The 82,529-nt window shown below is 59.2% G+C and carries 95 protein-coding genes and 4 tRNA genes; 68 read left to right on the forward strand and 31 right to left on the reverse strand.

The features are described 5' to 3' along the window. Nucleotides 1-125: 125 nt before the first annotated feature. Nucleotides 126-773, reverse strand: a complete 648-nt coding sequence (locus GBM95_RS01480; protein WP_152157474.1) for a MarC family NAAT transporter — start codon at nt 771-773, stop codon at nt 126-128. A 245-nt stretch (nt 774-1,018) separates the two neighbouring features. On the opposite strand from GBM95_RS01480, the gene GBM95_RS01485 reads away from it, so the two are divergent. The 4 genes from GBM95_RS01485 to GBM95_RS01500 all read left to right on the forward strand — a co-directional run bounded on the left by GBM95_RS01485 (nt 1,019) and on the right by GBM95_RS01500 (nt 7,600). Next, on the forward strand, nt 1,019-2,215 hold the full coding sequence (locus GBM95_RS01485; RefSeq protein WP_152157475.1) for an efflux RND transporter periplasmic adaptor subunit: 1,197 nt from the start codon (nt 1,019-1,021) through the stop codon (nt 2,213-2,215). Nucleotides 2,216-2,232: 17 nt separating this feature from the next. Further along, entirely contained in the window at nt 2,233-5,403 is a 3,171-nt protein-coding gene (locus tag GBM95_RS01490) for an efflux RND transporter permease subunit (RefSeq protein ID WP_152157476.1), read from the forward strand. Nucleotides 5,404-5,513: 110 nt separating this feature from the next. Then, complete coding sequence (locus GBM95_RS01495) at nt 5,514-6,947, forward strand: efflux transporter outer membrane subunit (protein WP_152157477.1); 1,434 nt, start codon at nt 5,514-5,516, stop codon at nt 6,945-6,947. Further along, entirely contained in the window at nt 6,944-7,600 is a 657-nt protein-coding gene (locus tag GBM95_RS01500) for a TetR/AcrR family transcriptional regulator (RefSeq protein WP_152157478.1), read from the forward strand. The genes GBM95_RS01495 and GBM95_RS01500 overlap by 4 nt, the downstream gene beginning before the upstream one ends. A gap of 89 nt (nt 7,601-7,689) precedes the next feature. On the opposite strand, the gene GBM95_RS01505 is transcribed toward GBM95_RS01500, so the two are convergent. From GBM95_RS01505 to GBM95_RS01520, 4 genes are all read right to left on the reverse strand, one after another. Next, nucleotides 7,690-9,123 (reverse strand): DegQ family serine endoprotease, encoded by a 1,434-nt coding sequence (locus GBM95_RS01505; protein ID WP_152157479.1) that lies wholly within the window; start codon nt 9,121-9,123, stop codon nt 7,690-7,692. A 162-nt stretch (nt 9,124-9,285) separates the two neighbouring features. Beyond that, the gene (locus tag GBM95_RS01510; RefSeq protein ID WP_152157480.1) at nt 9,286-10,650 is read right to left on the reverse strand and encodes an ATP-binding protein; all 1,365 of its coding nucleotides are present in this window, start codon (nt 10,648-10,650) and stop codon (nt 9,286-9,288) included. Nucleotides 10,651-10,673: 23 nt separating this feature from the next. Next, nucleotides 10,674-11,330, reverse strand: a complete 657-nt coding sequence (locus tag GBM95_RS01515; protein ID WP_152157481.1) for a response regulator — start codon at nt 11,328-11,330, stop codon at nt 10,674-10,676. Then, nucleotides 11,311-11,853: a hypothetical protein gene (locus tag GBM95_RS01520; RefSeq protein WP_152157482.1), complete on the reverse strand. Its 543-nt coding sequence runs from the start codon at nt 11,851-11,853 to the stop codon at nt 11,311-11,313. Before GBM95_RS01520 ends, GBM95_RS01515 begins: the two co-directional genes overlap by 20 nt. Nucleotides 11,854-11,906: 53 nt before the next feature. Between GBM95_RS01520 and GBM95_RS01525 the strand changes: the two genes are divergently transcribed. Both GBM95_RS01525 and GBM95_RS01530 read left to right on the forward strand, forming a co-directional pair. Then, nucleotides 11,907-12,380, forward strand: a complete 474-nt coding sequence (locus tag GBM95_RS01525) for a DUF4870 family protein (RefSeq protein ID WP_226963109.1) — start codon at nt 11,907-11,909, stop codon at nt 12,378-12,380. Between the two features lie 83 nt (nt 12,381-12,463). Next, nucleotides 12,464-13,021, forward strand: coding sequence for a YaeQ family protein (locus tag GBM95_RS01530; RefSeq protein ID WP_152157483.1), 558 nt, complete (start codon nt 12,464-12,466; stop codon nt 13,019-13,021). 83 nt (nt 13,022-13,104) lie between these two features. Here the strand turns inward: GBM95_RS01530 and GBM95_RS01535 are convergent, their stop codons facing one another. The 5 genes from GBM95_RS01535 to cydP all read right to left on the reverse strand — a co-directional run bounded on the left by GBM95_RS01535 (nt 13,105) and on the right by cydP (nt 16,921). Next, nucleotides 13,105-13,494, reverse strand: coding sequence for a globin domain-containing protein (locus tag GBM95_RS01535; protein WP_152157484.1), 390 nt, complete (start codon nt 13,492-13,494; stop codon nt 13,105-13,107). Between the two features lie 2 nt (nt 13,495-13,496). Further along, complete coding sequence (locus GBM95_RS01540) at nt 13,497-13,820, reverse strand: cyd operon YbgE family protein (RefSeq protein ID WP_193222536.1); 324 nt, start codon at nt 13,818-13,820, stop codon at nt 13,497-13,499. Between the two features lie 167 nt (nt 13,821-13,987). Further along, nucleotides 13,988-15,127, reverse strand: coding sequence for a cytochrome d ubiquinol oxidase subunit II (gene cydB / locus GBM95_RS01545; protein WP_152157485.1), 1,140 nt, complete (start codon nt 15,125-15,127; stop codon nt 13,988-13,990). A gap of 18 nt (nt 15,128-15,145) precedes the next feature. Next, nucleotides 15,146-16,696: a cytochrome ubiquinol oxidase subunit I gene (locus tag GBM95_RS01550; protein ID WP_152157486.1), complete on the reverse strand. Its 1,551-nt coding sequence runs from the start codon at nt 16,694-16,696 to the stop codon at nt 15,146-15,148. 30 nt (nt 16,697-16,726) lie between these two features. Next, a complete protein-coding gene (gene cydP, locus GBM95_RS01555; protein ID WP_139688364.1) occupies nt 16,727-16,921 on the reverse strand; it encodes a cytochrome oxidase putative small subunit CydP in 195 nt (64 codons plus the stop codon). A gap of 166 nt (nt 16,922-17,087) precedes the next feature. Between cydP and GBM95_RS01560 the strand changes: the two genes are divergently transcribed. Together GBM95_RS01560 and GBM95_RS01565 are read left to right on the forward strand one after the other, a co-directional pair. Then, nucleotides 17,088-18,368, forward strand: a complete 1,281-nt coding sequence (locus GBM95_RS01560; RefSeq protein WP_152157487.1) for a sigma 54-interacting transcriptional regulator — start codon at nt 17,088-17,090, stop codon at nt 18,366-18,368. Then, entirely contained in the window at nt 18,365-19,282 is a 918-nt protein-coding gene (locus tag GBM95_RS01565; protein WP_152157488.1) for an alpha/beta fold hydrolase, read from the forward strand. The genes GBM95_RS01560 and GBM95_RS01565 overlap by 4 nt, the downstream gene beginning before the upstream one ends. A 68-nt stretch (nt 19,283-19,350) precedes the next feature. On the opposite strand, the gene GBM95_RS01570 is transcribed toward GBM95_RS01565, so the two are convergent. Together GBM95_RS01570 and GBM95_RS01575 are read right to left on the reverse strand one after the other, a co-directional pair. After that, a complete protein-coding gene (locus GBM95_RS01570) occupies nt 19,351-19,860 on the reverse strand; it encodes a DUF1801 domain-containing protein (protein WP_152157489.1) in 510 nt (169 codons plus the stop codon). A gap of 127 nt (nt 19,861-19,987) precedes the next feature. Continuing rightward, nucleotides 19,988-20,350, reverse strand: a complete 363-nt coding sequence (locus GBM95_RS01575; protein ID WP_226963110.1) for a DUF3455 domain-containing protein — start codon at nt 20,348-20,350, stop codon at nt 19,988-19,990. A gap of 528 nt (nt 20,351-20,878) precedes the next feature. Between GBM95_RS01575 and GBM95_RS01580 the strand changes: the two genes are divergently transcribed. The 6 genes from GBM95_RS01580 (at nt 20,879) to narL (ending at nt 28,223) form a co-directional block, all read left to right on the forward strand. Continuing rightward, nucleotides 20,879-21,457 carry a 2-oxoacid:acceptor oxidoreductase family protein gene (locus GBM95_RS01580; protein WP_152157490.1) on the forward strand — a complete coding sequence of 193 codons (579 nt, stop codon included), beginning with the start codon at nt 20,879-20,881 and terminating at the stop codon, nt 21,455-21,457. Further along, nucleotides 21,450-22,715 carry a transketolase C-terminal domain-containing protein gene (locus tag GBM95_RS01585; protein ID WP_152157491.1) on the forward strand — a complete coding sequence of 422 codons (1,266 nt, stop codon included), beginning with the start codon at nt 21,450-21,452 and terminating at the stop codon, nt 22,713-22,715. Before GBM95_RS01580 ends, GBM95_RS01585 begins: the two co-directional genes overlap by 8 nt. A gap of 2 nt (nt 22,716-22,717) precedes the next feature. Then, nucleotides 22,718-23,785: a thiamine pyrophosphate-dependent enzyme gene (locus tag GBM95_RS01590; RefSeq protein ID WP_152157492.1), complete on the forward strand. Its 1,068-nt coding sequence runs from the start codon at nt 22,718-22,720 to the stop codon at nt 23,783-23,785. 15 nt (nt 23,786-23,800) lie between these two features. Further along, nucleotides 23,801-25,438, forward strand: a complete 1,638-nt coding sequence (locus tag GBM95_RS01595) for an NAD(P)-binding protein (protein ID WP_152157493.1) — start codon at nt 23,801-23,803, stop codon at nt 25,436-25,438. 103 nt (nt 25,439-25,541) lie between these two features. Beyond that, nucleotides 25,542-27,353, forward strand: a complete 1,812-nt coding sequence (locus tag GBM95_RS01600) for an ATP-binding protein (RefSeq protein ID WP_152157494.1) — start codon at nt 25,542-25,544, stop codon at nt 27,351-27,353. 189 nt (nt 27,354-27,542) lie between these two features. Then, on the forward strand, nt 27,543-28,223 hold the full coding sequence (gene narL, locus GBM95_RS01605) for a two-component system response regulator NarL (RefSeq protein WP_152157495.1): 681 nt from the start codon (nt 27,543-27,545) through the stop codon (nt 28,221-28,223). A gap of 31 nt (nt 28,224-28,254) precedes the next feature. On the opposite strand, the gene GBM95_RS01610 is transcribed toward narL, so the two are convergent. The 6 genes from GBM95_RS01610 to GBM95_RS01635 all read right to left on the reverse strand — a co-directional run bounded on the left by GBM95_RS01610 (nt 28,255) and on the right by GBM95_RS01635 (nt 34,690). Then, complete coding sequence (locus tag GBM95_RS01610) at nt 28,255-28,590, reverse strand: nitrate reductase cytochrome c-type subunit (RefSeq protein WP_152157496.1); 336 nt, start codon at nt 28,588-28,590, stop codon at nt 28,255-28,257. Between the two features lie 28 nt (nt 28,591-28,618). Then, the gene (gene napH / locus GBM95_RS01615; protein ID WP_152157497.1) at nt 28,619-29,473 is read right to left on the reverse strand and encodes a quinol dehydrogenase ferredoxin subunit NapH; all 855 of its coding nucleotides are present in this window, start codon (nt 29,471-29,473) and stop codon (nt 28,619-28,621) included. Beyond that, entirely contained in the window at nt 29,470-30,201 is a 732-nt protein-coding gene (gene napG, locus GBM95_RS01620; protein ID WP_374046802.1) for a ferredoxin-type protein NapG, read from the reverse strand. The genes napH and napG overlap by 4 nt, the downstream gene beginning before the upstream one ends. Nucleotides 30,202-30,271: 70 nt before the next feature. Then, nucleotides 30,272-33,016: a nitrate reductase catalytic subunit NapA gene (gene napA / locus GBM95_RS01625; protein ID WP_152157499.1), complete on the reverse strand. Its 2,745-nt coding sequence runs from the start codon at nt 33,014-33,016 to the stop codon at nt 30,272-30,274. Between the two features lie 72 nt (nt 33,017-33,088). Next, entirely contained in the window at nt 33,089-33,325 is a 237-nt protein-coding gene (locus GBM95_RS01630) for a chaperone NapD (RefSeq protein WP_152157500.1), read from the reverse strand. Nucleotides 33,326-33,472: 147 nt separating this feature from the next. Then, on the reverse strand, nt 33,473-34,690 hold the full coding sequence (locus GBM95_RS01635) for an MFS transporter (RefSeq protein ID WP_152157501.1): 1,218 nt from the start codon (nt 34,688-34,690) through the stop codon (nt 33,473-33,475). 431 nt (nt 34,691-35,121) lie between these two features. On the opposite strand from GBM95_RS01635, the gene sstT reads away from it, so the two are divergent. Next, nucleotides 35,122-36,351, forward strand: a complete 1,230-nt coding sequence (gene sstT, locus GBM95_RS01640; protein ID WP_152157502.1) for a serine/threonine transporter SstT — start codon at nt 35,122-35,124, stop codon at nt 36,349-36,351. 110 nt (nt 36,352-36,461) lie between these two features. Next, nucleotides 36,462-38,297, forward strand: a complete 1,836-nt coding sequence (gene recQ, locus GBM95_RS01645) for a DNA helicase RecQ (protein WP_152157503.1) — start codon at nt 36,462-36,464, stop codon at nt 38,295-38,297. 12 nt (nt 38,298-38,309) lie between these two features. On the opposite strand, the gene GBM95_RS01650 is transcribed toward recQ, so the two are convergent. From GBM95_RS01650 to folE2, 5 genes are all read right to left on the reverse strand, one after another. Next, nucleotides 38,310-39,089, reverse strand: coding sequence for an SDR family oxidoreductase (locus GBM95_RS01650; protein ID WP_152157504.1), 780 nt, complete (start codon nt 39,087-39,089; stop codon nt 38,310-38,312). A gap of 82 nt (nt 39,090-39,171) precedes the next feature. After that, on the reverse strand, nt 39,172-39,813 hold the full coding sequence (locus tag GBM95_RS01655) for a thiol:disulfide interchange protein DsbA/DsbL (RefSeq protein WP_152157505.1): 642 nt from the start codon (nt 39,811-39,813) through the stop codon (nt 39,172-39,174). Between the two features lie 41 nt (nt 39,814-39,854). After that, on the reverse strand, nt 39,855-40,379 hold the full coding sequence (locus GBM95_RS01660; RefSeq protein ID WP_152157506.1) for an SPOR domain-containing protein: 525 nt from the start codon (nt 40,377-40,379) through the stop codon (nt 39,855-39,857). A gap of 20 nt (nt 40,380-40,399) precedes the next feature. After that, nucleotides 40,400-42,169, reverse strand: a complete 1,770-nt coding sequence (argS, locus tag GBM95_RS01665; RefSeq protein ID WP_152157507.1) for an arginine--tRNA ligase — start codon at nt 42,167-42,169, stop codon at nt 40,400-40,402. Nucleotides 42,170-42,217: 48 nt separating this feature from the next. Further along, nucleotides 42,218-43,015: a GTP cyclohydrolase FolE2 gene (gene folE2 / locus GBM95_RS01670; protein WP_152157508.1), complete on the reverse strand. Its 798-nt coding sequence runs from the start codon at nt 43,013-43,015 to the stop codon at nt 42,218-42,220. Nucleotides 43,016-43,426: 411 nt separating this feature from the next. On the opposite strand from folE2, the gene GBM95_RS01675 reads away from it, so the two are divergent. Beyond that, nucleotides 43,427-43,843: an adenosylhomocysteine nucleosidase gene (locus GBM95_RS01675; RefSeq protein WP_152157509.1), complete on the forward strand. Its 417-nt coding sequence runs from the start codon at nt 43,427-43,429 to the stop codon at nt 43,841-43,843. Nucleotides 43,844-43,917: 74 nt separating this feature from the next. Here GBM95_RS01675 and cls read toward each other — a convergent pair whose 3' ends face one another. Next, on the reverse strand, nt 43,918-45,384 hold the full coding sequence (cls, locus tag GBM95_RS01680; protein WP_152157510.1) for a cardiolipin synthase: 1,467 nt from the start codon (nt 45,382-45,384) through the stop codon (nt 43,918-43,920). Between the two features lie 143 nt (nt 45,385-45,527). On the opposite strand from cls, the gene GBM95_RS01685 reads away from it, so the two are divergent. From GBM95_RS01685 to GBM95_RS01845, 33 genes are all read left to right on the forward strand, one after another. After that, nucleotides 45,528-45,613 (forward strand) — tRNA-Tyr (locus GBM95_RS01685). A 76-nt stretch (nt 45,614-45,689) separates the two neighbouring features. Beyond that, nucleotides 45,690-45,763 (forward strand) — tRNA-Gly (locus GBM95_RS01690). Nucleotides 45,764-45,771: 8 nt separating this feature from the next. Beyond that, nucleotides 45,772-45,846, forward strand: a tRNA-Thr gene (locus GBM95_RS01695). Nucleotides 45,847-45,916: 70 nt separating this feature from the next. Further along, a complete protein-coding gene (tuf, locus tag GBM95_RS01700; RefSeq protein WP_152157511.1) occupies nt 45,917-47,107 on the forward strand; it encodes an elongation factor Tu in 1,191 nt (396 codons plus the stop codon). 137 nt (nt 47,108-47,244) lie between these two features. Then, on the forward strand, nt 47,245-47,556 hold the full coding sequence (gene rpsJ / locus GBM95_RS01705; RefSeq protein ID WP_005431601.1) for a 30S ribosomal protein S10: 312 nt from the start codon (nt 47,245-47,247) through the stop codon (nt 47,554-47,556). A 175-nt stretch (nt 47,557-47,731) separates the two neighbouring features. After that, on the forward strand, nt 47,732-48,376 hold the full coding sequence (gene rplC, locus GBM95_RS01710; protein ID WP_139688399.1) for a 50S ribosomal protein L3: 645 nt from the start codon (nt 47,732-47,734) through the stop codon (nt 48,374-48,376). An 11-nt stretch (nt 48,377-48,387) separates the two neighbouring features. Then, nucleotides 48,388-49,005 carry a 50S ribosomal protein L4 gene (gene rplD / locus GBM95_RS01715; RefSeq protein WP_139688400.1) on the forward strand — a complete coding sequence of 206 codons (618 nt, stop codon included), beginning with the start codon at nt 48,388-48,390 and terminating at the stop codon, nt 49,003-49,005. Continuing rightward, nucleotides 49,002-49,301 (forward strand): 50S ribosomal protein L23, encoded by a 300-nt coding sequence (gene rplW, locus GBM95_RS01720; protein ID WP_139688401.1) that lies wholly within the window; start codon nt 49,002-49,004, stop codon nt 49,299-49,301. Before rplD ends, rplW begins: the two co-directional genes overlap by 4 nt. Further along, nucleotides 49,301-50,128 (forward strand): 50S ribosomal protein L2, encoded by an 828-nt coding sequence (gene rplB / locus GBM95_RS01725; RefSeq protein ID WP_139688402.1) that lies wholly within the window; start codon nt 49,301-49,303, stop codon nt 50,126-50,128. Before rplW ends, rplB begins: the two co-directional genes overlap by 1 nt. A 12-nt stretch (nt 50,129-50,140) precedes the next feature. Beyond that, nucleotides 50,141-50,419 carry a 30S ribosomal protein S19 gene (rpsS, locus tag GBM95_RS01730; RefSeq protein ID WP_139688403.1) on the forward strand — a complete coding sequence of 93 codons (279 nt, stop codon included), beginning with the start codon at nt 50,141-50,143 and terminating at the stop codon, nt 50,417-50,419. Next, a complete protein-coding gene (rplV, locus tag GBM95_RS01735) occupies nt 50,420-50,758 on the forward strand; it encodes a 50S ribosomal protein L22 (RefSeq protein ID WP_152157512.1) in 339 nt (112 codons plus the stop codon). 17 nt (nt 50,759-50,775) lie between these two features. Beyond that, a complete protein-coding gene (gene rpsC / locus GBM95_RS01740; protein ID WP_139688405.1) occupies nt 50,776-51,561 on the forward strand; it encodes a 30S ribosomal protein S3 in 786 nt (261 codons plus the stop codon). Between the two features lie 2 nt (nt 51,562-51,563). Next, nucleotides 51,564-51,980, forward strand: coding sequence for a 50S ribosomal protein L16 (rplP, locus tag GBM95_RS01745; protein ID WP_005431612.1), 417 nt, complete (start codon nt 51,564-51,566; stop codon nt 51,978-51,980). Between the two features lie 18 nt (nt 51,981-51,998). Then, nucleotides 51,999-52,193: a 50S ribosomal protein L29 gene (rpmC, locus tag GBM95_RS01750; protein WP_139688406.1), complete on the forward strand. Its 195-nt coding sequence runs from the start codon at nt 51,999-52,001 to the stop codon at nt 52,191-52,193. Then, on the forward strand, nt 52,190-52,459 hold the full coding sequence (rpsQ, locus tag GBM95_RS01755; RefSeq protein WP_139688407.1) for a 30S ribosomal protein S17: 270 nt from the start codon (nt 52,190-52,192) through the stop codon (nt 52,457-52,459). The genes rpmC and rpsQ overlap by 4 nt, the downstream gene beginning before the upstream one ends. A 241-nt stretch (nt 52,460-52,700) precedes the next feature. Then, nucleotides 52,701-53,069 carry a 50S ribosomal protein L14 gene (rplN, locus tag GBM95_RS01760; protein ID WP_139688408.1) on the forward strand — a complete coding sequence of 123 codons (369 nt, stop codon included), beginning with the start codon at nt 52,701-52,703 and terminating at the stop codon, nt 53,067-53,069. A gap of 13 nt (nt 53,070-53,082) precedes the next feature. Further along, nucleotides 53,083-53,406, forward strand: a complete 324-nt coding sequence (gene rplX / locus GBM95_RS01765) for a 50S ribosomal protein L24 (protein ID WP_139688409.1) — start codon at nt 53,083-53,085, stop codon at nt 53,404-53,406. An 8-nt stretch (nt 53,407-53,414) separates the two neighbouring features. Then, nucleotides 53,415-53,954 (forward strand): 50S ribosomal protein L5, encoded by a 540-nt coding sequence (rplE, locus tag GBM95_RS01770; protein ID WP_139688410.1) that lies wholly within the window; start codon nt 53,415-53,417, stop codon nt 53,952-53,954. A 12-nt stretch (nt 53,955-53,966) separates the two neighbouring features. Next, nucleotides 53,967-54,272, forward strand: coding sequence for a 30S ribosomal protein S14 (gene rpsN / locus GBM95_RS01775; RefSeq protein ID WP_139688411.1), 306 nt, complete (start codon nt 53,967-53,969; stop codon nt 54,270-54,272). A gap of 16 nt (nt 54,273-54,288) precedes the next feature. Next, entirely contained in the window at nt 54,289-54,684 is a 396-nt protein-coding gene (gene rpsH / locus GBM95_RS01780; RefSeq protein ID WP_139688412.1) for a 30S ribosomal protein S8, read from the forward strand. Nucleotides 54,685-54,699: 15 nt separating this feature from the next. Next, nucleotides 54,700-55,233: a 50S ribosomal protein L6 gene (gene rplF, locus GBM95_RS01785; RefSeq protein WP_139688413.1), complete on the forward strand. Its 534-nt coding sequence runs from the start codon at nt 54,700-54,702 to the stop codon at nt 55,231-55,233. A gap of 15 nt (nt 55,234-55,248) precedes the next feature. Next, a complete protein-coding gene (gene rplR / locus GBM95_RS01790) occupies nt 55,249-55,617 on the forward strand; it encodes a 50S ribosomal protein L18 (RefSeq protein ID WP_152157513.1) in 369 nt (122 codons plus the stop codon). 14 nt (nt 55,618-55,631) lie between these two features. Further along, nucleotides 55,632-56,150: a 30S ribosomal protein S5 gene (gene rpsE / locus GBM95_RS01795; RefSeq protein WP_152157514.1), complete on the forward strand. Its 519-nt coding sequence runs from the start codon at nt 55,632-55,634 to the stop codon at nt 56,148-56,150. A gap of 15 nt (nt 56,151-56,165) precedes the next feature. Beyond that, the gene (gene rpmD, locus GBM95_RS01800) at nt 56,166-56,348 is read left to right on the forward strand and encodes a 50S ribosomal protein L30 (RefSeq protein ID WP_139688416.1); all 183 of its coding nucleotides are present in this window, start codon (nt 56,166-56,168) and stop codon (nt 56,346-56,348) included. An 18-nt stretch (nt 56,349-56,366) separates the two neighbouring features. Continuing rightward, entirely contained in the window at nt 56,367-56,801 is a 435-nt protein-coding gene (rplO, locus tag GBM95_RS01805) for a 50S ribosomal protein L15 (protein ID WP_139688417.1), read from the forward strand. Between the two features lie 25 nt (nt 56,802-56,826). After that, complete coding sequence (gene secY, locus GBM95_RS01810) at nt 56,827-58,152, forward strand: preprotein translocase subunit SecY (RefSeq protein ID WP_152157515.1); 1,326 nt, start codon at nt 56,827-56,829, stop codon at nt 58,150-58,152. Nucleotides 58,153-58,468: 316 nt separating this feature from the next. Next, a complete protein-coding gene (gene rpmJ / locus GBM95_RS01815; RefSeq protein ID WP_139688419.1) occupies nt 58,469-58,582 on the forward strand; it encodes a 50S ribosomal protein L36 in 114 nt (37 codons plus the stop codon). 12 nt (nt 58,583-58,594) lie between these two features. Beyond that, the gene (rpsM, locus tag GBM95_RS01820; RefSeq protein WP_139688420.1) at nt 58,595-58,960 is read left to right on the forward strand and encodes a 30S ribosomal protein S13; all 366 of its coding nucleotides are present in this window, start codon (nt 58,595-58,597) and stop codon (nt 58,958-58,960) included. Nucleotides 58,961-58,973: 13 nt separating this feature from the next. Continuing rightward, nucleotides 58,974-59,381 carry a 30S ribosomal protein S11 gene (gene rpsK / locus GBM95_RS01825; protein ID WP_152157516.1) on the forward strand — a complete coding sequence of 136 codons (408 nt, stop codon included), beginning with the start codon at nt 58,974-58,976 and terminating at the stop codon, nt 59,379-59,381. A gap of 110 nt (nt 59,382-59,491) precedes the next feature. Beyond that, nucleotides 59,492-60,118 (forward strand): 30S ribosomal protein S4, encoded by a 627-nt coding sequence (gene rpsD, locus GBM95_RS01830; RefSeq protein ID WP_139688422.1) that lies wholly within the window; start codon nt 59,492-59,494, stop codon nt 60,116-60,118. A 272-nt stretch (nt 60,119-60,390) separates the two neighbouring features. Continuing rightward, the gene (locus GBM95_RS01835; RefSeq protein ID WP_152157517.1) at nt 60,391-61,410 is read left to right on the forward strand and encodes a DNA-directed RNA polymerase subunit alpha; all 1,020 of its coding nucleotides are present in this window, start codon (nt 60,391-60,393) and stop codon (nt 61,408-61,410) included. Nucleotides 61,411-61,604: 194 nt separating this feature from the next. Beyond that, nucleotides 61,605-62,033, forward strand: coding sequence for a 50S ribosomal protein L17 (gene rplQ, locus GBM95_RS01840; RefSeq protein ID WP_139688424.1), 429 nt, complete (start codon nt 61,605-61,607; stop codon nt 62,031-62,033). 122 nt (nt 62,034-62,155) lie between these two features. After that, complete coding sequence (locus GBM95_RS01845) at nt 62,156-62,542, forward strand: RNA-binding S4 domain-containing protein (RefSeq protein ID WP_152157518.1); 387 nt, start codon at nt 62,156-62,158, stop codon at nt 62,540-62,542. Between the two features lie 107 nt (nt 62,543-62,649). Here GBM95_RS01845 and hemB read toward each other — a convergent pair whose 3' ends face one another. From hemB to lptM, 5 genes are all read right to left on the reverse strand, one after another. Further along, nucleotides 62,650-63,663 carry a porphobilinogen synthase gene (gene hemB, locus GBM95_RS01850; protein ID WP_152157519.1) on the reverse strand — a complete coding sequence of 338 codons (1,014 nt, stop codon included), beginning with the start codon at nt 63,661-63,663 and terminating at the stop codon, nt 62,650-62,652. Between the two features lie 5 nt (nt 63,664-63,668). Then, nucleotides 63,669-64,373, reverse strand: coding sequence for a ribosome biogenesis GTP-binding protein YihA/YsxC (gene yihA, locus GBM95_RS01855; protein ID WP_152157520.1), 705 nt, complete (start codon nt 64,371-64,373; stop codon nt 63,669-63,671). A 134-nt stretch (nt 64,374-64,507) separates the two neighbouring features. Next, nucleotides 64,508-65,554 (reverse strand): GMP reductase, encoded by a 1,047-nt coding sequence (locus tag GBM95_RS01860; RefSeq protein WP_152157521.1) that lies wholly within the window; start codon nt 65,552-65,554, stop codon nt 64,508-64,510. A gap of 121 nt (nt 65,555-65,675) precedes the next feature. Further along, nucleotides 65,676-67,061 (reverse strand): diaminopimelate decarboxylase, encoded by a 1,386-nt coding sequence (gene lysA, locus GBM95_RS01865; RefSeq protein WP_152157522.1) that lies wholly within the window; start codon nt 67,059-67,061, stop codon nt 65,676-65,678. A gap of 12 nt (nt 67,062-67,073) precedes the next feature. After that, complete coding sequence (lptM, locus tag GBM95_RS01870) at nt 67,074-67,211, reverse strand: LPS translocon maturation chaperone LptM (protein WP_152157523.1); 138 nt, start codon at nt 67,209-67,211, stop codon at nt 67,074-67,076. 12 nt (nt 67,212-67,223) lie between these two features. On the opposite strand from lptM, the gene cyaY reads away from it, so the two are divergent. Next, nucleotides 67,224-67,523: an iron donor protein CyaY gene (gene cyaY / locus GBM95_RS01875; protein ID WP_152157524.1), complete on the forward strand. Its 300-nt coding sequence runs from the start codon at nt 67,224-67,226 to the stop codon at nt 67,521-67,523. A gap of 145 nt (nt 67,524-67,668) precedes the next feature. On the opposite strand, the gene GBM95_RS01880 is transcribed toward cyaY, so the two are convergent. Further along, the gene (locus GBM95_RS01880; RefSeq protein WP_374046846.1) at nt 67,669-69,972 is read right to left on the reverse strand and encodes a penicillin-binding protein 1A; all 2,304 of its coding nucleotides are present in this window, start codon (nt 69,970-69,972) and stop codon (nt 67,669-67,671) included. A 337-nt stretch (nt 69,973-70,309) separates the two neighbouring features. On the opposite strand from GBM95_RS01880, the gene GBM95_RS01885 reads away from it, so the two are divergent. From GBM95_RS01885 to tatC, 12 genes are all read left to right on the forward strand, one after another. Continuing rightward, nucleotides 70,310-70,807: an acyl-CoA thioesterase gene (locus tag GBM95_RS01885; RefSeq protein ID WP_152157525.1), complete on the forward strand. Its 498-nt coding sequence runs from the start codon at nt 70,310-70,312 to the stop codon at nt 70,805-70,807. A 3-nt stretch (nt 70,808-70,810) separates the two neighbouring features. Continuing rightward, a complete protein-coding gene (locus GBM95_RS01890) occupies nt 70,811-71,626 on the forward strand; it encodes an ABC transporter ATP-binding protein (protein WP_226963112.1) in 816 nt (271 codons plus the stop codon). Further along, nucleotides 71,627-72,403, forward strand: a complete 777-nt coding sequence (gene mlaE / locus GBM95_RS01895; protein ID WP_152157526.1) for a lipid asymmetry maintenance ABC transporter permease subunit MlaE — start codon at nt 71,627-71,629, stop codon at nt 72,401-72,403. It begins immediately after the preceding gene. Between the two features lie 24 nt (nt 72,404-72,427). Then, complete coding sequence (gene mlaD / locus GBM95_RS01900; protein WP_152157527.1) at nt 72,428-72,898, forward strand: outer membrane lipid asymmetry maintenance protein MlaD; 471 nt, start codon at nt 72,428-72,430, stop codon at nt 72,896-72,898. Nucleotides 72,899-72,900: 2 nt separating this feature from the next. Next, nucleotides 72,901-73,668 carry an MlaA family lipoprotein gene (locus tag GBM95_RS01905; RefSeq protein WP_152157528.1) on the forward strand — a complete coding sequence of 256 codons (768 nt, stop codon included), beginning with the start codon at nt 72,901-72,903 and terminating at the stop codon, nt 73,666-73,668. A gap of 37 nt (nt 73,669-73,705) precedes the next feature. After that, entirely contained in the window at nt 73,706-74,380 is a 675-nt protein-coding gene (locus GBM95_RS01910) for an MlaC/ttg2D family ABC transporter substrate-binding protein (protein ID WP_152157529.1), read from the forward strand. Next, nucleotides 74,377-74,646 carry an STAS domain-containing protein gene (locus GBM95_RS01915; RefSeq protein WP_152157530.1) on the forward strand — a complete coding sequence of 90 codons (270 nt, stop codon included), beginning with the start codon at nt 74,377-74,379 and terminating at the stop codon, nt 74,644-74,646. Before GBM95_RS01910 ends, GBM95_RS01915 begins: the two co-directional genes overlap by 4 nt. A 79-nt stretch (nt 74,647-74,725) precedes the next feature. Further along, nucleotides 74,726-75,979, forward strand: coding sequence for a UDP-N-acetylglucosamine 1-carboxyvinyltransferase (gene murA / locus GBM95_RS01920; RefSeq protein ID WP_152157531.1), 1,254 nt, complete (start codon nt 74,726-74,728; stop codon nt 75,977-75,979). Between the two features lie 154 nt (nt 75,980-76,133). After that, nucleotides 76,134-76,481: a histidine triad nucleotide-binding protein gene (locus GBM95_RS01925; RefSeq protein WP_139688439.1), complete on the forward strand. Its 348-nt coding sequence runs from the start codon at nt 76,134-76,136 to the stop codon at nt 76,479-76,481. 14 nt (nt 76,482-76,495) lie between these two features. Beyond that, complete coding sequence (gene tatA, locus GBM95_RS01930) at nt 76,496-76,744, forward strand: Sec-independent protein translocase subunit TatA (protein WP_152157532.1); 249 nt, start codon at nt 76,496-76,498, stop codon at nt 76,742-76,744. Between the two features lie 190 nt (nt 76,745-76,934). Continuing rightward, nucleotides 76,935-77,573 (forward strand): Sec-independent protein translocase protein TatB, encoded by a 639-nt coding sequence (tatB, locus tag GBM95_RS01935; RefSeq protein WP_152157533.1) that lies wholly within the window; start codon nt 76,935-76,937, stop codon nt 77,571-77,573. Between the two features lie 15 nt (nt 77,574-77,588). Next, nucleotides 77,589-78,395 (forward strand): twin-arginine translocase subunit TatC, encoded by an 807-nt coding sequence (gene tatC, locus GBM95_RS01940; RefSeq protein WP_139688442.1) that lies wholly within the window; start codon nt 77,589-77,591, stop codon nt 78,393-78,395. Nucleotides 78,396-78,513: 118 nt separating this feature from the next. Here tatC and GBM95_RS01945 read toward each other — a convergent pair whose 3' ends face one another. Continuing rightward, complete coding sequence (locus tag GBM95_RS01945; protein WP_152157534.1) at nt 78,514-79,734, reverse strand: S1C family serine protease; 1,221 nt, start codon at nt 79,732-79,734, stop codon at nt 78,514-78,516. 44 nt (nt 79,735-79,778) lie between these two features. Between GBM95_RS01945 and GBM95_RS01950 the strand changes: the two genes are divergently transcribed. The 5 genes from GBM95_RS01950 to GBM95_RS13120 all read left to right on the forward strand — a co-directional run. Further along, nucleotides 79,779-80,531: a Nif3-like dinuclear metal center hexameric protein gene (locus tag GBM95_RS01950; protein WP_152157535.1), complete on the forward strand. Its 753-nt coding sequence runs from the start codon at nt 79,779-79,781 to the stop codon at nt 80,529-80,531. A gap of 286 nt (nt 80,532-80,817) precedes the next feature. After that, nucleotides 80,818-81,438: a glutathione S-transferase N-terminal domain-containing protein gene (locus GBM95_RS01955; protein WP_152157536.1), complete on the forward strand. Its 621-nt coding sequence runs from the start codon at nt 80,818-80,820 to the stop codon at nt 81,436-81,438. A gap of 104 nt (nt 81,439-81,542) precedes the next feature. After that, nucleotides 81,543-81,938, forward strand: coding sequence for a ClpXP protease specificity-enhancing factor SspB (locus GBM95_RS01960; protein ID WP_152157537.1), 396 nt, complete (start codon nt 81,543-81,545; stop codon nt 81,936-81,938). A gap of 27 nt (nt 81,939-81,965) precedes the next feature. Continuing rightward, nucleotides 81,966-82,041 (forward strand) — tRNA-Thr (locus tag GBM95_RS01965). Nucleotides 82,042-82,370: 329 nt separating this feature from the next. Further along, nucleotides 82,371-82,529: helix-turn-helix domain-containing protein (locus GBM95_RS13120; protein ID WP_404817488.1), on the forward strand; the 159-nt coding region annotated here is incomplete at its 3' end.

The following is an 82,529-nucleotide window of genomic DNA, read 5'->3' on the forward strand; positions in this document are numbered from 1 at the left end:
TAACCAGCCTATATAACGAAATAGAGAATTCAGGTCAAAAAAAGTGGGGTGCAGGGCAACCCACGATTTTTAGGGCCTTGAAACTCCCAAAGTCAGGTTTTTCTTTGCGTCAGCTGAAAGCGAAATCAGCTTCCGGCAATAAACGTGCGGATGCCTGATCCGACGAACTGCACGCCGATGCAGATGAGAAGGAATCCCATGAGCTTGCCGAGCACCAGCGTGCCCGAAGGTCCGAGTCGGTTGGAGATGACGTCCGAATAGCGCATGACGAACCATGACGTAGCAGTCGCGCAGATGATCGCGAGCGCAGTCCAGGCAAATGCAATCGTCATGTCGATGTAGTCGGAAAGTTCAGCGATTTCCGTTGAAAAGCCGATGACGACGGCGATCGTACCCGGACCGGCAATGCCCGGCATGGCAATCGGGAAGAATGCATAGTCTTCCCTATCGCGGCGCACAATCGGCGCTTTGTTCGGGGTGTTGCCGCCGAAAAGCATCTGGTAGCCGATGGCAGCGACGACAAGTCCGCCCGCGATACGCATGGCGCCGTATGAAATGCCGAAGAAGGCAAGAAGAACATTGCCGCCGACCAGAGAGACAAGCATGATGGCTGCGGCATAGATGAATGCCCATTTGGCCTGCTGGCGCTTTCTCTCTTCACTCATCCCCTGGGTGAGGCTGATGAAGAGCGGGATTTTGGAGGGCGGGTTGGTAATCGTAATGAGCGAGATCAGACCGCCCAAAAAATATTGGAAATGTATGGCTTCGAACATGATTCCGGGCCGCTATTCAGGGGAATTACGGCGCCGCCTCAATGCAAGGCACAAAAAATGTAAGCAGAGCTTTCAAATTAAGCAATTCTACCTGCAAGCTCATCCGTCAGTCTGAGTAAAGGTTCTGCAGATGCCAATTTTTGCCTCAGTCTTGTGCTATAAACTGAACCCTCGTTCACTCCTGAACAAATGTTCAGAGTGATCCCGAATTTTTATATTGAAATGTCAATCAGGTTGGATTGAGAATGTTGTTTACACGAAAAGCGATACATGTCGCCGTTGGCGCAGCCCTTGGAGCGGCTCTCCTGCTGACAAATTTCCATCATGAAGGCCTGATCAGTCAGGCTCAGGCCGCTCAGGGGCAGTCTCGGCCGCCTTCTGAAGTGGTGGTGGTCACAGTGAAGCCTCAGGCAGTGCGCATTGATACGGTTCTGACGGGCCGCACCAGTGCGTATAACGTTTCCGAGGTGCGTCCGCAGGTAAACGGCATTCTCCAGAAACGTCTCTTTAAGGAAGGTCAGGAAGTTAAAGAGGGCGAACAGCTCTACCAGATTGATCCTGCCATTTATGACGCGCAGCTGAAGACTGCCGAAGCAACGCTCGCTCAGGCGCGCGCGACCCTCGTACAGGCGCAGGCTGATGCCAAACGCTCCCGCGAGCTCGTGAAGATCAATGCTGTTTCCAAGCAGTCTGACGATGCTGCGCAGGCTCAGCTCAAGTCGGCCCAGGCGGCAGTGAAGTCGGGCGAAGCTGCGGTTCTTACGGCAAAGATCAATCTCGACTACACCAAGGTTCGTTCTCCGATTTCCGGCCGCGTTTCGCGTTCTGAATATACGGAAGGCGCCCTTCTCACGGCTTATCAAAGCCAGGCGCTGACAACCGTGCAGCAGCTTGATCCCATCTATGTCGATGTGACGCAGACGGCCGAGGATCTCCTTCGCATTCAGCGGGAAATTGCCGCGGGCGAACTGAAGACGGACGCCGATGGTGCGGCTCCCATGTCGCTCATTCTTTCCGACGGATCAACCTATTCGGAAACCGGAAAGCTCACCTTTACCGACGCGATTGTTGATGAAGGCACGGGCACCGTGAAGCTCCGCGCGGTGTTCCCCAATCCGCAGCGTCAGCTGCTGCCGGGCATGTTCGTGCGTGCGAACCTTTCGGAAGGCATTCGTCCTCAGGGCATTCTCGTGCACATGCAGTCGGTCATGCGTGATCTGAAGGGCAATGCTTATGTCTATGTTGTCGGCACAGACAACAAAGTCGAGCAGCGCTCGATTACGGTTGGTCAAACGATGGGTACATACTGGCTCGTTACTTCGGGTCTGAAGGAAGGCGAACGCGTGATGTTCGAGGGCTTCCAGCGTACTGCTCCGGGCGCAACGGTTGCTCCGAAGGAGTTCGATCCCAAGATGGCGCCGGAAGGCAAGCCGCTTTTCTAAGCTGGAGACGCTGATTCATGTTTTCGCGTTTTTTTATTGATCGCCCGGTCTTCTCTTGGGTGATTGCAATCGTGATCATGCTCGCGGGTCTGCTCTCCATCGAGACGCTGCCGGTGAGTCAGTATCCGCAGATTGCGCCTCCGCAGGTAAGCATCACTGCAACCTATCCGGGTGCTTCGGCCGAGACGATTGAGAACACCGTTACTCAGATCATTGAGCAGAACCTTACGGGTCTTGACGGCTATCTCTACATGAATTCGACCTCCGACTCAGCGGGCCGCGTGAGCATCACCGTGACCTTTGAGGCGGGCACTAACCCGGATATGGCGCAGGTGCAGGTGCAGAATAAGATTCAGACTGCTCTTACATCTCTGCCGCAGGTGGTTCAGCAGCTCGGCGTCGAAATTCAAAAGACGTCGGCCAACTTCCTGATGGTTGTTGGCTTCATGAGCAAGGATCCGTCCATGACGTCGGGCGACCTTGGCGACTTCCTTGAGTCAAGCATCAAGGAGCCGCTGTCGCGCGTGAGCGGCGTGGGCGAAGTGCAGGTTTTCGGCTCGTCTTATGCAATGCGCGTCTGGCTTGATCCGGACAAGCTCGTCAAGTACAAGCTCAATCCTTCGGACATCACGGCTGCGATCTCTGCGCAGAATGCTCAGGTTTCCACGGGCAGTCTGGCGGGGCAGCCTACTGACGGCAAGCAGGAATTCACGGCGACGATTTCTTCGTCGAGCCTGCTGCAGACGCCGGAGCAGTTCCGCAATATTCTGCTGAAGGTGACTGACGAGGGCGCCAACGTGTATTTGCGTGACGTCGCGGAAGTGTCGCTCGGTCAGCAGTCCTACACGGCCTTCGGCACGTATCAGGGCTACCCCAGTTCGGGCATTGCCGTGAAGCTTGCTTCCGGTTCAAATGCGCTTGAGACTCAGGCTGCGGTGATGGAGCGCGTTGAAGAGCTCAAGCACCTGCTGCCGGCGGGCGTCGAGGCTGTGGTTCCGTTCGATACCACGCCTTTCGTGCGCGCTGCGCTTCATGAAGTTGTGAAGACGCTCGTCGAGGCCATCATCCTCGTCGTTTTCGTGATGTTCCTCTTTCTGCAGAACTGGCGCGCCACGATCATTCCGACGATTGCGGTGCCGGTGGTGCTTCTGGGCACTTTCGGCATGCTCTCCATTACGGGCTTCTCCATCAACATGCTCACCATGTTCGCCATGGTGCTTGCGATTGGTCTTCTGGTGGACGATGCCATTGTGGTGGTGGAGAACGTTGAACGCGTGATGCGCGAGGACGGTTCGAGCCCCTATGACGCGACGGTGAAGTCCATGGGACAGATTACCGGTGCTCTGGTGGGCATTGCCATGGTGCTTTCGGCCGTGTTTGTGCCGATGGCCTTCTTCGGCGGTTCGACCGGCGTGATTTACCGCCAGTTCTCGATCACCATTGTTTCTGCAATGGCGCTTTCGGTTGTCATCGCGCTGACGCTGACGCCTTCGCTCTGCGCGAAGATTCTCAAGCCGGTGGATCATGAGCATCACATGGGCAAGGGAGGCTTCTTCGGCTGGTTCAATCGCGGCTTTGAGGCTCTGACGATTGCTGTTCGCGACTCCGTGGCGGGCTTCATTCATCATCCGCTGCTGCTTGTCGTCAGCTACGTCGCTGTGGTCGCCGCTATGGTGATCGGCTTCATCAAGCTTCCGACCGGGTTCATGCCGGCTGAAGACCAGGGCGTGGCGCTCCTCACGATGCAGCTTCCGCAGGGGGCTACGATGGAGCGTACGGACCGTGAACTTCGCCGCGTGGAAGGGTTCCTGCAGAAGACGGAACAGGAGACGCTCGACAGCTTCTTTGCCGTGCGCGGCTTCTCCTTTGCGGGTTCCGGCCAGAACATGGCGTTGGGCTTCCTGAAGCTCAAGGACTGGGCTGAACGCCCGAATGCCTCCCAGAGCGTGGAGGCCATTCAGGGCCGCGCCATGGGCGCCTTCATGATGTCGCCTGAATTCAAGAATGCAAGCACGTTCGTCTTCCCGCTCCCGGCTGTGCCGGAACTCGGCGTTGCGGATGGCTTCGACTTCTTCATTCAGGATCAGAAGGGCCAGGGACACCAGAAGCTGATGGAAGTGAGGAACAAGTTCCTTGCCGCGGCGCATCAGGATCCCCGGCTGACGATGGTTCGCCACAACGGCATGGATGACACGGCGCAGATGAAGCTGAATCTCGACTACGAGAAGCTTTCCGCACTCGGTCTTGATATTTCGGCCGTGAACTCCACCATTTCTACGGCTCTTGCCGGTTCCTACGTCAACGACTTCCTGGATCGCGGCCGCGTGAAGCAGGTCTGGGTTCAGGGCAATCAGGCTGCCCGCATGCACCCTGATGATCTGAAGCGCTGGCATGTGCGCAACGATAAGGGCGAAATGGTTCCGTTCTCGGCATTCATGACGATGTCCTGGGATTACGGCAGCCCGAACCTCGAGCGCTTCAATGGACTTTCTTCCATCAACATTCAGGGCAGCCCCGCCAAGGGCGTTTCCTCTGGCGATGCGATGAAGGCCGTTGAGGAAATCGCGCAGAAGACCTTCCCGGAGGGATACACGATTTCGTGGAACGGCGTTTCGTATCAGGAACGTCAGGCGGGTTCGCAGGAAGCGGCGCTTTATGCCATTTCGCTTCTCGTGGTGTTCCTCTGCCTTGCTGCGTTGTATGAAAGCTGGTCCGTGCCGATCGCGGTCCTCCTCGTCATTCCCTGCGGCATCGTGGGCGCTCTGGGTCTCACGTGGATCCTCGACATGAACAATGACGTCTACTTCAAGGTGGGCATGCTGACGACGATGGGACTGGTGAGTAAAAACGCCATTTTGATCGTCGAGTTCGCGAAGGATCTGCTCGAGCAAGGCGAGGATGTTGTGCATTCGGCTCTGCATGCAGTTGAGCTCCGTCTGCGTCCGATTCTGATGACGTCGCTCGCTTTCGGTCTTGGCGTGCTGCCGCTTACGGTTGCGCACGGCGCCGGTTCAGGCGCTCAGAACGCCATTGGCGTGGGCGTGCTTGGGGGCATGATTACGGGTACGGTGCTTTGCGTGGCATTCGTTCCGGCCTTCTTTGTCTTCATCAGCCGCATTTCGCACAGGATTTCCGGCAAGCCCGGGAAGCCTGCTGCAAAGGCAGCAGCTGAAACCGCCGCAGTCTGACAAGGCCTTCGTTAGAGGCGTTTTCTCCAAGATTATCGAGGGAGAAGACGCCTCAGAAGACCGAACTCATTTTCAATGATGGAATCTGTCCTTCAGGACAGCAGCAAAATATGAAAAAAATTCTGCCGATTCTTCCGCTGGCGGCTGCCATGATTCTCTCGGGTTGCGTCAATCTGGCTCCCGACTATGAACGTCCGGCTGCTCCTGTCGCTGACCAATGGCCGATGGGCGAGTCTTACAAAACGAGTGAAATGAAGCGCGAGTCGCTCCCTGAGTGGCAGGACTTCATTCGCGACGAACGCCTGCACAAGGTGATTGAGCTCGCACTCGCGAATAACCGCGATCTGAGAATAAGCGCGCTCAATGTTGAAAAGGCTCGCGCGCTTTACGGCGTGCAGCGGGCTGAACTTTTCCCGACGGTTGCGGCGCGTGCATCCAACACGGCGTCTGATGTGCGCGGGGGCATGTCTACGACCCACTCGTACACTGCACAGCTTGCAATGGCGAGCTATGAGCTTGATTTCTTCGGGCGCGTGCGCAATCTCACCGAACAGGCGCTGCAGAGCTACCTGCAGAGCGAGGATGCGCAGCGTACCGCTCAGGGTTCGCTCATCGCTGAGGTCGCCATGGCGTGGCTTACGCTTTCGGCCGATCGCGCTCAGCTGACGCTCCAGGAGGAGACGCTTAAGAGTCAGGAAGAAAGCTTCCGTCTCGTCGAAGAGAGCTATAAGTACGGTGCGGCAAGTCAGCTTGACTATGAGCAGGCGCGCACCACTGTGGCTGCCGCCCGCGCGCAGATTGCTTCGTACGTCCGAGCGGTTGCGCAGGCCCGCAATGCTCTGGAGCTTCTCGTTGGCGCCAAGGTCGACGAGGCGCTCCTGCCGGAAACATTGGTTCTCGACAGCACTTTGCCTGCTTCCATGCCTGAAGGCGTGCCGAGCGAAGTGCTGCTCAACCGCCCCGATATCATGAGCGCCGAGCGCGGCATGATTTCTGCCAATGCCAATATCGGCGTGGCCCGGGCTGCCTTCTTCCCGAGCATTTCGCTCACTGCTGCTACGGGTTCCACCGGCGGCGCGATGCATTTGAGCGACCTTTTTGCCAAGGGCACGGGCATCTGGAATTTCGCTCCGAGCATTTCTCTTCCGATCTTCACGGGCGGCGCCAACCTCGCTAATCTGCGTGCTGCGGAAGCGTCGCAGCAGATTGCCGCGGCAACCTATGAAAAGTCGATTCAAACGGCTTTCCGCGAAGTCGCTGATGCACTCGCTACGGAAGGCACGGTTGAGCGCGAGCTTGCGGCCCGCCGCGACTACGCAGAAGCTGCCGGGCGCGCCTATGAGCTCTCCAACTCCCGCTACAAGCACGGAGCGGCTGCCTACACGGAAGTGCTGGATGCGCAGCGCGCCAAGGTGTCGGCTGATCAGCAGCTGATTGCGGCGGAACTCGCCCGGGCCTCCAGCATGGTGACGCTTTACAAGGTCCTCGGCGGCGGCACTCGGATCGCTCAGCCGAAAGCGGTTGACGGCAAGGTGTCCGAGTGAGAGCGGCAAAAGAATCATCTGATGCGGTCCAGCAGCATTGCGAGGAAATCGTTGATGCTGCCGAGCGCTGCGTCTTCGCGGCGGGACTCCATCAGCTGAAGCTTCGAGATATTGCCCGCGAGAGCGGGAATAGCCTGGGAAATATCTACAATTACTTCAAGAATAAAGAAGAAATTGTGGAAGTGCTTGTTGAACGCCAGACGTCTCGCTTCCTTTCGACCGTCACCCGATCGACGGAGGAGATTCCCGACGAAACGCATGAAGAGCGCGTGCTGAGGCAGATTTCTGTGCTTGTGGATGCCTACATGGATCCAGAGTCGATGAGACTCTCGATCTTCATTGCGAGTGAAGCACTGGTGAACCCCCGGGTGCTCGATATCTGCGTTGCGGCCAATCGCCGTGTTTGCGAACACGTGATTGATGTCATTCGCCATGATCCGAACTGCCATATTGACGTAACGGACGAGGAAATGGAGGTCCGGATCGTCTCGGTACGCTCCTACCTTGAGGGGCTGAGAGGCTCGCTTCTTTTCAACCCCACAATGAACCGCAAGCTTATGCGGGACCGCGCCATTGAGCGTCTGCGCGTTCTCTGGCGCTGGGATCAGGCTAAGGCTCAGGGCAAGACGTTTGAAGACGTATTTGAGCGCTGACCCAGGTCGTTAAACGGACGACTAACGTAAAAAAATCCCCCGGTCTTCGGCAAGAACGGGGGATTTTTCAATGCTGGTCCGACAGGAGATTACTTCTTCTGGTCCTTATCGAAGCGGACCGGGATGAAGATGCGGCCTCCATCGCGCTGTACGAGGAGAAGCACCTTGTCCTCGCGGCAGGCCTTCTGAAGATCTTCAGCGCTCTTTACCAGCTTGCCGTTGGCGCTCACGATGATGTCGCCAGGAGCGAGGCCGACTGAAGAGGCGAACTTGCCCACCTTGGTGATGAGAAGCCCCGTCGTGTCGGCCTCACGGCTTTCCTCATCCGTGAGGATGCGGCCTTCAATGCCGAGACGGTGTCCGTTTTCTTTGGCTGCGCCGCCGGCAGACTGATCCGAATTGGGATTGGTGCCGATGGTGATGGAGAGCTTTTGCTCCTTCTTGTCGCGGATCACCGTAAGCTCAGCCTTGGTGCCCGGGCGAACAGAAGAAACGAGCATCGGAAGAGACACGGAAGACGTAATCTTCCTGCCGTTGAATTCCGTAATGACGTCGCCAGCCTTGAGTCCGGCCTTCTCTGCAGGGCTGCCCTTTTCGACCTTCGTCACCAGAGCGCCTTCAGGCGCCTTGAGCGCAAAGGAATCGGCCAGTTCCTGGGTTATCTGCTGGATGTAGACGCCAACGTAGCCGCGGGTGACACGGCCGTCCTTCACGAGCTGATCCTTGATCTGCATGGCAAGATCGATCGGAATGGCAAAGGAGAGACCCATGAAGCCGCCGGAAGTCGAGAAGATCTGCGAATTGATGCCGACCACCTCGCCCGCCATATTGAAGAGCGGGCCGCCCGAATTGCCCGGGTTAACGGCAACGTCGGTCTGAATAAAGGGAACGTACTGATCTGTAGGCAGATTCCGCGAAAGCGCAGAGACGATGCCGGCGGTCACCGTATTGTCGAGTCCAAAGGGGCTGCCGATGGCTGCCACCCATTCGCCGACCTTAAGCTTCTGGGAATCGCCGATCTTGAGAACAGGCAGATTCTTGGCGTCAATCTTGACGATGGCGATGTCGGTCTGCTTGTCGGTGCCGAGCACTTTGCCGGTGAATTCGCGCTTGTCGGTGAGACGAACGACAATGCGGTCCGCCCCTTCAACAACATGCGCATTCGTCATGATGAGGCCGTCATCGGAAATGATGAAGCCCGACCCGGTGCCGCGCTGCTCGGGAATTTCCTCTTCACCGCCGCCGAAAGGCATGGGGAAGCCGAAGCGGCGGAAGATGTCCGCATGACGTTCATCCATTCCGGGAATGCCGAAAGGCACAGAAACCGTACGGGCATTCTTAATGACGGAAATGTTGACGACGCCGGGGCCGTTGTCTTCAACCAGCTTGACGAAATTGGGAAGCTGAGTAACGGACTGGGCAGTCTGCTGCTCGGAGTCTGCCGCGCTGGCAGAAAGCGGGGCGGCAAGGATCAGCGCTGCGCTGAGAGCAGCAACAAGCGTGGTCTTAGTGAACGACTTCATGAAAAAGGCTCCTCTTAGCCTGATGCCGGGTGCATCGACCGGTTCTCTATGTTTCTAATAGCAAAAACTCTACCTGAGGGAGTGAAATCCTTCAGAAACGCTAGAGTAAAGCGTGTTTTGGTCCGGTTAAATTTGTAACAGAAGAGATGAAGAGGATCGCCTTCAGATGCGGCTGGACGGTACTGCGGCAGTGTGGTGAGATGAGGCGCCGAGCGGAGGGAAGGAAAGCTTGAAGATGGTTCCTCGTCCATCAAGACCGTCCTCAATCTCAACAGTGCCGTGATGAATGTCGACAATGCGCTTCACGATGGCGAGGCCCAGGCCCGTACCGGATGTTTTGGTGCCGAGCGCGCGGTAGAAGCGGTCGAAAACGCGGCTGCGTTCTTTAGGTGCAATGCCCGGACCGTTGTCGCAGACGCGTAGCACGGAGAGACCGTGTTCGGTGGAGGACGTGATTTCAATGCGTCCGCCTTCAGGCGTGTAGCGGATTGCGTTGTCCGTTAGGTTGGTGACCATCAGACGAATGGCATCCTCCATGCCGTCAAGCATGGCTGGGCGGGCATCTTCCGTAATTTCAATATTCTTCTGGGCCGCAATTGGAGCCATGTCGTCCCGCACGCTTTTGACCAGTTCAGCGAGATTAATGGTCGTCATCGGCTTTTTGGACGCATCCGGATCCAGGCGGGCAATGGTAAGAAGCTGCTGCACCAGGCGTGTTGCCCGGTTAATCCCTTCGTTGAGGCGGGAGAAGCATTTCTGCTGCGCTTCAGGCGTTTTTGCCCTTTGAGCCAGCTGAACCTGGAGCTTCAGCGCCGTAAGAGGCGTGCGCAGTTCATGCGCAGCATCGGACGCAAATCGCTGCTGAGCTGAGAGGCTGTCTGCGAGGCGCCGCAGGAGATCGTTGATGGCGTTTACAAGACTTGCGAGTTCTGCCGGGAGCCCCTTGGTAGAGAGCGGTTCAAGGGATGTCGGCGAACGGCGCGCTACGGATCGTGCGGTTTTTTCGAGTGGTGCAAGGCCGCTTCCGACAACAATCCAAACTGCGATGGCGATGAAGGGCAGAAGCAGGCAAAGCGGCTGAAGGATGCGGAAGGCAGCTGTGGCGGCGAGTGATGTGCGCACCTCCAGATCCTGCCCTGCGGTAATGACCAGCGGGCCGACGGCGACGGAATAAGTCCGCCAGGTTTTCCCCTCAACCTTGACCAGGCCGAAGCCGGGCCCCTCGGGGAGCGGCATGGCGGGAGCCCCCTCCCGTTGCCAGAGACTGTTGTGCGCAGAATCGTAGACCTGCACGATGACGCGGTAGCTCGGCGCATCACCGATGATGGTCAGGTGCTCGGGCTCCTTGGTAGGCATGCTGTGCCGCACGGAGTCGCCGAGCGACTCCGCGGTTTCGCGCAGATGGGAGTCCAGGAATTCATTGAACTCCGCCTGCGCGGAGAAAAAAGTGGCGGTGGCTGTCGTGAATCCGGCAGCCAGAAGCGCCAGAAGCAGCGTAAAAAGGAGCTTCCTGCGAATGGAGGTCATGCTTGGCCCTTTGTGTCAGGCAATTAGGTTTCAAGCAGATAGCCTACGCCGCGGACAGTTTTGATGGCGCTGTCGGAAAGCTTCTTGCGCAGGTGGTGGATGTGCACTTCAATGGCGTTCGATCCTACCGTGTTGTCCCAGTTGTAGAGCTTTTCCTCGAGCTGGGAACGGCTCCAGACAACGCCCTGTCGTTCAGCAAGCGCAAAGAGAAGCGCATATTCCTTCGACGAGAGAATGACGGGTTCCCCGCGATAGGTCACCTCGCGCGTGTGAGGCGAAATCCGGAGTTCGCCGCGCTCCAGGATCGGGTCTGCACGGCCTGCGGAACGCCTCAGCAGCGCGCGGATGCGCGCTGAAAGCTCATCAAGATCGTAGGGTTTGATAAGGTAGTCGTCGGCGCCCATATCAAGGCCGCGGATGCGGTCGTCAACCGTGTCCCGGGCGGTTGTGACGAGAACAGGCGTCGCGTTGCGCTTGGCGCGCATTTCCTTGAGAACCTGCAGGCCATCCTTGCCGGGAAGGCCGAGGTCAAGTATGACGAGTGAAAACTCTGTCGTATTAAGAGCTAAAAGCGCGGAGTTGCCGTCCCGGACCCAGTCAACGGCATGGCCTTCGCATTCAAGGCCGGCAACGACGCTTTCGCCGATCATGTCGTCATCTTCAACGAGGAGAATTCTCATGTAAACGGTATCTCAGAATCAGGCGCTCAAGCACTATGCGCCACGTTTCAGCAACGAGAAGCGCAAGCACAATGAGGCCGGTAAGTATGGGATAGGCGGATTCGCGGCCCCAGCCGCCGAAATATGCGGCAAGGCCGAAGTAGGCGATGAAGGCGCCTACAAGGGCTCCAAGGCAGGAGCCTGCGGCAAGTGCTCCGAAAAAGCGAAGACTTGGAACGCAGTCGGCAGCGGCTCGGCGCGCTAGATCCAATCGAAAAAGGTGAATCGATTGTAACGCGATGCATGAAAACAGCGAAAAGCCTCCGGCAGGCATTTTTTCGGTTTCTGCATTTTGACGGCGAAGAATTGCATAGATGCCGGCGTCGCGCAGAAAGCCGCCGGCAGCGGCGCATATTCCGAGGAGTTCGGGGCTCGATGCAAACACCCAGGAAAAACCGCCGGCGAGCAGAGCGCCCCATCCGGGAGACAAAAGTGCAGCGGCAAAAACCGCCGCCGGAGACCAATCTGAGAGTGCAGCTACCATAATATTGAGACTCGGGAAGAGAGCTTCCCGCAGATCAAATAGGAAGAAGAAGCATGCCAGAGAAGCGCTATGCCCGTCGCGACCCGAACGAGATAGTGGATATCGAACACCGCGACCGGCTCGAGGATTATGTTGAGCCGGCATCCGGAACGGTCACTGTTGCCCACATTGTTTACGGCCTCCACAGCATTTCCATACTGACGGGACTTCTTACGGCAGGACTTTCCATAGCCGGAGCTTTTGTTTTTTCCGGCCCCTCCATCCTTGCCGTCATCATCAACTATATCTTCCGCTCCGACGCCCGCGGGACGTTCGTGGCCTCGCACTTCTCCTGGCAGATCCGCACGTTCTGGTATGCGTTTCTCTGGATGATTCTCATCTACATCATTTCGATGCCGCTCGCTTTTGTCGGCATTGGATTCTTTACGCTGATCGGCGGCCTGCTGGTGCTTGGCATCTGGGTTGCCTACCGAATCCTTTACGGCTGGAAGCGGCTCGTGCGGCGCGAACCGATGCCGATGAGCTGATGCCGGGGAATTCGAGGCTCGATGAAGAGCAGTAACGCTATACTGAAAAATTCCCTCGCAATTTTCTTAAGGAGTGAGTTTTCATGGCTCTCGGAGCAATGGTCTACAAGGCGCAGCTTTCCATCTCGAATCTGGATCGAGGATGGTATGGGCAGCCTGTGCTCACGATTGCCCGACACCCTTCGGAAACAGAAAAACGTCTTATGCTGCGCGTCCTCGCCTGGTGCGTGCGCGCCGGAGAACATCTTGAATTCGGCCGCGGCCTTTCTTCTGATGGCGAACCCGCGCTTTGGGAGACGGACGATACCGGAGCCATTATTGAATGGGTGGAGCTCGGTGCGCCAGACGTACGGACCGTGCGCAAGGCGGCGGGTAAAAGCGAGCATGTACTCGTCCTCGCATATGATGAGGCGCGGACAAAACCCTGGTGGGAATCCGTGAAGGGAGAGCTTTCGAAAATCGACAAGCTGACGGTTATTTTTATTCCTGATTCTGAGGCTGACGCGCTTGCCGCGATGGCGTTGCGAAGCATGAAGTTTGCCGTCACCATCCAGGACAGCGTGATCTGGGTAAACAGCGACACTGCGGATGTGCAGATCAATCCGGAATATCTCAAGCGCGAAACCCAGCGCTGGACCTGACGGACCCCCAATAAACGAAAACCCGTTTCTTCATTGAGAAGAAGCGGGTTTTCGCGTTTAGAGCATTGCGAAAAGGTTTGCTTTCAGCGCTGGTTGATGAGGCTTTCCGACATCCGCGCAAAGGCTCCTTCCAGACGAAGCCGCAGGGCTGGATCGGCGACTGCCTCGTTGAGCGCCATGCGCATCACGCGCATCCATTCCTGCATGAGCGCCCGGTCGATCGGAATGGCGCGGTGCGATTCCCTCAGCATAGGCAGTCCGTGACGCTCCTGATAGAGCGCAGGTCCGCCAAGCCAGCCCGAAAGAAATTCGCGCATGCGGCTGTCGTAGCGTTTGATGCCCTCAGGAGTATAAAGCGCTCTCAGCTGCCCGAAGGAAGGATTGTCTCTCAGTATGCGCACATATGAAGCGACAAGCCTTGCAATGCCGTCCTCGCCGCCAATGGCGGCGTAAAGAGAGGACTGTTCTGGCATGGTCAGTGGAGAAAAACGGCCGCACCGAAGCCGAGCAGCAGAGCCCAGCCGACGAGCGGCGAAAAAATACGGCGAATAAGCGGATGGCGCGGCACAAAGCCGAAACCATAGACCCAGAGAATGCTCATGCCGATGAGCATGCCGACCAAAAAGCCGTGAGGAACGCCGGCTGCATCATGAGCAATCGCTCGCGGATAAAGAATGACGAGCGCGGCACATGCAAGCGCGGCGAGAAGCGAAAGAACCCTCAGAAAAGAAGAACTGCTTTTCTTTTCGCCGCGGCTTCCGTGAATGCGCTCCAGAGGCTTTTCAAGATCAGTCGTCATTGCGCGATGCGTAGCTTTCAAGCGTTGCCGCAAGGAGAACTGCGCAGGAAAGACCTGCAATCCAGTAGAAATAAGACATGGTGTTGAGCTCCAGATGAACGATCCGGCTTCAATCCCGGACTGCCTCTTCCCGGAGACAGTTCGGAATTGAAGACTCAGCTGTTCAATTAATAAAGGGAGTGCGTGTTCTTTTCGATGTACGAAGCATTGAGCTTGCCGCTCATCACGCGATAGGCCCAGGACGTGTAGAAAACCACGATAGGCAGGAAGATGAGCGTGACGAAAAGCATGATCTCAAGCGTGAGCTGAGAGCTCGTGCAGTCCCAGATGGTGAGGCCGGCATTGAACATCGTCGAGGACGGCATCACGAAGGGGAACATCGAAATAAGCGGCGTAAGGACGATGCCGAGAATCGCTGCGGAAGAGCAGAAGATCGCCGGCCAGATGCGGCCCTTCTTCACGAGTACCGAACCCAGAAGCGCGCCGGCAATGCCGAGCACGGGGACGACCCAGAGAAGCGGCAGGGCGCTGTAGTTAGCAAACCAGGCGCCGGCCTGAACTTCAACCGTCTTCGCAAGCGGATTCGCCGGACCGGCAGGATCAAGACCGGCGGTTGCGACATACCCGTCAATTCCCATGTAGACCCAGATGCCGCCCAGCACAAAGAGCACGGCCGTGAGGATGCCGGCAATGCCGGAAACCTTGACGGCGCGGTCATGGAGATCGCCTTCCGTACGAAGCGCCAGGTAGTTGGCGCCGTGGAAGACAACCATCAGAAGCGCGAGCACGCCGCAGAGCAGTCCGAACGGATTGAGAAGGCCGAAGAAGCTCCCCGTATAAATCGGGCGCATCGTTGCATCAATCTCAAAGGGCACGCCCTGAAGGAGATTGCCGAACGCAACGCCGCAGATCACCGGAGGAACGGCCGATCCGATAAAGAGGAGGCAGTCCCAGGTAGTGCGCCAGCGGGTGGCCGCCACCTTGCTGCGGTAGTCGAAGGCGAGCGGGCGGAACATGAGCGCAGCGAGGATGACGAGCATCGCCCAGTAGAAGCCCGAAAAAGCCACGGCGTACATCATCGGCCAGGCAGCGAACATGGCGCCGCCGCCCGTGATGAGCCACACCTGATTGCCGTCCCAGTGCGGAGCGACGGAATTGATCATCACGCGGCGCTCATTGTCGTTCTTGCCGAGGAACGGCAGCAGCGAGCCGACGCCCATGTCATGGCCGTCCATCACTGCAAAGCCCGTGAGGAGCACGCCGATGAAGAGCCACCAGATGACTTTCAGAATTTCATAATCGATCATTTTGTCAATGCTCCCGGGTTACTTCTGCTCGAAGTGATAGCGGCCGGTGCCGAGCGAGCTCGGACCCTTGCGGCTGAAGCGGATCATCAGCCACATTTCGGCGATGAGCATGAGCGTATAGAGAATGACGAAGCCGAGGATCGAACCGATCAGGTCGCCCGTGGAGAGGGACGAAACAGAGAGGTGCGTCGGCAGGATGTTGTAAATGGTCCAGGGCTGACGGCCGTATTCGGCGACGAACCAGCCTGCTTCACAGGCGATCCAGGGCAGCGGGAGCGCAAGGAGCGTAAGGCGCAGGTAGAGCGGCTGATTCTGGAGGGTCTTCTTCATGGAGAAGACAAGGCCGAGCACGAAGATGAGCGCCATGCCGAGGCCGCAGCTGATCATCAGCCTGAAGCTCCAGAACATCGGCGCAACCTGCGGCGTCGTATCCTGAGCGGCCTGCTTGATCATTTCAGGCGTGGCCTGCGTGACGTCTTCGGTATAGCGCTTCAGAAGAAGGCCGAAGCCGAGGTCGGGCTGGAGCGCCTGGAATTCAGCGCGCAGAGCTTCATTCTTCGGATCCTTGCGGAGCGCTTCCAGAGTGGCAACGGCTTTCTGGCCGTTCTTGATGCGCTCTTCAGCCTGGGCTTCAAGCTGCTTGATGCCCGGAATCTCCGTAGACAGCGACCGCGTGCCCATCAGGCCGAACACCCAGGGAATGCTGATTTCCATGGCGTTTTTCTGTTCGGCTTCATTGGGGATCGCAAAAAGCGTGAGCGGCGCCGGAGCCTCGTGGGTGTCCCAGGTGGCTTCCATGGCGGCAATCTTGGTGGGCTGGTCGCGCGTCACGAGGAAGCCCGATTCGTCGCCCATGTGGATCGTCAGAATGCTCGAGACGATGCCGAAAGCAGCGGCAAGGCGGAAGGACGAAGCGGCGAATTTGACGTCCTGGCGCTTGAGGAGGTAGTAGGCGGAAACGGCCATCACGAACATGGCGCCCGTCATGTAGCCGCCGGCAACCGTGTGGACGAACTTGGCCTGAGCCCATTCGCTCGTGAAGACGGCCCAGAAATTGGTCATCTCCATGCGCATGGTTTCAAAATTGAATTCCGCGCCGGTCGGATACATCATCCAGCCGTTGGCGACAAGAATCCAGAGCGCCGAGAGGTTGGAGCCGAGCGCCATCATGATCGTGGCAAAAAGGTGCTTGCCTTTCGACAGGCGGTCCCAGCCGAAGAAGAAAAGGCCGATGAAGGTCGACTCAAGGAAGAAGGCCATCAGGCCTTCAATGGCGAGCGGTGCGCCGAAAATATCGCCTACATAGTGAGAGTAGTAGGCCCAGTTCGTGCCGAACTGGAATTCCATCGTAATGCCGGTGGCGACGCCGAGGGCGAAGTTGATGCCGAAGAGCTTGCCCCAGAAGCGGGTCATGTCCTTGTACATCTGTTTGCCCGTGAGGACATACGTCACTTCCATGACCACCAGCAGGAACGAAAGTCCGAGCGTAAGCGGCACAAAAATGAAGTGGTACATCGCGGTCAGCGCAAACTGCAGGCGTGACAGGTCAACAAGATCAGTTGAGATCACTTGAGACTCCTGATGTGGTTTTGAGAGTTGTTAGCGGGGTTCCGAGGTGGCCGCCGGAGCGCCAAGAAGCGCATCCCCCATCTTCTGCGGCGTGACGTCAGTCCGGTGTTCAGGACTGAAAAACAGGTACCAAAGACAGAAAATAAGGAAGAGCTTGACCGCGACGACCAGAATGATTTCGGCGAGAAGTCCGGGACGCCGGCGGCGGTCTGTGGTGTTGTCCATCAGTTGCTCCGATTGATTTCGCTGAAGGCGGCTTTTTCGTGCCTACATCTTAATGAGCGCGTTGGGAGAATTCCCATATCTGACGCCTTACGTTTACGGCTTGACGGTGTTAAATGGAACTGTCAGACTGCCAAAATTACAGTTTGGCGGACTTTGGCAGTTCGATATGGCAGTAAGTGCAGAATTTCAGGGCATTCTTGATGCGCTTGAGGATCCAAGGCTCCTCGTAAGATCGGATTACACCGTGGCTTATGCGAATCGTGCTTTCCGTCAAAAATTCGGCATCGATGATTTTGAGGGGCGGAAATGTCATGAGCTGGTTTTTCATGACCTCAACCCCTGCGGAAGCTGCGGACGCATTTGTCCGATGGATAAATCCGTTTTTTCCCGGCAGGTTGAGCGTGCGCTCGAAAGGGAACTTGTGCCCGGGGGCGAACGCTTCCTCGAATTGGAATCGGTGCCTGTCGCTGCCGCAGATGGAAGTCCTGTTTACTTTATGGAGCGCATCCGCATCCGTGATGATGCGCAGAATGCGGCCCTTCGCGAGGGTATTGTTGCCCGCAGTCCGGCAACAAGGCGCGTGCTCAACGCCATTGCCCGTGTGGCTACCTTGAACGTGCCGGTGCTTTTTTGCGGCCCCGGAGGATGCGGCAAGCAAAGCTTCACGCGCTTTTTGCATGAGAATTCACGACGTGCTGTGAATGCGCTCGTGAAGCTCGACTGCACCGCGCTTACGGATGAGCGATTTGAGGACGAGCTTCTCGGCAGGTCGGCAAAGCTTGGCGGATCGAGGACGGGCGGCCTCGCCTCCCGTCCGGGCGGGACGCTTTATTTTGATGAAATATCTGCGCTTAGCCCGGGGCTTCAGCGGCGTCTCCTGACGCTGCTGGAATCCGGCTTCGTGCGTGAAGCCGGAAGCGCGCAGAGCGTTGCGCTCGACTGGCGCGTTGTCTGTTCGACCAATGCAGAGGATCCGGACAGGCTGGTGGCGTCGGGCGCGCTTCGGGAAGATTTGTGGCTGAGGCTCTGCGTGGCGCGCATTGATGTGCCGCCACTCAAAGATCGGCGCGAAGACATCGGAGAGCTCGCGGAGCTCATCCTGCGCCGTACGGGAGACGGTGAATCCGCGGAAATATCCTCTGAAGTTCTGGCGCTGCTTCTCAAGTGCAGCTGGCCGGGTAATATTCGCGAGCTTGAATGTGCGCTCATGCGTGCGCAGCTTCTTGCGGGCGGGAGGAAAATTCGTCCTGCTGATCTGGAAGCCCCGCGCTATTCGGAGCTTTCCGCAGAGGATGTCTGCGGCGATACGCTTTTAGAGGAAGAGTCGCGCTGGCAGGGAACCCGGGCAGGACTTGCCCGTCGAATGGGGCTATCCGAGCGCACGCTTTACCGCAGACTTCAGGAAGCCAGAGAGCTACAGCAGAAAAAGGAGAAAGGAACAAAATGACCGCGTCGATGAGACCCGAGGAGCGGCTTTTCTTTCGGCTTACCGAAGGAGAGGAGCGCATTGGCATCTCGAGAGGCGAGGCGGCAATTGCTGCTGCGCTTGCACGGGCAGGAAAAACTGCCCGAGGACTGCTCATCCTCGTGCACGGAGCGGCTTCCAACGCTTCGCGCTGGGAGGAATTCGTAGAAAAAACGAGGCTCAGGGACAACTGGGATATTCTGCGCTTCGACCTCCGGGGGCATGGGGCGAGTCCCTCGCGTACTGCCGGAACGCTCGAAGCGCATGCCTGCGACATTGCGGCTCTCATGGATCTCCTCGGACGCAGGCGCGCGGTAATTCTCGGCCATAGCCTGGGCGCCGCAGTGGCCATGAATTTTGCTGCGAAGTATCCCGAACGCGTTGAGGGGCTGATTCTCCTCGATCCGCTGCTCTCAAATTGTCTGACTCCGAAGGCAATTGAAATGCGAAGGAAGCGCTGGATGCCGGCTCTTCTTGAAAAAATCGGCATTGTTTCCCGGGAGCTTCATCTGCAGCGCCGTCTGCCGCCCTACAACCTTCGCACGGGCGACGAGGCTGCGCGGCTCAAGATTGCCGAAGGCGGAGAGGCGCTGGAAGCCTTTGTGAAGGAGTATTCCTCGCCCTGGCGCGATCTCGGGCATATCCACATGGCGGACTACGGACGGGATTTGCTTGAGGTCGGTCGTCCGAGTCCGGAGCTTTCCAGGATTAAGGCGCCGGTGCTCATCATCGGGGCTTCCTCCGGGAGCTACACGGATCCTGAGGCGATGCGACGCGAAGCCGGGGCGCTTACTGACGGAGAGTTTGTGCTGCTCAAATGCCGTCACTGGCCGGTAACGGAATGTCTTCAGGACCTGATTGCGGTCGTTGAGGACTGGATGCAGCGTCATTTCTGAGGGACAAAGAAAAAGCCGCCGAGATTTCCCCGAGCGGCTTTTTCTAATGCGCAAGTGCCGATTTTCGGTTACTTGGCGGCCGGTTCGCCCGCCGGAGCATCGCCGGCGCCTTCCTCATCGTGATTGACGACGATGCGCACGATGGGAGGCGCAACAGCGGCGTCTTCCTCGCGAATGCCCCAGACCTCTAGAAGCTCGCTCTGAGACGGCATCTCGCTTGCCGGTCTTGCACGGCGAAGCTTGAGCGAATTGCGGACGACGGTTTCCACAACATCGAGCGGCAGGCAGTTCAGATCCTTGAACTCGATTGAGCGATGCTCGGTATCGAGTCCCTTCCAGCGTTCCTCATTGCCGGCAGCGGCGTCTTTTTCTGCGTAATAGAGGATGAGAGACTTCTCATGAGACTTGACGGCAAAAATCGGTCCGTCAAGCTCATAGAAGGCAAGACCGAAGCGCATGCTTTCACGCACGCCTCGGGCGGAGCGTCGGATCATGCTGCAGACTCTGGCCATTGCAACGCGGCGATCGTTGGGCAGACTCTGGAGATAGCCTCCCACCGTGGTGGCTGCAGGTACCATGACTACTTTTCCCCCTAATAAAAATATAGGCTTCGGGCTCCCAAAGAGAGCTCGCAAGCCGCAAGAGAATAGATTTTAGCAAACCGGACGGGGGCTTTCCCGACTCGGACAGTCAGGTTTTTGTTTCTCAGCGGTAAAACACATAGCGTGCGCGAAACGGCACCCGGAGATACTGACCTATTTGCGAGGCTGTGCATGTGACGAGCGGCATGCCTCCGGAAGGCTGTCGGCGGGCGATGTAGCGAACGCCTTCGAGGATCCCGCGGCCTTCGGACTGGGCGGAAAAAACGGCTGTGCGCAGATCCCGGGGAGAGATCTGTTCCCCCTGGCTGATGATTTTCGCGTGAATCGTGGAGCCGTCGCGGGCAGTAATGCCGAAGTTCGGCTGCAGTACTGCCTGGCGCTGCCCGGCGTCATTCAGAAGCTCTCCTTCCGTTTGTACGAAATTCCAGAAAAAGCCTTCTGAATCATAGGAACATTGGAATACCATCGTCCGCGGGCTTCCCATGAATAGACGGCTGTAGCGTCCTTCAGCGGATCGGGGGTGAACTGAATGGTGGTGCAGCTCGCGAGGAGAAGGATCGCGAACAGGGCGGAAAGGGCGCGCATAAGGGTGCTTGAGAGTAGGAAGGTGATGCACGAAAGTCTAGCGGCAGCATCCTTAATGTGCCGCTCCGTGAAATGTGTCCTTCGGAAAAAGCCTCGCGTAACCTTCGTTAATCTTGCTAGAGTGGAACTCTAGAAAACAATTTCAAAGAACCCGCTCTGTCGGAAGCTTCTAGACCCGGCATCGCTGACTGTATTTTTCAGGCGGCGCGACAGCTTCGGACAGAGCCAACCCGGCCGGACCCTCGGTTGCGGCAGCCCTTTCGTCATGCCTTCAAAGAGAGGCAGAGAACGGGCTGCAAAACCTCGGACGGGGCATAGAGAAGCGCCTCCGGCAGAAAGATTTCTGCCGGAGACTTCGGCATAGCTTCGTCCGCGCGTTCGGCCTCTTTTCCGCAAAGAGGGATCCGAAGTGTTTCAGATTCGTATACATGGCCGCGGGGGCCAGGGCGTTGTGACGGCAGCAGAAATGCTTGCGCTCGCGGGCTTCATGGAAGGACATAAGGCACAGGCTTTCCCAAGCTTTGGTTCTGAACGAACCGGGGCTCCGGTGGTCGCTTTTGCACGCCTTTCTCCGACCGAAATCCGCCTGCGCGAACCCGTGCTTGAACCCGATGTGGTTTTGATCCAGGACCGCACGCTTTTGGAGAGCGTTCCTGTTTTTGCAGGACTCAGGCCCGACGGCTTCGTTCTGGTGAATTCGAGCCAGACGCCTGAAGCGCTTGGACTCGGCGACCTGAAGCGCGAGCTTCCGGAGGGGCACGTCATGTGCGTGCCGGCTACAAAGTTCGCGCTTGCAGCGCTTGGGAGACCGCTTCCCGGTGCAGGGATGCTTGCCGGGTTTGCTGCAATGACGTCGATGATGCAGCTCAAGAGCGTTGCAGACGCGTATGCCGTCAAGTTTGCCGGCCGGATTGCTGAGGCGAATGCCGAGATTGCCCGTCAGGCATATGAATACGTAATTGCCCAGAAGGAGACGAACCATGCTTAAGCAGCTCGAAGGCAGCCAGGGCGTAGCGCAGGCGGTCGCGCTTTGCAGGCCTGACGTGGTGTGCGCCTACCCGATTTCTCCTCAGACCCACATTGTTGAAAATCTTGGTCTCCTTTGCCGCAAAGGGGTGCTTGCCGACTGCGAGTACATCAATGTGGAAAGCGAGTTCGCTGCGATGTCTGTGGCAATCGGCGCCTCGGTGGCGGGCGGCCGCGCCTATACGGCAACGGCCAGCCAGGGTCTTCTTTATATGGCGGAGGCCGTCTACAACGCGGGCGGGCTTGGGCTTCCCGTGGTGATGACAGTAGCCAACCGCGCGATCGGCGCTCCGATCAATATCTGGAACGATCACTCAGACTCCATGAGCCAGCGCGACTGCGGCTGGATTCAGCTTTTTGCTGAAAATAATCAGGAAGCGTGCGATCTCCACATCCAGGCCTTCCGCATTGCCGAGGAAATGTCCATCCCCGTCATGGTTTGCATGGATGGGTTCGTGCTCACGCACGCGTTTGAGGAAATGGACATTCCGGATCAGGCGTCTGTCGATGCTTTCCTGCCGCCCTACCGGCCTCGCCAGCAGCTCGATCCTGATCATCCCTATTCCATCGGGGCAATGGTCGGCCCCGAAGCATTCACCGAGGTCCGCTGGCTCGCAGAACGTCGGATGCAGGAAGCCATTCCTGTGATTGAGAAAACACAGGCGCTTTTCCACGAAATCTTCGGCCGCAATTCCGGCGGGCTTCTCTCGACCTACCGCATGGAAGATGCTGAAGCCGCCGTGCTGGTAATGGGCGCGCTTGCCGGGACCGTCAAGGATGCGGTGGATGAAATGCGCGAAGACGGAGCGAGAATCGGCGTCGTCGTTCTTAAGAGCTTCCGCCCCTTCCCCTTCAAGGCATTGAGGGAGGCGCTGAAGTCTCTGCGCAGCGTGGTGGTGATGGAGCGCATGGTGAGCGCAGGCGGCGCAGGTGCAGTTTCGCTTGAGGTCATGAAGGCGCTCAGGGGACTCCCGGTTCGTCAGAGCACGCTGATTGCTGGGCTCGGCGGGCGCGCCGTCACGCGTCAGGCTTTGAAGCCCTACTTTGCCCGGGCGCTTGCCGGAACGCTCGAAGAAGAGGAAATCTTCCTTGATCTTGACGAGGAGCTCGTTCGCCGGCAGATGGAGCGCGAAAAAGCTTCGCGCCATATCGGCCCTGTTGCCGAAGCCCTCAACCGTCATGTCAATGAACGCAAACTTGCCCGGGGCGAGGAGATCTGAACATGTCTCAGTCGGAAATTCATTTCTATCAGACCGGCACGTTCACGGCCGGCAATCGGCTGCTCGGGCCTGAATCGAGATCCGTGCAGTCTTCCATGGAGCGTTTTAATTCCCTCACTTCGGGGCACCGCGCCTGTCAGGGTTGCGGCGAAGCGCTTGGCGCCCGCTATGCCGTGGATGCGGCAATGCGGGCTACGGGAGGCAGACTGACTGCGGCAAATGCCACCGGGTGCCTGGAAGTCTTTTCAACGCCCTATCCGGAAACGAGCTGGCAGCTTCCCTGGTTCCATTCTCTTTTCGGCAATACGGCCGCAGTCGCCACCGGCATGGCCGCCGCATTCCGGGCCCGGGCCAAAAAGGAAGGAACGGAGCCTACGCGGGTCATTGCCATGGGGGGCGACGGCGGCACGACCGATATCGGCTTCGGCTGCCTTTCGGGCATGTTTGAGCGTAATGACGATGTGCTCTATATCTGCTACGACAACGAGGCCTATATGAATACCGGCGTGCAGCGTTCGTCTGCAACGCCGCCGGCGGCAAGAACGGCCACCACGCAGATTGCCGGGAGCGAACCGGGCAATCAGTGGGGGCAGGGCAAGGACGTGCCGCTCATCGCCATGGCGCACGGCATTCCGTATGTCGCAACCGCGACGGTAGCGGACCTTCGGGATCTGGAGCGCAAGGTTGAAAAGGCGATGAGCATGCACGGCGCACGCTACATCCACATTTTTGTCCCTTGCCCGCTCGGCTGGGGCACCGCTTCCGGAAAGACCATCGAGGTTGCGCGTCTTGCGCAGGAAACCGGCATTTTCCCGGTTTTTGAAGCCGAGTACGGGGAAGTGACGAGTTCCTACAAAATTCGCCGACGCCAGCCGGTGGAAGCGTATCTGAAGCTGCAGAAGCGCTTTGCGCATCTTTTCGGCAAGAAAGGAGACCCGGCGGTTGTCGCCCGCATCCAGGAGCTTGCGGACCGCAATATTGAAAAATTCAACCTCATGGCCGGGGACGACGGCCGCGAGGTTCAGATTCCCGTCGCCGCGCAGGCTGAAGAGCGCAGCCAGCAGATCTGAAGGCGGAGGATAAAAATGACCCAAGAAAAACCGTTTGCGATTACCCTCGACGTCGGATCGTCGCTCGCCAACCGGACCGGCTCCTGGCGTACGCTGAGACCCGTTTACGTGAATCGCCTTCCGCCCTGCAATGCCAAGTGCCCTGCCGGGGAAAAGTGCCGCGACTGGCTCTTTCTTGCGCAAAGCGGAGATTATGAAGGCGCCTGGAAAGAGATTGTTGAAGACAATCCTTTCCCCGCAGTCATGGGACGCGTCTGCTACCACACCTGTCAGACGGCGTGCAATCGAGGCGATCTCGATGAGCCGGTCGGCATCAATGCCGTGGAGCGTTTTTTAGGCGACCATGCGCTCAGGCTCGGCTGGAAGCTTCCTCAGCCTGCTGAGGCAAACGGAAAGCGCATCCTGGTTGTCGGTGCCGGACCGGCAGGCCTTTCCGCGGCTTATCACCTCCGCCGCATGGGTTATGCCGTTCATGTTGTGGAGAGTGCGGAAACTGCCGGCGGCATGATGCGCTACGGCATTCCAAAGTATCGTCTTCCGCGGGAGGTGCTTGACGCAGAAATCGCGCGCATTGAGGCTCTGGGCGTCGAATTCGAGTTCGGCCGCGAGGTTTCTGATCTGGCTGCTGAAATGAAGGCGGGCGGCTATGCCGCAGCGTTCATCGGCGCCGGAGCGTCTCTTGCGCATCGCGCCTACATCCCTGCCGGCGATGCCGCGCACATCATGGATGCCGTGAGTCTTCTCAGATCTGTGGAGTCGTCTTCGCCCGGCGAAGAACCGCTCCTCGGGCGCCGGGTCGTGGTCTATGGCGGCGGCAATACGGCGATTGACGTGGCGCGCACCGCAAAAAGGCTGGGGTCGGAACCGATCGTTGTTTACCGTCGTACGCGCGAGCGTGCGCCGGCGCATGCTTTTGAAATTGAAGAGGCGCTTGAAGAAGGCGTTTCGATGAAGTGGCTTTCCACGATTTCCGAAGCGGAACGCGGAACGATCCGCATCGAAAAGATGAAGCTCGACGAATCGGGCTATCCGCAGCCGACGGGAGAGTACGAAACCATTGAAGCCGACAGCCTGGTTCTTGCCCTGGGGCAGGAAACCAATCTCTCTTTCCTTTCCGCTCTTCCTGATCTGAAGGTGGAAAAAGGATCGGTTGTGGTCGATGAGCGCATGATGACAAGCGTTCCGGGTATTTTTGCCGGCGGCGATGTGGTGCCGGGCGATCGCAACGTAACGGTGGCGATCGGTCACGGCAAGCGCGCGGCAAAGGCGATGGATGCCTGGCTCAGGGGCGAGATGCCCGGCGAGAAGGCGCCGGCGGATCCGGCGACCTTTGAAAAGCTTAATACCTGGTATTACGCGGATGCGCCGCAGAAGATCCGTCCTCAGCTCGACATCGTGCGGCGCCAGACGACCTTTGAAGAGGTGCTCGAAGGCCTGACCGAAGAGAACGCACTTTTTGAAGCCCGCCGCTGCATGTCCTGCGGCAACTGCTTTGAATGCGACAACTGCTACGGGGTCTGCCCGGACAATGCGGTGGTAAAGCTCGGACCCGGCAGGAAGTTCCGCTTCAATTACGACTACTGCAAGGGCTGCGGGATCTGTGCCAATGAATGTCCGTGCGGCGCCATTGAAATGGTGCGCGAGGACATCTGAGTAACGGAAGCGGCATAAGGTTTCCTATACTCAGAGTGCGCCCCGGCGTTCGGGATTGAATCCGGCGCCGGGGCGCATTTTTCTCTCCTTCGGGGCGCCTGAAATGACTGAGCCGCAATCCGTTCCTCAAAATCGTTCGCTTTACCGGGAATTCAAGCTTGTATTCATCCTGATCACGCTTTGCGTGACTCTGGCTGCAATTCCTGCGGTTGTGCTGACCGAGCTCTCAACCGGTTCTGGCGGCGCCATCAACGTGTCGGGGAGCCTGCGCATGATGAGCTACAAGCTCACGGTTGCCGTCAGCAATCCCTATGAGACGCATGAAGAGCGCGAGGCCAATACGAGAAGAGCAGTTGAGGAATTCTGGGAGCGCCTCACGAGACCCGGACTTCTTTCGAGCGTTCCGAACGACCCTGCAGATCCGATACGGGGCATGTACAACATCGTGGCCGAGCGTTTTGCTTCCGAGATCCGTCCGCTTGCGCTGAAGGGCATTGACGATGAAGCGGCGCGGCAGCGCTTCATGAGAAAAATCGGCGGCTTTGTGGACGACGTCGACGTCTTCGTGTTCGCCCTCGAGGAGCGTCTTTCCGGCTTGATGGGATGGCTGAAGGCAATTCTGGTTTTCACGCTTCTCGGGGCGCTCGCCGTGACTTTCGGCTTGCTGCGCGTGATGAAGTCGCGCATCTTCTCTCCGCTTGAGGAATTGGAGGCGGCGGCGAAAGCGGTGCGTGAAGGGAATTTTGATGTGCGCTCGAAAGCGGCTGCACACAATTCAGAGATCGGGCGATTCGCGCGCGGCTTCAATTTCATGGTGAGCGAGCTTGATCGGCTCTACGGCTCTCTGGAAGCTGAAGTCGCAAAAAAGACCGCGGATTTGAATAGACGCAATCAGGGGCTTCAGTTTCTTGCTCAGGCCTCTGAGCAGCTTCTTGTCGACGGGCCGAAATTGCCCGATGCCGTCGAGAAGGTGCTTGAAGGCGCCGCACAGCTCACGGGCGCCAATGGCGCAGCCTTCTGCGTAAGCGCAGACCCGCAGAAGACATGGGACGACGGAAAGTCCTGGCGCTTTGCTGAAACGCCGGGCGACAGCCGGGGACGTGAAGGTCATCTGCTTAATATTCCGGCAATCGGCGCCCGGGAGGAGACGCTCGGCATGCTGAAGATCTGGTTCCCTGAGGAGCCTTCGGCCTGGCAGAGCAACTTCCTCGGCATGACGGCGGCGCTCATAGGCCGGGCAGTGGATGCGTCGCTGCGGACGATGGACGACAGGCGCCTCGCAGTGCTCGAGGAACGCTCCACCATCGCGCGCGAGCTCCATGACTCCATCGCTCAGTCGCTTTCCTTCTCCAAGATTCAGCTTTTAAGGCTGAAGCGCGCCATTGAGGCGGATCCGACGGGAGATGCCGCCCGGGAGGTTCTCATTGAGCTCGACGAAGGCATTTCCACAGCATATCGGCAGCTGCGCGAGGTTCTGACGGCATTCCGCCTGCAGCTCCAGGGGACGGGTTTCGGCGACGCAGTGAATGCCGCTGTAGACGCGTTCAGAAACCGAACCGGCATGCCGGTATCGCTTACCAACACGCTTCTGGGTGTGGAAATTTCCACCAACGACCAGGTGCACTTCATTCAGATTCTGCGCGAAGCCCTCTCCAACATCGAAAAGCATGCCCGGGCAACGCAGGCGGCAGTACGCATCGAAACGGCCGGTGCCGGCGGCTGCATTCTTACCGTGACGGATAACGGGATCGGGATTCCGGAGCATGCGGAAAAAGCGCGGCACTTCGGCCTCGGCATCATGAAGGAACGAGCGGAGGCATTAGGCGCCACCATTGAAGTGGTCCGCAGGCCTGAGGGCGGCACCGTCGTGCGCGTCGAAAAGAAGCCCGGACTGAAGCCGCAGGCTGCACAATGAAGCACAGTCAGAAGAATCTAAGTGCGCAATATCGGATTTGTCCTGAAGGAGATGAATGCGCAATGGCGCATAGAATCTATGATTGGAGACTGCTCCGGACCGGCAAATATGCCTGTTTACAGCCAATGCCCGTCGGGATGAAGGCTTTTATGCTCTGTATGTCTCTCTCAGGCTGAAGGAATACGTTTTATGAACGCGTCAGAATCAAAAACCGCCGCCGACAAGCACACCGTGCTGGTGGTTGACGACCACCCGCTTTTTCGCCGGGGTGTAAGGGAGCTTCTTTCGCTTGACGACACGATTTCGGTCGTGGGCGAGGCCGGAACCCGCGATGAGGCGGTTCTGCTGGCGAGGCAGCTAGAGCCCGAACTCATCGTGCTCGACCTCAATATGCGCGGCTCGTCAGGGGTGGAAATTCTGACGACGCTCAAGTCGGAAGATCCGTCGATGCGGATTGTGATTCTGACCGTGAGCGATTCCGGAGACGACCTCCTAGCCTGCATTCGTGCCGGTGCGGACGGCTATTTCCTGAAGGACATGGAGCCCGAGCGCTTTCTTGAGAACGTGCATGAAGCTCTCGAAGGCCGCCTCATCGTGGATACGGCGATGGTGAGGTATCTCACGGACATGATTCGCGAGAAGGCTCAGCCTGAGCCGCCCAATCCCCTCACGGAGCGCGAGGAGGAAGTGCTCGGCTACATCGCGCAGGGGCTGACGAACAAGATGATTGCACGAAAGCTTCAGATCTCTGACGGCACCGTCAAGGGGCATGTGAAGCATCTCCTCAAGAAGCTCGGCTTCAACAGCCGGGTCGAAGCTGCCGTCTGGGCTGCTCAGCGCGAAGAGCAGAAAGCAAAGCGGCAGATGTGACATCTGCCGCTTGTGTGAGCTCAGGGAGACGTTAGTCTTCCGTGGCGTCGTTTGCGTTCACAGGGGCGAGAGGCTTCGCCTGAGAGCTTTCCGCATGGCAGAGCATGCATTCGAAGCGCTCGCCGGCGAGCTTTCCCGGAGCGGCATAGTGCGAACGGGGGATTTCGCCCTTCTGGCGCGCACGGTCAGCAGGCTGTTCGCGGTGGCACATGAGGCAGTTGTTCTTGTCGATGGTAATGGGGAGATAGTTCGCCACCGGATGCGGGACCGGGCTCGGAGCGCCGACAATGGGATTGTCGGCGGCAAGCGCCGGGCCGGCGAGGAGAGCAGCAGAGGCAAATGCGGCAAAAATCGTATGGCGGGTCATAAGGTTCTCCAGAAATTTCTAATTCAATTTATGAATGTTTTTTGCTGACAGGCAGGCCGGGGATGCGGAAATGAAGCGCGTCTTCAGGGCAGACCTCAATGCAGCGGCCGCAGTTGAGGCATTCCCCTGAGGGAATGCGGCCGGTCTGAGCCATATCTTTGAAGCGGATGATCTGCTTTTCCGGGCAGACCCTGAGGCAGTCAGCGCAGCGCGTGCAGTTTGCGTCGGTGAAGGCAATGGTCACGAGCGGTCTGGGCGACGCTCTGCCTGCAAGGGACCAGAAGGCGCCGAGCGGGCAAAGGTGTCCGCACCAGCCGTTGTGCATGAGCCCGAGCTCAAGGGCAAAAACCGCAAGAGCAGCAGAAAGCGCCGAAAGGCCGGTTCCGTAAACAACATCGCGCCAGATGATGGCCTGAGGGCTTACGGACTCAAATGCTGCTGTTCCGGTTGCGAAGCTCGCCGCGAGGGTGCCTGCAAGCACGGCATAGCGCGCGCTTCTCGACAGACGGATGTAGTCGGCCGAAAGGTCGAGCTTTGTCCGGAGCCATTCAGCGGCCTCAACCACAAGGTTCATCGGACAGACCCATCCGCAGAAGGTTCTCGAGCCGAGAAGGCTGTAGAAGAGCGTGATGAGCGCTGTCCCGATGAGCGTCGTAGCTGTCGGAATAATTCCGGCGAGAAGCCGCTCGAGGAATGCGAGCGGGTCGCCGAGCGGAATCATTCCGAGAATCTTCGATTGCGAGAGGTCTCCGAGGAGCAGAGGCTTGCCGGCAATTTCCCAGCCCCAACGGGCAGAACCCGCAAAGAGCATGAGCACCAGAAGCTCGGTAATGCGTCTTGCGATCGTGAAGCGGTGCCTGCGCAGGAAGGTTTGCTGCGTCATAGCGGGTCCTCGCTGTTGAGGTAGTCCATGCCCGGAGCAGTTGCCGGCGCCTTTTCCGCATCGCCTTCAGAAGGCGCGGTGCTGGGCGTCGCAGGCGGCCCTTCGCGGCGCATGTTCTTCGGATCCTCTTCAGACAACCAGCCGAGACGGTAGTGGCTGCCGATCGTGCCGAGCACGGTCGTGGGATCTGCTACGCGGATAGCCGCTTCATCGGTCGGACATGCCTTTTCGCAAAGGCCGCACCCTGTGCAGGCATCCGGGTGGATGACGGGCACAAAGACGGCGTGACGCGAAAGACCGCGGGGACGCACTTCAATCGTGAGCGCACGGCCGTTTCCCGGACATTCGCGGAAGCAGACCTCGCAGCGCAGCCCCTGCCAGGAGAGGCATGAGTTGGGGTCCACCACCGCGACGCCCATGCGGGCGTCGCGGATGTCCGTGAGGTCAGGGTCGAGCGCCCCGGTCGGACACGCTTTGACGCAGGGGAGATCCCTGCACATGTAGCAGGGGATCTCCCTCGGCGTGAAGTAAGGCGTTCCGACGGGGGCAGGAGACCGCATGCCAGCGAGCTTGAGGGTGTCGTAGGGACACGCGCTCACGCACTGGCCGCAGCGCGCACAGGCTGCGCTGAAGGCTTCTGCAGGAAGCGCCCCGGGCGGTCGGGGCTGCCAGCGGGCAGCGCTCTCGCGCACGGGGATCATCCCGAGCAGAAAGGCTCCTGCCGTCATGGCGCATCCCGAGGAAATGACTCCCTCAAGAAGCGCCCGGCGGCTCAGACTTTCCCGGCTTGTCACGGCATCAGGCCTTTCTCACGAGGACCGCGGTCTTCTTGAAGTCCGGTTCCTCGGAAATCGGGTCCGTAGCGTCAATCACGACGGCATTGCACTTCACCTTCTCGTCGAAGAAGGCAAGCCACACGGTGCCGGCAGGCATGATGTTGCGGACCTGGGTTTCCACAACCGCCTCGCAGGTGCCGTGACGGCTTTCGACATGCGCAAGATCGCCGCGCTTGAGGCCGCGCCTTTCGGCATCGCCCGGGTTCATGTAGAGGAGCGCCTGCGGAGCTGCGCGGTGCAGTTCCGGCACGCGGCGCGTCATGGAGCCGGTATGCCAGTGCTCGAGAATGCGGCCCGTGCAGAGCCAGAGGTCGTAGTGACCGTCAGGCTGCTCGACCGGTGCGGCATAGGGACGGAAGAAGATCTTCGCCGTGCCCGCATAAGCCGTCTGCTTCGGATCCGTAACGTTGTAGAGGTCGCCGGAGGCAACGGGCTTCATGAGCTTGCCGTAGAAGAGGTTGTCTTCCTTCGCATAGGGATCGTATTCAGTATTGAAGCGGTAGAGCGTTTCCTTGCCGTTCACGACCGGCCAGATGAGGCCGCGGCACTTCGGGTCCTGATAGGTGTCGAAGTCTGCCAGGTCATGCCCGTCGCCGAGCGTGAACTGACGGTATTCGTTGAAGAGCGCCTTTTCGGGGAACCACTTGAGGCCGAGCGCGTCGCCCGTATTGTTGAGTTCGGTCTTGTAGAGCGGATCCGGCCACACGGCTTCGGCGCGCTTGCCCGTCGGAGCAAAGAGCGCATCAAAGAGCGTGGTTTCGGGCTTCAGACCCATGGCTTCAGCCGCTGCAAGCACGTCGGGGAGCTTGTCGTCCTTCACGCCCTTCACGGGGACGCTCTTCCAGGTTTCGCCGATGGTGAAGCGCTTGGCGAGCTCCATCATCATCCAGATGTCGGTGCGCGCTTCGCCCGGGGACTTCACGAGCTGATGCCAGCCCTGCGTGCGGCGTTCGGCATTGCCGTAGAGGCCCCACTTTTCAAAGTGCGCGGCGGCCGGGAGAATCAGGTCGGCGCAGCGTGCGGAGAAGGTCGGATAAATGTCCGAAACGACCACAAAGGCGTCCGGACGACGGCAGGCCTTGATCCAGTGATTGTTGTTCGGAGCCGACTGGATGATGTTGACGACCTGGGTCCAGAGGAAGTCGATCGATTCGTCCTCGACGCCCCTCAGGATCTTCATGAGGGATGCGCCGACCTTGGGATTGAGCGTGCCGGCAGGAAGATTCCAGATCTTTTCCGTCTTCGCGCGATGCGCCGGATTGGCGACCAGCATATCGGCAGGAAGTCTGTGGCAGAAGGCGCCCACTTCGCGGGCGGAGCCGCAGGCAGAGGGCTGGCCGGTGAGCGAGAAGGCGCCGTTTCCGGGGAGCGCATGCTTGCCGAGCAGCAGGTGATAGGCATAGATCTGCTCATTCACCCAGACGCCGCGCTGGTGCTGATTGACGCCCATGCACCAGTAGCTCATGATGTCGCGCTTTTCGTCGCAGATGTAGTCGGCGAGATCCATGAGCTTCTTCTTGAAGGTGTCGATCGACTCATCGTTGTCGCCCTTGGCGAGCTCCGCCACGAACTCGAGCGTGTAGGGCTCGACGCCCTTTTTGAAGTCCTCAAAGGAAATCTTCCAGTGCTTGCCGGCAGTGCCGCCGGAATTCTTCTGCTGGACGACTTCGCCTTCCTTCCTGCCCTGGGCGACGGCTTCCCACTTGTCGAGCTTCACGGAGAGCTGACGCGCCATCACGTCCTTTTCGGCCGGGAAGGCGAACTTGTCCGTATTGCGAAGGCCGAAGCCGATGTCGGTGACGCCCGCGCAGAAGATGCAGTGCTTTTCAACGTAGGACTGATTGACCTTGCCGCGGCGGATGATCTCGCGAAGGATGAAGTTGAGAATCGCGAGGTCCGTATTCGGACGGAAGATGATGACGAGGTCGGAGAGGTTCGACGAGCTCGAACGATGCGTCGTGAGCTGAATGATGCGCGTGTTCTTGTCGGTAAGGCGGCGGTTGGCCATGCGCGACCAGAGCACCGGATGAGCTTCAGCCGGGTTGTTGCCCCAGAGAATGATGGTGTTGGTCTTTTCAATGTCGGCGTAGCAGTTGGCCGGTTCGTCAACGCCGAAGGTCTGGTAGAAGCCGACCACGGCGGACGCCATGCAGAGGCGCGCATTGGGGTCGATGTTGTTCGAGCGGAAGCCGCCCTTCATGAGCTTTGAAGCGGTATAGGCTTCCGGAATCGTGTACTGGCCCGAGCCGATGATCGAAATGCCTTCGGGGCCTTTCTTTTCATAGGCTGCACGCAGGTGCTTCGCCATTTCGCTGAGAGCCGTTTCCCACGTTACGGGCTCAAAGCGGCCGGATTTGTCGAACTTGCCGTCCTTCATGCGCATCAGGGGCTGCGTAAGGCGGTCCTTGCCGTACATGATCTTGGCGTTGAAGTAGCCCTTCACGCAGTTGAGGCCGCGGTTCACCGGGGCTTCAGGATCTCCCTTGGTGGCAACGACGCGGCCGTCGCGCACGCCGACCATCAGGCCGCAGCCGGTGCCGCAGAAGCGGCAGACGGATTTGTGCCAGCTGATGCCCTGGTCGAGCGCATTAGCGTCGGCAGCCTCTGCGGCAGTGACGGGAATGCCGAGCGAAAGCGCGGCGCTTGCGGCGATGCCCGATTTGAGCACCGTACGGCGATGGAATGTGATTGGGCGTTCCTGGGTCATATGCAATCTCCCTCAGATTGGCTGGATCCGAAAGGTTTCTGAACGCACGGCATCTTTTGCCGGCGGCGCCTTTTAAGAGGCGTCCGGACGATGCTCGATGAGGCTGACGTCAAAGACGTCTGCGAGTTCAGAGACAGTTCGGAAGAGACGGACTTCGTCATCGGTCGTGGCGGCCTCAATGGTGCAGATGAAGCGGTTTGTAGCCGGATCAGTCTGGTGAGGTTCCACGCCTTCAATGCGGCTGGCTGCTTCGACGGCAGCCTCTAGCCGGCCCGGACGTGCGATGACGAGAATGGCGGAATAGTTCATGGTCGGGGTCTACGGATAATTCTTTTGTTTACTTTGTGAATTAATCCACTGATTCATTTTCGACCGGTCTAATCCGTCGGTCTAGCTCCCAAAGCGGAGGGTTGGATGAAGCCGAACACCTCCCGAATGGGAGATGCCAGATGCTTTCTAATGAGTATTTCCGGCTTCGGCGGAGGGCGGAGAAATGAGGGTCAGAATGATGGCGGCAAGAACAAGAAGCGCTGCAAGAAAATAGGGCGTGCCGGCAGAGGGATCCGTCGGGGCGCTTTGCGAGGTAAAGAAAAGCAGCGGCGTGCCGAGAAGCGGACTGACGGCGCCCGTGAAGCTGTTTAGGGAACTGGCTGCGCCGAGCCGCACGCCCTGCGTTGTCGGTGATCCTGTGCGGCTGATGACGCTCTGGAGCGTCGGACCCACGACGCCCATGAGAGAGAAGAGAGCGAGGAGAGGCAGCAGAAATGTGCCGGCAGTGGAAAAGCCGATGCCGATCAGGGCGGCGAAGCCGCAAAAGAGTCCGGTGAAGACAAGCTGCGTGGGCGTGAGCCTGGCGGAAAGACGAGGCAATATCCAGCCTTGCGTGACGGTAATGGCGGCTCCCAGGACAAAGATGGAAATGCCGATCATCTTCGGGGTCCAGCCGTAGCGGAATTCCGTATAGAGCGCCCAGGTGCACTGCATCAGGCTCTGAGAGAGCGTATAGAGCGTGATGACGAAAAGAATCGGCAGGACCATGCGCTCTCTGGAAAGCGCAAGAAGCGACGAAAAGGGATTGAAGCGCTTTAATGTAAACGGGTCGCGCGCCGGTGCCCGGAGGCTTTCCGGAAGTACGAAGAGGCCGTAGAGGAAGTTGAGCGCGCAGATGATGCCGGCAATCAGGAAGGGTCTGCTCGGATCCGTTTCGCCCAGCATGCCGCCCACGGCCGGGCCGAGAATGAAGGCGACGCCGAAAATGGCTCCGATGCGGCCGAATGCGGCGGTACGGCTGGACTCATCCGTGACGTCTGCAATGTAGGCTTGCGCGACGACGATGTTGGAGCTCATGGCGCCTCCAAGAATGCGCGAGAGAAGGATAAGCCAGAGTGAATCGCAGAAGGCCGGAACGAGCATCATGACCGCAAGGCCGAGGATGCCCGTCAGAAGAACCGGGCGGCGCCCGAGACGATCAGATATGGCTCCGATCGCAGGGGCGGAAAAGAACTGCATCAGACCGTAGCTCACCATGATGGCGCCGTACCAGGACGCCTGAGCATCGGGTGAGGATGCTAGCGTGCCGATGAGCCGCGGCAGCACCGGGATGATGAGCCCGATGCCCAGCGCGTCAAGAAACACGCAGGCAAGGACGAAGCCTGCGGCTGGCGTTCTGACCATGGAAGAGGACCGAAAAGCAGATAAGTGAGGAGGAAATAATAGCCGGACAGCAATCCCTCTATAAATTCAGATGATTTGCTTAGCAAGAATGATATGAATCAGAATAAATCCCTTCTCTCAACATTTCAGGAGGGTTGAAGCGAGGAATATCGGGAGGATGACTCAGGCGCTTCCCTCGATCCCCTGCTAGTGTTGGGAATGCAGGCTCTAAAGACGTGCGCGCCTCCATACGGAAAGCGCTCAGGCCTCTAGCGGACTGCTGAACAATGGAGGCTGCGGATTCAGAGCAAACTCATCCGCATCCCAAGAGAAAAATATCAGAGCGGTTTTTTCTGCAGCTCCGAAGCATTCGGAGCGGATCCTCAATCAATGCAGCAGATTCCGTCAGACGATCGGGTTTTACTTTTTCCCCGAATCCGGAGCACTAGTTTATGAAGCGCGTTTTTCAGTTTGCGATGCCGTTTCTCCAGGCATCGCTTGTCAAGCAGATCGTAGTCGGCCTTGTTCTAGGCATAGCGCTCGGCCTTACCTTCCCTGAAGTCGCCAAGAGCGTCGGTCTCCTCGGCAGCCTCTTTGTCGCAGCACTGAAGGGCGTGGCGCCGATCCTCGTCTTCGTGCTCGTGATGTCGTCGATTGCCAATCAGCAGATTGCAGGCGACCGCCACATCAAGCCGATTGTCGTGCTTTATCTTCTCGGCACTTTTGCTGCCGCGCTCATTGCCGTAGGCGCAAGCTTCCTCTGGCCGACGTCCATTGCGCTGTCCGTGACGGATCAGGCAGTTTCGGCGCCGAGCGGCATTATGGAAGTGTTCCGCAACCTGCTGCTGCAGGCCGTCGACAATCCTGTAAACGCCATCAGCAAGGGCAATTACATCAGCATTCTTGTGTGGGCGATCGCCATGGGCGTGGTGCTCCGCCATGCGCACAGCTCCACGCGTGAAGTGCTGCTCGACGCTGCCCGTGCCGTGGAATTCATCGTCCGCCTCGTCATCCGTTTTGCCCCCTTCGGCATTTTCGGTCTTGTCGCTTCCACGCTTGCGACGACCGGGCTCGAAGCCTTCGCCGGTTATCTGAAGGTGCTCGCGGTGCTCGTCGGCACGATGTTCTTCATCGCGCTTGTCGTCAATCCGTTCCTCGTCTGGCTCTGCATTCGCAGGAACCCGTATCCCTACACGCTGATGACGCTGCGTGAATCGGGCGTTGCCGCTTTCTTCACCCGTTCGTCCGCTGCCAATATTCCGGTGAATCTTGAGATCTGCCGCCGGCTGGGCCTTCCGGAGGCTACCTATTCGATCTCCATTCCGGTTGGCGCCACCGTCAACATGCAGGGCGCGGCGATCACGATTACGGTGCTTACGCTCGCGGGCGTCCATACGCTCGGCATGCCTGTAGACGTCCTTTCGGCCATCTTCCTCTCCTTCGTTGCTGCGATCTGCGCGGCAGGCGCCTCCGGCGTTCCGGGAGGTTCGCTCATGCTGATTCCGCTTGCCTGCGGTCTTTTCGGCATTGACCAGAACACCGCCATGCAGGTGGTTGCGGTCGGCTTCATCATCGGCGTGGTGCAGGACTCCTGCGAAACGGCGCTTAACTCTTCAGCCGACGCACTCTTTACGATTGCCGCCTGCAAGCGTGCTGAACGCCTGGAAGGGAAGGGAGAATAATTTCCTCCTGATTCCAGCATGAATCCGAGAACGCCCTGCCGCGGAATTCCTGCGGCAGGGCGTTCTTTTAGAATGCAGAGCTTCGAATTCACTTTCCTGGTCAAATATTCATGCGCCGCTATTCATCCGCTTTGGAAGCGCTTCAGCAGGTCTTCGGATACGACACTTTCCGCGGATTTCAGAAAGAGGTTGTTGAGACCGTTGTCGGCGGCGAGGATGCGCTTGTGCTCATGCCGACGGGCGGCGGGAAAAGTCTCTGCTACCAGATACCGGCGCTTCTGCGCGACGGCGTGGCCATTGTGGTTTCACCGCTTATTGCGCTCATGCATGATCAGGTGGATGCGCTCGAGGAGCTTGGCGTCCGGGCGGCATACCTGAATTCGACGCTTCTGCCTGAGGAGGCTGTGGAAGTCAGAAACCAGGTCCGGCGCGGCGAAATCGACCTGCTTTACGTTTCTCCTGAGCGCCTTCTGATGTCCTCCATGCTCTCTTTTCTGAAGGAGCTCCGGATTTCTCTCTTTGCGATTGACGAAGCGCACTGCGTAAGCATCTGGGGACACGACTTCCGGCCGGAATACAGCAAGCTTTCAATCCTGAAGGAAGCCTTCCCGCAGGTGCCGAGAATTGCGCTCACCGCGACGGCAGATCAGAAGACGAGAGAGGAGATCGTGGAAAAGCTCCTCCTTAATCCGCGCAAATTCATTGCGAGCTTTGACCGGCCCAACATCTTCTACAGGATTGTGGATAAGCACAACGTGAAGGAGCAGGTCGCGCACTTCATCCGCACGGAGCATCCCGGCGAATGCGGAGTCGTCTATTGTCTCGCTCGCAGCACCTGTGAGGATGTCTGCGAATTTCTGCAGACGAGAGGCGTGCGTGCGGTTTTCTATCATGCCGGCCTCTCCTCTGAGGAGCGCGCCGCGCGTCTTGCGCTTTTCCAGCGCGAGGATGACGTCGTCATGGTGGCGACCATCGCTTTCGGCATGGGCATTGACAAGCCCAATGTGCGCTTCGTCGCGCATGTCGACATGCCGAAATCGATTGAAGGGTATTTTCAGGAAACCGGGCGTGCCGGGCGCGACGGGCTCCCTTCTGACGCCTGGATGGCGTACGGCCTCCGGGATGTGGTGAGCCAGCGCAGGTTCATTGAGCAGAGCGACGCCGACGAACTCTATAAGCAGCTCTCCACGCAGAAGCTCGATGCCATGCTCGGCCTCGCGGAAGCCTGCGACTGCCGCCGGGTGCGGCTCCTTGCCTATTTCGGAGAAAAAAGCGAACCCTGCGGCAAATGCGACAACTGCGTCAATCCGCCGAAAATCTGGGATGCGACGCTTGCGGCCCAAAAGCTCATCAGCTGCATCTGGCGCATTCAGCAGAAGTCCGGGACAAGCTTCGGCGCAAAACACGTCATCGACGTGCTTGTCGGCAAGGAAACTGAACGGGTTCTCTCCTGCGGTCATACTCAGCTGAGCACCTGGGGAATCGGCAAGGATCTCAATGATCAGCAGTGGCGGGCAGTGCTTCGGCAGCTGATTGCCCGGCACGTGGTGTGGGTTGATGCCGAGCGGCACAACGTACTGAGGCTCGGACAGCTTGCCAACAATCTGCTTCGCGGGGAAATTAAGGTCGAAGTACGCCGCGAGGTGATTGATCAGCCTGAAGGAAAATCGCACCGGGCGCAGGCCAAGGCTTCACGAGATGAAATTCTGGCGGGCCTTGGAGGAGGTGCCCGACAGATCTTTGAAGCCCTCAGAAAATGGAGGCGCGAGACGGCGCGCGCCCTCAATAAGCCTCCTTATGTGATTTTCCCCGACCGCACGCTTCTTGAAATCGCACGCAGAAAGCCTGTTACCCTTGACGCCATGCTCGGCATTCCCGGCGTCGGCAGAAGAAAGCTTGAAAGCTATGCCGAGGAGATCATCAGAATTGTGCGGGCGGAGTGCTGACAGAAAGGCGCTTCAGGCTTTCGGAGTCGTTACGCGGGGCTTCTGCTTCCTGTTGGCCAGAATGCGGTCAAAAAGGGAATTGGGGATGAGCCGCATGATTTTGGCGAGCACGCCCATCTGCCAGGGAATGACGCGGTAGGTTGTGCGTTCCGTAATGGCTTTAACCGCTTCGCGGGCAAAGTCGTCGGGTTCCATGATGAACGGCATCTTGTAGGGATTCTCTGCCGTAAGCGGCGTCCGGACAAAACCCGGGCAGATGGTGCTCACGAGAATGCCGTATTTCTGCAGCTCAATGCGCAGGCTCTCGCAGTAGGTGATGACAGCGGATTTGCTCGCGCAATAGGCTTCAGAACCGGGAAGCCCCCTGATGCCGGCGACGGAGCCCATCCCGACGAGCTGCCCGTAGCCGCGCGCCTTCATGGGCTCAATGAAGGGATGGAAGGTGTAGGCCATGGCGAAGACATTGATGCGGTAGACGGCTTCGAGCATATCGAGGTCTTCCTCGTACTCCGTTTTGACGCCGTGCGAAATGCCGGCGTTGGCGATAACGAGCGTCGTGCCTCCCGAGCGGCATTCGAACTCCCGGGCGGCGGCAAAGATTTCCTCACGATTGGTGACGTCGGCAGGGAGCACAAAATGGCGCTTTAAGCCGCCGTTCAGGGAATCTGCAAGCTCTTCAAGACGATCGCGGCTGCGGGCCACCAGGCCAACGGTGGCGCCGCGGGCTGCGTAGGCGCGTGCAAGCGCAGCGCCGATGCCGCTTGATGCGCCGGTAATGAAAACATTGAGCACAGGAAAACCTCTGAATATAAAAAGAGGCGTTTCGGATGACGGCTCCGAAACGCCCCGTCCTTAATGGAAAAAGAAAGACGAATCAGCGGCGCTGAGCACGAACCTGATCAACGAGGTACGAGATGCAGGCCGGAGTCGCTTCACGCGTGCCGACAAGATGGGGACCGGTGGAATAGATGCCGCCCACGCCGATCATCGGCGTGCTGTCGATCTGGTAGCTGTTCCAGTACTGCGTAGCCTGGCGGGACTTGTTCATGACGCTGAAGGAGCGCATGGTCTGTTCCCACTTCTTGCCGTCGACGCCGGCCTTCGTCATGAAGTCGAGAATGTCGGGGGCAGGATTGTCGTAGTTGTAGGGATGCTCCTGATAAATCACGCTCTCGAAGAACTTCATGTGAAGCTGGTCGAGCAGGCCGAGCGCTTCAAGCGCGAAGTAGGTCTGCGTGAAGGGCTGGAATTTCTGCTGCCAGGCAACCGGGCACACGCGGATGGTCACGTCCTTGGGCGCGGTCTTGGCCCATTTTTCAAAATGCGGCGCAAACTGCAGGCAGTGCGGGCAGGTATAGGCGAAGAACTCCACGACTTCGATTGTGTCGCGCGGCGTGGGCGCCGGAGGATTCACGATGAGGTATTCCTTACCGGCGGTATAGGTCGGCGCGGCAAGAAGGGAACCGGAAGCCGGGGCGAGCGCTGCGGCAAGAACAACCTGGCGACGAGAAAGCATTGTGCGTAATCCTTTTTGAGTGTGCAGTTCCGAAGGGGCGTTTACTGCTTGTCCTGAACAATAACAGGATTCAGTCCCTGGTCAGAAAGACTGTTGAGGACTTCCTGAGCGGCAGTCTTGGAAGCAAAGGGGCCGACGCGGACCCGCCAGTTGGAACCTGACTGGCGGATTTGCGCGCCGATGCCCTGCATGGCAAGGTTGGCGGCACTTGTTTCTGCATCACCCTGCTTTGAGAATGATCCCACCTGAACCCAGAAGCTTTGAGCTGAGGAAGGAGCCTTTTCTGTTTCAGAAGTTGAATTTCTGGCAACGGTAACAGTACGTACGCTTCCTGCTTCCTGAGAGGCATCGGCAGCATCGTTCTGCTGATTGAGCCGCGCATTGGGATCCACGCCGCCCGCGAGCTTCGCGGCGGGATCCACATCAGCGGTCACGCGATCAACCTTGTCGACGAAAGGCACCGGACTTTTGGCAATGACCAGCATTGCGCCGGCGGCGATGCCGAGACCGGTAACCACGCCGATGAGAAAGCCGGCAAAGCCGGCAGCGAATCCGCTTTTTGCCACTTCAAGGCTCCCAGACCAGGTTATTCAGATTTTTCTTCAGCCGGTTCCTCTTCGCGGCGGCTCATGCGCTCAGGGGCGGAAATGCCGAGAAGACGGAGGCCGTTGCCAAGCACCTGACGGGCTGCGGCGAGAAGCGCGAGACGGGCATTGCGTTCGGCATCATTCTCAACCACCACGCGTTCGGCGTTGTAGAAGGCATGGAACGTGGCCGCCAGGTTCTTGAGGTAGTAGCAGAGCACGTGCGGCGCATGATCGCGCGCCGCAACGCGCAGCGTGGCCGGATATTCCGCAATGGCGCCGATGAGCGCTTCGCTCGCTTTGGAATTGAGCGGCGAAAGATCGACTTCGGCGAGTTTGTCGTTTGCCGGCACGGCATAGCCCTGTTCGGCGGCGTTTGCAAAAACCGAGCAGATGCGGGCGTGCGCGTACTGCAGATAGTAGACCGGGTTTTCGTCGCTCTTTTGCTGGGCGAGCGTCACGTCGAAGACGAATTCTGCATCGGCCTTGCGCGAAACCAGGAAGTAGCGGGCAGCATCGCGGCCGGCCCAGTCGACCAGATCGCGAAGCGTCACGTAATTGCCCGAGCGCTTGCTCATCTTCACGGGTTCGCCGTCCTTGATGACGGAGAGCATCTTGTGAAGGATGTATTCCGGGAAGGTCTTGGGAATTGAGATTCCGAGGACGCCCGAGGCAGCCTGAAGGCCTGCGCGGACGCGGGCGATGGTGCCGTGATGGTCCGTGCCCTGAATGTTTACAGCCTTGGTGTAGCCGCGGCTGAACTTGTTGAGGTGGTAGGCGACGTCCGGCACAAAATAGGTGTAGGTGCCGTCAGCCTTCTTCATCACGCGGTCCTTATCGTCCGTAAGGCCGTTGCCGAGGTCCTCAAACGATGTGGTGCGAAGCCAGAGCGCGCCATCCTTTTCGTAGGTATTGCCCGAGTCGATGATCGCCTGAACGGTTTTCTGAACAGCGCCGGTGGAGTAAAGCGATGATTCGAGGAAGAAATTGTCGAATTTCACGCCGAGCGCAGAGAGGTCGTCGTCCTGTTCGTTGCGAAGGTACGCAACGGCATAACGACGGACGAGATCCGTATCCGTGTAGTCGCCGGAAGATTCAATGACGCCGCCGGCATGCGGATGGACGGGCTTCTTGTCGAGAAAATCGCGGGCGATCGAGATGATGTATTCGCCGTGATAGGCATTTTCAGGGAGCTCGATGGCTTCGCCCTGAAGTTCGCGGCAGCGCAGCTGGACGGAGTGCGCAAGGTTTCCGATCTGAACGCCCGCATCGTTGTAGTAGAACTCGCGGGAAACCTTCCAGCCCTGGGAGCCGAGAAGATTGGCAAGCACGTCGCCCAAAGCGCCCTGGCGAGCATGGCCCAGGTGCAGGGGGCCGGTGGGATTCGCCGAAACGTACTCGAGAAGCACCGATTCCCCTTCATGCTCGCGGTTCGTGCCGTAAGCCTCGCCCTGACGAAGCACTTCGCCGATGATCGCCACGCGGGCATTCTGCGCAACGCGAATGTTGATGAAGCCCGGTCCGGCGATCTCGACCGTGTCTACCGTCTGGGAAAAGGCTGGATCAGCCTTCATGGCGGCGACAAGCTCCTCGGCGATTGCACGGGGATTTTTCTTCAGGCGACGGGCCAGCTGCAGAGCGCAGGTGCAGGCGATGTCGCCGTGCGTCGGATCCTTCGGGCGCTCAAGCGTCACAGGGGCGTCTTCGGCGCCGAGTTTGGCGAGAGCTCCGGCGATGAGCTTCTGAATGGCTTCTTTCTGATTGTCGAGCATGGGAGAGAACGGGCTTCTAAGTATTGCGGGCGCTGATCGACTCTGAAATCAGAGGCGCTTGTCGCGCTCGATCCAGGCGTAGGCCGAATGATTGTGAATGGATTCAAAGTTTTCCGCTTCGACGCGGTAGGCGACGACGCGGTCGTCGGCGTTGAGGGCCTTCGCCATGTCGCGAACGAGGTCTTCGACGAACTTCGGATGATCGTAGGCGTATTCGGTGACGTACTTTTCATCCGAACGCTTCAGGCGGGACCAGAGCTGGCAGGAAGCAGAGTTTTCTGCAATGGCGACCTGCTCTTCAAAGCTCATGGGAGCCGAAAGGATAAGCGAGCTCGTCAGGTGCGAGCGCTGATTGTGCGCGCCGTAGCGGGAGATTTCCTTCGAGCAGGGGCAGAGGCTCGTTACCGGCGCAAGCGCTTCCTGGCGCACGGTTACCTCACCCTTAACCGACGTGGCGATGAGCGCGCACTGATAGTTCATGATGCTTTCGAGCTTGCTCACGGGCGCGATCTTGCGCACGAAGAAGGGAAAGCGGATTTCGATCGTGCCGTCCTCGGCATGAAGACGCTCGAGCATCTCTGCAAAGAGGCGGCGCATCAGATCAGCATCGAGCGGTTCGCTCAGCTCTTCCATGAGCGCAATGAAGCGCGACATGTGCGTGCCTTTCTTGTCGGCAGGGAGCGAAACGGTCATGGTGATGTCGGCGACCGTATGCTGCGGCGCTTCACGGCCGGCAACAATAACCGGCAGCCGGATGCCGCGCACGCCGACGCGGTTAATGGCGATGTTGCGCTCGTCTTCGGAGGACTGTACGTCCGGGAGAGTCGTCTTATTTTCAGCTTCCATGGCGAAAGTCTTATCTTTTATTTGGTGCGGGCTGACGTCCCCGATCATGAAGATGGGTCTCGCAGTCCTTTGAATGACTTCATGCACGCGTCGGCTGGTCCGGCGTGAACGAGACGGCGGTCAGAGGCACGCGCGCAGATACCAGAAAAAACCTTAAGGGGTTTTTCCTTGAGTTGGGTGGCTATCTTACTAGAGGTGCGCAGTGGATGCGCCCGCAGAGCGTGGGCCTAACTATGTAGACAGATACGATTTCTTGCATATTTCTGTCGTCTGCAATGATTTTGAGGTCGCGGAAGGTCTGAGAACGAGAAATATGCGGCCCATGCGCCCGATATACTTTTGACACATGACGCTGATAGAAGGAAGCAGGAAAGCCTCCCGCAACGGGCGTCATAGAGTAGAGAGACAACGATGCCAGTATTTATTTTTCCCCCCAGCGGCGGCGGCAGCCCCATCCTGAGTTTTTTGGTCGGGCTCGCCACGCTTGCCATTCTCATAGGTCTCGTGATTTTCTTCCTGCCGCTTATCGCCGGCATAGTGATTGCCGTCATTCTGCTGATCGCGGCTGTGTATTGCTGGGGATGGCTCAAGCGCAAGTTCGGCTGGGAGTCTGAAGAGGAAAAGGCTTTCCGTCAGGTGATGGAAAAAGCCGAAGCCATGGCGCGTTCTCAGTATCACGGGGACTCTGCCCGCTCCGGCACGGTTTATGAGCGCGAAGAGATCAGCATTTCTTCCTCTCCGCGTCCCGGCGATCGCCGCAGAGTAATGAAGGATGTTGAAGACATTGAGGAAACGCCGGTTAACCCGAAGGATTCATCGAAGTCCTGAGAAAGAGGGCTGAATCCCAGATTGATGTTCCCGGGCGTACAGTTTGCGAACCGCAGCTGTGCGCCCGAATTGCATCAGAGGAGCGGAGAAATCAGGAAGGACGCGCCTTCGCGCAGCCTGTCCGAAAGCGGGCGATTGCGCCAGGCGTCGGCCTCAAGTTCTCTGCAGTGCGTTTCATATTCGGCATGGAGCAGAGAAAGGTCGCGAACGAACGCCTGGTCGAAAATTGCCATCATCAGCTCGAAATTGAGGTGAAGGGAGCGATTGTCGATATTGAGGGTCCCGAAAACCGCAAATTCGTTGTCTACGGAAATGGATTTGGTGTGGAGGAGCCCGCCTTCATAAAGAAGAATCCGCACGCCCGATTCAAGAAGTTCGTCGAAATAGCGCCGCATGGCCCAGCCCGTGGCCGGGTTGTCGCACTTTTCCGGAACAATGAGCGTCACGGCGACGCCGCGCAGCACCGCATTAAAGAGCGCGCAGACTACCGATTCCGTCGGAATGAAATAGGGCGTGGTGATGGTCAGGGTATGTTCAGCGCGGTTGATGGCTTCAAGCACCAGCAGAAGGTTGCGGTCGCCGTTGGCGTAAGGTCCTGACGGGACGGTCGCGATGACGGCGTCTCCGACATTAAGCGCTGTTTCCGCCGCAAAGGTTTCTTCGAAATCCGTTAGATCGCCATCGGGCTGAAGCGCCCAGTCGAATTGCCAGACTGCCGCAAGCGCTCTGACGGCGGGGCCTTCCACCCTCACCATCGCATCGACCCAGGCGCCGACGACGGTAGCTTCGGCATAGCTTCTGGGATCGATCATGTTGAAGCTTCCCGTATAGGCGACTTTGTTGTCGATCACCACGGTTTTGCGATGAAGCCGGATGTCTGCGCGCTGCAGGCCGAAAAAACGAAGGAACTTCATGGGGAGCGCTGAAGCAATGACAATGCCTTCGCGTTCGAGGAGTTTTTTAGCTTCCGAGCGAAGAAAAACACGCGAGCCGAAATCATCGACAAGAAGCCGTATGCGCACGCCGCGCCTCGCGGCATCAATTAGGGAGCGCGTTATTTCCCGAACCTCGCCGCCGTCTTCCCAGATGTAGAACTCCATGTCGATGGATTCGCGCGCTGCCGCGATGTCCTTATGGAGGGATTGGATGGTTTCCGCGGAAGATGCTTTGAGTAGCGCAGAAGAGCCGGTGGCAAGCGGCATACCTGCGAGTTTCGCTGCAAGCCGCAGAAGCGTGCGGTGGCGCGCGAGATGCCTCGGAAGAGGCCCGAGCGGCGTGAGCTTATGCTGAGAAAGCTGTCCCCACCGTTCAATAGCGGCCTTGAGACGCTTTGCTCTGAGTCTTCCGATGGGGCGTTCGCCGAAAGCAAGGTAGAGGAGGAAGCCGAAGTAGGGCAGAATCGTCGTGAGCAGAATCCAGGCAAAGGCTGATCCCGGTGGATGACGCGTCAGCATGACGCGGACAATGACGCTGAGAACGATGAGAAGCTGCAGGAGCGCAGCCAGGACGCTCCAAACCGTGAAGCTTTCTGGTATTGCCATAAAAATAATCCGACGAGAATGTCGATGATATTAATGGAATAGAGCTGGATTTGGGGCTTCTGAAAAACGAAATCAAGGAACTTTTTTCATTTCAGCTCTTGACAGAAGCGAAAAAAGCCGTAATAATTCGGTCCTCTCGCTACGGAGGGGTGCCCGAGTGGCTAAAGGGGGCAGACTGTAAATCTGTTGGCTTACGCCTACGATGGTTCGAATCCATCCCCCTCCACCAGCGAAACTTGCGACGAACAAGCATTAGCGCCGCAAGCTCCTAAAAGCGGAGCGGAATGACTAGTTCTCGATCCTGAGCGGGTGTAGCTCAATGGTAGAGCAGAGGCCTTCCAAGCCCCCGACGAGGGTTCGATTCCCTTCACCCGCTCCAGATAAATTGCCCATGTGGCTCAGTGGTAGAGCACTCCCTTGGTAAGGGAGAGGTCATGCGTTCGATCCGCATCATGGGCACCAGAATTCCTTTCTACGTCCAATCTGATCCGACCTATCCTAAGGCGGATCTTTGTTCATTCAGGAGCCGACAATGGCCAAGGAAAAATTTGAGCGTAAGAAGCCGCATGTGAACGTGGGCACGATTGGTCACGTTGACCATGGTAAGACCACGCTGACTGCTGCCATTACGACGATTCTCTCGAAGCACTTCGGCGGTGAAGCCAAGGCTTACGATCAGATCGACGCGGCGCCTGAAGAAAAGGCCCGCGGCATCACCATCAACACCGCGCACGTTGAGTACGAAACGGAACACCGTCACTACGCTCACGTCGACTGCCCGGGCCACGCTGACTATGTGAAGAACATGATCACGGGCGCTGCGCAGATGGACGGCGCGATCCTCGTGGTTTCGGCCGCTGACGGTCCGATGCCCCAGACCCGCGAGCACATTCTGCTTGCCCGTCAGGTTGGCGTTCCCTACATCATCGTCTACCTGAACAAGTGCGACATGGTTGACGACGAAGAGCTCCTCGAGCTCGTCGAGATGGAAGTTCGCGAACTGCTCTCGAAGTACGACTTCCCGGGCGACGACATTCCCATCATCAAGGGTTCCGCGAAGCTCGCGCTCGAAGGCGACCAGAGCCCGATCGGCGAACCGTCGATCCTGAAGCTCGCCGAGACGCTCGACTCCTACATCCCGACGCCGCAGCGCGCTATTGACCAGCCGTTCCTCATGCCGATCGAAGACGTGTTCTCGATCTCGGGCCGCGGCACGGTTGTGACGGGTCGTGTTGAACGCGGCGTGATCGCCGTGGGCGACGAAATCGAAATCGTGGGCATCAAGCCGACGACGAAGACGACCTGCACGGGCGTTGAAATGTTCCGCAAGCTGCTCGACCAGGGCCAGGCTGGCGACAATGTCGGCATTCTGCTTCGCGGCACGAAGCGTGAAGACGTTGAACGCGGTCAGGTTCTCGCGAAGCCGGGTTCGATCACGCCGCACACCCACTTCAAGGGTGAGGTGTACGTGCTGACGAAGGAAGAAGGCGGCCGCCACACGCCGTTCTTCAAGGGCTATCGTCCGCAGTTCTACTTCCGCACGACGGACGTGACGGGCACGATCGAGCTGCCGGAAGGCGTCGAAATGGTCATGCCTGGCGACAACATCACGATGACCGTGAAGCTGATCTGCCCGATCGCCATGGAACAGGGTCTGCGCTTCGCTATTCGCGAAGGCGGCCACACGGTCGGCGCCGGCGTCGTTGCCCAGATCATCGAATAATTGCTGAGAAGCTTAGATTTTTTCGCTTCTTTAAAGAGGAGCGAAAAAGTCCCTGATTCGACTTGATCGACAGAGGGAGCGGGGTTATACTCCGCTCCCTCTGTTCTTTTAACTGTTCTTTTTTCTAGGAAAACGAAATGCAATCTCAGCGCATTCGCATCCGCCTCAAGGCCTACGACTACAAGCTCATCGACCAGTCCGCTCTCGAGATCGTCGATACCGCCAAGCGCACCGGCGCTGTCGTTCGCGGCCCCGTTCCCCTTCCCACGCGCATCCAGCGCTTTGACATCCTTCGTTCGCCGCACGTCAACAAGACGAGCCGTGACCAGCTCGAAATCCGCACGCACCAGCGTCTGATGGATATCGTTGATCCGACCGACAAGACGGTTGATGCTCTGATGAAGCTCGACCTCCCCGCCGGCGTGGATGTCAAGATCAAGGTTCAGTAACCTTTTCAGATTCAAGCTAAAAACTCCGGCGATTTCGATTGCACGAAGTGCCGGAGGTCGCTAGAATCGCGCCTTTCTTGTCCCCAAACAGATTTTGTTTTGTCTATTTGAAGCAGAATCAGGGACATTTTTATGAAACCGGTCCCGGCCAATCGCAGCCGGGGTGGAGAAAACAATGAGTGAAAAGCTCGGCCTCGTCGGTCGCAAGATCGGCATGACGCGTATCTTCACGGATGACGGAACGACCGTTCCCGTGACCGTGCTCGACGTGTCGAACAACCGCGTCACCATGGTCAAGACGCAGGACACCGACGGCTACAACGCCGTTCAGGTCGCGTACGGCACGAAGAAGCCCTCGCGCGTCAACAAGCCGCTCGCCGGCCAGTTTGCCAAAGCTGGCGTCGAAGCTGCCTGCACCCTTAAAGAGTTCCGCATCGATGCGGAGAAGGTCGCCGAATTCAAGCCCGGCCAGACCCTCTCTGTCGAAATCTTCACGGAAGGCCAGAAGGTCGACGTGACGGGTACGACCATCGGTAAGGGTTTTGCCGGCGCCATCAAGCGCCACCACTTCTCGTCCAACCGTGCTTCCCACGGTAACTCCGTGACGACGAATGCCCCCGGCTCCATCGGTAATCGCCAGGACCCGGGCCGCGTGTTCCCCGGCAAGCGCATGGCCGGTCACCTCGGTGACGTCCGCCGCACGACCCAGAATCTCGTGGTCGCCCGCGTTGACAAGGAACGCCAGCTTCTGCTCGTTCGCGGTGCCGTTCCGGGCGCCAAGGGCGGTGAAGTCATCGTTCGTCCTGCTGTTAAGGCGTAAGGAGCGAAACAATGGAACTCAATATCCTTAACGAACAGGGCAAGGTCGAAGCTGCTGACGCCGTGTTCGCCCGCGAATACAACGAAGCCCTCGTGCATCAGATCGTTGTTGCCTTCCAGGCCAACGCTCGTCTGGGCACCCGCGCTCAGCTCAACCGTCGCGATGTTCATCACTCGACGAAGAAGCCCTGGCGCCAGAAGGGTACCGGTCGTGCCCGTTCGGGTATGACGAGCTCGCCGCTGTGGCGTGGTGGTGGACGTACGTTCCCCAACACCCCGGACGAAAACTTCAGCCAGAAGGTCAACAAGAAGATGTTCCGCGCTGCCATGGCTTCGATCTATTCGAAGCTCGTGACGGACGCCCGCTTCGCTGTCGTTGAAGCCCTCAAGGCTGAAACGCCGAAGACCAAGGACTTCGCTGGTCAGCTCAAGACGCTCGGCCTCAACGAGCGCACTCTCATCATCATTGGTGAGGAAGAACTTGACGACAACATCATTCTCGCCTCGCGCAATCTGAAGGATGTGCTCGTCGTTACGCCCCGCTATGCGGATCCGCTGTGCCTTCTCTACTTTGACAAGGTCGTGGCCACCAAGGCGGCTGTTGCTCAGATCGAGGAGATGTTGGCATGAATCAGGAACGTCTGATGAAGGTGCTCGTCGGTCCCATCGTCTCCGAGAAGAGCACGATGATCGGCGAAAAGCACAATCAGTGGTCTTTCGTCGTCGTCCCGGATGCGACGAAGTCCGAGGTTAAGTCCGCTGTTGAACTGCTCTTCAAGGTGCAGGTCAAGGCGGTGCAGATTCTGAACCTGAAGGGCAAGCAGAAGCGCTTTGGCCGCTTCATGGGCAAGCGCAATGACGTCCGCAAGGCGTACGTCACGCTCGCTGAGGGTCAGGAAATCAAGTTCGAGCAAGAGGTGATGTAATGGCTCTCGTCAAACTCAAGCCGACGTCCCCCGGCCGCCGTCATGCGGTCAAGGTTGTCAACAAGGAGCTCCACAAGGGTAAGCCCTGGGCCGCTCTTGTTGAGAAGAAGAATCGTACGAATGGCCGCAACAACAACGGTCATATCACCTGCCGTCATAAGGGTGGCGGTGCCAAGCGTGCGTATCGCATCATCGACTTCAAGCGCGATAAGGATGGAATTCCCGCCCGCGTTGAACGCATCGAATACGATCCGAACCGCTCGGCCAACATCGCTCTCGTGCTTTATGCCGATGGCGAACGCCGCTACATCATCGCTCCGAAGGGCCTGACGGTTGGTCAGCAGATCTTCAATGGTCCCGAATCCCCGATCAAGGCCGGCAATACGCTTCCGCTGCGTAACATCCCGGTCGGTTCGACGATTCACTGCATCGAGCTGCTCCCGGGCAAGGGTGCTCAGCTTGTGCGCGCTGCCGGTGCTTTCGGCCAGCTGATCGCCCGCGAAGGCGAATACGCTCAGGTCCGTCTGCGTTCTGGCGAAGTTCGTCGCGTTCTCATCGAGTGCCGTGCCACCATTGGCACCGTCGGCAACGAAGAGAACAGCCTGCGCGAGCTCGGCAAGGCCGGTGCTAAGCGCTGGCGCGGTATCCGTCCGACCGTTCGTGGCGTTGCCATGAACCCGGTGGACCATCCGCACGGCGGCGGCGAAGGCAAGACCGGCACTGGCCGCGCTCCTGTCACGCCGTGGGGTCAGCTCACGAAGGGCTATCGTACCCGCAACAGCAAGCGCACGGATTCCATGATCATCCAGCGCCGTAACCGCAAGTAAGGGAGCCCTAGAATGTCTCGCTCTTTGAAAAAAGGCCCGTTCGTTGACGGGCACCTCATGAAGAAGGTTGAAGCCGCCCAGGCGAGCCGCGACAAGCGTCCGCTCAAGACCTGGTCGCGTCGCTCGACGATTGTTCCGGAATTCATCGGTCTGACCATCGCCGTCCACAACGGCCGTCAGCACGTTCCGGTTTACATCAATGAAAACATGGTCGGCCACAAGCTCGGCGAATTTGCGCTCACCCGCACGTTCAAGGGCCACAGCTCCGGCGACAAGAAGGTGGGTAAGTAAATGGAAACGACAGCTAAAGTTCGTGGCGTTCGCCTTTCCGCCCAGAAAGGTCGCCTCGTTGCTGACCTCATCCGCGGCCAGCAGGTGGGCAAGGCTCTCACGATTCTGGAGTTCACCCAGAAGCGTGCTGCCGGCATCATCCGTAAGGCGCTTGAAAGCGCGATTGCCAACGCCGAGCACAATGACGGCGCTGACATCGATACGCTTTATGTGAAGACGATCCATGTGGAAAAGGCTGCTACGCTGCGCCGCTTCGGCGCCCGCGCCAAGGGCCGCGGTACGCGCATCAACAAGCAGACGAGCCACATCTACATCACCGTCGGCGACGGCGAAAGCTAAGAAACAGGTGAATTACCATGGGTCAGAAAATTAATCCCACCGGCTTCCGCCTCCCGGTTACGCGCAACTGGACGTCGCGTTGGTACGCGAGCGGCCGCGATTACCCGAGCACTCTCCAGGAAGATCTGAAGGTTCGCGCCTTCCTCCTGAAGAAGCTCCGCAATGCGTCCGTCGCCCGCGTTCTCATCGAACGTCCGGCCAACAATGCGCGCATCACGATCTTCACGGCTCGTCCGGGCATCGTGATTGGCAAGCAGGGCGCTGATATTGAAGCTCTCAAGGCTGAAGTTCAGAAGATGATGGGCGTGCCCGTTCACGTCAACATCGAAGAAGTTCGCCGTCCTGAACTCGACGCTCAGCTCATCGCTGACGGCATCACCCAGCAGCTCGAAAAGCGCGTGATGTTCCGCCGTGCGATGAAGCGCGCCATGCAGAACGCCATGCGTCTCGGCGCTCTCGGCATCAAGGTGCAGTCCTCCGGCCGTCTCAACGGCGCGGACATCGCCCGTGACGAGTGGTACCGCGAAGGCCGCGTGCCTCTGCAGACGCTTCGCGCCAACATCGACTACGCCACGAGCGAAGCTCACACGACGTACGGTGTTGTCGGCGTCAAGGTTTGGGTCTACAAGGGAGACAACTTCGGCGCGGAAGAACCCGCTGAAGCCCAGGCTCCGCGCGAAGACCGCCGCGGCCGCCGCTCGGATCGCAACGGCAAGCCCGGTGCGCGCCGCAACAACGGCCGTCGCAACGATATGAAGCAGGACCGTGCTCCCCGCAAGCCGGCTGCTAAGGACGGAGAATAACGATGCTGCAGCCTAATCGTCGCAAGTACCGCAAGGATCAGAAGGGTCGTAACTACGGCCTCGCCACCCGCGGTGCGAACGTTTCCTTCGGTGAGTTTGGTCTGAAGACGCTTGAGCGCGGCCGCATCACGGCCCGCCAGATCGAAGCCGCACGCCGTGCCATTACGCGCCACATCAAGCGCGGCGGCCGCGTCTGGATTCGCATCTTCCCGGACAAGCCCATTTCCTCGAAGCCTGCCGAAGTCCGTATGGGTAACGGTAAGGGCAATCCTGAATACTGGGTTGCGCTGGTCCAGCCGGGCCGCGTGCTCTACGAAATGGACGGCGTGGAAGAGTCGCTCGCCCGCGAAGCCTTCGCGCTCGCAGCTGCCAAGCTGCCCGTGAAGACCACGTTCGTTGTCCGTCAGGTCGGCATGTAATAACAAGGAGACACGGACATGAACGCTAAGGAACTGCGTGCCAAGAGTGAGACCGAGCTCAAGCAGGAACTGCAGGAACTTCTGAAGACGCACTTCAAGCTGCGTATGCAGAAGGCCACCCAGCAGCTGCAGAACACGGCTTCGCTGCGTCAGACGCGTCGCGACATCGCGCGCGTTCGCACTATCCTCACCCAGAAGGCGACCACGAAATGACCGAACAGACGAAGGAATCGCTCACCCGCACTCTCATCGGTGTGGTCACGAGCAACAAGATGGACAAGACGGTCACCGTTCTTGTCGAGCGCAAGGTGAAGCACCCGCTCTACGGCAAGTATGTCGTCAAGAGCAAGAAGTACCATGCGCACGATGAGCTCGCCTGCGGCGAGGGCGATCGTGTCGAGATTGAGGAAGTTCGCCCCGTTTCCAAGACTGTGTCCTGGAACGTAACGAAGATCCTCACGAAGGCCGAAGTCCTCTAAGAAAGTCGAGCGGGGTGAAAAAAATCACCCCACATCGCTTGCAAAGTAACTGAACGTTCAGTTATATTTGCACCCCGTCGCCCGGATGCCACTTCTGGTGGGATTCCGGGCGATGCATTTCTTAGTCCGTCGTCCGCACATGCCATTTGCTGCATGACTCGCGCGGATGATCGGACCTCATCCCCGCCATACGGGGCCAATACTGTCCGCGTATGCGGAATAAGTTGGGAATTTTTCAGTAATGATTCAGATGCAAAGCCGACTGGACGTCGCCGATAACACCGGTGCGCGTTCGGTCATGTGTATCAAGGTGTTGGGCGGTTCCAAGCGCCGTTACGCCAACATCGGCGACGTCATCAAGGTGACGGTCAAGGAAGCTGCTCCGCGCGGCCGCGTGAAGAAGGGCGAGGTCTACAACGCTGTTGTGGTCCGTACCGCTCACGGCGTTCGTCGTCCTGACGGCTCCAAGATCGCCTTTGACGGCAATGCCGCCGTCCTCCTCAACAGCAAGCTCGAGCCGATCGGCACCCGTATCTTCGGGCCGGTGACTCGTGAACTGCGCACTGAGCAGTTCATGAAGATCGTGTCGCTCGCTCCTGAAGTCATCTAATTGAGGAGAGAAAATGCAGCGCATTCGTAAAGGCGACCAGGTTGTGGTCATCGCCGGCCGCGACCGCGGCACCAAGGGCACGGTTCTCGCCCGCGTTGACGACCGCCACGTTCTCGTGGAAGGCGTCAATGTCGTGAAGAAGGCCGTCCGCCCGAATCCGACCCTTGGCATCGAGGGCGGCATCGTCGACAAGACCCTCCCGATCGATCAGTCCAACGTTATGCTGGTCAATCCGGAAACGGGCAAGGGCGAACGCATCGGCTTCAAGGAAGTTGATGGCAAGAAGGTTCGCGTGTTCAAGTCCAATGGCGCCGTTGTCGGTGCCAAGGCCGAATGAGGGTACCCATGTCGCGTTTCAGCTCCCTTTATCACGACACCATTGTCCCCGAACTCATGAAGAAGTTCGGCTACAAGACTGTCATGCAGGTTCCGCGCATCACCAAGATCACGCTCAACATGGGCGTTGGTGAAGCCGTTAACGACAAGAAGAACATCGAATTCGCCGTTGGCGACATGACCAAGATCGCCGGCCAGAAGCCGATGGTCACCCGCACCCGCAAGGCTATCGCGAACTTCAAGATCCGCGAAAACATGCCGATCGGCTGCATGGTCACCCTCCGTGGCGAACGCATGTACGACTTCCTTGATCGTCTCGTTACGATCGCCTTCCCGCGCGTCCGCGACTTCCGCGGCGTGTCTGGTCGTGCTTTCGACGGCCGCGGCAACTACAACATCGGCCTCAAGGAACAGATCATCTTCCCGGAAATCGAATACGACAAGATCGATTCGATCCGCGGCATGAACATCTCCATCACCACGACGGCTAAGACCGACGAAGAAGCCAAGGCTCTCCTCGCTGGTTTCAGCTTCCCGTTCCGCAACTGAGGTTGACGCAAAATGGCAAAACTTGCTCTCATTAACCGCGAAGCCAAGCGCCGCGCGACGGTCGCTAAGTTCGCGGCCAAGCGCGCCGCCCTCAAGGCGATCATCAACGACGCTACCCGCTCGATGGATGAACGTCTCGAAGCCCGCGCACAGCTCGAAGCGCTGCCGCGCAACGCTTCCCCGGTCCGTCTGCGCAACCGTTGCGCGATTACCGGTCGTCCCCGTGGCAATTTCCGTAAGTTCGGTCTTTGCCGTGAAATGATTCGTGACGCCGCCATGCGCGGTGACATCCCCGGCCTCCAGAAGGCCAGCTGGTAAGCGAGGAGATTGCGAAATGAGTATGAGTGATCCGATCGCCGACATGCTGACCCGCATCCGCAACGGTCAGATGGTCGACAAGGCCGCGGTGGTTATGCCTTCCTCCAAGCTGAAGGTTGCCATCGCCAAGGTCCTCAAGGAAGAAGGCTACATCGAGAACTACGAAGTGGCGGCTAACAACGGCAAGAACGAGCTCAACGTTACGCTCAAGTACTATGCCGGCCGTCCGGTTATCGAACGCCTCGAGCGCGTGTCCCGTCCGGGCCTGCGCATTTACAAGAACCACGACAGCATCCCCCAGGTGATGAACGGTCTCGGCATCGCGATCGTTTCGACCCCGAAGGGCGTGATGACCGATCGCGCTGCCCGCGCGGCCGGCGTCGGCGGCGAAGTTATCTGCTACGTCGCCTAACCCGAGGAGTGTGAAATGAGTCGTATCGCTAAGATCCCCGTCACCATCGCCAAGGGCGTGACCGTTACGCTCACCCCCGAATACGTGACCGTCAAGGGGCCCGTCGGCGAAGTGAAGATGCACGTCCTGCCGCTCGTCAAAGTTACCGAAGCTGAGGGCCACCTCCACTTCGAGCAGCTCGATGAGTCCCGTGAGTCCAACGCCAACGTCGGCACGATGCGTGCCCTCGTCAATGACATGGTGAAGGGCTGCTCGGTCGGCTTCGAAAAGCGCCTCGCCCTCGTCGGCGTGGGCTATCGTGCCCAGGCTCAGGGTGACAAGCTCAATCTGTCGCTCGGCTTCTCCCATCCGGTCGTGCACCACATGCCCGCCGGCATCAAGGTTGAGACGCCCACCCCGACTGAAATCATCATCAAGGGTGCTGACAAGCAGAAGGTTGGTCAGACGGCTGCTGAAGTTCGCGCTTATCGTTCCCCCGAACCCTACAAGGGAAAGGGTGTCCGCTATGCGAACGAGCATGTCGTGATCAAGGAAACCAAGAAGAAGTAATTCGGACGTTAGAAGATGATCAACAAGAAACAAAGCCGCCTGCGTCGCGCCCGCGCCACGCGCGCCCGCATTCTGCTGCAGAAGGTCGATCGCCTGACGGTCCATCGTACCAATCTGCACATCTACGCCAGCATCATTTCGGCCGACAATGGCCGCACGCTCTGCTCCGCCTCCACGGTCGAGCCGGAAGTGCGCGCTCAGCTCGCCAACCAGACTGGCCGTGGCGGTAACGTCGCCGCTGCCAAGATCGTTGGTGCTCGCATCGCCGAAAAGGCGAAGGCTGCCGGTATTGAAACCTGCGCCTTCGACCGCTCTGGCTACCGTTACCACGGCCGTGTCGCCGCGCTTGCTGAAGCTGCGCGCGAAGCCGGCCTCAAGTTCTAACCGAGGTGCTGGCAATGGCTAAGGTTCAAGGTAAAAACGCGGTCGAAGAACAGGACGACGGCCTGCGTGAAAAGATGATCGCGGTCAACCGCGTCAGCAAGACCGTCAAGGGCGGCCGTATTCTCGCTTTCGCGGCGCTCACGGTTGTGGGCGACGGCGACGGCTCTATCGGCATGGGCACGGGCAAGTCCCGCGAAGTGCCGCAGTCCGTCACGAAGGCTATGGAACGCGCCCGTCACACGATGAAGCGCGTCCCGCTCATGAACGGCACGCTGCATCACGCTGTTGAAGGCCGTCATGGCGCTTCCCGCGTCATCATGATGCCGGCTCCGGAAGGTTCCGGCGTCATCGCCGGCGGCCCGATGCGCGCCGTCTGCGACGCTGTCGGCATCCGCAACGTTGTTGCGAAGGCCTACGGCTCGACCAATCCGTACAACCTCGTCCGTGCGACGCTCAACGCCCTCGAAAACCTCCGCTCGCCCGCTGAAATCGCGGCCAAGCGCGGTAAGACGGTCGAAGAGCTGCTCGGCTAATCCGGAGTCCAAGACATGTCCGAAAAGAAGACCATCAAGGTCACTCTGGTGAAGAGCCCGATCGGGACGAACGCGGATCACCGCGCCACCGTTCTCGGTCTCGGCCTTAAGAAGATCGGCCAGACGCGCGAGCTCGAAGATACGCCCGCCGTTCGCGGCATGATCACCAAGGTTGCGTACCTCGTGCGCGCTGAATGATCCGAAGGATGACCCAAAATGCGTTTGAATACCATCAAGCCCGCTGAGGGCTCGAAGCACGCTCACCATCGCGTTGGCCGTGGTGTCGGCTCCGGTTGGGGCAAGACCGCGGGTCGCGGTCACAAGGGCCAGAAGTCGCGTGCCGGCGGCTTCCACAAGGTCGGTTTCGAAGGCGGCCAGATGCCGATGTATCGCCGCCTTCCGAAGCGCGGCTTCACGTCCCTCTCCCGCAAGTTCGTCGAAGTGGTTCGCCTCTCCGATCTCGAACGTCTCGGTGTCGATGAAATCGATCTGCTCGTCCTTAAGGAAGCCGGCGTTGTTTCGACGCTTGCCAAGGACGCTCGCGTGATCCTGTCGGGCGCCATCACCCGCAAGGTGACGGTGCGCGGCCTCGGCGTGACGAAGGGTGCCCGCGCTGCCATCGAGGCGGCCGGCGGCTCCGTCGCAGAGTAAGAGACAAACTGCAAGAGGATAGGACGTGGCGAATAGCCCCAGCTCAAAGCAGCAGTCAGGCCTCAGCAAGTACGGCGACCTTAAGGGTCGCCTGATCTTCCTGGCGCTTGCACTCGTTGTATACCGCATCGGCGCGCATGTGCCGGTTCCCGGTATTGATCCCGATATGCTCCAGCAGCTGTTCAATCAGCAGCAGGGCGGCATTCTCGGGCTGTTCAACATGTTCTCCGGCGGTGCTCTCTCGCGCTTCTCCGTCTTCGCGCTCGGCATCATGCCGTACATCTCGGCATCTATTATTTTTCAGATGCTGTCGTACGTGCTGCCGAGCCTGGAGGCGATCCGCAAAGAGGGTGAACAGGGCCGCAGAAAGATCACGCAGTACACCCGTTACGGGACGCTGCTGCTCGGTCTTTTCCAGGGCTTTGGCATCGCTGTAGCGCTCGAAACGCAGCCCGGGCTCGTTATTGATCCCGGGTTCCTCTTCCGCATCACCACGACCGTTTCGCTTCTCACGGGCACCATGTTCCTCATGTGGCTCGGTGAGCAGATTACCGAACGCGGTCTCGGCAACGGCATTTCGATCATCATCTTCGCAGGTATTGTGGCCGGCCTCCCGAACGGCACGAGCGGACTCTTCCAGCTTGTGTCGACCGGCGCCATCAGCCCGCTTGCCGCGATTTTCGTGATCGCGATCGTCCTCGCCGTCACTGCTTTCGTGGTCTTCGTTGAGCGCGGTCAGCGCCGCATCACGGTCAACTACGCCAAGCGTCAGATCGGCAACAAGATCTATGGCGGGCAGAGTTCGTATCTGCCCCTGAAGATGAACATGTCGGGCGTTATTCCCCCGATCTTTGCTTCGTCGCTGATTCTGTTCCCGGCCACGCTGGCGGGCTGGTTTACTTCGGGTGATTCCACTCGCTGGATTCGCGACCTTGCGGCCGCGCTTTCACCCGGTCAGCCGCTTTACACGCTCCTCTACGCAGCGCTCATCATTTTCTTTGCCTTCTTCTATACGGCGTTGGTCTTCAACCCGAAGGAAACGGCTGAGAATCTGAAGAAGAGCGGTGCCTTCATTCCGGGCATTCGTCCGGGTGAGCAGACGGCGCGTTACATCGACCGCGTGCTCCTGCGTCTTACGCTCGGCGGTGCGGCTTATCTCGTCTTTGTGTGTCTCGTCCCTGAGTTCCTCAACCTCAAGTTCAATGTCCCCTTCTACTTCGGCGGCACTTCGCTGCTGATCGTGGTGGTCGTGACGATGGACTTCATGAGCCAGGTTCAGGCGTACATGATGACGCACCAGTACGAAAACCTGCTGCGGAAAACCAATTTCCGCGGTCTCACCCGGAAGTGATCTCTTTTCTGAGGTTCAGGTTCTGAACTTCTGAGTTAGATTGCTTCCTCAGGCGGAAGAGACCAAAAATGCTTTGAAAGGGCGGCATATGCTGCCCTTTCAGGCTGAATGGAAAGCTCAACTTCCCACTGATCATTCTGGTCGGCGGGAAGTTGCTCGCTATAAAGCTTTCCCCTCGCACAACCGTTACGGAGGCAAATTTTTGAAGCCCGGGCCTCTATTCGGTTGCGCGTTTCCGTAATGTCGATTATTATTCGACGTTTCTGCCGTGTGGGCATCGAAATTCCAAGCTCATCAGCTTGTGGAGATTATTTAAATGAAGGTTAGAGCTTCAATTAAGAAAATGTGCCGCAACTGCAAGATCATCAAGCGCAAAGGCGTTGTTCGAGTGATCTGCACTGACCCGCGTCACAAGCAGCGTCAAGGCTAAAGAGGTAACACAATGGCTCGTATCGCCGGTATCAATATTCCGCCGCAGCAGCATGCTGAGATCGGTCTCACTGCCATTTATGGCATTGGCCGTCCGCGTGCCCGCCAGATTCTCAATGCTTGCGGCATTCCCTGCACGAAGAAGGTCCAGGACCTCGACGACGCTGAACTCGAACGCATCCGTGATGCCGTTTCCAAGTTCACCGTTGAAGGCGATCTCCGTCGTGAGATCCAGCTCTCGATCAAGCGTCTGATCGACCTCGGCACCTATCGTGGCATGCGTCATCGCCGCGGCCTCCCGGTCCGTGGTCAGCGTACCCGCACCAACGCCCGCACCCGCAAGGGCCCGCGCAAGGTTGGCGTCACGCTCAAGAAGTAATTAAAGGTTAGTTATGGCTGGCAACAACACCAAGACCTCCGTTACCGCCCGCGGCCGCAAGAAGGTTCGCAAGGTCGTTACGGAAGGCATCGCTCATATTCACGCCTCGTTCAACAATACGATCGTGACGATCACCGACCGTCAGGGCAACTCCATCGCTGCCTCGTCGTCGGGTGCGCAGGGCTTCAAGGGCTCGCGCAAGTCCACCCCGTTCGCCGCTCAGGTTGCTGCGGACCACGCTGGCAAGATCGCCCTCGAACATGGCCTGAAGAACATCGAAGTCCGCATCTGGGGCCCTGGTCCCGGCCGCGAGTCTTCCGTGCGTGCGCTTAACGCGCTCGGCATCCGCGTCACCTCCATCCAGGACGTGACCCCGGTCCCGCACAACGGCGTTCGCCCCTCCAAGCGTCGCCGCGTCTAATACTCCAGAATTATTCATTCTGTTGTTGAATCCCGCGTCCGTTGTTCCGCATGCTGAGGCGGCACGGACTGAATGTAGGGAGTCCTACAGGATAAGAGAGGCATTTTTAAATGGCACGATATCTCGGTCCCAAGCTCAAGCTTTCGCGTCGCGAAGGCATTGACCTGAATCTGAAGAGCGCCCGTCGTTCGTTTGAGTCCAAAGTCAAGGACGTCGGCTCCAAGCCGGGCCAGCACGGCAAGATCTCCGGAGCCCGCATGTCCGACTATGGCAACCAGATGCGTGAAACGCAGAAGGCCAAGCGCATGTACGGCGTTCTCGAACGTCAGTTCCGTCGTTATTTCGCTGAGGCTTCCCGCCTCCGCGGCAACACGGGCGAAAAGCTCCTTCAGCTCCTTGAGAGCCGCCTTGACAACGTCGTTTACCGCATGGGCTTCGGCTCGACGCGCGCGGAAGCCCGCCAGCTCGTCAGCCACGGCGCCATCGAAGTGAACGGCCGCAAGGTGAACATTCCCTCCTACTCCGTTCGCGCCGGCGATGTGATCGCCGTCCGTGAAAAGGCTCAGAAGCAGGTCCGCATCGCCGAGGCTCTCGACCTCGCGCAGCAGAACGGCTTCCCGGCCTGGGTTGAAGTGGATGCCAAGAAATTCACCGGCACCTTCAAGACCCTTCCGGCCCGCGACGAAGTCGCTCCGGAAATCAACGAAGCGCTCATCATCGAACGCTACTCCCGCTGATCTGGGAGGATCCTCTGGGCACCGGACGTTATGTTCGGTGCTCTCCGGGTCGAAAGATCGATGCACACACGGCGAAACGCGGCTCCCTTCGAGCCGCGTTTTGTTCTTGAATTCATCCGCAAAATTCTCTTTGGTTATGCGAAGGATTTTTGCTGATGCATTTAAAATGCATCTGTTTAGGGACAGCTTGCGCCACCTGCATTCTGTCCGCCTTTTCAGCCTTATCGGTGTAACGAGCCGAGGGTATTGAACTAAAAGGAACTTGTTTAGAGATGGCTAATACAGCTCTCCTGAAGCCCACCAGCGTCGACGTTGACGTTGATCCGCAGAACCCCAATCGTGCCGTCATCACGCTCGAGCCGTTTGAACGCGGCTACGGCCACACGCTCGGCAATGCTCTGCGCCGCATTCTTCTTTCCTCCATGGTCGGCTTTGCCCCCACGGAAGCGCAGATCACCGGCATCGTTCATGAGTATTCCCAGATCGACGGCGTTCTCGAAGACGTGGTCGACATCCTTCTCAATCTGAAGGGCGTCGTCTTCAAGCTCGAAAAGCGCGATGAAGTCACTGTGATGCTCCGCAAGGACGGCGAAGGCGTCGTCACCGCTGCCGACTTTGACCTTCCGCACGACGTGACGGTCCTCAATCCCGACCACGTCATCGCCCACCTCTCCGGCGGCCGCCTCGAGATGCAGGTCAAGATCGAAAAGGGCCGCGGCTATCAGCCCGGCGACGTCCGCGGCTTCCGCGACGACTATTCGAAGAGTTCGATCGGCCGCATCATCATGGATGCGTCCTTCTCGCCGATCCGCCGCGTCGCCTACCAGGTGATGGCTGCCCGCGTTGCTCAGCGCACCGACCTCGACAAGCTCGAGATCACGATTGAAACCAACGGCGCTATCGGCCCGGAAGAAGCGCTTCGCGAATCCGTGCGCATCCTCCAGGATCAGCTCGCCGTCTTCGGCTCCATCCATCCGGAACAGGATGTCGAAGGTCAGAAGACTGAGGACTCGGCCAACAATCCGCCGCCCCTCGATCCGATCCTTCTTCGTCCGGTCGACGACCTCGAACTCACCGTTCGTTCGGCCAACTGCCTCAAGGCTGAGAGCATCTACTTCATCGGCGACCTTATTCAGTGCACTGAGAACGAGCTTCTCAAGACGCCGAATCTCGGCCGCAAGTCGCTCAACGAAATCAAGGAAGTCCTCGCCGCTCACGGCCTCACGCTTGGCTCCAAGCTCGAGAACTGGCCGCCTGCCGGTGCCGGCACGCCGGGCCTCACGGACCGCTGAAAATTTCTGAGCCCTAAGGCTTGATTACGGAAGGCGCGATCATATAAAATCGCGCCTTTCGTACATAGGTACGTCTTCCGAGCGCCTCCACCCGACCGCTTCACTTCACGTGAAGATAGAAGATGACGGGGAAGAGCGCTTTAGTTAAGCCGGCTTCTTCCGCCGGCCGATTTTTAGATTCAAGGAAATACAAAATGCGTCATCGCAACGGCTATCGCAAGCTTAACCGCACCTCCGCTCATCGTCTTTCGATGCTGCGCAACATGGCCTGCTCGCTCCTCACGCACGAAGCCATCCGCACGACCCTTCCGAAGGCCAAGGAACTCCGCCGCGTTGTCGAACCCCTGATCACGCTCGCCAAGGAGCCGACGGTCGCCAACAAGCGTCTCGCCTTCAATCGTCTCCGTGACCGCGACGTCGTCGTCAAGCTCTTCAACGAAGTTGCTCCGCGCTTCGCCAACCGTCAGGGCGGCTACACCCGCATCCTGAAGATGGGCTTCCGCAACGGCGACAACGCTCCGATGGCCTACATGGAACTCACCGAACGCGCCATGCCGGTCGAGGAAGTTGCTGCTCCGGCTCCCGCCGCTGCCGCCCCCGCTGAAGACGTCAAGGCTGAATAATTGCCTTGCGGCGCATCCCGCATGACTGCGGGATGAGGTACAAGAAGCCCGTATTTCCCTCAGGTGGAAGTGCGGGCTTTTCCATATTTGATCGTTTATTAACCCGAGGGGAAAAGCCCATCATGGAATCCATGCGAATCGACAAGTGGCTCTGGGCAGCGCGCTTCTTTAAGACCCGCTCAATTGCTCAGGATGAAGTGGGGCTCGGCCGCGTGCTGATCGGCGGCCAGCGGGCGAAGCCCTCGCGCGATGTCCGTGTGGGCGACAGGCTTGAGATCCATCGGGGTGAAGAGGTTTTTACCGTTTACGTAGAGGGCCTTTCGGGGGTGCGCGGTCCCGCTTCTCAGGCTCAGCTTCTCTATAGGGAAACCGAAGACAGCATGAAGGCTCGTGAAGAGCGGCGCGCCATGATGAAGCTTGCCTTTGAGCCCTCGAGCACCATCCGCCAGGGGCGTCCCACCAAACGGAAAGGGCGGGAGCTCCGCCGCTTCAAGGAAGAGTTCCGCTGATCGGGCGCTCAAACAAAAAGCCCGCCGTTCTGCCGAAGAGAACAGCGGGCTTTGCGGTCTGATGCGTTCATTCTGCCGCCCATTTCAGAGCGGACGGGAATGCCTCATCAGTAGTTGTAGCCTTCCTTGATCCAGCGGGCCACATCAAGCGCGCAGTAGGTGAGGATGCCGTCGGCCCCCGCACGCTTGAAGCAGACCATGGTCTCGAAGGTGATCTTCTTTTCGTCGATCGCGCCGGCAGCGGCAGCGAACTTGATCATCGCGTATTCGCCGGAGACGTGATAGGCGAAGGTCGGAGCGCCGAACTCCTGCTTCACGCGCCAGAGAACGTCGAGATAGGGAACGCCCGGCTTAACCATGACCATGTCTGCGCCTTCGGCGAGGTCGAGGCCCACTTCCCAGAGGGCTTCGTTGCCGTTTGCCGGATCCTGCTGGTAGACGGCCTTATTGGACTTGCCGAGATTCGAGGCGGAACCCACGGCATCGCGGAAGGGACCGTAGTAGGAGGAGGCGTACTTGGCCGAATAGGCCATGATGCGCGTGTGGATGAGGCCTTCATCCTCGAGCGCCTTGCGGATGATGCCGATGCGGCCGTCCATCATGTCGGAGGGGGCAACAACGTCTGCACCCGCCTTGGCCTGGGCCATCACCTGCCTGACGAGCATCTCAATCGTTTCGTCGTTGAGGATGTAGCCCGTTTCATCAATGAGGCCGTCCTGGCCGTGCGTCGTGTAGGGGTCGAGCGCCACGTCGCACATGACGCCGAGCTGAGGATAGGCGGCCTTGAGCGCCTTGACGGCGCGCGGAATGAGCCCGTCCGGGTTGGCCGCTTCACGGCCGTCCGGCGTCTTGAGCGCATCCTCAATGTGGGGAAAAAGCGCAATCATCGGAATGCCGAGCTCGACGCATTCGCCGGCGACCTTCAGCAGTTCGTCGATCGTGAGGCGTTCCACACCGGGCATGCTCGGAACGGGGTCGCGGCGGGCGGTTCCTTCCATCACGAAGACCGGAAGAATCAGATCATTCGGCGTGACGACGTTCTCGCGCATCAGGCGGCGGGAAAAATCGTCATGACGCATGCGGCGCATGCGCACCATCGGATAGGCACCAAGAGTTTGCATTTCAATTACCTCTCGTTTGTTCCGGAGATGTCGCTCCGGACGGATGAAGTGTTTTCGCCTTCGGCAGCAGGCGCTGCTGAAGCCGGAGCCGGAAGCCAGGATTCAAGCGTTTCGATCAGCTGATCAACGCCTTCGCGCTTCAGGCCCGAGAAAAACTGCACGGAAACCTGAGGACCGAAGGCGGCGGCGCGCTCCTCGGCCTTGCGGAGCGTCTGACGGCGCTCCATGTTCTTGATCTGGTCGCACTTGTTGAGGAGCCAGAGCTGACGCACCTCGGGACGGCCCCGCATGAAGTCGATGAGCCATTCATCGGTCGGCATGAAGGGTCGGCGCGAATCCATCACGATGACGAGCCCGGCAAGCTGACGGCGGCCGGCAATATAGCCGCCCACCAGGTCGGACCAGGATCCGCGCACGGATTCATTCGCCTTGGCGAAGCCGTAGCCCGGAAGGTCCACGAGGCGGCCGACCGTTTCGCGGGACTTCCCGTCGGGCGTTTTGCGCGAGAGCTCAAAGAAGTTGATGAGCTGCGTGCGGCCGGGGGTTTTCGACGCGAAGGCGAGACGGGTCTTCCTTGTGATCACATTGATCGTGGTGGACTTCCCGGCGTTGGAGCGTCCGGCAAATGCGATTTCAGGCTCAATCGAGGTCGGCAGACCCGAAAGCTTTGCGGCTGAAATCTGAAAGCGGGCGGAATCGAAAAGGCTCACGTGATGGGTTTCCCAAAAGTGGGCCGGCGGCAGAGCCGCCGGCTGAAAGCATCATTATTCTAGGAATGAGAGCTTACAGGCGCGTTAATGCGGCTGTCTGGTTCTGGCTCAAGGAAAGATGAGCGCTCCGGGCTTCAGAGCGTATGTCCGAAGATGTCGTTGGTCTGCATGGAGGTGCGGATGAAGGTGGTCCGCATCGTGAGTTCCTTCAGACGCTTCGCGCCCACATAGGTGCAGGCGGAGCGCACGCCGCCGAGAATGCCCTGAACAGTGCCCTCGACGGGGCCTCTCGCCGGAAGAAGCACGGACTTCCCTTCCGCGGCGCGGTATTTCGCAACGCCCCCGGCGTACTTGTCCATGGCGTCCTTGCTGCTCATGCCGTAGAAGCGCTTGAAGGTCTTGCCGTCAATCTCAACGATTTCGCCCGCCGCTTCATCGTGGCCGGCGAGCATGCCGCCGAGCATCACGAAGTCAGCGCCGCCGCCGAAGGCCTTGGCGATGTCGCCCGGAACGGTGCAGCCGCCGTCGGCGCAGATGCGCCCCGAGAGGCCGTGGGCGGCGTCCGCGCACTCGATGATGGCCGAGAGCTGCGGGTAGCCGACGCCCGTCATTTTGCGCGTGGTGCAGACTGATCCCGGGCCGATCCCGACCTTGATGATGTCCGCGCCGGCGAGGACGAGTTCTTCAGCCATGTCGCCCGTGACGACGTTGCCCGCCATGATGACGTAGTCGGGGCAGGCTTCGCGCGCCTTCTTCACGAAAGAGACGAAGGCTTCGGTGTAGCCGTTGGCGACGTCGATGCAGAGGTACTGAATAGCGCCCTTCGGGGCCTTCTTTTCCACGGCGAGGAACTTTTCCCAGTCGGCGTCCGAGATGCCGAGCGAATAAAAGGCGGTGTGCTTCTCTTCGAGGCTGGTGAAGAAGTCGACGTATTCATCCACCGAATAGTGCTTGCAGAGCGCCGTCGACATGCCGTGGCGGCCGAGCGCGCGGGCCATTTCGAAAGTGCCCGTCGTATCCATGTTGGCCGCGATGATGGGAATCGCATGGTACTTGAGGGGCGAATGACGGAACTTGAATTCGCGCGTGATGTCGACTTCGCTTCTGCTCGTGAGCGTGGAACGCTTCGGGCGGATGAGCACGTCCTTGAAGTCCAGACGAATGGTGTTCTCAATATGCATCGCGGGGCACTCCTTCGGGATGAGCGGAGCCAGGGCGGAGGCTCCGTAAACGCAAAAACGCCGCATTCCGGGGCGATTACCCGGAATCCGGCGTTAATTGATTCTACAGACTTTTGCGTATTTACTCGATGCTCATGCCGAGGGATTGAGCAAAAAGACTGCGAACGGCTTCCTCGGACATGCCGGGATTTTTCACCAGCCCGAGCGTTTCCTCGTCCCGCGTGAGGTCGAGCGCTGTCTGCGGACGGCGCAGCGGAATGACGCGGCTGCCGTCGACGAGCACTTCCATCGGAAGCGGCCGCGAGTTGTAGGTCGAGGCCATCGCCATGCCGTAAGCACCCGCCGTGCGGATGGCGAGGAGGTCGCCGGCTTCGATCGCGAGATTGCGGTCATTGCCGAGGAAGTCCGTGGATTCGCACACCGGACCCACGATGTTGAGGATTTGGCGCTGAGCCTTCGGGTGCGGCACCACCGGCTCGATCAGATGGTAGCTCCCGTAGATGGCCGGGCGGACGAGCTCGGTCATGGAGGCGTCCACGATCGCGAACTGGCGCTCGAAGAGCCCCGACTTCAGGTACTGAACAGTCGTGAGGAGGACTGCCGCCTGAGCGATGACGGAGCGCCCCGGCTCCACGAAGATTTCAATGTCGGGAACCGAGACTTCCCTGCGGACAGCCTTGATGAGGGCAGGGATCAGTTCGGAAGGTTCAAGGGGCTTTTCGTCCGGGTGATAAGCGACGCCTGCGCCGCCCCCGAGATCAATGTGGTGCAGAACGATGCCGCGGCGCGCGAGTTCGTTGACGAACCCGGCCAGGACGGTCACCATGCGGAGATAGGGCTCTGCCGACTCCACCTGGCTGCCGATGTGACAGGAGATGCCCTCGATGCGGATCATCGGGAGCTTGGCGGCTTTTTCGTAGAGAGGAATCACCTCAGTGAGCTTCACGCCGAATTTGCTGTCGCCGAGTCCGGTGGCGACATGCGCGTCGACATGGGCATCAATGTTGGGATTGACGCGCACGGAAACGTGCGCCTCAATGCCGAGACGTTCCGTGACGGCATGAATGCGGTCGAGTTCAGCGGGCGACTCGATGTTGAAGCACTTGATTCCGGCGCGAAGCGCGAACGCGATGTCGGCGACCGACTTCCCGACGCCGGAGAAGACGACCTTCTTCGGATCTCCGCCCGCTTCGAGCGCACGGAGTATTTCGCCGCCGCTCACGCAGTCGAAGCCCGCGCCCTGACGGGCGACAAGTTCGAGGATGCCGCGGGTGGACGCCGCCTTTACGGCGTAGCAGACCTGGTGGGGCTCTTCCCCGAAAGCCTTTTCATAAGCCTCGAGACGCTCCGCGATTCCTGCGCGCGAATAGACGTAGAGCGGCGTGCCGAAGCGGCGGGCGAGATCCCTGAGCGGAATGTCCTCGCAGAAGAGCTCGCCTTCAGGGGAGCGGTAGAAGGAAAGCCCCTGGGAAAGCTCGTCCGGACGGGTAAGATTGCGGTCAGCCATTGTCATCTCTCATTACCTCCCGGACTGAAAGGTGCCAGACTGGGCGGGTTCGCCCGGCATGTAGAGCGGTCCCTTGAGGCCGCATCCGGAAAGGACGAGGCACAAGGCCAGAGCGATGCCGGCAGCGCCGGCGGCAAAGGATTTTTTCATGGGAAGAAGGAAATGACGGAAACGGAATTTCTGGAAGAGGCCGAGGCGGAAATGAACCGCCTTCAGGACCATATTGAATCGAAGTACGAGGATGTCGACTGCACAAGGAGCGGAAACGTCCTCACGATTGAGCTCGAGGACGGCGCTCAGGCAGTCGTCAACATCCAGACGCCGATGCAGGAAATCTGGTTTGCCTCGCATCTGGGAGGCATGCATTTCAGAGAAACGGACCAGGGCTGGATCAATCCGCGCGACGGACGCACGCTCGAGGCAACCGTCGAGGGCGCAATCGATGCGCTCATGAGCCGCTAGCGCGCTCTCCGCTCGCTTCTGACAGGGATTCCCCTTGAGGCGAGTGCTTTCCAATTTTATCCAGCGAGCTTCGCAAGGCGCTTCCCGCAATACGGAAAAGATCCGCCGGAAAGACGGGTCTTTTCCTCAGAAGCTCTGCGGCGCGTCAGAAGATCTGATCGCGCACCAGGTCGCGGGCATCAAGATCGCCCGAGAAGGCGTCGCCGCCCTTCACCGGATCGCGGTAGTAGTAGAGGCCGTCCCTTTCAACAACGGATTCAGGCTGAATGCGGGCCGTTTCCGGCACATCCTTCAGCGCCGTCCTCATGAAGTCGACCCAGATCGGGAGCACCAGGCCGCCGCCCGTTTCCCGCGAGCCCAGGGGCTTGGGCTGGTCGTAGCCCATCCAGCCGACGGCAACCGTATTGCCGGCATAGCCGCAGAACCAGGCGTCCTGACTGTCGTTCGAGGTGCCGGTCTTGCCCGCGATGTCGTCGCGCTTCAATTCCCTCGTCGCCCGTCGGGCGGTGCCGTTGATGGCAACACGGTGCAGCAGAGAATTCATGACGAAGGCATTTCTTTCATCGATCGCGCGGATCGAGGGATCGCCCGCCTGACGGTTCGTCGCCTGCATGAGGGTCGCGCCCTGAGCGTCCGTCACCCGGTCGATGAGGTAGGGCTGCACGCGGTAGCCGCCGTTCGCGAAGACCATGTAGCCCCCGAGCATCTGCCAGGGCGTGACGCTGCCCGCACCCAATGCCATCGGGAGATTCGCCGGGTGGTTCTTCCCCGAGAAGCCGAAGCGCTCGATGTACTGCTGCGCATAAGCGGGCGTGATCGACTGCATGATGCGGATCGTCACGAGGTTCTTCGAGAGCTCGAGCGCCCGGTAGAGCGGCATCGGACCATCAAATCGACCTTCGTAGTTCTTCGGCTCCCAGAGCTTGTTGCCCGTGAGCTTGGGGTCGATCGAAATGGGCGCGTCGTTGATGACGGTGGATGCGGTGAATCCCTTTTCGAGCGCCGCGGAGTAGATGAAGGGCTTGAAGCTCGAGCCGGGCTGACGCCACGCCTGCGTGACGTGGTTGAACATGTTGAGGTTGAAGTCGAAGCCGCCGACGAGCGCCTTCACCGCGCCCGAATTGAAGTCCGCGGCAACAAAGGCCGTTTCGACGCGGGGCACCTGGGCAAGGGTCCAGACTTCAGCAGCGTTCTTCCCGGAAAGCGGGTGCATCACGCGGATGACCGATCCCGGGCGAATGGGCGTGATGCCGCGCGCGGGCTTCTTCGCAAGATGGCGGCGGCCGAATTTGAGGCTTTCCTTGTCGAGCGTGATGGTTTCTGATGGGGAGATCGCCGCCACGATCTTTTCGGGCGACGCCTCCGTCACGACGGCAGGGAGCATGAAGGGCGAAGAAGCCGTTTTGGAGAGCGCGGTGCGGATCGCCTTCGCCCGGTCGCCCGCGCTTCCAAGCTCCACAAAGTCCTCGGGGCCGCGGTAGCCGTAGCGGCGGTCGTACGTGATGAGCTGACGGCGCACGGCATCAACCGCAGAGCGCTGCTCGTCCATGCGGATCGTGGTGTAGACGTTGATGCCGCGCGAATAGGTTTCGTCGCCGAAGATGTCGAACATCATCATGCGGGCGAGTTCGGCGGCGTAATGCGCCGTCACCTTGTCGGCGCTCGCATTGGCGTTGGCCGGAGCATCCTCCTCGACCACGCGGCGCACCTGCATCGGGAGCGATTTTTCCGTCTGGTAGGTGAGGTCGTCGATGTGCCCGAGGTCGTACATGCGCCGCAGCACGTAGTTCCTGCGCATCGTTGCGCGCGTCGGATTCGCAATCGGGTTGTAGGCCGAGGGCGCGACCGGAAGGCCTGCGATGGTCGCGGCTTCGCCGACGGAAATGTCGGTGAGCGGCCGGCCGAAATAGGTTCTCGCCGCGGCGGCGAACCCGTAGGCCCGCTGACCGAGGTAGATCTGGTTCATGTAGATCTCGAGAATCTGGTCCTTCGTGAGCTCGTGCTCGATCTTGAAGGACATGGCGATCTCGTAGAGCTTTCGCGTGTAGGTGCGCTCGGTCGTCAGAAAGAAGTTTCTCGCCACCTGCTGCGTGATGGTGGAGCCGCCCTGACCGCGCCGGCCCGTGAGGATGTTGATGAGCGCCGCGCGCACGATGCCCGTGATTTCTATCCCGGGGTGCTCGTAAAAACCGTCGTCCTCTGCCGAGAGGATCGCGTACTTCACGTGGTCCGGCACGTCGGAAAGCTTCACGAAGTCGCGCCGCTCCTCGCCGAATTCGCCGATCAGCTTCCCGTCCGCGCTCCAGACGCGAAGCGGCACCTTGGGGCGGTAGTCCGTGAGGGCGTCAATGGGAGGAAGCTCCCGATAGATGTATGCGAAAACGAAGACGAGAAGCAGAATTCCGGAAAGCGCTCCGGCTGCGCCGATACCGACAACCCATTTGAGCACGCGCCAGAAGGCGGAGGGTCTGGAGGATTTCTGAACCTTCTTGGTGGAGCGGGCAATCGGCACGGGCGGAGTCCTCAGGAGGATGAATGGAGACGGGAAGGAAAATGTCCGTGATTATAAAAACTGCGCCTCTCTTCTGTTCCCGCTTTACTGGCGCACGGCAACAAGCTTTTGCAGTTTTTCCGCTGAGATAATGCTTCCGGCGGGGCCTCCGGCAGCATATCGACCCCGGGCTCTGTCGTAAAATTGTCCGCTCCATGGACTGTGCGCCCGGAAGTTGTGCCGGGCATTTTTTGGCAGTCCGCAATGAACAGTTGTTCACTTTTCTTCCGCATTCATGTCTGCAGCGCGCATTTATCACGAAAGCCTTGTCGTGGGGCCCGAATCCATTGATATTCAGGGGCACGTCAACAACCGCGAGTATCTCCGGTGGATGGAGCATGCCGCGACGGCGCACGCCGCAGAGATCGGCTGGGGCATTGAGGCGCTCAAGGCCGCAAAGCGCGCCTGGGTTGCGCGCGAGCACTGGATTGAATATCTGCGCCCGAGCTTTGAGGGAGAAAAGCTTGACGTCTACACCTGGATTCAGAGCGCTCACGGGGCGGCGAGCCTCAGGCGCTACGCAATCCGCCGGGGCGAAACGCTTCTCGTGGTCGGCGCGACCGAGTGGGTCTACATCGACGCCGAGCGCGGCCGTCCGGTGCTTCTTCCCGAAGCCGATCTCGCGCACGTGGCGCTTATCGCCGCCGACGACCCGGAACTCAAGGCGCTCGGGATCGCGCGGCCGATCCGTTTTTCGCCCGGCGCGAATCTGCTCGGACTCAAGGAGGCGTAACCGGTGGCGCTCGAAACCTATCTTTCGATCAAGAATCTCTCCTTCGGATACGGCAGTCGCCGGATTCTCGAGAATGTCTCGATGGACTTCGGCCGCGGCAAGGTGGTCGCCATCATGGGCGGCTCCGGCATGGGGAAAACGACGCTCCTGAAGCTCATCGGCGGGCTCCTCACGCCCGATGCGGGAGAAATCCGCGTCGGCGGCGAAAAGCTCGATCCTGCGGACCGCAGGGGTCTTTACCGGCTGCGCCGCCGCATGGGGATGCTTTTTCAGTTCGGCGCGCTTTTTACCGACCTCTCCGTCTACGACAACGTTGCCTTCCCGATCCGCGAGCAGACGAATCTCGACGAAGAGACCGTGCGCGACCTTGTTCTCATGAAGCTCAATGCCGTGGGACTGCGCGGTGCGGCGAATCTCATGCCGGCGGAAATCTCGGGCGGCATGGCGCGCCGCGTTGCGCTCGCGCGCGCCATCGCGCTTGATCCGGCGCTTATTCTTTACGACGAACCCTTCGCGGGGCTCGATCCCATTTCTATGGGCGTGACGGCGCGCCTCATCCGGTCGCTCAACGACGCACTGGGCGCGACGTCGCTCATCGTCACGCACGACGTGGCGGAGACCTTTGAGATCGCCGACTACGTCTACATGATTTCGGACGCGCGCGTGGCGGCCGAGGGCGATCCGGCATCGCTCAAGGTGTCTTCCGCCCCCTTTGTGAAGCAGTTTGTCGGGGGCCTTCCCGACGGCCCGGTCCCCTTCCAGTACCATGCGCCCGACTATGCTTCGGACCTTGGATTCAAGCGCGGGAGGAATCAGTAAATGACGGACCTTCTCGCAAGGCTCGGCGCCTGGGTGCTCGGGCTCTTCGCATCGACCGGGCGCTTCGGCATCTTTTCCGGCCAGGTGCTTTCGCGCCTCTGGGGCGCGGGATTCGGCAACATCATCCAACAGATCCACTTCATCGGAAACTACTCGCTCCTCATCATCGGGGTGTCGGGTCTGTTCGTCGGCTTCGTGCTGGGTCTTCAGGGCTACTACGTGCTCGTAAGCTACGGGAGCGAGGAAGCGCTTGGCGTGCTTGTCGCGCTTTCGCTCGTGCGCGAGCTCGGTCCCGTCGTCACGGCGCTCCTTTTTGCCGGGCGCGCCGGCACGGCGCTTACGGCTGAAATCGGCCTCATGCGCTCGGGCGAGCAGCTCGCCGCCATGGAAATGATGGGCGTCGACCCCTTCCGGCGGGTGCTCGCTCCCCGCTTCATCGGCGGATTCGTCGCGATGCCTGTGCTCGCGCTCATCTTTTCCGCCGTCGGCATCATCGGCGCCTGGATCGTGGGCGTGGGCCTCATCGGCACCGACAGCGGCTCCTTCTGGTCGCAGATGCAGGCGGCCGTCGACATCTTCCATGACGTCGGGAACGGCTTCATCAAGAGCGTGGTCTTCGGCATTGCCGTGACGCTCGTCGCCCTCTATCAGGGCTATGCCTCGAGGCCTACCCCCGACGGCGTGGCGCATGCAACGACGATTACGGTCGTCGTCTCCTCGCTTCTCGTTCTCGGGCTCGACTTCATCATGACGGCCTCGATGTTCACCGTGGTTTGATTTTCTTCCAGTAGAGAAAGAACAATGCAGAAAAATCGCTCTCTCGAAATAATGGTCGGCTTCTTCATCGTGCTCGGCTTCGCGGCGGCGCTCTTCATGGCGCTGCAGGCGGCCAACCTCGGAAGCTTCTCCTTCGGGCACAAGACCTATGCGGTCACGGCGGACTTCGACAACATCGGGGGCCTCAAGGCCCGTGCAGCCGTGAAGAGTGCTGGCGTCGTCGTCGGGCGCGTGCGCTCCGTCGTCTTTGATCCGGAAACCTTTCAGGCGCGCGTGACGATGGACATGGACGCCCAGTATCCGTTCCCTGACGACAGCTCGGCGAAGATTCTCACTTCGGGGCTCCTCGGCGAACAGTACGTCGGAATTGAAGCGGGCGCAGACGACAAGAACCTTGAGGAAGGTTCGGTCATCCGCCGCACGCAGAGCGCCGTGGTGCTTGAGAACCTCATCAGCCAGTTCCTCTATTCAAAGGCTGAGGACGGCGGGAAGTAAAAATGAAGAAGCAGATATTGAAGCCTGCTGCAGGGGCAGCGCTCTGCGCCGCGCTTTTCCTTGCCGGGTGCGCGCAGGTCCCGCCCAATGCGGGCGAAAACCCGGTCGATCCGTATGAGGCCTTCAACCGCAACGTCTATGCCTTCAACGATGCGCTCGACCGCGCGGTGGCAAAGCCTGTGGCTGAAGCTTACGTTGCATGGACGCCCGGCTTCGTGCAGACCGGGGTTTCGAACGCGATGGACAACCTCGGCGAACCTACGAACACGGTGAACAACCTCCTGCAGGGCAAGGCCGACAAGGGAATCAGCACCTTTTTCCGCTTCCTCGTCAATTCCACCTTCGGCATTGCCGGGCTCTTTGACGTGGCGTCCGAAATCGGACTCGAAAAAGCGCCCGAGGACTTCGGGCAGACGCTTGGCGTCTGGGGCGTGGGCGAAGGCTCCTACCTCGTTCTTCCGGTGCTCGGGCCCTCGTCGACCCGCGACTGGACGCGTTATCCGGCAGGATGGGCTACGAGCCCGACCACCTGGGCGCTCTGGGATGAGGACTGGTACTGGAGTGCCGGCCTCTGGGTCGTCGACGGACTCGATACCCGTGCGCGGCTTCTCGAGCTTGAGAAATTCCGCGAGTCGACCGTTGACGAATACGCCGCCGTTCGCGATGCGTACCTGGCGGCGCGCCGCCGCGCGGTAGCGGACGGCGAGGCCATGGATGCCGAAGAAGAGCTCGAGACGCTTACGCCGCTCGACTTCAGCGACGAGGAATAAATTCCCGCAGGACAAAGATCATTGGGAGAATCAAACCATGCAGCGCAGAACATTTCTTACGAGTTCGCTCATTGCGGCCGCCGCTGCCGCGGCGCCCTTCCTTCCCGCCCGTGCGGCCGGGAGCCTCCCCTATGACGACAAGGGCGACCCCTTTGCCTTCGTGGTGGATCTTTCCAATGCCGTGCTCGAGCGGATCCGCGGCAGCGACTCCCTGAAGTCGGGCAATATCGATGCGCTTCGCGAGCTTGTCGACGGCATCATCATGCCGGCGACCGACTTCACGATGATGACCCGCATGACGGTGGGCCCGAAGTGGAGAACGGCGACGAAGGAGCAGAGAGCCGCGCTCGAGGAAGGCTTTGAGACGCTTCTCATGCGCGTTTATGCGGGCGGGCTCTCCGCGGTCCAGGATCAGAAGTGCGAACTGAGGCCGACGCGCGTCAAAACCGTGCGTCCGGAAATGGTGATCCGCACGCTCCTCACGAGCGGTTCGGCGAATCCCATTGCGCTCGACTACCGCATCTATCAGGCGAAGGACAAGTGCTGGAAGATCGTCGACGTCAATATCGAAGGGATCTGGATGGTGGAGAACTACCGTTCGCAATTTGCGTCCGTTCTGTCGCAGGACGGCGTCGACGGGTTGATCAAGCTCTTCAACGAAAAGGGAGCCGAACTCGCCGAAACCATGAAGAAGAAAGAGGCTTCGAAGTGAGAGTCGCTGAGGAAGTCATCGACTTCGAGAATGCTCCGGCAGTCAAGAAGGAGCTCCTCGCCGCACAAGCCTCGGGCGACTTCACGGTTGATCTTTCAAACGTGAAGCGCGCCGACAGCGCGGCGCTTTCAGCCCTTCTTTCGGCACGCAGAAAAGCAGAGGCGTCGGGGAAAGACCTCGCGATCGAGGGCGTTCCCGCCGACCTCAAGACGCTTGCGCGCCTTTACGGCGTTGAGGCGCTTCTCGGGCTTCCAAAAGAAAAGTAAAGCGCGCTGAGGCTCCGGACTTCCCGGTCCGATTCCTCTTTCCCAACAGAACAACAGAATTTCTAAAAAGCAGTCATTCATGGAAAAGCTCAAGATCCGCGGCGGACGCCGCCTCGTAGGCGAAGTCCGCACCAGCGGAGCAAAAAACGCGGCGCTCCCGATTCTCTGTGCGTCACTTCTCACGGCCGGAGACCTGAAGCTCACGAACGTGCCCGATCTTGCCGACGTGCGCACGATGCTTCTGCTCCTTGAAGGCATGGGCGTGAAGATCCGGCGGGAAGGCCATGAAGTGACCCTCAACGCGGGGGCGCTGACGAGCACCGTTGCGCCCTATGAACTCGTTAAAACCATGCGCGCGTCGATTCTGACGCTCTGTCCCCTTGTGGCGCGCTTCGGCGCCGCGCGGGTGAGTCTCCCCGGCGGGTGCGCCATCGGCGCCCGTCCGGTGGATCAGCACATCAAGGGACTGAGAGCGCTCGGGGCCGAGGTGAAGATCGATCACGGCTACGTCGACGCCGCATCGCCGCGCTTGAAGGGCGCGCGCATCATCACCGACATGGTGACGGTGACGGGTACGGAAAACCTCATGATGGCCGCGGTCCTCGCGGACGGCGAAACCGTCATTGAAAATGCCGCCCGCGAGCCGGAAGTGGTGGATCTTGCCGACTGCCTCATCGCCATGGGGGCGAAGATTAGCGGGGCGGGGACCCCCACCATCGTCATTGAGGGCGTGAAGACGCTTCACGGAGCTGAACACAAGGTCGTCGCCGACCGCATCGAGGCGGGAAGCTACCTCTGCGCAGCGGCGGCCACGCGGGGCGACGTCCTCGTCACGCACTGCGTGCCCGGGGACCTTGAGGCCGTGACGGCGAAGCTTCGCGAAATGGGCGCTTCCATTGAAGCCGGTGCCGACTGGCTGCGTCTTCGCATGACGGGGCGCCCCAAGGCCGTGAGGATCCGCACGACACCGCATCCGGGGTTCCCGACCGACATGCAGGCTCAGTTCATGGCGATTGCCGCGATCGCGGAAGGCTCTTCGGAAATCACGGAAACGATCTTCGAAAACCGCTTCATGCACGTGCCCGAACTCGCCCGCATGGGGGCGAAGATCTGCGTCAATGGCCATACGGCCGTCGTCACGGGCGTGGAAGCGCTTGAGGGCGCAGCCGTGATGGCGACCGATCTCCGGGCTTCTGCGTCCCTCGTGATTGCGGCGCTCGCCGCCCAGGGCGAAAGCACGGTCGACCGGCTTTATCACCTCGACCGCGGCTACGAGCACATGGAGGAGAAGCTCCGCGGGCTCGGCGCCGATGTCGAGCGCATTCGAAGCTGAAAAAGGCTAGACCTTGGTACAGGTTGACCGATCAGCCGCTATCATCCAATATTCATGCTGAGGGGCGTCTTTTTTTAAACGCCCCTCAGGCAAACGTTTTTCTCAAAAAAGCGGGAGCGGTTTTTTATCGAAGCGCTCCCAACAGGAACGAGACATGTCGGACTGCATCTTCTGCAAGATCGCTGCGGGTGAAATTCCCTCCAGCAAGATTTACGAGGACGACGACGTCGTCGCCTTCAGGGACATTCATCCTCAGGCGCCGGTGCATTTTCTGATTATTCCGAAGAAGCACATCACGTCGCTTGCCACGGCAGAAGCGGCCGATGAGCCGCTTTTGGGTAAAATGCTTGGCCTGACGCGCACCCTTGCGCTTCAGGAAGGCTGCGCAAACGGCTTCCGCGTGATCATCAATACCGGCCGCGACGGCGGTCAGGAAGTTCCGCATCTGCATGTGCACGTTCTGGGCGGCCCCCGCCCCTGGAAGCGCACGACTGAATTCTGATCTAGGAGTACAAAATGGGTTCTCTTTCCGTCTGGCACTGGCTCATCGTCCTCGCCATCGTCGTTCTCGTCTTTGGTACGGGCAAGCTGAAGAACATGGGCAAGGACCTGGGCGGCGCCATCAAGGGCTTCAAGGAAGGCATGCGCGACGCGGAGGATAAGCCCGCCGACAAGGCTGCTGATCCGAAGGAAATCCCGCAGCAGGCCGCCGCCAAGCAGGCTGACACGATCGACGTCGAAGCCAAGGACAAGCCGAAGGCCTGATTCCTCGAGAGTCCGCATGCCGGGCGCCTGAAGGGCTTCCCGGGAGCGGGCCGGATGCCGCAGGCGCTTCAAAAAGTCCTGCGGCTTTCTTGAGACGCGTGAAGTGCTTCCCGCGTCTTCTTATGTGTCGCCAATGGACCGCGGCAGCTCCTCATGAGTTGTCCGCGGCCTTTTGCAGTGAAGAGACGTCATGTTTGATTTCGGTTTCAGCGAAATGATGATCGTCGGCGTCGTTGCGCTCATTGTGCTCGGGCCCGAGAGGCTCCCGCTCGTTGCGCGCAAGACCGGCGAGTGGATCGGCAAAGCGCAGCGCTTCGTTGCGCAGGTGAAGTCCGACATTGATCGGGAGACCGAGCTCTCCGAACTCAAGCGCATTCAGGATGAGGCGAAGAATCTCGCGAACGACGTGAAGTCGACCGTGGAGAGTCAGGCCTCGAGCATTGAGTCTTCGGTGAAGTCCGTGGCCGATGAGGCGAATGATGCCGGGAAGGCTGCTGAGACTGCCTTCAATGAAGCCAAGAGCAGCGTTGCCGGAACGCCCGCAGAGGCGAATTCGGGCGTGGCTTCCGCCAAGGACATCAATGAGGTCTACGGCTGGGGCGACGCGAGCACCGACAGCGAAATCATGACGCCCGCCTATGCGTGGAACGAGCCCAAGACCTTTGCGAAGCGCTATCACTCGGGTCCCTCCGTCGACGAGCTTGCTCAGGAAATCGAGCGGCTTCGCCGCGAACTCGGCATGCGCGAAACGACGCTTGGCGGCGCGGGCGGACGGCGCACCGGAATGGCTCCCCGCGCGAAGAGCCTCCGTACCCGTATCTATCGATAAGAGAGAGTGTGAGAAATGACCGATCAGAAGCCGGTGCTTGAGGCGCCTGACGATCCCGCGAACGAGCAGCCGCTGGTGGCGCATCTCATTGAACTGCGCAACCGACTGATGAAGTCCGTGATCGCGATCGTGGTGGTGTTCGCCTGCCTCTCGCCCTTCATGAAGCAGATCTTCGACTACCTGTCGCAGCCTCTGATGGTGGCGCTTCCGCAGGGCGCGAAGCTCCTTGCAACGGGCGTGGTGGCGCCGTTCTTCGTGCCCTTGAAGGTAACGCTCTTTCTCGCCTTCCTGATTGCGCTCCCGATCGTGCTCTATCAGATCTGGGCCTATGTGGCGCCTGCGCTCTACAGAAGCGAAAAGCGCCTTGCGCTTCCGGTTCTCATCAGCTCCATCGTGATGTTTGCGGTCGGCATGGCCTACTGCTACTTCATCGTCTTCCGGATGGTCTTCCAGTTCATCGCCGGGTTCTCGCCGGATTCGGTGAACTTCGCGCCCGATATCGACTCCTACTTCAGCTTCGTTCTCACGATGTTCCTCGCCTTCGGCCTTACCTTTGAAGTGCCGATTTTCGTGGTGGTTCTCAACCGCGTGGGTTTTGCGTCCTGCACGAAACTGAAGAAGGCCCGTCCCTATGTGATCGTCGGCGCCTTCGTGATCGCGGCGATCTTTACGCCGCCTGATGCTCTTTCGCAGATTCTCCTCGCGCTTCCGCTCGTCGTTCTCTACCAGGTCGGCATCTGGTGCGTTCAGGCTTTCGGCAAGACCGATGATGAGGTCGAGGAAATGAAGGAAAAGAAGGCGGAGGAAGACGCGGAAGGCTGATGAAGCCTGAAGAAGCAGAGATTCTTTCTTCCCTTCAGAAGAAAAAGGCGCCTCTAATCACCCGGGGCAGGGTGGAAAGGCGCCTTTTCTTTTGCCCGGTGTGCGGGAGCCCGAAGCGTCAGCGGCTTCTTTCCTCAAAGTCGCCTTCCTCTTCGGCAGGCGACGGAATGATGGCTTCCTTTTCGAGCGACCCGCGCGGACGCTGCGAGGCCACGACGTGCTTTGTGAGCGTGCGGTTCCCGCGGAGGATCTTCACTTCCACGTCGGTGCCGGGCTTCAGCCGGGCAATGATCTGAAGAAGGCGGTTTGCGCGGGCAATGGGCTGACCGTTTACCTCGAGAATGACGTCAAAGCTCCGGATGTCGGCCTTGGCTGCCGGGGAATTCGGAATGACCTGCTTCACCATGACGCCCGAGCGCACGCGCAGACTCAGGTCCTGAGCAAGCTCCTGGGAGAGCTGCCGGGGCACGAGTCCGATGTAGCCGCGCTCCACAGTCTGGCCCGCCATCATTGCGGGAAGCACCGTGCTCACGATGGAGCTTGGAATGGCAAAGCCGATGCCGACAAAGCCCTCCACATGGTCGGGCGAAAAAATGGCGCTGTTGATGCCGATGAGTTCGCCCCGGAGGTTGACGAGTGCGCCCCCGGAATTCCCTTGGTTGATGGCGGCATCGGTCTGAATGAAGTCTTCGTAATTGTTGAGGCCGAATCCGTGGCGGCCGAGGGCGGAAATGATGCCGGAGGTGACGGTCTGCCCCACGTCGAAGGGGTTTCCGATCGCGAGCACGGTCTGACCCACGCGAAGTTCAGAGGAGTCGCCGAGCCGGATGGCGGGAAGGTCCTTCGCCTTGACCTGAAGGAGCGCAAGGTCGGTTTCGACGTCGTTCCCGCGAAGCGTCGCCTCATAGGTGCGCCCATCGGAGAGCGCGACGAAGATGCTTCGGATGCCGTCGACCACGTGGAAGTTGGTGAGAATGTCGCCGTTTGGGGAGACAATGACGCCGCTCCCGAGCGCCTTCAGATGAAGCTCCGGATCCTGATTCCAGTCGACGCCGAGCTCGTCGGCGCGGCTCATGCGGACGGTCTTTCTCGTGAAGATGTTGACGACAGAGGGCGCGGCGATGCTGACGGCGTTGCTGTAGTCGCCGCTCATTGCAAGAAGCGCGAGATCCTTTTCGAGCGGATCCTCCGCCTTCGGAGGATTCGGCGCGGGGCTCGGTTCCGGCGCCGGGAAAAAGGTCTTCCAGACGAGCGCCGCTGCGCAGCCCACGGTAACGGCCTGAGCAAAAAGAAGCCAGAGCTGCTTGAGACGTGCCGTTTTTGCCTTTGGCGCTACCATGATGGTCTGGAAAAGTTTTGGCTTTTGAGAAAAGGAGGAAAGAGATGAAGGCAAAAGCCCTCATAGAGTTTCTGGACGGCGTCCTGAAGCCCGGAGAATTCAGAGATTATGCTCCGAACGGACTTCAGGTTGAGGGACGTGAAAACATCTCTTCAATCGTCCTCGGGGTGAGCGCTTCGCTCGGTCTTCTTGAGGCTGCCGCAGCGAAGGGCGCCGACGCCGTTCTCGTGCATCACGGCTGGTTCTGGCGCGGCGAGGATGCAAGGATCGTGGGCGTGAAAGGGCGCCGCATCCGGTGCCTCATTGAAAACGGCATGAACCTCATCGGCTACCACCTGCCGCTCGATGCGCACCCTGAGGTCGGAAACAACGCCGAGCTTGCGCGCGTCCTCGGACTCTCGATTGATACCCGTGCGGGCGAATACGGGCTCCTCCATGCCGGGGAAATTCTTTCAGGCCCCATGACGGCTGCGGAATTTGCCGATCGCGTTGCAAAAGCCCTTCACCGGACGCCCCTTCTCGTGGGGCCGGCCGATAAACGCGTACACCGCATCGGCTGGTGCTCGGGCGCCGCTCAGGATGAACTAGGCGTTGCCGCAGCGCTCGGATGCGACCTTTATCTCTCGGGCGAAATCCGGGAGCACACGACCTTTGAAGCCGTGGAACTCGGCGTTCCTTATCTTGCGGCCGGCCATACGGCGACGGAGCAGTTCGGCATTCAGGCGCTCGGACGCCTGATCAAGGAGACGTTCCCGGAACTCGAGATTGAATATATCCCGCAGGAAAATCCGGTCTGAGGACTCCGGGCAGAGAGGCTGAGGCGCTCCGCGTCGTTCCTGCACGCTTTCAAACGGCAGGAATTGACGCGTCAGATTAGGTCGCAATACATTTATTTACAAAAATATATTTCCCTCTCTAACAGAGATAGTTCATTGAAATTTCATGGCTTTGAAATTGTTACGTAACTATCTTTAGGTACAATTTATATCTTTCGTGCCCGAGGCGCTTTCATCAGGGGAAGGCGTTCCAGAGATCCAATGGTGGTCCCCGGGGCACTCAGCATCCGCTCAAGGCTAAAACACGATGATGTATCTCTACTCGGGCCCGACCTGCCCGTTCTCTCAGATGAGCCGCATTCTCCTTAATGAAAAGGGATGCGAATTCGAAGTCAAGTCGGTTGACCTCGACGGCGTTGTGCAGAACGAGGAAGATCTTGCGGTCGTCCGCATGAGCCCGTACGGTGAGCTTCCGGTCCTTACGGAACGCGACCTTCTTCTCTACAACGTCTACGTTGTGAATGAATACATTGACGAGCGCTTCCCGCATCCGCAGCTGATGCCCGCGGACCCGGTCGGCCGCGCCCGCACGCGTCTCTTCCTCCATGTGCTCGAGCGCGAACTCATCCCCCACGTGAAGGTGCTTGAGAACGCCCGCTCGAACGAAGATCGCCGTGCGCTCGCCCGCCGGCGTCTGCGCGAAAACCTCGACATCCTCTCGATGCGCGTGGGCGATACGAAGTTCCTCCTCTCGGACGACTTCGGCATGATCGACGTGGTGCTCGCTCCGATCCTCTGGCGCGTTCCCTACTACGGCATTCAGCTCTCCGCCACGGCGACGAAGCTTGAGATCTATGCCCAGCGCCTCTTTGCGCGCCAGTCCTTCATCGATTCGATGACGGCCCAGGAACGCACGATGCGCAAGTAAGGCTTCAACTGTGCATCCCCTTGCGGGGATGCACATGCTGAAACCCCATTTTTCTGAACCCGCAATTCATGCGGGTTTCCTTTCAGAGTGTCGAGGATGCCGCCATGAGCAGCTACCAGAATCTTCGGGCGATCGTGATTGACGCCGTTCGGGAATACTGCGCCGAACATTATTTCCGCCCCTACATCTGGGTGGAAGTCGACAGCGCCTGCCGGGTGCCGACGGAATACGTGAAGGACGGGATGATCATTCTCGACATCGACGACGAAGCGGTGCGGGGCTTCCAGATGAATGACGAATACCTCTCCTTCGAAGCGCGCTTCGGCGATGAGACGGATTCGATGGAAATCGTCGTGCCTTTGAACCGTGTCGTTCATGTCGCAGCTGCCGAGCAGGCCGTTGAGGGAGCCTCTTTCATGGCGAGCCCGACGAGCCCCGAACTGCTCGAAAAACTTACGGGCAGCAGCGTCGCGCCGCGGCGCCCGATGCGAATCAAATAACGCATTTTTCTGTATAATCCGCTTTCCGCCTCTTTAGCTCAGTTGGTAGAGCAACCGCCTTGTAAGCGGTAGGTCAACTGTTCGAGTCAGTTAAGGGGCACCAAGACATAGGTCCGGACTGTTCATAGCAGTTCGGGCTTTTCTTTTATTTCAATCACTTAGCGCAAAAAGCTGCCCGCCGCCGTTCGCCTTAGACCCCCACTAGCCGCGTTTTATTGATGGTATGTATGATGGTATGGCACTTAGCCTATGTTTGTACCATCATAAAACGGGGTGAAATATGAAACGCGGTGCCGAGCTCACGGCCCTTCAGGTAAAGAACCTCCCCAGTGATAACCGCCTACATAACGTGGGCGGCGTTCTCGGGCTCTATGTTATTAACATAGGCACAAAATAGTTGACAAGCGGCTACGGTTATGTTATAATTGATAAATGAGATATGAAGATAAAACCACCACAACCCTCGACGGCCGCAAGGCCACTCCTGAAGCTCAGCTCGAGCTTCGCCGCCGCTGCATTGTTTACTTCCGTGATGGAGTAAAGCGCGCCGAAATTGCACGCAGACTCGGATTGAGCCGTCAATGGGTTACC

It is taken from the genome of Sutterella seckii, assembly GCF_009183815.1.
GTDB classification, from domain to species: Bacteria; Pseudomonadota; Gammaproteobacteria; order Burkholderiales; family Burkholderiaceae_F; genus Sutterella; species Sutterella seckii.

Coding starts and splice junctions, on each gene's coding strand:
- napH (WP_152157497.1), bottom strand. CDS start 29,473: ATGACGCAGCAAACCTTCCTGCGCAGGCACCGCTTCACGATCGCAAGA.
- rpmC (WP_139688406.1), top strand. CDS start 51,999: ATGAACGCTAAGGAACTGCGTGCCAAGAGTGAGACCGAGCTCAAGCAG.
- rplQ (WP_139688424.1), top strand. CDS start 61,605: ATGCGTCATCGCAACGGCTATCGCAAGCTTAACCGCACCTCCGCTCAT.
- mlaD (WP_152157527.1), top strand. CDS start 72,428: ATGCAGAAAAATCGCTCTCTCGAAATAATGGTCGGCTTCTTCATCGTG.
- GBM95_RS01910 (WP_152157529.1), top strand. CDS start 73,706: ATGCAGCGCAGAACATTTCTTACGAGTTCGCTCATTGCGGCCGCCGCT.
- GBM95_RS01585 (WP_152157491.1), top strand. CDS start 21,450: ATGCTTAAGCAGCTCGAAGGCAGCCAGGGCGTAGCGCAGGCGGTCGCG.
- napG (WP_374046802.1), bottom strand. CDS start 30,201: ATGACGGCAGGAGCCTTTCTGCTCGGGATGATCCCCGTGCGCGAGAGC.
- GBM95_RS01600 (WP_152157494.1), top strand. CDS start 25,542: ATGACTGAGCCGCAATCCGTTCCTCAAAATCGTTCGCTTTACCGGGAA.
- tatA (WP_152157532.1), top strand. CDS start 76,496: ATGGGTTCTCTTTCCGTCTGGCACTGGCTCATCGTCCTCGCCATCGTC.
- cls (WP_152157510.1), bottom strand. CDS start 45,384: ATGGCAATACCAGAAAGCTTCACGGTTTGGAGCGTCCTGGCTGCGCTC.
- rplW (WP_139688401.1), top strand. CDS start 49,002: ATGAATCAGGAACGTCTGATGAAGGTGCTCGTCGGTCCCATCGTCTCC.
- cydP (WP_139688364.1), bottom strand. CDS start 16,921: ATGGACAACACCACAGACCGCCGCCGGCGTCCCGGACTTCTCGCCGAA.
- murA (WP_152157531.1), top strand. CDS start 74,726: ATGGAAAAGCTCAAGATCCGCGGCGGACGCCGCCTCGTAGGCGAAGTC.
- GBM95_RS01595 (WP_152157493.1), top strand. CDS start 23,801: ATGACCCAAGAAAAACCGTTTGCGATTACCCTCGACGTCGGATCGTCG.
- rpsM (WP_139688420.1), top strand. CDS start 58,595: ATGGCTCGTATCGCCGGTATCAATATTCCGCCGCAGCAGCATGCTGAG.
- GBM95_RS01885 (WP_152157525.1), top strand. CDS start 70,310: ATGTCTGCAGCGCGCATTTATCACGAAAGCCTTGTCGTGGGGCCCGAA.
- rplV (WP_152157512.1), top strand. CDS start 50,420: ATGGAAACGACAGCTAAAGTTCGTGGCGTTCGCCTTTCCGCCCAGAAA.
- GBM95_RS01960 (WP_152157537.1), top strand. CDS start 81,543: ATGAGCAGCTACCAGAATCTTCGGGCGATCGTGATTGACGCCGTTCGG.
- rpsN (WP_139688411.1), top strand. CDS start 53,967: ATGGCAAAACTTGCTCTCATTAACCGCGAAGCCAAGCGCCGCGCGACG.
- rpmJ (WP_139688419.1), top strand. CDS start 58,469: ATGAAGGTTAGAGCTTCAATTAAGAAAATGTGCCGCAACTGCAAGATC.
- GBM95_RS01860 (WP_152157521.1), bottom strand. CDS start 65,554: ATGCATATTGAGAACACCATTCGTCTGGACTTCAAGGACGTGCTCATC.
- GBM95_RS01565 (WP_152157488.1), top strand. CDS start 18,365: ATGACCGCGTCGATGAGACCCGAGGAGCGGCTTTTCTTTCGGCTTACC.
- GBM95_RS01560 (WP_152157487.1), top strand. CDS start 17,088: ATGGCAGTAAGTGCAGAATTTCAGGGCATTCTTGATGCGCTTGAGGAT.
- GBM95_RS01925 (WP_139688439.1), top strand. CDS start 76,134: ATGTCGGACTGCATCTTCTGCAAGATCGCTGCGGGTGAAATTCCCTCC.
- rpmD (WP_139688416.1), top strand. CDS start 56,166: ATGTCCGAAAAGAAGACCATCAAGGTCACTCTGGTGAAGAGCCCGATC.
- mlaE (WP_152157526.1), top strand. CDS start 71,627: ATGACGGACCTTCTCGCAAGGCTCGGCGCCTGGGTGCTCGGGCTCTTC.
- GBM95_RS01655 (WP_152157505.1), bottom strand. CDS start 39,813: ATGCTTTCTCGTCGCCAGGTTGTTCTTGCCGCAGCGCTCGCCCCGGCT.
- recQ (WP_152157503.1), top strand. CDS start 36,462: ATGCGCCGCTATTCATCCGCTTTGGAAGCGCTTCAGCAGGTCTTCGGA.
- GBM95_RS01570 (WP_152157489.1), bottom strand. CDS start 19,860: ATGGTACCTGCAGCCACCACGGTGGGAGGCTATCTCCAGAGTCTGCCC.
- rpsS (WP_139688403.1), top strand. CDS start 50,141: ATGTCTCGCTCTTTGAAAAAAGGCCCGTTCGTTGACGGGCACCTCATG.
- rplN (WP_139688408.1), top strand. CDS start 52,701: ATGATTCAGATGCAAAGCCGACTGGACGTCGCCGATAACACCGGTGCG.
- GBM95_RS01490 (WP_152157476.1), top strand. CDS start 2,233: ATGTTTTCGCGTTTTTTTATTGATCGCCCGGTCTTCTCTTGGGTGATT.
- GBM95_RS01505 (WP_152157479.1), bottom strand. CDS start 9,123: ATGAAGTCGTTCACTAAGACCACGCTTGTTGCTGCTCTCAGCGCAGCG.
- GBM95_RS01525 (WP_226963109.1), top strand. CDS start 11,907: ATGCCAGAGAAGCGCTATGCCCGTCGCGACCCGAACGAGATAGTGGAT.
- rplE (WP_139688410.1), top strand. CDS start 53,415: ATGTCGCGTTTCAGCTCCCTTTATCACGACACCATTGTCCCCGAACTC.
- GBM95_RS01480 (WP_152157474.1), bottom strand. CDS start 773: ATGTTCGAAGCCATACATTTCCAATATTTTTTGGGCGGTCTGATCTCG.
- rpsH (WP_139688412.1), top strand. CDS start 54,289: ATGAGTATGAGTGATCCGATCGCCGACATGCTGACCCGCATCCGCAAC.
- argS (WP_152157507.1), bottom strand. CDS start 42,169: ATGCTCGACAATCAGAAAGAAGCCATTCAGAAGCTCATCGCCGGAGCT.
- rpsQ (WP_139688407.1), top strand. CDS start 52,190: ATGACCGAACAGACGAAGGAATCGCTCACCCGCACTCTCATCGGTGTG.
- GBM95_RS01520 (WP_152157482.1), bottom strand. CDS start 11,853: ATGGTAGCTGCACTCTCAGATTGGTCTCCGGCGGCGGTTTTTGCCGCT.
- GBM95_RS01675 (WP_152157509.1), top strand. CDS start 43,427: ATGCCAGTATTTATTTTTCCCCCCAGCGGCGGCGGCAGCCCCATCCTG.
- GBM95_RS01515 (WP_152157481.1), bottom strand. CDS start 11,330: ATGAGAATTCTCCTCGTTGAAGATGACGACATGATCGGCGAAAGCGTC.
- rpsE (WP_152157514.1), top strand. CDS start 55,632: ATGGCTAAGGTTCAAGGTAAAAACGCGGTCGAAGAACAGGACGACGGC.
- GBM95_RS01590 (WP_152157492.1), top strand. CDS start 22,718: ATGTCTCAGTCGGAAATTCATTTCTATCAGACCGGCACGTTCACGGCC.
- lysA (WP_152157522.1), bottom strand. CDS start 67,061: ATGGCTGACCGCAATCTTACCCGTCCGGACGAGCTTTCCCAGGGGCTT.
- lptM (WP_152157523.1), bottom strand. CDS start 67,211: ATGAAAAAATCCTTTGCCGCCGGCGCTGCCGGCATCGCTCTGGCCTTG.
- GBM95_RS01950 (WP_152157535.1), top strand. CDS start 79,779: ATGAAGGCAAAAGCCCTCATAGAGTTTCTGGACGGCGTCCTGAAGCCC.
- GBM95_RS01485 (WP_152157475.1), top strand. CDS start 1,019: ATGTTGTTTACACGAAAAGCGATACATGTCGCCGTTGGCGCAGCCCTT.
- rpsK (WP_152157516.1), top strand. CDS start 58,974: ATGGCTGGCAACAACACCAAGACCTCCGTTACCGCCCGCGGCCGCAAG.
- rplD (WP_139688400.1), top strand. CDS start 48,388: ATGGAACTCAATATCCTTAACGAACAGGGCAAGGTCGAAGCTGCTGAC.
- GBM95_RS01510 (WP_152157480.1), bottom strand. CDS start 10,650: ATGACCTCCATTCGCAGGAAGCTCCTTTTTACGCTGCTTCTGGCGCTT.
- GBM95_RS01540 (WP_193222536.1), bottom strand. CDS start 13,820: ATGACGACTGATCTTGAAAAGCCTCTGGAGCGCATTCACGGAAGCCGC.
- GBM95_RS01835 (WP_152157517.1), top strand. CDS start 60,391: ATGGCTAATACAGCTCTCCTGAAGCCCACCAGCGTCGACGTTGACGTT.
- GBM95_RS01610 (WP_152157496.1), bottom strand. CDS start 28,590: ATGACCCGCCATACGATTTTTGCCGCATTTGCCTCTGCTGCTCTCCTC.
- rplB (WP_139688402.1), top strand. CDS start 49,301: ATGGCTCTCGTCAAACTCAAGCCGACGTCCCCCGGCCGCCGTCATGCG.
- rplP (WP_005431612.1), top strand. CDS start 51,564: ATGCTGCAGCCTAATCGTCGCAAGTACCGCAAGGATCAGAAGGGTCGT.
- rpsD (WP_139688422.1), top strand. CDS start 59,492: ATGGCACGATATCTCGGTCCCAAGCTCAAGCTTTCGCGTCGCGAAGGC.
- sstT (WP_152157502.1), top strand. CDS start 35,122: ATGAAGCGCGTTTTTCAGTTTGCGATGCCGTTTCTCCAGGCATCGCTT.
- tuf (WP_152157511.1), top strand. CDS start 45,917: ATGGCCAAGGAAAAATTTGAGCGTAAGAAGCCGCATGTGAACGTGGGC.
- GBM95_RS01575 (WP_226963110.1), bottom strand. CDS start 20,350: ATGGTATTCCAATGTTCCTATGATTCAGAAGGCTTTTTCTGGAATTTC.
- hemB (WP_152157519.1), bottom strand. CDS start 63,663: ATGCAAACTCTTGGTGCCTATCCGATGGTGCGCATGCGCCGCATGCGT.
- GBM95_RS01955 (WP_152157536.1), top strand. CDS start 80,818: ATGATGTATCTCTACTCGGGCCCGACCTGCCCGTTCTCTCAGATGAGC.
- rplX (WP_139688409.1), top strand. CDS start 53,083: ATGCAGCGCATTCGTAAAGGCGACCAGGTTGTGGTCATCGCCGGCCGC.
- rplC (WP_139688399.1), top strand. CDS start 47,732: ATGAGTGAAAAGCTCGGCCTCGTCGGTCGCAAGATCGGCATGACGCGT.
- napA (WP_152157499.1), bottom strand. CDS start 33,016: ATGACCCAGGAACGCCCAATCACATTCCATCGCCGTACGGTGCTCAAA.
- folE2 (WP_152157508.1), bottom strand. CDS start 43,015: ATGGAAGCTGAAAATAAGACGACTCTCCCGGACGTACAGTCCTCCGAA.
- rpsC (WP_139688405.1), top strand. CDS start 50,776: ATGGGTCAGAAAATTAATCCCACCGGCTTCCGCCTCCCGGTTACGCGC.
- rplO (WP_139688417.1), top strand. CDS start 56,367: ATGCGTTTGAATACCATCAAGCCCGCTGAGGGCTCGAAGCACGCTCAC.
- GBM95_RS01495 (WP_152157477.1), top strand. CDS start 5,514: ATGAAAAAAATTCTGCCGATTCTTCCGCTGGCGGCTGCCATGATTCTC.
- GBM95_RS01945 (WP_152157534.1), bottom strand. CDS start 79,734: ATGGTAGCGCCAAAGGCAAAAACGGCACGTCTCAAGCAGCTCTGGCTT.
- GBM95_RS01630 (WP_152157500.1), bottom strand. CDS start 33,325: ATGAACTATTCCGCCATTCTCGTCATCGCACGTCCGGGCCGGCTAGAG.
- GBM95_RS01845 (WP_152157518.1), top strand. CDS start 62,156: ATGGAATCCATGCGAATCGACAAGTGGCTCTGGGCAGCGCGCTTCTTT.
- GBM95_RS01905 (WP_152157528.1), top strand. CDS start 72,901: ATGAAGAAGCAGATATTGAAGCCTGCTGCAGGGGCAGCGCTCTGCGCC.
- tatC (WP_139688442.1), top strand. CDS start 77,589: ATGACCGATCAGAAGCCGGTGCTTGAGGCGCCTGACGATCCCGCGAAC.
- cydB (WP_152157485.1), bottom strand. CDS start 15,127: ATGATCGATTATGAAATTCTGAAAGTCATCTGGTGGCTCTTCATCGGC.
- GBM95_RS01535 (WP_152157484.1), bottom strand. CDS start 13,494: ATGCCAGAACAGTCCTCTCTTTACGCCGCCATTGGCGGCGAGGACGGC.
- rplR (WP_152157513.1), top strand. CDS start 55,249: ATGATCAACAAGAAACAAAGCCGCCTGCGTCGCGCCCGCGCCACGCGC.
- cyaY (WP_152157524.1), top strand. CDS start 67,224: ATGACGGAAACGGAATTTCTGGAAGAGGCCGAGGCGGAAATGAACCGC.
- rplF (WP_139688413.1), top strand. CDS start 54,700: ATGAGTCGTATCGCTAAGATCCCCGTCACCATCGCCAAGGGCGTGACC.
- tatB (WP_152157533.1), top strand. CDS start 76,935: ATGTTTGATTTCGGTTTCAGCGAAATGATGATCGTCGGCGTCGTTGCG.
- narL (WP_152157495.1), top strand. CDS start 27,543: ATGAACGCGTCAGAATCAAAAACCGCCGCCGACAAGCACACCGTGCTG.
- GBM95_RS01635 (WP_152157501.1), bottom strand. CDS start 34,690: ATGGTCAGAACGCCAGCCGCAGGCTTCGTCCTTGCCTGCGTGTTTCTT.
- GBM95_RS01530 (WP_152157483.1), top strand. CDS start 12,464: ATGGCTCTCGGAGCAATGGTCTACAAGGCGCAGCTTTCCATCTCGAAT.
- rpsJ (WP_005431601.1), top strand. CDS start 47,245: ATGCAATCTCAGCGCATTCGCATCCGCCTCAAGGCCTACGACTACAAG.